General features: G+C 63.2%; 104 protein-coding genes and 2 tRNA genes. 32 read left to right on the forward strand and 74 right to left on the reverse strand.

What is annotated here, in order from left to right:
- Positions 1-118: 118 nt before the first annotated feature.
- Positions 119-1,702: a glutamine-hydrolyzing GMP synthase gene (gene guaA, locus ACDA63_RS13000; protein WP_373663685.1), complete on the reverse strand. Its 1,584-nt coding sequence runs from the start codon at positions 1,700-1,702 to the stop codon at positions 119-121.
- 96 nt (positions 1,703-1,798) lie between these two features.
- Positions 1,799-3,262, reverse strand: coding sequence for an IMP dehydrogenase (guaB, locus tag ACDA63_RS13005; RefSeq protein WP_373663686.1), 1,464 nt, complete (start codon positions 3,260-3,262; stop codon positions 1,799-1,801).
- An 11-nt stretch (positions 3,263-3,273) separates the two neighbouring features.
- On the opposite strand from guaB, the gene ACDA63_RS13010 reads away from it, so the two are divergent.
- The gene (locus ACDA63_RS13010) at positions 3,274-3,870 is read left to right on the forward strand and encodes a DUF4124 domain-containing protein (RefSeq protein WP_373663687.1); all 597 of its coding nucleotides are present in this window, start codon (positions 3,274-3,276) and stop codon (positions 3,868-3,870) included.
- A 23-nt stretch (positions 3,871-3,893) separates the two neighbouring features.
- On the opposite strand, the gene ACDA63_RS13015 is transcribed toward ACDA63_RS13010, so the two are convergent.
- Together ACDA63_RS13015 and ACDA63_RS13020 are read right to left on the reverse strand one after the other, a co-directional pair.
- Positions 3,894-4,226: an RnfH family protein gene (locus ACDA63_RS13015; RefSeq protein ID WP_373663688.1), complete on the reverse strand. Its 333-nt coding sequence runs from the start codon at positions 4,224-4,226 to the stop codon at positions 3,894-3,896.
- Positions 4,223-4,663 carry a type II toxin-antitoxin system RatA family toxin gene (locus ACDA63_RS13020; protein WP_373663689.1) on the reverse strand — a complete coding sequence of 147 codons (441 nt, stop codon included), beginning with the start codon at positions 4,661-4,663 and terminating at the stop codon, positions 4,223-4,225. Before ACDA63_RS13020 ends, ACDA63_RS13015 begins: the two co-directional genes overlap by 4 nt.
- A gap of 100 nt (positions 4,664-4,763) precedes the next feature.
- Between ACDA63_RS13020 and smpB the strand changes: the two genes are divergently transcribed.
- Complete coding sequence (smpB, locus tag ACDA63_RS13025) at positions 4,764-5,252, forward strand: SsrA-binding protein SmpB (RefSeq protein WP_373663783.1); 489 nt, start codon at positions 4,764-4,766, stop codon at positions 5,250-5,252.
- A 69-nt stretch (positions 5,253-5,321) separates the two neighbouring features.
- Here the strand turns inward: smpB and ACDA63_RS13030 are convergent, their stop codons facing one another.
- From ACDA63_RS13030 to rpsB, 18 genes are all read right to left on the reverse strand, one after another.
- Positions 5,322-6,173, reverse strand: coding sequence for an SPFH domain-containing protein (locus tag ACDA63_RS13030; protein WP_373663690.1), 852 nt, complete (start codon positions 6,171-6,173; stop codon positions 5,322-5,324).
- Positions 6,174-6,303: 130 nt separating this feature from the next.
- Positions 6,304-7,125: a formate/nitrite transporter family protein gene (locus ACDA63_RS13035; protein ID WP_373663691.1), complete on the reverse strand. Its 822-nt coding sequence runs from the start codon at positions 7,123-7,125 to the stop codon at positions 6,304-6,306.
- Between the two features lie 76 nt (positions 7,126-7,201).
- Positions 7,202-7,996: a TrmH family RNA methyltransferase gene (locus ACDA63_RS13040; RefSeq protein WP_373663692.1), complete on the reverse strand. Its 795-nt coding sequence runs from the start codon at positions 7,994-7,996 to the stop codon at positions 7,202-7,204.
- 4 nt (positions 7,997-8,000) lie between these two features.
- Positions 8,001-8,591: a ribonuclease HII gene (gene rnhB / locus ACDA63_RS13045; RefSeq protein WP_373663693.1), complete on the reverse strand. Its 591-nt coding sequence runs from the start codon at positions 8,589-8,591 to the stop codon at positions 8,001-8,003.
- Position 8,592: 1 nt separating this feature from the next.
- Positions 8,593-9,732 carry a lipid-A-disaccharide synthase gene (lpxB, locus tag ACDA63_RS13050; RefSeq protein ID WP_373663694.1) on the reverse strand — a complete coding sequence of 380 codons (1,140 nt, stop codon included), beginning with the start codon at positions 9,730-9,732 and terminating at the stop codon, positions 8,593-8,595.
- Between the two features lie 35 nt (positions 9,733-9,767).
- Positions 9,768-10,538: an acyl-ACP--UDP-N-acetylglucosamine O-acyltransferase gene (gene lpxA / locus ACDA63_RS13055; protein WP_373663695.1), complete on the reverse strand. Its 771-nt coding sequence runs from the start codon at positions 10,536-10,538 to the stop codon at positions 9,768-9,770.
- Complete coding sequence (fabZ, locus tag ACDA63_RS13060) at positions 10,535-10,975, reverse strand: 3-hydroxyacyl-ACP dehydratase FabZ (protein WP_373663696.1); 441 nt, start codon at positions 10,973-10,975, stop codon at positions 10,535-10,537. The genes lpxA and fabZ overlap by 4 nt, the downstream gene beginning before the upstream one ends.
- Positions 10,976-10,980: 5 nt before the next feature.
- Positions 10,981-12,027 (reverse strand): UDP-3-O-(3-hydroxymyristoyl)glucosamine N-acyltransferase, encoded by a 1,047-nt coding sequence (gene lpxD, locus ACDA63_RS13065; protein WP_373663697.1) that lies wholly within the window; start codon positions 12,025-12,027, stop codon positions 10,981-10,983.
- Positions 12,028-12,032: 5 nt separating this feature from the next.
- Entirely contained in the window at positions 12,033-12,515 is a 483-nt protein-coding gene (locus ACDA63_RS13070; protein WP_373663784.1) for an OmpH family outer membrane protein, read from the reverse strand.
- A gap of 37 nt (positions 12,516-12,552) precedes the next feature.
- Entirely contained in the window at positions 12,553-14,856 is a 2,304-nt protein-coding gene (gene bamA / locus ACDA63_RS13075; protein ID WP_373663698.1) for an outer membrane protein assembly factor BamA, read from the reverse strand.
- Between the two features lie 5 nt (positions 14,857-14,861).
- Entirely contained in the window at positions 14,862-16,226 is a 1,365-nt protein-coding gene (gene rseP / locus ACDA63_RS13080) for an RIP metalloprotease RseP (protein ID WP_373663699.1), read from the reverse strand.
- Between the two features lie 4 nt (positions 16,227-16,230).
- Entirely contained in the window at positions 16,231-17,412 is a 1,182-nt protein-coding gene (ispC, locus tag ACDA63_RS13085; RefSeq protein ID WP_373663700.1) for a 1-deoxy-D-xylulose-5-phosphate reductoisomerase, read from the reverse strand.
- Between the two features lie 21 nt (positions 17,413-17,433).
- The gene (locus ACDA63_RS13090; RefSeq protein WP_373663701.1) at positions 17,434-18,243 is read right to left on the reverse strand and encodes a phosphatidate cytidylyltransferase; all 810 of its coding nucleotides are present in this window, start codon (positions 18,241-18,243) and stop codon (positions 17,434-17,436) included.
- Complete coding sequence (gene uppS / locus ACDA63_RS13095) at positions 18,236-19,027, reverse strand: polyprenyl diphosphate synthase (RefSeq protein ID WP_373663702.1); 792 nt, start codon at positions 19,025-19,027, stop codon at positions 18,236-18,238. Before uppS ends, ACDA63_RS13090 begins: the two co-directional genes overlap by 8 nt.
- 250 nt (positions 19,028-19,277) lie before the next feature.
- On the reverse strand, positions 19,278-19,835 hold the full coding sequence (frr, locus tag ACDA63_RS13100; protein ID WP_373663703.1) for a ribosome recycling factor: 558 nt from the start codon (positions 19,833-19,835) through the stop codon (positions 19,278-19,280).
- A 10-nt stretch (positions 19,836-19,845) separates the two neighbouring features.
- Entirely contained in the window at positions 19,846-20,559 is a 714-nt protein-coding gene (gene pyrH, locus ACDA63_RS13105; RefSeq protein ID WP_373663704.1) for a UMP kinase, read from the reverse strand.
- A gap of 17 nt (positions 20,560-20,576) precedes the next feature.
- Positions 20,577-21,467 (reverse strand): translation elongation factor Ts, encoded by an 891-nt coding sequence (gene tsf, locus ACDA63_RS13110; protein WP_373663705.1) that lies wholly within the window; start codon positions 21,465-21,467, stop codon positions 20,577-20,579.
- 104 nt (positions 21,468-21,571) lie between these two features.
- Positions 21,572-22,321, reverse strand: a complete 750-nt coding sequence (rpsB, locus tag ACDA63_RS13115) for a 30S ribosomal protein S2 (RefSeq protein ID WP_373663706.1) — start codon at positions 22,319-22,321, stop codon at positions 21,572-21,574.
- 238 nt (positions 22,322-22,559) lie between these two features.
- On the opposite strand from rpsB, the gene map reads away from it, so the two are divergent.
- The 3 genes from map (at position 22,560) to ACDA63_RS13130 (ending at position 26,597) form a co-directional block, all read left to right on the forward strand.
- Positions 22,560-23,468, forward strand: coding sequence for a type I methionyl aminopeptidase (gene map, locus ACDA63_RS13120; RefSeq protein ID WP_373663707.1), 909 nt, complete (start codon positions 22,560-22,562; stop codon positions 23,466-23,468).
- A gap of 10 nt (positions 23,469-23,478) precedes the next feature.
- Positions 23,479-26,061, forward strand: coding sequence for a [protein-PII] uridylyltransferase (locus tag ACDA63_RS13125; RefSeq protein WP_373663708.1), 2,583 nt, complete (start codon positions 23,479-23,481; stop codon positions 26,059-26,061).
- A 98-nt stretch (positions 26,062-26,159) separates the two neighbouring features.
- Complete coding sequence (locus ACDA63_RS13130) at positions 26,160-26,597, forward strand: hypothetical protein (RefSeq protein ID WP_373663709.1); 438 nt, start codon at positions 26,160-26,162, stop codon at positions 26,595-26,597.
- 19 nt (positions 26,598-26,616) lie between these two features.
- Here the strand turns inward: ACDA63_RS13130 and ACDA63_RS13135 are convergent, their stop codons facing one another.
- The 3 genes from ACDA63_RS13135 to ACDA63_RS13145 form a co-directional block, all read right to left on the reverse strand.
- Positions 26,617-28,638: an AsmA family protein gene (locus ACDA63_RS13135; protein ID WP_373663710.1), complete on the reverse strand. Its 2,022-nt coding sequence runs from the start codon at positions 28,636-28,638 to the stop codon at positions 26,617-26,619.
- A gap of 101 nt (positions 28,639-28,739) precedes the next feature.
- On the reverse strand, positions 28,740-29,273 hold the full coding sequence (gene def / locus ACDA63_RS13140) for a peptide deformylase (RefSeq protein ID WP_373663711.1): 534 nt from the start codon (positions 29,271-29,273) through the stop codon (positions 28,740-28,742).
- A 13-nt stretch (positions 29,274-29,286) separates the two neighbouring features.
- On the reverse strand, positions 29,287-30,027 hold the full coding sequence (locus ACDA63_RS13145) for an S-methyl-5'-thioinosine phosphorylase (protein ID WP_373663712.1): 741 nt from the start codon (positions 30,025-30,027) through the stop codon (positions 29,287-29,289).
- A gap of 194 nt (positions 30,028-30,221) precedes the next feature.
- On the opposite strand from ACDA63_RS13145, the gene typA reads away from it, so the two are divergent.
- Positions 30,222-32,039, forward strand: coding sequence for a translational GTPase TypA (typA, locus tag ACDA63_RS13150; RefSeq protein WP_373663713.1), 1,818 nt, complete (start codon positions 30,222-30,224; stop codon positions 32,037-32,039).
- A gap of 78 nt (positions 32,040-32,117) precedes the next feature.
- Here typA and ACDA63_RS13155 read toward each other — a convergent pair whose 3' ends face one another.
- Together ACDA63_RS13155 and rocF are read right to left on the reverse strand one after the other, a co-directional pair.
- Positions 32,118-32,894: a M48 family metallopeptidase gene (locus ACDA63_RS13155; protein WP_373663714.1), complete on the reverse strand. Its 777-nt coding sequence runs from the start codon at positions 32,892-32,894 to the stop codon at positions 32,118-32,120.
- A 202-nt stretch (positions 32,895-33,096) separates the two neighbouring features.
- Positions 33,097-34,017, reverse strand: a complete 921-nt coding sequence (rocF, locus tag ACDA63_RS13160; RefSeq protein WP_373663715.1) for an arginase — start codon at positions 34,015-34,017, stop codon at positions 33,097-33,099.
- A gap of 155 nt (positions 34,018-34,172) precedes the next feature.
- On the opposite strand from rocF, the gene ACDA63_RS13165 reads away from it, so the two are divergent.
- Positions 34,173-34,670, forward strand: coding sequence for a DUF4442 domain-containing protein (locus tag ACDA63_RS13165; RefSeq protein ID WP_373663716.1), 498 nt, complete (start codon positions 34,173-34,175; stop codon positions 34,668-34,670).
- Positions 34,671-34,841: 171 nt separating this feature from the next.
- Complete coding sequence (locus tag ACDA63_RS13170; RefSeq protein ID WP_373663717.1) at positions 34,842-35,051, forward strand: hypothetical protein; 210 nt, start codon at positions 34,842-34,844, stop codon at positions 35,049-35,051.
- A 105-nt stretch (positions 35,052-35,156) separates the two neighbouring features.
- Here ACDA63_RS13170 and ACDA63_RS13175 read toward each other — a convergent pair whose 3' ends face one another.
- On the reverse strand, positions 35,157-35,693 hold the full coding sequence (locus ACDA63_RS13175; RefSeq protein ID WP_373663718.1) for a cytochrome b: 537 nt from the start codon (positions 35,691-35,693) through the stop codon (positions 35,157-35,159).
- A gap of 255 nt (positions 35,694-35,948) precedes the next feature.
- Between ACDA63_RS13175 and ACDA63_RS13180 the strand changes: the two genes are divergently transcribed.
- Both ACDA63_RS13180 and ACDA63_RS13185 read left to right on the forward strand, forming a co-directional pair.
- Positions 35,949-36,023, forward strand: a tRNA-Val gene (locus tag ACDA63_RS13180).
- 530 nt (positions 36,024-36,553) lie between these two features.
- Positions 36,554-37,357: a DUF3750 domain-containing protein gene (locus tag ACDA63_RS13185; RefSeq protein ID WP_373663719.1), complete on the forward strand. Its 804-nt coding sequence runs from the start codon at positions 36,554-36,556 to the stop codon at positions 37,355-37,357.
- Between the two features lie 13 nt (positions 37,358-37,370).
- On the opposite strand, the gene ACDA63_RS13190 is transcribed toward ACDA63_RS13185, so the two are convergent.
- Entirely contained in the window at positions 37,371-37,853 is a 483-nt protein-coding gene (locus ACDA63_RS13190; protein WP_373663720.1) for a hypothetical protein, read from the reverse strand.
- Positions 37,854-37,901: 48 nt separating this feature from the next.
- Complete coding sequence (locus ACDA63_RS13195) at positions 37,902-38,594, reverse strand: EF-hand domain-containing protein (protein ID WP_373663721.1); 693 nt, start codon at positions 38,592-38,594, stop codon at positions 37,902-37,904.
- Positions 38,595-38,965: 371 nt separating this feature from the next.
- Here ACDA63_RS13195 and ACDA63_RS13200 point away from each other — a divergent pair, with 371 nt between their 5' ends.
- On the forward strand, positions 38,966-39,646 hold the full coding sequence (locus ACDA63_RS13200; protein ID WP_373663722.1) for a response regulator transcription factor: 681 nt from the start codon (positions 38,966-38,968) through the stop codon (positions 39,644-39,646).
- Between the two features lie 2 nt (positions 39,647-39,648).
- Positions 39,649-40,950 carry an ATP-binding protein gene (locus ACDA63_RS13205; protein ID WP_373663723.1) on the forward strand — a complete coding sequence of 434 codons (1,302 nt, stop codon included), beginning with the start codon at positions 39,649-39,651 and terminating at the stop codon, positions 40,948-40,950.
- A gap of 2 nt (positions 40,951-40,952) precedes the next feature.
- Here ACDA63_RS13205 and ACDA63_RS13210 read toward each other — a convergent pair whose 3' ends face one another.
- A complete protein-coding gene (locus tag ACDA63_RS13210) occupies positions 40,953-41,153 on the reverse strand; it encodes a hypothetical protein (protein ID WP_373663724.1) in 201 nt (66 codons plus the stop codon).
- A 187-nt stretch (positions 41,154-41,340) separates the two neighbouring features.
- On the opposite strand from ACDA63_RS13210, the gene ACDA63_RS13215 reads away from it, so the two are divergent.
- Positions 41,341-42,024, forward strand: coding sequence for a flagellar basal body L-ring protein FlgH (locus tag ACDA63_RS13215; RefSeq protein ID WP_373663725.1), 684 nt, complete (start codon positions 41,341-41,343; stop codon positions 42,022-42,024).
- Between the two features lie 4 nt (positions 42,025-42,028).
- Here ACDA63_RS13215 and ACDA63_RS13220 read toward each other — a convergent pair whose 3' ends face one another.
- From ACDA63_RS13220 to ACDA63_RS13255, 8 genes are all read right to left on the reverse strand, one after another.
- Positions 42,029-42,418: a hypothetical protein gene (locus ACDA63_RS13220; protein ID WP_373663726.1), complete on the reverse strand. Its 390-nt coding sequence runs from the start codon at positions 42,416-42,418 to the stop codon at positions 42,029-42,031.
- Between the two features lie 187 nt (positions 42,419-42,605).
- On the reverse strand, positions 42,606-43,292 hold the full coding sequence (locus ACDA63_RS13225; RefSeq protein WP_373663727.1) for a response regulator: 687 nt from the start codon (positions 43,290-43,292) through the stop codon (positions 42,606-42,608).
- Complete coding sequence (locus ACDA63_RS13230; RefSeq protein ID WP_373663728.1) at positions 43,289-44,680, reverse strand: ATP-binding protein; 1,392 nt, start codon at positions 44,678-44,680, stop codon at positions 43,289-43,291. The genes ACDA63_RS13225 and ACDA63_RS13230 overlap by 4 nt, the downstream gene beginning before the upstream one ends.
- A gap of 258 nt (positions 44,681-44,938) precedes the next feature.
- Positions 44,939-45,271 carry a thioredoxin family protein gene (locus ACDA63_RS13235; RefSeq protein WP_373663729.1) on the reverse strand — a complete coding sequence of 111 codons (333 nt, stop codon included), beginning with the start codon at positions 45,269-45,271 and terminating at the stop codon, positions 44,939-44,941.
- 56 nt (positions 45,272-45,327) lie between these two features.
- The gene (locus ACDA63_RS13240) at positions 45,328-46,158 is read right to left on the reverse strand and encodes an ABC transporter permease (protein WP_373663730.1); all 831 of its coding nucleotides are present in this window, start codon (positions 46,156-46,158) and stop codon (positions 45,328-45,330) included.
- Positions 46,159-46,172: 14 nt separating this feature from the next.
- Positions 46,173-47,030: an ABC transporter permease gene (locus ACDA63_RS13245; RefSeq protein WP_373663785.1), complete on the reverse strand. Its 858-nt coding sequence runs from the start codon at positions 47,028-47,030 to the stop codon at positions 46,173-46,175.
- A 13-nt stretch (positions 47,031-47,043) separates the two neighbouring features.
- On the reverse strand, positions 47,044-48,153 hold the full coding sequence (locus ACDA63_RS13250; RefSeq protein ID WP_373663731.1) for an ABC transporter substrate-binding protein: 1,110 nt from the start codon (positions 48,151-48,153) through the stop codon (positions 47,044-47,046).
- Between the two features lie 69 nt (positions 48,154-48,222).
- A complete protein-coding gene (locus ACDA63_RS13255; RefSeq protein ID WP_373663732.1) occupies positions 48,223-49,359 on the reverse strand; it encodes an ABC transporter substrate-binding protein in 1,137 nt (378 codons plus the stop codon).
- 398 nt (positions 49,360-49,757) lie between these two features.
- Between ACDA63_RS13255 and ACDA63_RS13260 the strand changes: the two genes are divergently transcribed.
- Positions 49,758-51,140, forward strand: coding sequence for an LLM class flavin-dependent oxidoreductase (locus tag ACDA63_RS13260; RefSeq protein ID WP_373663733.1), 1,383 nt, complete (start codon positions 49,758-49,760; stop codon positions 51,138-51,140).
- A 63-nt stretch (positions 51,141-51,203) separates the two neighbouring features.
- On the opposite strand, the gene ssuE is transcribed toward ACDA63_RS13260, so the two are convergent.
- A complete protein-coding gene (gene ssuE, locus ACDA63_RS13265; RefSeq protein ID WP_373663734.1) occupies positions 51,204-51,803 on the reverse strand; it encodes an NADPH-dependent FMN reductase in 600 nt (199 codons plus the stop codon).
- A 321-nt stretch (positions 51,804-52,124) separates the two neighbouring features.
- Between ssuE and ACDA63_RS13270 the strand changes: the two genes are divergently transcribed.
- On the forward strand, positions 52,125-53,648 hold the full coding sequence (locus tag ACDA63_RS13270; protein ID WP_373663735.1) for an amidohydrolase family protein: 1,524 nt from the start codon (positions 52,125-52,127) through the stop codon (positions 53,646-53,648).
- 93 nt (positions 53,649-53,741) lie between these two features.
- On the opposite strand, the gene ACDA63_RS13275 is transcribed toward ACDA63_RS13270, so the two are convergent.
- Positions 53,742-55,151: a sensor histidine kinase gene (locus ACDA63_RS13275; RefSeq protein ID WP_373663736.1), complete on the reverse strand. Its 1,410-nt coding sequence runs from the start codon at positions 55,149-55,151 to the stop codon at positions 53,742-53,744.
- Between the two features lie 2 nt (positions 55,152-55,153).
- Positions 55,154-55,831 (reverse strand): response regulator transcription factor, encoded by a 678-nt coding sequence (locus tag ACDA63_RS13280; RefSeq protein WP_373663737.1) that lies wholly within the window; start codon positions 55,829-55,831, stop codon positions 55,154-55,156.
- A 244-nt stretch (positions 55,832-56,075) separates the two neighbouring features.
- Between ACDA63_RS13280 and ACDA63_RS13285 the strand changes: the two genes are divergently transcribed.
- The 4 genes from ACDA63_RS13285 (at position 56,076) to ACDA63_RS13300 (ending at position 60,760) form a co-directional block, all read left to right on the forward strand.
- Complete coding sequence (locus tag ACDA63_RS13285; protein ID WP_373663738.1) at positions 56,076-57,107, forward strand: ABC transporter substrate-binding protein; 1,032 nt, start codon at positions 56,076-56,078, stop codon at positions 57,105-57,107.
- On the forward strand, positions 57,104-57,883 hold the full coding sequence (locus ACDA63_RS13290) for an ABC transporter ATP-binding protein (RefSeq protein ID WP_373663739.1): 780 nt from the start codon (positions 57,104-57,106) through the stop codon (positions 57,881-57,883). The genes ACDA63_RS13285 and ACDA63_RS13290 overlap by 4 nt, the downstream gene beginning before the upstream one ends.
- Before the next feature lie 55 nt (positions 57,884-57,938).
- A complete protein-coding gene (locus ACDA63_RS13295) occupies positions 57,939-58,793 on the forward strand; it encodes an ABC transporter permease (protein ID WP_373663740.1) in 855 nt (284 codons plus the stop codon).
- A 497-nt stretch (positions 58,794-59,290) separates the two neighbouring features.
- A complete protein-coding gene (locus ACDA63_RS13300) occupies positions 59,291-60,760 on the forward strand; it encodes a polysaccharide lyase (RefSeq protein WP_373663741.1) in 1,470 nt (489 codons plus the stop codon).
- Between the two features lie 103 nt (positions 60,761-60,863).
- On the opposite strand, the gene serA is transcribed toward ACDA63_RS13300, so the two are convergent.
- The 10 genes from serA to ACDA63_RS13350 form a co-directional block, all read right to left on the reverse strand.
- The gene (serA, locus tag ACDA63_RS13305; protein WP_373663742.1) at positions 60,864-62,099 is read right to left on the reverse strand and encodes a phosphoglycerate dehydrogenase; all 1,236 of its coding nucleotides are present in this window, start codon (positions 62,097-62,099) and stop codon (positions 60,864-60,866) included.
- A 100-nt stretch (positions 62,100-62,199) separates the two neighbouring features.
- On the reverse strand, positions 62,200-63,651 hold the full coding sequence (locus tag ACDA63_RS13310) for a GntP family permease (protein ID WP_373663743.1): 1,452 nt from the start codon (positions 63,649-63,651) through the stop codon (positions 62,200-62,202).
- Positions 63,652-63,672: 21 nt separating this feature from the next.
- The gene (locus ACDA63_RS13315) at positions 63,673-64,719 is read right to left on the reverse strand and encodes a patatin-like phospholipase family protein (protein WP_373663744.1); all 1,047 of its coding nucleotides are present in this window, start codon (positions 64,717-64,719) and stop codon (positions 63,673-63,675) included.
- 182 nt (positions 64,720-64,901) lie between these two features.
- On the reverse strand, positions 64,902-66,425 hold the full coding sequence (locus ACDA63_RS13320) for a tripartite tricarboxylate transporter permease (RefSeq protein ID WP_373663745.1): 1,524 nt from the start codon (positions 66,423-66,425) through the stop codon (positions 64,902-64,904).
- A 13-nt stretch (positions 66,426-66,438) separates the two neighbouring features.
- Positions 66,439-66,933 (reverse strand): tripartite tricarboxylate transporter TctB family protein, encoded by a 495-nt coding sequence (locus ACDA63_RS13325; protein ID WP_373663746.1) that lies wholly within the window; start codon positions 66,931-66,933, stop codon positions 66,439-66,441.
- Complete coding sequence (locus ACDA63_RS13330; RefSeq protein WP_373663747.1) at positions 66,930-67,922, reverse strand: Bug family tripartite tricarboxylate transporter substrate binding protein; 993 nt, start codon at positions 67,920-67,922, stop codon at positions 66,930-66,932. Before ACDA63_RS13330 ends, ACDA63_RS13325 begins: the two co-directional genes overlap by 4 nt.
- 42 nt (positions 67,923-67,964) lie before the next feature.
- Positions 67,965-69,164 carry a CaiB/BaiF CoA transferase family protein gene (locus ACDA63_RS13335; RefSeq protein WP_373663748.1) on the reverse strand — a complete coding sequence of 400 codons (1,200 nt, stop codon included), beginning with the start codon at positions 69,162-69,164 and terminating at the stop codon, positions 67,965-67,967.
- Entirely contained in the window at positions 69,161-70,105 is a 945-nt protein-coding gene (locus ACDA63_RS13340) for a hydroxymethylglutaryl-CoA lyase (protein WP_373663749.1), read from the reverse strand. Before ACDA63_RS13340 ends, ACDA63_RS13335 begins: the two co-directional genes overlap by 4 nt.
- On the reverse strand, positions 70,102-70,833 hold the full coding sequence (locus ACDA63_RS13345) for an IclR family transcriptional regulator (protein WP_373663750.1): 732 nt from the start codon (positions 70,831-70,833) through the stop codon (positions 70,102-70,104). Before ACDA63_RS13345 ends, ACDA63_RS13340 begins: the two co-directional genes overlap by 4 nt.
- A 157-nt stretch (positions 70,834-70,990) precedes the next feature.
- A complete protein-coding gene (locus ACDA63_RS13350) occupies positions 70,991-72,514 on the reverse strand; it encodes an amino acid permease (RefSeq protein WP_373663751.1) in 1,524 nt (507 codons plus the stop codon).
- A 459-nt stretch (positions 72,515-72,973) separates the two neighbouring features.
- Between ACDA63_RS13350 and ACDA63_RS13355 the strand changes: the two genes are divergently transcribed.
- The 3 genes from ACDA63_RS13355 (at position 72,974) to ACDA63_RS13365 (ending at position 77,605) form a co-directional block, all read left to right on the forward strand.
- The gene (locus ACDA63_RS13355) at positions 72,974-73,135 is read left to right on the forward strand and encodes a hypothetical protein (RefSeq protein ID WP_373663752.1); all 162 of its coding nucleotides are present in this window, start codon (positions 72,974-72,976) and stop codon (positions 73,133-73,135) included.
- Positions 73,136-73,496: 361 nt separating this feature from the next.
- Positions 73,497-74,261, forward strand: a complete 765-nt coding sequence (locus tag ACDA63_RS13360; RefSeq protein WP_373663753.1) for a TIGR01458 family HAD-type hydrolase — start codon at positions 73,497-73,499, stop codon at positions 74,259-74,261.
- 74 nt (positions 74,262-74,335) lie between these two features.
- The gene (locus tag ACDA63_RS13365; protein WP_373663754.1) at positions 74,336-77,605 is read left to right on the forward strand and encodes an EAL domain-containing protein; all 3,270 of its coding nucleotides are present in this window, start codon (positions 74,336-74,338) and stop codon (positions 77,603-77,605) included.
- Positions 77,606-77,678: 73 nt separating this feature from the next.
- Here ACDA63_RS13365 and ACDA63_RS13370 read toward each other — a convergent pair whose 3' ends face one another.
- Positions 77,679-78,440 (reverse strand): hypothetical protein, encoded by a 762-nt coding sequence (locus ACDA63_RS13370; protein WP_373663755.1) that lies wholly within the window; start codon positions 78,438-78,440, stop codon positions 77,679-77,681.
- Here ACDA63_RS13370 and ACDA63_RS13375 point away from each other — a divergent pair.
- Entirely contained in the window at positions 78,439-78,669 is a 231-nt protein-coding gene (locus ACDA63_RS13375; RefSeq protein WP_373663756.1) for a hypothetical protein, read from the forward strand. The genes ACDA63_RS13370 and ACDA63_RS13375 overlap by 2 nt on opposite strands.
- Before the next feature lie 279 nt (positions 78,670-78,948).
- Here the strand turns inward: ACDA63_RS13375 and ACDA63_RS13380 are convergent, their stop codons facing one another.
- The 5 genes from ACDA63_RS13380 to ACDA63_RS13400 all read right to left on the reverse strand — a co-directional run bounded on the left by ACDA63_RS13380 (position 78,949) and on the right by ACDA63_RS13400 (position 83,501).
- Complete coding sequence (locus ACDA63_RS13380) at positions 78,949-80,742, reverse strand: acyl-CoA dehydrogenase (protein ID WP_373663757.1); 1,794 nt, start codon at positions 80,740-80,742, stop codon at positions 78,949-78,951.
- 87 nt (positions 80,743-80,829) lie between these two features.
- Positions 80,830-81,117 carry a hypothetical protein gene (locus ACDA63_RS13385; protein WP_373663758.1) on the reverse strand — a complete coding sequence of 96 codons (288 nt, stop codon included), beginning with the start codon at positions 81,115-81,117 and terminating at the stop codon, positions 80,830-80,832.
- A 1-nt stretch (position 81,118) separates the two neighbouring features.
- Positions 81,119-81,784 carry an energy-coupling factor ABC transporter permease gene (locus ACDA63_RS13390; protein ID WP_373663759.1) on the reverse strand — a complete coding sequence of 222 codons (666 nt, stop codon included), beginning with the start codon at positions 81,782-81,784 and terminating at the stop codon, positions 81,119-81,121.
- An 18-nt stretch (positions 81,785-81,802) separates the two neighbouring features.
- Positions 81,803-82,738 (reverse strand): electron transfer flavoprotein subunit alpha/FixB family protein, encoded by a 936-nt coding sequence (locus tag ACDA63_RS13395; protein WP_373663760.1) that lies wholly within the window; start codon positions 82,736-82,738, stop codon positions 81,803-81,805.
- Between the two features lie 13 nt (positions 82,739-82,751).
- Complete coding sequence (locus ACDA63_RS13400) at positions 82,752-83,501, reverse strand: electron transfer flavoprotein subunit beta/FixA family protein (RefSeq protein ID WP_373663761.1); 750 nt, start codon at positions 83,499-83,501, stop codon at positions 82,752-82,754.
- Between the two features lie 207 nt (positions 83,502-83,708).
- On the opposite strand from ACDA63_RS13400, the gene ACDA63_RS13405 reads away from it, so the two are divergent.
- Entirely contained in the window at positions 83,709-84,293 is a 585-nt protein-coding gene (locus ACDA63_RS13405) for a TetR/AcrR family transcriptional regulator (RefSeq protein ID WP_373663762.1), read from the forward strand.
- Between the two features lie 36 nt (positions 84,294-84,329).
- On the opposite strand, the gene ACDA63_RS13410 is transcribed toward ACDA63_RS13405, so the two are convergent.
- The 11 genes from ACDA63_RS13410 to ylqF form a co-directional block, all read right to left on the reverse strand.
- A complete protein-coding gene (locus tag ACDA63_RS13410; RefSeq protein ID WP_373663763.1) occupies positions 84,330-84,707 on the reverse strand; it encodes a MerR family transcriptional regulator in 378 nt (125 codons plus the stop codon).
- Positions 84,688-85,005 carry an integration host factor subunit alpha gene (locus tag ACDA63_RS13415; protein WP_373663764.1) on the reverse strand — a complete coding sequence of 106 codons (318 nt, stop codon included), beginning with the start codon at positions 85,003-85,005 and terminating at the stop codon, positions 84,688-84,690. Before ACDA63_RS13415 ends, ACDA63_RS13410 begins: the two co-directional genes overlap by 20 nt.
- 20 nt (positions 85,006-85,025) lie before the next feature.
- Entirely contained in the window at positions 85,026-87,401 is a 2,376-nt protein-coding gene (pheT, locus tag ACDA63_RS13420) for a phenylalanine--tRNA ligase subunit beta (RefSeq protein ID WP_373663765.1), read from the reverse strand.
- A 9-nt stretch (positions 87,402-87,410) separates the two neighbouring features.
- Positions 87,411-88,445: a phenylalanine--tRNA ligase subunit alpha gene (gene pheS, locus ACDA63_RS13425; protein ID WP_373663766.1), complete on the reverse strand. Its 1,035-nt coding sequence runs from the start codon at positions 88,443-88,445 to the stop codon at positions 87,411-87,413.
- A gap of 273 nt (positions 88,446-88,718) precedes the next feature.
- Positions 88,719-89,078 carry a 50S ribosomal protein L20 gene (rplT, locus tag ACDA63_RS13430; protein WP_373663767.1) on the reverse strand — a complete coding sequence of 120 codons (360 nt, stop codon included), beginning with the start codon at positions 89,076-89,078 and terminating at the stop codon, positions 88,719-88,721.
- A gap of 16 nt (positions 89,079-89,094) precedes the next feature.
- Positions 89,095-89,292, reverse strand: a complete 198-nt coding sequence (gene rpmI, locus ACDA63_RS13435) for a 50S ribosomal protein L35 (protein WP_373663768.1) — start codon at positions 89,290-89,292, stop codon at positions 89,095-89,097.
- A gap of 145 nt (positions 89,293-89,437) precedes the next feature.
- On the reverse strand, positions 89,438-89,959 hold the full coding sequence (gene infC, locus ACDA63_RS13440) for a translation initiation factor IF-3 (protein ID WP_373663786.1): 522 nt from the start codon (positions 89,957-89,959) through the stop codon (positions 89,438-89,440).
- 26 nt (positions 89,960-89,985) lie between these two features.
- On the reverse strand, positions 89,986-91,902 hold the full coding sequence (thrS, locus tag ACDA63_RS13445; RefSeq protein ID WP_373663769.1) for a threonine--tRNA ligase: 1,917 nt from the start codon (positions 91,900-91,902) through the stop codon (positions 89,986-89,988).
- Between the two features lie 158 nt (positions 91,903-92,060).
- A tRNA-Val gene (locus ACDA63_RS13450) sits at positions 92,061-92,137 on the reverse strand.
- A 95-nt stretch (positions 92,138-92,232) separates the two neighbouring features.
- The gene (locus tag ACDA63_RS13455) at positions 92,233-92,763 is read right to left on the reverse strand and encodes a hypothetical protein (RefSeq protein ID WP_373663770.1); all 531 of its coding nucleotides are present in this window, start codon (positions 92,761-92,763) and stop codon (positions 92,233-92,235) included.
- A 131-nt stretch (positions 92,764-92,894) separates the two neighbouring features.
- Positions 92,895-93,797, reverse strand: a complete 903-nt coding sequence (gene ylqF / locus ACDA63_RS13460) for a ribosome biogenesis GTPase YlqF (protein WP_373663787.1) — start codon at positions 93,795-93,797, stop codon at positions 92,895-92,897.
- Between the two features lie 122 nt (positions 93,798-93,919).
- Between ylqF and ACDA63_RS13465 the strand changes: the two genes are divergently transcribed.
- A complete protein-coding gene (locus tag ACDA63_RS13465) occupies positions 93,920-94,420 on the forward strand; it encodes a hypothetical protein (protein ID WP_373663771.1) in 501 nt (166 codons plus the stop codon).
- Between the two features lie 7 nt (positions 94,421-94,427).
- Here the strand turns inward: ACDA63_RS13465 and ACDA63_RS13470 are convergent, their stop codons facing one another.
- Positions 94,428-96,395 carry a cation:proton antiporter gene (locus ACDA63_RS13470; protein ID WP_373663772.1) on the reverse strand — a complete coding sequence of 656 codons (1,968 nt, stop codon included), beginning with the start codon at positions 96,393-96,395 and terminating at the stop codon, positions 94,428-94,430.
- Between the two features lie 125 nt (positions 96,396-96,520).
- On the opposite strand from ACDA63_RS13470, the gene ACDA63_RS13475 reads away from it, so the two are divergent.
- The 5 genes from ACDA63_RS13475 (at position 96,521) to ACDA63_RS13495 (ending at position 100,098) form a co-directional block, all read left to right on the forward strand.
- The gene (locus ACDA63_RS13475; protein WP_373663773.1) at positions 96,521-97,495 is read left to right on the forward strand and encodes an SIS domain-containing protein; all 975 of its coding nucleotides are present in this window, start codon (positions 96,521-96,523) and stop codon (positions 97,493-97,495) included.
- The gene (locus tag ACDA63_RS13480) at positions 97,495-98,016 is read left to right on the forward strand and encodes a KdsC family phosphatase (RefSeq protein ID WP_373663774.1); all 522 of its coding nucleotides are present in this window, start codon (positions 97,495-97,497) and stop codon (positions 98,014-98,016) included. Before ACDA63_RS13475 ends, ACDA63_RS13480 begins: the two co-directional genes overlap by 1 nt.
- Entirely contained in the window at positions 98,013-98,582 is a 570-nt protein-coding gene (gene lptC, locus ACDA63_RS13485; RefSeq protein WP_373663775.1) for an LPS export ABC transporter periplasmic protein LptC, read from the forward strand. The genes ACDA63_RS13480 and lptC overlap by 4 nt, the downstream gene beginning before the upstream one ends.
- Before the next feature lie 3 nt (positions 98,583-98,585).
- Entirely contained in the window at positions 98,586-99,173 is a 588-nt protein-coding gene (gene lptA / locus ACDA63_RS13490) for a lipopolysaccharide transport periplasmic protein LptA (protein WP_373663776.1), read from the forward strand.
- A gap of 355 nt (positions 99,174-99,528) precedes the next feature.
- Positions 99,529-100,098 (forward strand): phasin family protein, encoded by a 570-nt coding sequence (locus ACDA63_RS13495; RefSeq protein WP_373663777.1) that lies wholly within the window; start codon positions 99,529-99,531, stop codon positions 100,096-100,098.
- Positions 100,099-100,194: 96 nt separating this feature from the next.
- On the opposite strand, the gene ACDA63_RS13500 is transcribed toward ACDA63_RS13495, so the two are convergent.
- The 4 genes from ACDA63_RS13500 to ACDA63_RS13515 form a co-directional block, all read right to left on the reverse strand.
- Positions 100,195-100,959: a competence/damage-inducible protein A gene (locus tag ACDA63_RS13500; RefSeq protein WP_373663788.1), complete on the reverse strand. Its 765-nt coding sequence runs from the start codon at positions 100,957-100,959 to the stop codon at positions 100,195-100,197.
- Positions 100,959-101,696 (reverse strand): EI24 domain-containing protein, encoded by a 738-nt coding sequence (locus tag ACDA63_RS13505; RefSeq protein WP_373663778.1) that lies wholly within the window; start codon positions 101,694-101,696, stop codon positions 100,959-100,961. The genes ACDA63_RS13500 and ACDA63_RS13505 overlap by 1 nt, the downstream gene beginning before the upstream one ends.
- Positions 101,697-101,725: 29 nt before the next feature.
- A complete protein-coding gene (locus ACDA63_RS13510) occupies positions 101,726-104,215 on the reverse strand; it encodes an ABC transporter permease (RefSeq protein WP_373663779.1) in 2,490 nt (829 codons plus the stop codon).
- Between the two features lie 104 nt (positions 104,216-104,319).
- Complete coding sequence (locus ACDA63_RS13515; protein ID WP_373663780.1) at positions 104,320-105,021, reverse strand: FadR/GntR family transcriptional regulator; 702 nt, start codon at positions 105,019-105,021, stop codon at positions 104,320-104,322.
- 244 nt (positions 105,022-105,265) lie between these two features.
- Here ACDA63_RS13515 and ACDA63_RS13520 point away from each other — a divergent pair, with 244 nt between their 5' ends.
- Positions 105,266-105,766, forward strand: a complete 501-nt coding sequence (locus ACDA63_RS13520; RefSeq protein WP_373663781.1) for a TRAP transporter small permease — start codon at positions 105,266-105,268, stop codon at positions 105,764-105,766.
- Positions 105,767-105,787: 21 nt separating this feature from the next.
- On the forward strand, positions 105,788-106,712 hold a 925-nt coding region (locus ACDA63_RS13525; RefSeq protein WP_373663782.1), incomplete at its 3' end, for a TRAP transporter large permease subunit.

Here is a 106,712-nt window from a genome sequence, read left to right on the forward strand (position 1 = left end):
TCCCATTCCCCAATCGCCTTTCACGGCCAATAGGATACGGAATGTGCCAATTCAGCCCCGGAATTCTTCGAAGAACCTTTTTTTCGGTAACTGATTCCGTTGGCCGTGGGAGACGGGATCACTCCCACTCGATTGTCGCGGGCGGCTTGCCGGAGACGTCGTAGACGACGCGATTGATGCCGCGCACTTCGTTGATGATGCGGTTGGAGACGCGGCCCAGCAGCTCGTACGGCAGATGCGCCCAGTGGGCGGTCATGAAGTCCTGCGTCTGCACGGCGCGTAGTGCAACGACGTATTCGTAGGTACGGCCGTCGCCCATCACGCCAACGCTCTTGACCGGCAGGAACACGGCGAAGGCTTGGCTGGTGAGGTCGTACCAGGTCTTGCCGGAAATCTCATCAACCGTCTTGCGCAGCTCTTCGATGAAGATCGCATCGGCGCGGCGCAGCAGGTCGGCATAATCTTTCTTCACTTCGCCAAGGATACGCACGCCCAGGCCGGGGCCGGGGAACGGGTGGCGATAGACCATCTCGTGGGGCAGACCCAATGCCACGCCGAGTTCGCGGACTTCGTCCTTGAAGAGTTCGCGCAGCGGTTCGAGCAGCTTGAGGTGCAGCGTATCCGGCAGGCCACCGACGTTGTGGTGGCTCTTGATGGTGGTGGCCTTCTTGCTCTTGGCGCCGGCGGATTCGATGACGTCCGGATAGATGGTGCCTTGCGCAAGCCACTTGGCTCGTGAGAGCTTGCCCGATTCAGCCTGGAAGACTTCGACGAACTCACGGCCGATGATCTTGCGCTTGGCCTCGGGGTCGGTCACGCCTTCGAGCTTGCCCATGAACTGCGCGGTGGCGTCGACGTGGATGACCTTTACACCCATGTTACGGGCAAACATGTCCATGACGAGGTCGGCCTCGTTCAGGCGCAGCAAGCCGTGATCAACGAACACGCAGGTGAGTTGGTCGCCAATGGCGCGGTGAATCAGCGCGGCGGCCACGGATGAGTCGACACCGCCCGACAAACCGAGAATGACTTCTTCATCGCCCACTTGCTCGCGGATGTGCGCGACAGCTTCGGCGATGTAGTCGCCCATGACCCAGTCAGCGCCGCAGCCGCAGATGTCGCGCACGAAGCGCTGCAGGAGTTCTGCGCCGCGCAGCGTATGCGTGACTTCCGGATGGAATTGCACGCCATAGAAACGACGCGTCTCATCTGCCATGCCGGCGATCGGGCAGCTCGGCGTGGATGCCATCAACGAGAATCCCGGCGGCATTTCGGCGACCTTGTCGCCGTGGCTCATCCAGACCTTGAGCAGGCCATGACCTTCGGCGTTGCGGAAGTCTTCGATGCCATCGAGCAGCTTGGTGTGGCCGTGAGCACGCATTTCGGCGTAGCCGAATTCACGCACGGTACCGGCTTCGACCTTGCCGCCCAGTTGCTGCGCCATCGTCTGCATGCCGTAACAGATGCCCAGCACCGGCACCCCCAGTTCAAACACGGCCTGCGGTGCGCGATCGGTGGACTCCTCGTAAGCCGACATGTGGCTGCCGGAGAGAATCACGCCTTTGGCGCCGTAGTTGCGCACGAATTCGTCGCTGACGTCGGCCGGGTGGATTTCGCAGAAGACGTGAGCTTCACGCACACGGCGTGCGATCAGTTGGGTGACTTGTGAGCCGAAATCGAGGATGAGGATTTTGTCGTGCATTGTCGTGACTGGTAGTTGAGCGTAATGGCAAGCCCGGCACTGAAAAAACACAGCGGCCCTTGCCGGGCCGCTGCGGGAACTGCTTGTCCTACCGCATTACTCGACGCGGTAGTTCGGCGCTTCGCGCGTGATCTGCACGTCGTGGACGTGGGATTCGCGCATGCCCGCCGAAGTGATCTCGACGAATTGCGCCTTGGTGCGCATGTCGTCGATGGTATGGCAACCGACATAACCCATCGAAGCGCGAAGACCACCCATGAGCTGATGGATCACTGCGGCCACCACGCCCTTGTACGGCACGCGGCCTTCGATGCCTTCAGGCACGAGTTTGTCGACGTTGGCGTCGGTTTCCTGGAAGTAACGATCGGCCGAACCCTGCTGCATGGCGCCCAGCGAACCCATGCCACGGTAGGCCTTGTACGAACGGCCCTGGAACAGCACGGTTTCACCCGGGGACTCTTCCGTACCGGCGAACAGACCACCCAGCATCACGCTGTAGGCACCGGCCGCGATGGCCTTGGCAATGTCGCCGGAGTAACGGATGCCGCCGTCGGCGATGAGCGGTACACCGCCGGCCTTGGCCATGGCCTCGGCAACACCGTCGACCGCGGTGATCTGCGGCACGCCGACACCTGCCACGATGCGGGTCGTGCAGATCGAGCCTGGGCCGATACCGACCTTGACTGCGTCCGCACCCGCGTCGACCAGCGCCCGGGCAGCGTCGCCCGTCGCAATGTTGCCGCCGACGACGTCGATTTGCGGAAAATGCTTCTTGACCCAATTGACGCGATCAATCACGCCCTTGGAGTGACCATGCGCGGTATCCACGACGATCACATCGACGCCAGCATCGGCCAAGCGTTCGCAACGCTCTTCGGTGCCGGCGCCAACGCCGACTGCAGCGCCGACGCGCAGGCGGCCGTGGCCGTCCTTGCAGGCCAGCGGGTGTTCGGTGGACTTTTGGATGTCCTTGACGGTGATGAGGCCGTAGAGCTCGCCGGACTCCTTGAGCACCAGCACGCGCTCGAGGCGGTGGCGATGCATCAACGCCTTGGCGTCGTCGAGCGAGGTGCCTTCCTTGACGGTGACGAGGCGATCGCGCGGCGTCATCACGTTGGACACCGGCTGGTCGAGATTGCTTTCGAAACGCGTGTCGCGGTTGGTGATGATCCCCACTACGCGCTTGCCTTCGACGACTGGCACACCGGAAATCTTGTGGGAACGCGTCAGCGCCAGGAGTTCGCGCACCGTCATGGTGGGCGGAACGGTGATCGGGTCACGCAGCACGCCGGATTCGAAACGCTTGACCTTGGCAACTTCGAGCGCCTGTTCAGCGGGCGGGACGTTCTTGTGGATGATGCCGATGCCGCCTTCCTGAGCGAGGGCGATGGCGAGACGGGATTCGGTAACCGTGTCCATGGCGGAGGACACGAGGGGGATATTCAGCTGGATATTGCGCGTCAGTTGGGTGGCCAGACTGACATCGCGAGGGAGTACGTCGGAGTGGGCGGGAACGAGCAGGACGTCATCGAACGTCAGCGCCTTCTGGATCAACCGCATGTTTATAATCCTTGCCGGCAAATCAATATTATACGGACCTTGACTGGGGCACGCAAAATCCATTTGTTTCCAGTTACGGTTTGCCGGCAATAGCCATAAGGGGAATAAGGTCAATGTTCAGATTCGTGAAACCGGCCGCGACGATCGCGCTGCTGGCGTTCGCCATGTGCGCACAGGCGCAGATCTATACGTGGAAGGACGCCAACGGGCGCACCTACTACGGTGACCAGCCTCCTCCGGGGGTCGATGCCCGTCCGGCCGGCACTACCCGTGCGAATAGCGTTCCCGCACCCGCTGCCGCGAATGCCGCCGGCGCTTCTGCGCCGAAAGCCAATGGCCCGAAGACATGGCAGGAAAAAGATCAGGAATTCCGCCAGCGCCAGGCCGAATCGGCCGAGAAGGCCGCCAAACAGCAAGAGGCGAACGCCAAGCAGCAGGAGAAAACCGCGCAATGCAATGAGCTACGCCGACAGCTTACGGCGGTAGATTCCGGCGCCCGCATCGGACGCACCAATGCAAAGGGCGAGATGGAGGTTTTCGACGATGCCCAGCGCAAGACCGAAAGCCAACGCCTGCGTTCCCAGATCGATCACGATTGCGCAGGCTGATCGACCAGTCGGAGAGGCCGCCCCTACTCTTGCTCTGCCCTGGGCAGATCGGGCGCCCCTTTCTTGAGCGCTTTGCCTTCGGCGGCGCGCCGTCGGCGGACTTCTTTGGGATCGGCAACCAGCGGGCGATAGATCTCGACACGATCGCCCGCTCGTAGCGCGCTCCCCGGACTCACCAGCTTGCCGAACACGCCGACCTTGTTGGCGCCGTCCAGGTCGATGCCCGGGTACTTCTGCAACAGCCCCGAGGCATCAATGGCCTGCTGCACCGTGCAGTCCTGCGGCAGAGAAAGCGATACGAGCTCCTGTCGGTCGGGCAAGGCATAGCAGACCTGCACGTCGATGGACTCGGTCATTGCGCGGCTCCATAGACCTGCTCGGCACGTTTGACGAATGCGTCAACGAAGGTGTTGGCGATCATGTTGAAAACCGGTCCAACGACTTTTTCGAGCAGTTTGTTCGAGAATTCATACTGCAGGCTGAATTCGATCTTGCAGGCATGATCGCCCAGGGGAATGAAGCGCCACTCACCTTCGAGCTGCCGGAAAGGTCCTTCTTTCAGCCGAAGATGCATCAGCGAAGGAAATACCTTGGCATTCTCAGTCGTGAACTGCGATTTGATGCCGTGGTAATTGATGTGCAGCGTCGCAACGGTCTTGGTGTCGGTACGCTCGGAAACCTGGGTGCTGCTGCACCACGGGAGAAAGCGCGGGTAGTCCTCGCAATTGTCGACGAGTGCGAACATCTGCGCTGGCGTACGCTCTATCAACACGACCTTTTTGACTTCAGACATCCTGGCGGACAGCCGCACGAGGCGGCGCTGTTAAAATGGCGATTTTAGCCGATCGGCGGCCGCCATCCCGCCAACTGTGCCGCGGCGTGCGCATCGCCGGCTGGACGACCAAGCAACGGATACGACGACACACTCAATGAGCATCATCGACAATCGCAAGGCATTCCACGAGTACTTCATCGAAGAGCGCTTCGAGGCCGGACTCGTACTCGAAGGATGGGAGGTCAAGGCCATCCGCGCGGGCCGCGCCAACATCAAGGAAGCCTACGTGATGGTGCGCAACGGTGAGATATTCATCATCGGCATGCACATCAGCCCGCTGACCTCGGCTTCCACCCACGTGCATGCCGACCCCACCCGCACGCGCAAGCTGCTGTTGAATGAAGCGGAAATCAACACGCTGATCGGCAAGAGCGAACGCGCCGGCTTTACGCTGGTCCCGCTCGACCTGCACTACACGCGCGGCCGCATCAAGGCCGAAATCGGTCTTGCCAAGGGCAAGAAGCTCTATGACAAGCGCGACACCGAAAAGAAACGCGACTGGGAGCGTGAAAAGGGCCGTCTCATGCGCGACAAGGTCGGCAAATAATCAACGGCCAGCGCAAAAAAGCAAAAGGCGCCTTGCGGCGCCTTTTTGTTGGTGCGAGGACTAAAGCGCCTACCCGCGCATGCCGGTCACGCGCTTGATGGCTTCGGTGAGGTCGCCCGGCAGCAATACCAGCTTGCTGTTATCGGAAGTGCTCATCGTCTCGAGCGCCTGGATGTAGTGCTGACCAAGCAGGTACATGACCGGAGCCGTCGATTCGCCGATGGCATCCTTCACGCGCGAAATTGCTTCGGCCGATGCCGTCGCCATCATCACCTGTGCGTTGGCGTCGCGCTTGGCGGCTTCCAGACGGGCTTCCGCCTGCAGGATGGCCGACTGCTTGTCGCCTTCTGCACGCGTGACCAGTGCCTTGCGCTCGCGCTCGGCCGCGGCCTGCATTTCCATTGCGCGTTGCATCGATTCGGACGGCTTGATGTCCTGGATTTCGACCGTCTTGATGCTTATACCCCAGTCGAGCGCTTCGTCCGAAATGCTCTCGCGCAGGCGTGCCTTGATCTTGTCGCGCGAAGAAAGTGCCTCGTCCAGTTCCATCTCGCCCACGATCGAGCGCAGCGTCGTCATGACGAGATTGCGGATGGCTTCGGAAAAATTGGTCACGCCGTAGACCGCCTTGACGGGGTCGGTCACCTTGATGAAAGCGATGGCATTGGTGAGGATCACCGCATTGTCGCGCGTGATGACCTCTTGCTCCTGGACGTCAAGGATGATGTCCTTGGTGATCACCTTGTAGGTCACCGCATCCAGGTAGGGAATCAGGACCGACAGGCCCGGATTGAGAGTCCGCAGGTAGCGCCCGAGGCGTTCGACGATCCACTCCTCGCCCTGCGGGACGATGCGGATGCCCTTGGCAATCGTGACGACCACGAAAACCAGGAACGCAATGGCGACGATCAAACCTTCCATGTCTGTCTCCAGCGAAGCGGCAGCCCTGAAGGTGCCGAGATTGTGATGACGGCTCGCACCGCGTGTCGCGGTGCGAGCGCGCTATCGTCTCACATTGCATGGAGCGCCGCCTTGCGCCCACACGGATTGATCAGGCGCTGGAAGACGCCTTTTTCTGCTCGGTCGCGGCTCCGATCTGCTCGGCCACCGCAGACTCGGCAGCCATTGGACTCAGGTAGCGATAGACCAGTCCGACGAATGCGCCGCCGACGATGTTGCCCGTCGTCGAGAAGATCAGATTGTGCAGCGCGTCGCCGATGGCCAACGGCCCGTTTGCCAGCAGCACCATCGTAAAGGTGCCCATGTTGGCGATCGAGTGCTCAAAGCCGAGGTAGAGGAAGATGAACACGATCAGCAGGATCGAGAGAATCTTGGCGATCTCTTCCTTGACGCGCAGCGACACCCAGATAGCCAGGCACACAACCCAATTGGCGAGAATCCCCTTGAAGAATATGGCGGTGGCCGTCTGGTGCACCTTGTGCTCGGCGCCCGCGAAGATGGCATGATCGGCGGGCAACTCCTGCAGGATGTGTGCGCCGAAGAGCAGCAGGCCAAAGATGATGGCGCCAACCAGATTGCCGAGATAGCAGACCACCCACACCTGGACGGTCTGCGTCCAACTGGTGCGCTGCTCGGCGGACGACAGCGCCATGTACATGTTATTGCTGGTGAAGAGTTCGGAATTGGTCAGCACAATGACTGTCAGGCCAACGCCAAAGAAACCCGAGGCGATGACCTTGCCGAAGGACACATCGCGCATGCCGTAGCTGATCGCCCAGAACAACAGGCAAATGAGGCTAAGGTACATCCCCGCCAGTACGGCGCGCAGACAGTAGCGGGCGGGGTCGGTTTCAAGCAGACTGATCTTATAGGCGCCGCTTTGAGCGGCTTTTTCGACTGTAGGTCTTTCCATGGCAGGGGGCCTCCGGGTTAACCGCAGGAGTGTAGGATAGTGCCTCACTCGCCCGGCTGCGCCATGTCAATGCAAATTAGCTGCAGCTATGCAGTCCGCGTTGTCGAACCTGCTCGAAAAGACAGACCGCGGCGGCCGCGGCAACATTGAGCGACTCCATGCCTCCTGGCATCGGAATGAGTGCCAGCGCGTCAGCCCGCTCCAGCAGGGGTTTTGGCACACCCTGCCCTTCGGAGCCGAAGATCCACGCCGTTGGTTTTGACAGATCGAGCGCATAGATCGACTGCGCTCGATCGGCCAACGCCGTGGCAACTATCTGACCCGAAAATTCACAAAGCCGATCAGAAATTTCCACTCGATCTGCGATGTCGAGATAAAAATGCGCGCCCATTCCGGCGCGCAACACTTTGGGCGACCAGACCTGAGCACAATCGGGCGACAGCCACGCACGCACAATGCCGGCGGCAGCGGCGGTGCGCAACAGGGTGCCCAGATTGCCGGCGTCCTGCACACCGGCCAGGACCAGGATGTCTCCCTCTTCGGCGTCTCCGCGCGGAGGCGGGATCTCGACCTCTGCAACGATGCCATTGGCAGCATCGACCGGGCTGAGGATGTGAAGCAGACTGTCGCTCAGCTCCAGCCGCTCGCATGTTGGATCGGCCAAGGACAGCAGATTGAAGACCTCCGGATTGTCGAGACTCCTGGCCGTGACCGCGATACGCCTCAAATGCGCGCCCCGCTCTATCGCAACGCCAACGAGATGTGCGCCGTCCAACAGCGTGGTACCGGATTCGCGGCGCGCGCGTGCGTCTTCCGATAGTGCCCGAAGGTGTTTGAATGTGGCGTTGTCTCGCGAAGCGATCTGCTTCATGGCGCTACCCGAACAGGCGGCCTTGCGCCACGGCTTCACGCACCGGACCAAAGCTGGTGCGATGGGCGGGCGTCGGTCCGAGTTCGATCAGGGCCCGCAGGTGTTCTGGCGTCGGATAACCCTTGTGCTGGCGGAAACCATAGCCCGGGTATTGGTCGTCGAGCCGGTGCAGGAGCGCGTCTCGATGCGTCTTGGCAAGGATCGACGCTGCCGAAATCGAGGCTTCGGTTGCGTCACCCTGCACGATCGCGCGGGCAGGCACCGTCAGGCCGCCCGGCACGCGATTGCCATCGATGAGGACTTCATGCGGCGCGGTCGCCAGGCCGGCCACCGCACGCGTCATGGCCAACATCGTCGCGTGCAGGATGTTGAGCGTATCGATTTCTTCCACGCTCGCCTCGGCAATGGCCCAGGCAACCGCATGCTGCCGGATGAGCGCGGCCAGCGTATCGCGCTTTTTTTCGGTAAGCGTCTTGGAGTCAGCCAGCCCCGCAATCGGCCGGCCCGGATGGAGGATGACCGCGGCAGCCACGACCGGGCCGCACAGCGGCCCGCGCCCGGCTTCATCGACGCCACAGATCAACCGAATATCCATGTCAGGCACGTCCCAAGAGTTGCAGCACCGCCTGCGCTGCCTTATCGGCGTGATTCTGGCGCAGCGTCAGGTGAATGTCAGTGAAGCGCTCGACAAGCGTGTCGCACGCTTGCGCGTCGTCCAGCCAATGCTCGACCGCCGATGCCAGCGCTTCGGGCGTCGCTGCGTTCTGTATGAACTCAGGCACGAGCGCCGCGCCGCCCAGCACGTTGGGCAAGCCGATATATGGTGCGCGCACCAGCCGCTTCGCAATCCAGTAAGTCAGCCGCGCCATCTTGTAGGCGATGACCATGGGGCGCTTGAGCAGCGCCGTTTCGAGCGTAGCAGTACCGCTGGCGACGAGTACCACGTCGGCAGCCACCATGGCCTGTTCGGCATGGCCGAACATCAGTGTCACCGGCAGATCGCGCGCTTCGTTGCGAAAGATAGCCTCTTCGAACAAGGTGCGCGTGGAACGCGTCACCAACGGCACGAGAAAACGCACACCGGGCCGATGTTCTGCAATGATGCGAGCCGTCTGCACGAATGTGTCGGCAAGTTTGCTCACTTCGCCATTCCGGCTACCCGGCAGAAGCGCCACGACCGGCACGTCGACGGGCAATTGCAGATGTTCGCGCATGGCAGCGCGGTCCGGCACCAGTGGGAAGACATCCGCCAGCGGGTGTCCGACGTAGGCAGCGGGCACACCGTTGCGCGCGTAGATTTCTGGTTCGAACGGAAAGAGGCAAAGCACCAGATCGGCCGAGCGCTTGATGCGCTTGACCCGCCCCGCCCGCCAGGCCCAGATCGAAGGACTGACGTAATGGATCGTCTTGATGCCCGAGTCGCGCAGCTTCTCTTCGAGCCACAAATTGAAATCGGGCGCATCGACGCCGATGAACAAATCCGGCGGATCGTCCTTGAGCCTGCGAAGCAGCCCGTTACGGATACCGGAGAGTTCCCGAAAACGCCGCAGCACGTCCACGTAGCCATTGACGGCCAAGGCTTCGGACGGCCACCACGAAGAAAAACCCTGCGACTCCATCTTGGGCCCGCCGATACCGAAGAACTCAGCATCCGGAAGATGGGTACGCAGGGCATGAATGAGGTGGGACGCCAGCAAATCGCCAGACGCTTCTCCCGCCACCATTGCAATACGCATGGCTTGCCTGCCCCGTTTGGCGCGCAGACGCGCGATCAGCGTACGATGCCGCGGCCGCTGTCGGCGATGAAGTCCGCCAGCGGAGCAATTTCGGGCGTATCGATCGCCATGGCGGCGATCTGCTCACGTGCCTCTGCCAGCGACAGGCCACTGCGGTACAGCGCGCGGTAGGCACGCTTGATCTGGGCAATGCTCTCCGGCGAGAAGCCGCGGCGCTTGAGGCCTTCGCTATTGATGCCGTGAGGGACCGGCGGCGTGCCAGACACCGTGATATACGGCGGCACGTCCTGCGTCATGATCGAACCGGTGCCACAAAACGCGTGCGCACCAATGCGGCCGAACTGGTGCATGCCCGCGAAACCGCCCAGGATCGCCCAGTCGCCCACGCTGGCGTGCCCCGCCAGCGAAGCGTTGTTGGCAAAAATGGTGTTGTTGCCGACGATGCAGTCGTGCGCAATGTGCACGTAGGCCATGAACCAATTGTCGTCGCCGATGATGGTCACGCCCTTGTCCTGCACGGTGCCGATGTGGACCGTGCAGCACTCATGAAAGGTATTGCGGTCGCCGATTTCCAGGCGCGTCGGCTCTCCGGCGTATTTCTTGTCCTGAGGGACCTCGCCGATCGAGCTGAACTGGAAGAAGCGGTTGTCGCGCCCGATGCGCGTGTGCCCCTTGATCACCACGTGCGGACCGACAACGGTACCGTCGCCGATCTCGACGTGTTCTTCGATGATGCTGTACGGCCCGATCTGCACACCCGCGCCAATGCGCGCCTTGGGGCTAACGATGGCAGTCTCGTGAATCATTCATCGTTTCTCTTGATTGCGCACATCATTTCGGCTTCGACCGCGAGTTCGTCACCCACGCGAGCCACGCCTTCGTACTTCCAGATGCTGCGGATCTGGCGCACAAGCTTCATGTCGAAGGTGAGCGTGTCGCCCGGCAGCACGGGGCGCTTGAAACGCACCTTGTCGATGCCGGCAAAGTACAGCACGGAGTTTTCGTCAGGAATCTGGCCGGCCGTCTTGAACGACAGGATCGCGGCAGCCTGCGCCATGGCTTCGATGATCAGCACGCCGGGCATGACCGGCGCGTGCGGGAAGTGACCGACGAAGAACGGCTCGTTGATGGTGACATTCTTGATGGCAACGATGCGCTCACCGACCGTCATTTCAAGCACGCGATCAACCAGCAGGAACGGGTAGCGGTGCGGCAGATATTGCATCACCTGCTGGATATCCATGGAACTCACTCTTTACTCTCCAATTCAGAATTCAATTCGTTGATTTTCTTTTCGAGCGTACGCACGCGTTCGGCAAGCGCATCAAGATTCTTGAGGTGGACGGCATTGCGCATCCAGTCATGGTGACTCTGTGCCGGGATCGCCGACGTATACACACCACGCTCGCTCACGGACTTGCTGATGAACGAGCGCGCGGACACTACCACGTCGTCGGCGACGCTGACGTGCCCCATGATCCCCGCCTGCCCACCGACCATCACCCGGCGACCAACGGACGAACTGCCCGCCATGCCGGCAAAGGCAGCCATGGCAGAGTTCTCACCTACGCGACAGTTGTGGGCGATCTGGATGAGATTGTCCAGCTTCACACCCCGTTCAATGACTGTATCGTCCAGCGCACCGCGATCGATGGTGGTATTCGCTCCGACTTCGACGTCGTCGCCCAGGATGGCCCGACCGATCTGGGGAATCTTCTCCCAACTGCCGTCCTTGCGGCGCGCGAAGCCAAAACCATCGCTACCGATCACCGCACCGGCATGCAGGACGCAATTGCGGCCGACGATGCTGTCGCGATAGATCGTCACGCGTGGATGAAGATGCGTGCCGGCACCGATGGTGACATCGCCCTCGATGACACAACCGGCTTCGATGATGACGTCATCGCCAATCACGCAACCATCGCCGAGGAATACCAGCGGGCCGATACTTGCAGAAGGCGGCACTTCGCACAGCACCACCGCTGTCGGGTGAATACCCACCGCAGGACGCTCGACAGGGTTCAGAAACTGCACCAGGCGCGCGAAATACAGGTATGGATCGGCGGCGACGATACGCGCGCCATCGAATGCATCGGCCAGGGCCGGAGGAACGATGACGGCCGCCGCCTTGGTCGTCTCGAGAGACTTGCGATACTTGGCGTGCGCGACAAAACCGATCTCGCCTTCGCCCGCGCGATCCAGTGGCGCAACCTGGCGGATCTGTGTCGCGCCATCACCGCGGCATTCGCCGCCGAGCGCTTCAACGATGTCGTAGAGGGAATGCGAGCCAGCCATGGATGTCACTTGCCGCTAGTTGGCGTGTCGGCCAGCGCGCGGATCACTTTGTCGGTGATATCGATACGCGGGCTGAAATACACCGCTTCCTGCACGATCAGGTCGAATTTCTCGGCCTCGGCCACTTGGCGAATCGTCTTGTTGGCACGATCCAGCACGCCTGCGAGTTCTTCATTCTGGCGCTGGTTGCGGTCCTCGCGGTACTCGCGCTGGCGGCGCTGGAATTCGCGATTCAGATCGTTGAATTCACGCTCTCGGTTGCGACGGTCCGCATCGGGCATCGAGACCGAATTCTTGTCGAGATTGTCTTGCATGGCCTGCAGTTGCTTGGCCACGCGGTTGAGGTCCTGTTCGCGGCGCTCGAATTCTTTCTCGAGCTTTTTCTGCGCCCGCAATGCGGGGGCCGACTCGCGCATGATGCGATCGGCATTGACGAAACCGATACGTATCTCTTGCGCCAAGGCCGGAGCAGCCACGCACAACGACAGGACTACGCAGAGAATGCCTTTACGCACTGCGTGTCTCCTAGAAAATCTGGCCCAACTGGAACTGGAAGCGCTGCGACTTGTCGCCTTCTTCCTTCTTGATCGGATAGCCGATACTGAATTTCAGCGGACCGATCGGCGATGCCCACGACAGGGCGACACCCGTACTCCAGCGCATGTCCGACAGTTTGACCTTCTGATCCTCGCCCCATACCTGGCCGCCGTCGATGAATACCGACAAGCGCACGGAGCGATCCTGTTCCTTCATGCCGGGGAACGGGAACAGCAGTTCCGCGTTCGTCACGATCCGACGATTACCACCCAGCGCCTCATCACTATCGCTACCGTCCGGGTTCTTGACCTTGGGGCCGAGTGAGCTGTCGTCAAAACCACGCACCGAACCGATACCGCCCGCGTAGTAGTTCTTGTAGAACGGCAGGGGCTTGCCGCCGTAGCCCTTGGCATAGCCGAAGTCGGCATTGAGCATCAGGGTGAAGGTGCGGTTCAGCGGTGTGAAGTTCTGGATCTGGTACGACGCCTTGTAGTAACGCTGTTCCAGCGGCGGGGTCGCAAGTTCCAGGCCGACGCGCTGGTACAGGCCGGTCGTCGGGTAGACAAGACTGTCGCGCTTGTCGCGGGACCATGCAGCGGTCAGCGCCAGCGTCGTCGTGTCATTGCCGAACTGATTCACGAAGTCGACGTATTGCTGCGGCGAATCATCGAAGGTTTCGATATTCGTGCGATCGAGCGTGGCACCGAAGTTGATGGTGTCGTCTTCGGTCACCGGCACGCCAAAGCGCACGCCAACACCGTCGGACTTCGATTTGTAGCGCGCCACCGAAATCGTGTCGCTATCGGTGTTCACTTCGCGGTGGTAGGCATCGAAGCCGCGGCTGATGCCATCTGGCGTCCAGTACGGATTCGTGTAGGACAGCGCCAGCGTCTTGTTCGTCTTGCCGGTGTTCAGGTTCAACGAAAGCGAGTTGCCCGTACCGAACAGATTGTTCTGTGCAATGCCCGCGCTCAGCACGACCTTGTCGACCTGCGAATAGCCGACGCCAAGCGTGACGTTGCCGGTCGGACGTTCCTTGACGTTCACATTGAGGTCGACCTGGTCGGTCGTACCTTCGACCGCCTTGGTCTGCAGATTCACTTCATCGAAGAAGCCGGTGCGGTCCAGGCGCGTCTTGGAACGCTCCACGCTTTCCCGATCGAACCAAGCCCCTTCAGGCTGGCGCAGTTCGCGGCGGATGACTTCGTCGCGCGTCTTGTTGTTGCCTGCGATATTGATGCGGTTGACGTAGGCGCGACGACCCGGATCGACGAAGAAGGTCAGCGCGACTTCGCGATTTTCCTTGTCGATGTCCGGCGACGCGTTGACGTTGGCAAACGCATAGCCATCGTTGCCGAAGCGGTCGGTCAGCGCTTTACTGGTGTCGTTGATCTGCGCGCGCGAGAAGATGTCGCCCGGCTTGACCTTGACCAGCGGCTTGAGCTCGTCGTCCGGAACGATCAGGTCGCCGGCCAGCTTGACTGTCGAAATTTTGTATTGCTCACCTTCGTGGATGGCGATGGTGATGTACACGTTCTTGCGATCGGGCGTGATCGAAACCTGTGTCGACTCAACGTTGAAGTCGACGTAGCCGCGGTCCATGTAGTAGGACTTGATCGCCTCCAGGTCACCGAGGAGCTTGGGCTTGGAGTAGCGATCGTTCTTGTTCCACCACGACCACATCCCGGTGGTCTCCTGCGTCATCAGATCGAGGAGCGTGCTCTCCTTGAACTTGGTGGCGCCGATGATCTTCACGTCCTTGATCTTGGCGACTTCACCTTCGTCGATCTCGAAGTTGATCGCAACCCGGTTGCGTTCGAGCGGCGACACGGTGGTCTTGATCCGGACACCGTAGTAGCTCTTGGTGAGATACAGGCGCTTGATTTCCTGCTCGGCCTTGTCGAGCAGCGAACGGTCGAAGGTGCGCGATTCGGAGATACCCGCTTCCTTCAGGCCCTTGAGCAGGTCGTCGGTCTTGAATTCGTCGTTGCCCGAAAAGCTGATCTGCGCGATGGCCGGTCGCTCTTCCACGATGACGACCAGCACGTCCTTGTCGGACTCGATGCGGACGTCGCGGAAGAAGCCCGTACCGTAGAGCGACTTGATCGCTTGCGACACCTTGTCGTCATTGACGGTGTCGCCGATGCGGATGGGCAGATAGTTGAATACGGTCCCGGCCTCGGTACGCTGGATGCCTTCGACACGGATATCCTTGACGACGAAGGGAGTCAATGCGAACGCGATGGGAGAAAACAGCGATACGATGGCTGCGGAGAGATATCTAATTTTCATTCAGGTCAGCCGAACAGCAGGCGGTTCAGATCGTTGAAAAACGCAAGCGCCATGAGCGAAGCGAGAATGGCAAAACCAGCCTTCTGCCCAAGCACCATCACCCGCTCGGACAAAGGCTTCCCCCGGATTGCTTCGGCGACATAATACAGTAAGTGCCCGCCATCAAGGATCGGCACAGGCAAGAGGTTGAGCACGCCCAGACTGATGCTTACGAGCGCAAGGAAGCGTACGTATGCATCGAACCCGGCGCGCGCGGTCTGCCCCGCGTAGTCGGCAATCGTCACCGGACCGCTGACATTGCGGATGGACACCTCTCCGGTGAGCATCTTCCACATCACCTTGAGGCTGAACGTGGTGGTGTGCCAGGTCTGACCGACCGCGCGCGAGAACGCCTCGATCGGTGGATAGCTCACCGTGACGAAGCTCTTGGCGAGCGCTTCGCGGTCTTCGCGCACGCCCACGCCCAGACGCCCTTTCGGCGCACCACCATCGCCCACGGCTTCGGGCGTGGCTTGCAGATCGAGGGTCTGAGCGCCACGCTGGATGCGCAAAGACAGAACCTGGCCGGGATGCGCAGCGACGATCTGCGCGAACTGACGGAATTCGTCCACCGACTGCCCATCTACCGCAAGAATGCGGTCGCCGACGCGCAAGCCGGCTTTCTCGCCCGCGCCACCCGCAACGACGGTTCCCACCACGGGGGCGATAGGAGGAATGGCCGGACTCAGACCGATCTGAGTCATGGCATCGCTGGCACGGTCATCGATCACGATGCCGGAAAGATCGAGCTGCCCGATCTGCGTCGAGCCATTGGGCGACACGGATTCGATGTCGACTCGCTCCCGATCGATGCCACGATCAACCACCAACCAACGCACATCGGCCCATGACGACACAGGCTCACCGTCGATACGCGTGATGCGCCCGCCTTCGATCAATCCGGCCCGCTCGGCTGGCGAAGCGACCGTCACAGGCCCCAGCACCGGCGCCAGTTCCTGCGAGCCGGTCATGTAGATGCCCCAATACACAGCAATGGCGAGAATGAAGTTCGCCAGGGGCCCGGCGACCACGATGATGCAGCGTTTCCAGACAGGCTGACGATTGAAGGCACGATGACGATCTTCGAAGGGCACGTCTCCTTCCGACTCGTCGAGCATGCGTACGTAGCCTCCCAAGGGGATGAGACTGACGGCCCATTCGGTCTGGTCCGGCCCGACGCGTCGCGAAAATACGGTGCGGCCAAAGCCGAGCGAAAAGCGCAGCACCTTCACGCCACACAGCCGCGCCGCAAGGTAATGGCCGTACTCGTGCACGGCGATGAGAATCGCCAGCGCCAGGAGGAAGTACCAGATGTAGTGCAAGAGACCCATGGTGTCAGGCGTACGCTCGGATCAATTCCCGTGCAGCATGACGCGCCCTCGCGTCCGCGTCCAGCACATCCCCGAGCGACGAAGCCGAGGCATGCGAGGCCTGTTCGAGCACTTCGCCAACCGTGCCGGCGATGCGATCAAAACGGAGCTTTCCACCGAGAAACGCCGCGACCGCCTCTTCATTGGCGGCGTTGAGCGACGCCGCCGCAGTGCCGCCAGCCTGCAGAGCCTGATAGGCCAATTGCAGGCACGGAAAACGTCGGAAGTCTGGATCTTCGAAAGTCAATCGCCCCACCTTGGCAAGATTGAGCGGGCTGACACCCGCCGAAATGCGCTGCGGATAGGACAAGGCATGGGCAATGGGAGTTCGCATGTCGGGATTGCCCAATTGCGCCAGCACCGAGCCGTCGTCGTACTCGACCATCGAATGGATGACGCTTTCCGGATGAATGAGCACGCCGATGCGCTCGCCCGGCACGCCGAACAGCCAGCGCGCTTCGATGACCTCGAGCCCCTTGTTCATCATCGTGGCCGAATCGACCGAGATCTTGCGGCCCATCACCCAGTTGGGGTGCGCGCAAGCCTGATCCGGCGTGACGGTGTGCAAGGAGTCAACCGCTGCAGTACGAAACGGCCCCCCCGAAGCGGTCAGCACAATGCGTCGCACGCCGCACTGGTTGAGCCCGTAATCAAAGCCAGCCGGCAACGACTGGAAGATCGCATTGTGCTCGCTATCGATCGGCAACAGGGTCGCACCGGCGGCGCGCACGGCATCGATGAAGAGCTCGCCCGCCATCACCAGTGCTTCCTTGTTTGCCAGCAGCAGGCGTTTGCCGGCACGCGCGGCCGCGAGCGAAGACGACAGGCCCGCCGCCCCCACAATCGCCGCCATCACTGTCGTCACCTCCGGTGCGCTGGCAACCATATCGAGCGCAGATGCACCATGCAGAACCTCCGTGCGCGCGCCTGCACCAAGCAGCTCGCGCAAGGTCTGTGCTTCCGACGCACCGGCCACCACGGCAATCCTGGGGGCATGCTGGCGGCACAGTTCGGCCAGTTTTTCGACCTGGCGATGCCCGGTCAGCGCGAAGACCTCGAATCGCTCGGGGTGACGCGCCACGACATCCAGTGTGCTCAGCCCGATCGATCCGGTCGCGCCAAGGATGCTGAGGACTTGCTTGTTCATTGAGTGACCTGCTGAAAACGCTCAGTGCAGCCACACCACCAGCGCTGCGGCAAGCGGAAGGGTGGGCAGCACGCTGTCGATGCGGTCGAGAATGCCGCCGTGGCCGGGCAACAGCGTTCCGCTGTCCTTCACCCCGGCATGGCGCTTGACCATGGATTCAAAAAGATCTCCCACGACGCTCATCGCGGTATAGACGATGGCGATGAGGATCATGAGAGAAATGCTTGCCCGCGAGGCAATTGCAGGCACAAGGGCCCACAGCAGGATGGCGTAAATGACCACGGCCGCCACGGCGCCGATGGCGCCTTCCCAGCTCTTGCCGGGGCTGATGGTCGGCGCGAGCTTGCGGCGGCCGAAGGCGCGTCCAACGAAAAAGGCGGCGATATCGGCAATCCACACGGGCGCCAGCGCGGCCAGCAGCATCCACGGACTGACCTGGACGAGGAAGATCATGGCGATGCCGGCCGGAATGAACACGGTCGCGCCGATCAGATAGGCCACGTAGCCGGAGCCCAGCGGCATGAACAACTTCAGCAAGCCCGGGGCCGTCAGGATCCAGAACGACAGCGCGCACAGGAAGATCAGCATCAACAGCATGCCGCGGTTGACCGACGGGTCCGCCAGTCCATACCAGATCACGATCAGCGCGATGATGGTCTGGAACATCATGCCGCCCAGGCGTTCCATCTTGACGAGACGAGCCCACTCACCGACCGCCAGCCACACGATGGCACCGACGAGCAGGCCGAGGATTTTCACGGGCAGCGCGAAAATCGCAGCCAGCAGGGCGACAGCCAGAACGATGGCGGTCAGGACGCGGGATTTAAGCATGTTCGGCGGAGTCCGGATGTTTGTTGTTGTCTTCGACGAGTTGCTGGCTGGTTCGACCGAAACGACGCTCACGCTGCTGGAACGAACGGATGGCCTCGTCCAGTGCGGCATCGTCGAAATCCGGCCACAACTTGTCGGTGAAATAGAACTCGGTATAGGCCATCTGCCAGAGCAGGAAGTTGCTCACCCGCTCTTCGCCGCCCGTACGAATGAAAAGATCGGGCTCGGGGGCGTCGGCCAGTGCAAGGTACGGGGCCAGATCGTCTTCGGTAAAGCGACCACGCTTTTCCGGATGCGCCTCGACCATGCGATTGACCGCGTTGAGGATGTCCCAGCGGCCGCCGTAATTGGCGGCAATCGACAAGGTCAGTGCCGTATTACCGGCAGTCAGCGCTTCGGCTTCGCGCACCGCCTTGACGAGTTGATCATCAAAACGCGAAAGGTCGCCGATGATGCGCAGCCGCACATTGTTGCGGTGCAGGCGCGAAGCGGTGTCGCTCAGGACCTGCAGGAACAGCTTCATGAGAAAGGCGACCTCGTCGGGCGGTCGGCGCCAGTTTTCGGAACTGAAGGCAAACAGAGTAAGGTGTTCCACGCCCAACGCGATGCAGCGCTTCACCATGGCTCGCACCGTATCGACGCCGCGCTTGTGGCCGGCAATGCGCGGCAGAAAGCGTTTCCTGGCCCAGCGTCCGTTGCCGTCCATCACGATGGCAATGTGACGCGGCATGGCGCCGGCCGGAGGAATCTCGCGTGTAGAACTGATGAAACGCGACAAGGGCATGACGAGAACTCGGTGCTAGGCGGGCAGCGGCCGGCCGCATTGAACACACGGTGAGACGGCGACAGATGTCCGCACAGGCTCGCACGGACCTACAAAACAAATGCGGGCCGGACGCCCCGTCTGCGCAGACCTTGCGGCCCACACCCGGATTGCTTCCTGCCCGCCCGGTGCCTGTCGACACCCACCCCAACATCCCGCGTTGCCGATCCGCGATGAGACCCATCGTCGTCCGGCACGGGCGAGACTGGAACTATACCTGCATCAGTTCTTGTTCCTTCTGTGCCAGCAGCCGGTCGATCTCGGCGATCGACTTGTCGGTCAACTTCTGCACGTCGTCCTGCGCGCGGCGCTCGTCATCCTCGGAGATCTCCTTGGCCTTGACGGCATCCTTGAGCGCCGAATTGGCATCGCGACGCAGATTGCGCACGGCCACCTTGGCGTTTTCGCCTTCGCCACGCACAACCTTGATCAGATCCTTGCGACGCTCTTCAGTCAGCGCGGGCATCGGCACGCGCACCAGGTCGCCAACGGTGGCCGGGTTCAGCCCCAGGTCGGAATCGCGAATGGCCTTCTCGACCTTGGCAACCATGTTCTTTTCCCACGGCTGCACGCCCAGCGTGCGCGCATCGACCAGCGTCACGTTGGCGACTTGCGGGATCGGGGTCGGGTTGCCGTAGTAATCGACCATCACGTGATCGAGCAGACCCGTGCTGGCGCGACCGGTGCGCACCTTGCCGAGGTCGTTCTTGAGCGCCTCGATGGACTTCTGCATCTTGCCTTCAGTGGTCTTCTTCAACTCGGGAATCATCTTCCGCCCCTCAGATATGCACCAGCGTGCCTTCGTCCTCGCCCATCACGACGCGACGCAACGCACCCGGCTTGAAAATACTGAAAACCTTGATCGGCAACTTCTGGTCGCGGCACAGCGCAAAAGCCGTGGCATCCATGACCTGCAGGTTGCGCGAAATTGCTTCATCGAAATTGACCGTCGCGTAACGCGTGGCGGCCGGATCTTTCTTGGGGTCGGCGGTGTAAATACCGTCAACCTTGGTCGCCTTGAGCACCACCTCGGCGCCGATTTCCACACCGCGCAACGCGGCTGCTGTATCGGTCGTGAAGAACGGATTGCCCGTACCGGCGGCAAAGATCACGATGCGCCCTTCTTCGAGATAGCGGATCGCCTTGCCACGGATGTACGGCTCGACGACCTGATCACACTTGAGGGCGGACTGAACGCGCGCAGTGACGCCGGCAACGCGGAAAGCGTCTGCCAGCGCCATGGCGTTCATGATGGTGGCCAGCATGCCCATGTAGTCCGCGGTAGCCCGGTCCATGCCGGAGGCCGCACCGGCCATGCCGCGGAAAATATTGCCGCCGCCGATGACGATGCCGACTTCCACGCCCAGGCGGGAGACTTCGGCAACGTCGGCAACGATACCCGATACGACGCTTTGGTTGATGCCGTAGGCGTCGTCCCCCATGAGGGCCTCGCCCGAGAGCTTGAGCAGGATTCGTTTATAGGCAGCGGCCATGTGCTGGACCCCCCGCCTTAGCGCGCTTGAGCAGCGGCTTGCTGCGCAGCGACTTCAGCGGCGAAGTCGGTCACCTTCTTCTCGATGCCTTCGCCCACCACGTACAGGGTGAAGCTCGACACCGAGGCAGACTTCGACTTGAGCAACTGGTCGATGGTCTGCTTGTCGTCCTTGACGAAGGGCTGACCCAACAGGGTGACTTCCTTCAGGAACTTCTGCACCGAACCTTCGGCGATCTTTTCCAGCATCGCTTCCGGCTTGCCGGCTTCCTTGGCCTTTTCCAGGGCCACGCGACGCTCGGTGTCGATCAGTTCTTGCGCCACGCCTTCGGCGCTCAGGGCCTTGGGCTTGCTGGCGGCGATGTGCATGGCGATGTCGCGAGCCAGATCATCGGCGCCACCGACCAGGTCGACCAGCACGCCGATCTTGGCGCCGCCGTGGATGTACTGGGCCACCTGGCCCTTGGCTTCGATGCGGACGAAGCGGCGAACCGAGATGTTCTCGCCGATCTTGCCGACCAGCGCAACGCGCACGGCGTCGACCGTCGAGCCTTCCAGCGGCAGAGCCGACAGGGCTTCGACGTCGACCGGGTTCTTTTCCGCGACCAACTGAGCGACGCTCTTGGTGAAGGCGAGGAAGTCGTCGTTCTTGGCGACGAAGTCGGTTTCGCAGTTCACTTCGACGATCGCGGCCAACTTGCCATCGGCCGAAATATAGGTGCCGACCACGCCTTCAGCCGTGACGCGGGCTGCGGCCTTGCCAGCCTTGTTGCCCAGCTTGATGCGCAGGATTTCTTCGGCCTTGCCCATGTCGCCATCGGCTTCGGTCAAGGCCTTCTTGCATTCCATCATGGGTGCATCGGTCTTCGCGCGCAGCTCGCCGACCATGCTTGCAGTGATTGCCGCCATGCTAACTCCTGAATCTAGATTGAAATTCTTGGGAACGAGCCCCCAGGACGGGGGCCGCTCGCACCGCAACGCCCGGACGGGCGCCGCGGTACTGCAATGCTGTATTACTGCTGCTCAGCGCTGTCCTGCACTTCGACGAACTCGTCGGAAGTTGCAGCAACGAGGTCGGCCACGACCTGGCTCTTGCCTTCCAGCACGGCGTCAGCCACGCCTTGAGCGTACAGGCGGATCGCGCGCGACGAGTCGTCGTTACCCGGGATGACATAATCGACGCCGTCCGGCGAGTGGTTGGTATCGACCACGGCCACGACCGGGATACCCAGCTTCTGGGCTTCGGTGATGGCGATCTTGTGGTAGCCAACGTCGATCACGAACAGCGCGTCGGGCAGGCCGTTCATTTCCTTGATGCCGCCCAGGCTCTTCTGCAGTTTGGCCAGCTCGCGCTGGGTCATCAGGGCTTCTTTCTTCGACAGGCGTTCGATCGAACCGTCTTCGAACATCTGCTCCATATCCTTCAGGCGCTTGAGCGAACCCTTCACGGTCTTGAAGTTCGTGAGCATGCCGCCCAGCCAGCGCTCATCGACGTACGGCATGTCGCAGCGTTGCGCTTCTTCGGCCAGGATTTCGCGAGCCTGACGCTTGGTACCAACGAAGAGGATGGTACCGCGGTTGGACGCCAGCTTCTTCACGAAAGCCATGGCTTCGTTGTACTTCTGGAGGGTCTTCTCCAGGTTGACGATGTGAATCTTGTTGCGATGACCAAAGATATACGGGGCCATCTTGGGGTTCCAGAAACGGGTCTGGTGACCGAAATGGACACCCGCTTCCAGCATCTGACGCATCGTGACAGACATGTGTGTAACTCCAGTTACAAGGGTTTTGACCTCCGCCCGCGACGCTCCAGCCCTGCTTTGCAGTCTTGGCTGGAGCCTTATCGCCCCCATCTGGGAAGCGAACCCGGTAAATCGTGGGCGTGCGAATTAGCCGACCCGATAAACTCCGGATCGACTTAGCCCGCTAGTGTATCAGCGAGCAGCCCCTTCGCTCAAGTCGAAAACCTCAACCAAAGCACACTGATGACGGCCGCGACGATTGCCGCAGGGCCGCAAAAGCGCTAGCCTTGATCGCTTACCACAAAACTACGGAACGCGCCGCAGCATGGGCAGCATCAATATCAAAACCCCCGACGAAATCGCCAAGATGCGCGTAGCCTGCCGGCTCGCATCGGAAGTCCTCGACCATCTCACGCCGCATGTGCAACCCGGCGTGACCACCGAAGAGCTCGACCGACTGTCCAGCGAATACATGAAACAACAGGGCACCGTCTCTGCCACGCTGAACTACGCGCCGCCGGGATACACCCCCTACCCCAAGTCGATCTGTACCTCCGTCAATCACGTCGTCTGCCACGGCATCCCCAACAACAAGGCGCTCAAGCGCGGCGACGTGCTGAACATCGACGTCACAGTCATCACGCCGGACGGTTTCTTTGGCGACACCAGCCGCATGTTCATCGTGGGCGACGCCAGCATCCAGGCCAAACGACTGACGCAGGTGACCTACGAATGCATGTGGCAAGGCATCGGTCAGGTACGCCCGGGCGCACGCCTTGGCGACATCGGCCATGTCATCCAGAAGCTGGGCGAGTCGTCCGGCTATTCGATCGTGCGCGAATTCTGCGGCCACGGCATCGGCCGTAACTTCCACGAAGAACCGCAGGTGGTGCACTACGGCCGCCCGGGCACTGGCGTTGAACTGCGCGAAGGCATGATCTTCACCATCGAGCCGATGATCAACGCCGGCAAGGCGGCCATCTCCGAACTGCCGGACGGCTGGACGATCGTCACGCGCGACCGCTCGCTGTCGGCTCAATGGGAACACACCGTGGTCGTGACCGCCGAAGGCGTCGAAGTCCTGACCCTCTCGGCCGGCTCGCCGCCCCCGCCGGCATGGGTACTGGAACGCCCGGACATCAAGCTGGCCAGCGCCGTCGCTGCCTGAGGACTGCTGCATGAATGCCCCGGCCAGCGCGGAGATTCCCCGCACGAACCTCGCCGCCCTGCGCGCCCGCCTCACCGAAGGCCAACGCACGCTGCGCGCCGAATTCGAAGCAAGTCCGCGCCCGGCCCGGCTGTTGCATGGGCGCTGCAAGCTGGTCGACAGTGTCCTCTCCGAACTGTGGGCATTATGCGAATTGCCCGAAAGCGCCACGCTGGTGGCCGTGGGCGGCTACGGCCGCGGTGAGCTGTATCCGTACTCCGACGTCGATATCCTCGTACTGCTCGCGGACGAGCCGGACGATTCGCTGCGCCAGCACATCGAGCGCTTCATCGGCCTGCTGTGGGATCTCGGGCTGGAAATCGGCCACAGCGTGCGCACCATCGACGAATGCCTGTCCGAAGCATCCCGCGACGTCACTATCCAGACCAATCTGCTCGAATCGCGCCGCCTGACGGGTAGCGTGCCGCTGTACAAGACATTCACGCGCAGGCTGTGTTCCGACTTCGATTCCGAAGCGTTTTTCCACGCCAAGCGTGCCGAGCAGGAACAACGCTACAACCGCTTCAACCACACACCCTATTCGCTGGAGCCGAACTGCAAGGAAAGCCCTGGCGGACTGCGTGATCTGCAGGTGATGGTCTGGGTGTCGCTCGCGGCCGGTCTGGGCACGACCTGGAAGCAGATGGCGGCCAACGGGCTGATCAACGCCAGCACTGCGACAGAACTGCGCAGCGCCGAGCGCTTCATGCAACTCGTGCGCATCCGCATGCACTACATCGCCGGGCGGCGCGAAGACCGGCTGATTTTCGACTTCCAGGAAGCGCTGGCCCAATCCGCGGGCATCGCCGCCAGCGGCGGCAAGCGTGCCTCGGAACGCATGATGCAGCGCTACTACCGCGTGGCAAAGCAGATCACGCAACTCAACACCATCCTGCTGCAGAACCTTGCCACCCGTTACCAGCCGCTGGCCGCATGCCAGACGCGCCCGATCAACGAGCGCTTCCAGGCCGAAGGTGAACTGCTCGACATCGTCGACGACGAGGTTTTCGTCCGCCATCCGAGTGCGCTGCTCGAAGCCTTTCTGCTGATGATGCAGACGCGCGAGCTGCAAGGCATGAGCGTACGAACGCTGCGCGCGCTGTGGCGCGGCCGTAAGCTCATTGACGCCAAATTCCGGCGCGACCCGGTCAATCACGCGCTGTTTCTCGATATCCTGCGCGCGCCGCACGGGCAGACGCACGAATTCCGGCGTATGAACCAGTACGAAATCCTGGGCGCCTACATTCCAGCGTTCGGTCGTATCGTCGGGCAGATGCAGCACGACCTGTTCCACGTCTACACGGTGGATCAGCACATCCTGCAGGTGCTGCGCAATGTTCGCCGCTTTGCGCTCGAAGAGCACGCCCACGAGTACCCGCTGCTCACGCGCCTGTTCTCGGGCCTTGAGCGCCCCTGGCTGCTCTACATCGCGGCGCTGTTCCACGACATCGCCAAGGGCCGCGGCGGCGACCACTCCAAGCTCGGCATGGCCGACGCCCGCCGCTTCTGTCGCACGCATGATCTTTGGCGGGAGGACACCGATCTCGTCGTGTGGCTGGTGGAGCATCACCTGACGATGTCGCAAGTGGCGCAGAAGCAGGATCTTGCCGACCCAGAGGTGATCCGCAACTTTGCCAACCTGGTCGGCAACGAACGCCGGCTCACGGCGCTCTACATCCTGACCCATGCCGACATCCGCGGCACCAGCCCCAAGGTGTGGAACGGCTGGAAGGCCAAGCTCCTGGAAGACCTCTTTCTCATCACCCGCAAACTGCTACAGGGCGACACACCCGAGCAAGCGCAAGGGGTCGAGGAACGCCAGCAACAGGCACGGCAACGTCTGCGCTTCTTCGGCTTGCAGGATGGTGTCGAGAAAGCGCTCTGGAACGATCTCGATACCGTGTACTTCATGCGGCACGACGGCGAAGAGATCGCCTGGCACGCACGCATGCTGTACTACCGGCCCAATACCGATGTGCCGGTGGTCAAGGCGCGCCCCAGTCGCATCGAAGAAGGCTTGCAGGTGATGGTCTATACGCGCGACCAGAAGGATTTGTTCGCGCGGCTTTGCGGCTTCTTTGCCAAGCTTGGCTACAGCATCCTGGATGCCAAGATCCACACCACCAACCACGGTTACGCGCTCGACAGCTTCATCGTGCTCGATCCGGGCCACACGCCCGATTACCGGGATGTGATTGCCTTCATCGAACATGAACTGACTGAGCGCCTCACTCGCCAGGGCGAGTTGGACACCCCCTCGAACGGGCGGATTTCTCGCCAGTTGAAGCACTTTCCCATCGCGCCGGCCGTGTCGCTGCAGCCGGACGAACGGGGACAGCACTTCATTCTGTCGATCGTGGCCGCCGACCGTCCCGGCCTGCTCTACACGGTGGCCCGCACACTGGCCGAGCACGGCATCAACATCCATACCGCCAAGATCGCCACGTTGGGGGAGCGAGCGGAAGATACGTTCCTCGTGAGCGGTCCGGCGCTCGACCATAGCGGCCGCCTCGTGCAGCTCGAATCGGATCTCATCGAGCGTCTGCGCGTTTAACGCCTACGACCATCCGTCGAGCGGCAGGCTTTCCGACGGCCGGCGCGGCACTTCTGGCTGCGCGCGCAGTCCACGTCGCAGCCCCGACGGAGTCCCGAATGCGCCCCTCCTTTGCGCTGCGCCTTGCAGCCATTACCACCCTGCTCTACGGTATCGCCCACACTTGGGCGCTCTACACCATCCACGCCCGCGACAGCCTCGAAGGCCTCGTGCTGTACATGATGCGCAGCCATGACTTCGATTTCGGGGGCACCACTCACAGTTACTGGGACACGTACTTCGGATTCGGCCTGCTGGTCAGCGTGTGGCTTTTCGTTCTTGGCGTATTGGCCTGGCAGATGGGCTCCCTGGTCGAACGTGAACCCGCCCACGCGCGGCCGCTGATGCTCACCCTGCTCATCGGCTACGTCGCACTGTGCGTCGTCAATAGCCTCTATTTCTTCGCACTCCCGACCTTGCTGAGCGTGGCCATCACCATCCTCGTCATCGGAGCACTGCTTCGCTCCAAGCCGAAGCTGGCAACGGCGTCGGACTGATTCGCGGCGGCACGCGCAATCAAGGGCTGGAGCGCTTTCCTGCGGGCGGTGCCTTGGCCTTGTGATTCATCCTCGCCAACGCGGCCGAGCAATCCGCTGCCTGCTCGGTCGGGATATTCGTTAACGGCAGGATGGCCGTCGCTACCGGCGCCAACAAGGCCAACGCAACCGCGCCGCCTGCCTTGAGCGCCACCACCCCCGCATTGACCGATACCTTTGGGTCTCCCAGCGTGCCCTTGACGTACAACGGTGCGCGCAGCGACACGATGCGCACGCCCTTCTGCTCCGGCTTGATCGTGAAATCCAGTTGTTCGGTCTTGAAGTCGACCGCACCATCCACGGTGATGTAGGCATCCTCAGTGTCGAAGATGAAGTCGCGCGTGCGCGCCACGCCGTCCCGCACGGCAAAATCTCCTGCCAGGCAATTGAGTTTCACCTGTTTGTCGCCGAACAGCTTGGTGACGACGACGCTGCCGACGTTCAGCCCCGCGGCTTCCAGCAAGAACTTGCTGAAGCTGCCCTGATTGACGAGCAAACGCATCTCACCGTTCGAGCCTCCCAGCATCGAGGCCACCGAATCGCCCTGGGCCGATAGTGCAATATCGCCATTCACCTGCCCCACACTGCCCCGCATGCTGTCCACCTTCGGAAACAACTGCTTCAATTGCAGGCGGCGCACGTCCGCGCGCAACGTGGTCTTTATGGGCTTGGCGCCGGAATCGAGCGTGATCTTGCTGGTGAAATTGCCGCCCGCCATGGCGAAATCCAGAGGGTCGAGCGTCAGAACGCCATCCTTCAGGATCAGATGCGTGGTGAGCCGATCGATGGGCAGATTTTCGTCGCGCACAATGTGCTGCCCGGTAAAGCGCACGTCCGCGTCGATCTTGTCCCAGCGCTCGACACGGAAAGGCTCGTCCGGCAGCACCTTGCCCGGACGCTTTTTCTGCGGCGGCGCTTCACGCGCGGCTTTTTCGGCGTCCGAGTCTGCGCCGATCAACGGGCCCAGATCCTCGAAGCGCAGGGTCTTCGATAGCAGCGTGCCCGTCAGTTGCGGGCGCGGCTGCCGCGCGGCGAACTGGATGGTGCCCGACAAGTCGCTGCCGCCGACACGCCCCGTGAAATTCTCGTACTTCCAGGTACCGCCCTGGCTCGCGAGCGTTCCGATCAAGCGGCCCTGCGTCGTGTAGGGCGGCGTATCGGGCAGCGTGATGCCTGTCAGCGGATAGAGCTGCGACATGCTCACACCTGACACCTTCAGGCGCATGTCCAGCCCCGTAAGGTGAGCCGGATTGGACAAGGTGCCGGCCAGGTCGACGTGCGTCGAACCGATCTTGACCTTGCCCTCCACCGGAAACGGCCGGGACGGGTCCTGCAAGGCCAGCACCGCGCCGCCTCGCCCGGTACCTTCGATCGTGCCCTTGTGGTAGCGCCCCTTCACGGCAAAACCGATCCCGTAGGGCGCAGCGTCCGCCGGCAAGGTCTGCGCGGTGACATCGAACGCCATGTCGCCCTGCGCGTCGTCGTAGGTCAGATGCCCCTGGCGCAGGACGACATTCTCCACCTGGACGCGCCATCGACTCGGACCCGACGAGGCCTGCCGCGGCGTCAGCGTCCAGTTGTTGCGGCCATCCTTCAGCCGCTGGAGATTCACGTCGGGCGACGCAACGGCGATCTCTCTGAAGATCAGGTTCTTGTTGAGGAGCGGTACGGGCCGCAAGAGAAAGACCAGCGAGTCGACGCGCGCCATCAGCGGCTCGCTGGCCCACTGCGCGTTGCTCATCGTGACGTCGCGCGCTTCGAGGCGGGGCATGGGCACCCATCGCGCCAGGCCGATCTCGTTTGGCGAGGGGCGCGTCCAGTGCAGGGTCAAATCCCCATGGATGACCACCTCCCGGCCCGTGGCCTCCGAGACTTTCTCGCCAATCCAGCCGCGCGTGCGATTCCAGTCGAACGTGAGGATCACGACAACCGCCACGGCCAGCAATGCGATCAGCGTGACGACCAACCACAGCAATCCCTTGGCGATGGCGTGCGTGCGCATGCGCAGCCTCCTTTGTTGTTGCATCGGGGGAAGTGCGCAGATGGTCGCACGCGCCATACCTGGCGGATCGCGCGTGTCGGCCTTTGGACTACAGGACCGTGTCAGTCGTCCGGCTGCCCTGCCAATTCCGGGAACAGCACGTCGGTGAAACCGAAGCGAGAGAAATCTGTGATGCGCATCGGATAGAGAATGCCATCGAGGTGGTCGCACTCATGCTGCACGACGCGCGCATGAAAACCCTCAGCCACGCGCTCGACAGGCCTACCGAACTGGTCGAATCCGCTGTAGCGCAAGCGCAGGTAGCGCGGCACCACTCCGCGCAGGCCCGGCACCGAAAGGCACCCCTCCCAGCCCTCTTCCATTTCGTCCGAAAGCGGTTCGAGCACCGGATTGATGAGGACGGTTTCGGGCACGGCATGCGCTTGCGGATAGCGTGCATTCGACGCGAATCCAAAGATCACCAATCGCAGGTCCACACCAATCTGCGGCGCAGCGAGCCCGGCGCCCGACAAGTGCGCCATGGTCTCGAACATGTCGGCCACCAACGCATGCAGTTCCGGCGTGTCGAACTGTGTCACGGGCTGGGCGCGGCGCAGCAGGCGCGGGTCGCCCATCTTGAGAACTTCATGGATCATCGCGGTCTCCGGCTCAGCAATCCAGACACATGTGCTGCAGCACGTTATGCACCCGGGCGATGATGCCCTGTGCCGTCTGTGTCATGTTCTGCAGATGCACGCCGTTGCGGCTTTCTCCGCGACCGGCGGCGAAATTCACCACCATCGCCAGCGCTGCATAAGGCAATTCCAGTTCACGCGCCAGCACGGCTTCAGGCATGCCGGTCATGCCAACGATGTCGGCACCGTCGCGCTCATAACGATTGATCTCGGCGGCGGTTTCCAGGCGCGGGCCCTGCGTGGCGGCATAGATCGAACCATCGAACAAGGCTTCCCCCGCTTGCGCGCCGGCGCGGAGAATGCGCTGGCGAAGGTCAGCGTCATACGGCTCGGTGAAGTCGACATGCACGACCGGCGTATCGCCGCCATCGAAGAAACTGTTCTGGCGGTCCCAGGTGTAATCGATGATCTGATGCGGCACCACCAGCGAACCTGGAACGAGGTCGGCGCGAATGCCACCGACCGACGCCACGGACAGCACGGACTTGGCGCCGGCCTCGCGCAGCGCCCAGATGTTGGCGCGGTAATTGACCTTATGCGGCGGCACCGTGTGCCCGTAGCCGTGCCGGGCCAGGAATACGGTCGGCTGATCGCAGACATGGCCGAACAACAGGGCGCCCGAGGGCTCGCCAAAAGGTGTGCGCACGACTTCACGACGCTCCACCGCCAGGCTGGACAATTTCGACAGGCCGCTACCGCCAATGATTGCTAGCATCAGAATTCCTGTAATGAATGTTGCGCCATTCTAAAAGCCTGTTTGCGTTCTGTCGCGCGCCTGCCCGACACGCCGAAAAGGCCTTGTAAGGCCCGCGTGCGCTGAATCGTTTGGATACACAACGCGCCATTCGTGCCCGCTCCGCGTGGTAGAATGGAAAGCTTTTTCAAATCAACGGCCTCCCCCAACAACACATGACCCGCGCCATTCGCAACATCGCCATCATCGCCCACGTCGACCATGGCAAGACTACCCTCGTGGACCAGCTTCTTCGCCAATCCGGCACCTTCCGCGACAACCAGCAGGTTGCCGAACGCGTGATGGACAGCGGTGATATCGAACGCGAGCGCGGAATCACGATCCTGGCCAAGAACTGCGCCATCCAGTACGGCGACACCCACATCAACATCGTCGACACCCCGGGGCACGCCGACTTCGGCGGTGAAGTCGAACGCGTGCTGTCGATGGTCGACTCCGTGTTGCTGCTGGTCGATGCCGTCGAAGGCCCGATGCCGCAGACCCGCTTCGTCACCCGCAAGGCGCTGGCCCAGGGGCTCAAGCCGATCGTCGTGATCAACAAGATCGACCGTCCGGGCGCGCGTCCGGACTGGGTGATCAATCACACCTTCGACCTGTTCGACAAGCTGGGCGCGACCGAAGAGCAGCTCGACTTCCCGGTCGTGTACGCCTCGGCCCTGAACGGCTACGCCATGCTCGACGCCGACAAGCCGGGCACCGACATGAAGCCGCTGTTCGACGCCATCCTGCAACACGTGCCGCAACCCGAAGTCGACGCCGAAGGCCCGTTGCAGGTACAGATCTGCTCGCTGGACTATTCCACCTACATCGGCCAGCTCGGCATCGGCCGCATCAAGCGGGGCCGCATCCGCCCGAACCAGGAAGTCGTCGTCATGTACGGCGATGAATCGCGCGGCAAGGCCAAGGTCAGCCAGGTGCTGACCTTCCAGGGTCTGGAGCGTTCGGCGGCCGAATCGGCCGAAGCCGGCGACATCATCCTGGTCAGCGGTATCGACCAGGTCGGCATCGGCGTCACCCTGTGCGACCCGGAAAAGCCCGAAGGCATGGCCCCCATCGCGGTCGACGAGCCGACGCTGACGATGAACTTCATCGTCAACAGCTCGCCGCTGGCCGGTCGCGAAGGCAAGTACGTGACCAGCCGCCAGATCCGCGAACGCCTCGAAAAAGAACTCCTCAAGAACGTCGCCCTGCGCGTGAAGTACACCGACGACGCCGATGTGTTCGAAGTCTCCGGCCGTGGCGAACTGCACCTGACCATCCTGCTCGAAAACATGCGCCGCGAAGGCTATGAACTGGCGGTCGGCCGCCCGCGCGTGGTGTTCAAGGAAGTCAACGGCGAAAAGCAGGAACCGTACGAGATGCTGACGGTGGATGTCGAAGAAAACCACCAGGGCTCCGTGATGGAAGAACTCGGCCGTCGCCGTGGCGAACTGCAGGACATGCAACCGGACGGCAAGGGGCGCGTGCGCCTGGAATATCGCATTCCGGCGCGCGGCCTGATCGGCTTCCAGGGCGAATTCCTGACGCTGACGCGCGGCACCGGCCTGGCGAGCCACGTCTTCGACGACTACGGCCCCATGGCGGGCACGATGGCCGAACGTCGCAACGGCGTGCTGATTTCGCAGAACGACGGCGACGCCGTGGCCTACGCGCTGTGGAACCTGCAGGACCGTGGCCGCATGTTCGTCAGCCCGGGCGACCGTCTGTACGAAGGCATGATCATCGGCATCCACTCGCGCGACAACGATCTGGTCGTAAACCCGATCAAGGGCAAGCAACTGACCAACGTTCGCGCCTCCGGCAAGGACGAGGCCGTCACGCTGACCCCGCCGATCCAGCTCACGCTGGAATCCGCCATCGAGTTCATCGCCGACGACGAACTGGTGGAAATCACGCCGCAGAACATCCGCCTGCGCAAGCGCTACCTGAAGGAACACGAGCGCAAGCGCGCTGCACGCGCCGACGCCGAGTGATACCGCGCCATGCGGCTCACAACAAACAGAAAGGCCACCTCACGGTGGCCTTTTTTTGTGCGCTGACGCCGTTGCCGCTTACTTGCCCGCCAGGCGGTTGGCGATGTTCTGTGCGCGCTCGGCCGAGGGCGGGTGCGAATCGAACACGCTGCTCTGTCCATTGCCGAGCTTGGCGAGCTTTTCGAAGCCGGTCTTCAGACCCTCGCGCTTCATGCCGGCCTTCGTCAGCAGGTCGAAGGAATAGTTGTCGGCCGCCAGTTCCTGCGATTGCGAGAACTGCGCATTTACGAACGCCTCACCGATGTCGCCCAGTTGCGAATCCGTCAGCGCCCCGACCGAGCCACCGAACGAACCAGCCGCAGCACGTGCCGCCGCCGTGGCGTAGGCCACCTGCATCGCCTTGCGCGAGTGGCCCAGCGCCACGTGGCCGACTTCGTGGCCGATGACGCCGCGCACTTCGTCGTCGTTCATCATGTCCATCAGACCGCTGTAGACACGCACGCAGCCGTTGGCCATGGCCCAGGCATTCACGTCCTTGGTCATGTAGACCTTGTAGTTGATCGTCGCGCCATTGACCGAGGACGGCATGCCCTTCATCAGGTTGGCCAAGCGCACGGAGTATTTGTCCTTCGCGCCCGCCAGCTTGTTCGTCTTGTCCATCTTGGTGCACGAGTCATTGGTCAATTGCTGCATGTCGGCATCGCTCAACGTGGCAGCCTGCACGCCCATCATGCCGGCATTGAGCATGTTGTCGACGTTCATGCCGCCGCCCTTCTGCGCGCAACCGCCCAGCGCAAGCAGCGTGACAGCGGCAATGGCGGTCAGACCGCCGCGATTGATCTTCGAAAACTTCATTTCATTCTCCGCAGTGTTTGCTTGTATGTCGCCGGCCCGCCGGGCCGACGCAGCCGACAAGTATGCGGAGTGCGCCGCGCCGGCTCCTGCGACGCGGAAACGAAGTGGAAGGTCTTTGAACACAGTCATATATCGCCGTCCGGTAACGCAACCGGGGCTGTCAGACTGTATGAACGAATCGATGGGAGAGGTCGAACAGCTGCTAGATCGGTCTGCGCGCGAGCGTGGATTGGCCGAAGAGACTTTCAACCAGATCCACCGCCAGCCGCGCCGTGCGATTGCGTTCATCCAGCGCCGGGTTCAGCTCCATCACGTCGAGCGACGAAAGCCGCCCGCTGTCGGCGATCATTTCCATGCAGAGCTGGGCTTCGCGATAGGTCGGGCCGCCGGGCACAACCGTGCCGCCCCCGGGCGCAATGTCTGGATCGAGGAAATCGATATCGAAGCTGACATGCAGGTGCGTATCTTCATCCACGCCATAGAGCGCCCGCTGCATGACGGCGCGCATGCCGTATTCGTCGATGGCGCGCATGTCGTAGACCTCCAGCTCGGCCGCTTCGACCAGATGTCGCTCGCCGGAGTCCACCGAGCGAACCCCTACCTGGCAGATGGCTTCCGGCTTGAGCGCCGGCACCTCGCCCGACATGGCGACAAGCTCGTCCGGGCCGGCGCCGCACAGACATGCGAGCGGCATGCCATGAATATTGCCGCTGGGCGTCACCGATGACGTATTGAAATCGGCATGCGCGTCGAGCCACAGCACCACCAGGCGCTTGCCCTGGCGCCGACAGTGGCGCGCGGCGGCACTGATCGAACCGATCACGAGCGAATGGTCGCCCCCCATCAGCAAGGGCATGCGACCGGCGTCGTAGGCCGTCATGCAGGCATCGTGGATCAGGCGGTTCCAGGCAATCACCTCGGGCAGGTGGCGATAACCTTCCTGTGCCGGTTGCCACGGATTCTGTGGCCCGAACAGGTTGCCGGTGTCGCGCACCGCCATGCCCATGTCGGCCAGTGCCTCACCCAGCCCGGCCACGCGCAGCGCCTCGGGCCCCATCGAGCATCCTCGCGTGCTGGCGCCAACGTCACTCGGCGCGCCAATAAGATCAATGCCAATGACCATGCCCGTCTCCTCCCGCTGGCCCAACCCTGTCGCTCACCGGGCGACTCGGCTACGCGCTGCAAGGTAGTGCGCGGATCGTTGCCTGTCCAGCGCGGCGAACCGTAACCGCCGTCGATCAGTCGCGGCACGGCGCCGATTGCACCATACGCGTCCGTATGGTTTCATCGCATCTGATCTCGATCGGCACGACCTCCATGCGCGCATCCACCTTCAAACGGCTAGTCAACCTCTGGCCGCCCTTTCTCGTCAGCAGCATCCGCGTTCTCGAACTCGACGACGACTGGCGCCACGCCACCGTCCGCATGCGCCTGCGGCCGTGGAACCGCAATTACATGGGCGTGCATTTTGGCGGCAACCTGTTCGCCATGACCGACCCCATGTGGATGCTGTTGCTGCTGCATCGACTGGGCAAGGACTATTACGTGTGGGACAAGGCGGGCGAGATCGATTTCGTGGCGCCCGGCAAAGCGGATGTGTTCGCGCATTTCACGCTCGAAGAAACCGTGGTCGATGAAATCCGCACCGCGGCCGCCAACGGCGACAAGGTGCTGCATTGGTTCAGCGTGGATGTCGCCACCGCCGAGGGCGAAATCGTCGCGCACGTGCGCAAGCAGGTCTACGTCCGGCTCAAGCCGCATCGTCGCGAGCAATAGCAGACGCGTGGCAACAACATCACAGCGGCGTTGGCGCTCGTCCTTGGCAAGCGTGAATACTTGGCGCAGCGGGCGATGTTTACGCCGCGCCTTGCCAAAAAAGCTGCGTGCGTTTTCCGGGCGACGATATGACAATAGGAGCCCGACGACGCAACCGGAAAAACTGAACGCATGAGCGGAGTAGTGCGCGCGCTGGCAATGGCGCTCCTGTGGTGGGTATTGGCAAGCCTCTTTGCCCTGGCAATCTGGTCAGGCGGACTTGCCATGCTCGGCGACAGCGCGAACATGCGAATCGCCATCGGTCTTGCCGCAGGGCTGGGCGGCATGACGGGTGCGTTCGCCATACTGCATTGGGTCGTCAAACGGATGGAGCGCCGCTGACGGACCAATACTGAATCAGCCGCCAGCAAACAGGACTCAGCCACGGCGCAACCTTCATCGCGTGCAACGAGTGGAGCGCCTGCGCTGTCAAGCCGGTCGCGCCGTCTAGCCTCGGGACGGCAGCATCCTGCGCAGCACGTTGTCCTTGAGCACGTAATGGTGGAACAACGCCGCCGCGGCATGCAGCCCTGCCACCCAAAGAATGACGTCACCCAGCCAGCCGTGCAGTTCGGCAATCGTCGCGCCGAGTTCATGCGATGGCTGAATGGGCGGCGCAATCGTGACTGACTGCAGCAGCGTCAGCGGATGCCCCTCCAGCCATGCTCCGGATATTGCCGTCAGCGGCACGATGAACAGCAGTGCAAACAGGATGACCTGCACCGCCGAAGCGGTGCGCCGCATCCACCGAGCGCCGTCCTCCGGCGCTGGCCGCTTGTCCGCCGCCCGCCATAACAGCCGGATGACTGACAAGGCCAGCACGCACAGCCCGAGCGTTTCGTGCAGTTGCCGATCGAAATCGCGCGAGGCCGAATAGACCCGCGTTTCTGAACCGCCAGGGCCGTAGATGAATGCGACGAGCACCAGGATCGCCGTGAGCCAGTGAATGAGCTTGGTGGGGGTGCTGTATTGCGGGGAGGACATTCGGAAACCTCCGTGGAAGATGGACAAGCTTCGGCGTCCTGAACCGGAGCTCCATTCGGTCTGCATACCGCAGACACGTCCGCCATCCTAGTCCTTCACGCGTGACGATTCCATCGCCGATATCGAGGCCCACCGCCCCTGGCTGGCGCCGGCACCGCGCCTGCGTCGGTACGATAGCGGCAACCACGAAAAACGTTTGACGGATCAGAAAACACCGCTATAATGCTGCCTCTCCAAGACGACACGTCTTGCCTTGGGCGGTTAGCTCAGCGGTAGAGCACTGCCTTCACACGGCAGGGGTCACTGGTTCGATCCCAGTACCGCCCACCAAGGTTTCCAGCAGCACAATCAATACGTTACACATAGCAGTCTGCGTCATTGAAGACACTCAATGGCGCGGATGATCCATTGAGTCCGCGATATCCATCGACGTTCAATGACGCGGCCTTTGGCAACGCACCGCCCAACGCGAGCGTGTCCAACCCCGCGCAAGCTCACCGCGCCAGAACGCTCTATTCGGTCGCAACACTCCGTCATGGTGTTGCATGTCGTGCCGCTGCCGATGCCATTGGCGGACCTCATACATGACACGGCCGAGGCGAGGCCCTCACCGGCGATGTGTCGCGAGCGCTCAAGCAACTGCTGCCCGATGACAACGCCATCGAGCGCCGCGCGAAGTCAGCCGTACTACGTCGTTTCGGCGTCGAGAGCCTTCCGGCAATGGCACGGCGCGCGCACGTCGTCGTGCGGGCAACAGCACTGCGTGACCTGCTACGAAGCAGAGTCTGAGTGACCTCAGCCGCCACTCTGTGCTTGAATCCCCTCACGCTGGTTCCACCGAATTCGGTTCTGGAGAGGTCATGAAGTACGTGCGACGCTGGCAGGCCGCCATTGCGGCGGTGATCGCCCTGTCTTTCGGTCTGAGCTTTACCAAGACTGCGCTGAGCGGCGAACGCCCCACGGCGGGCAGTTGGATGACCGCGCCGCGACACTCGGCAGGCATCGCGCCCGACCCGCAGCAGAATGCACAGACAGCCATCGTTCAAGTCTATGTCGCCTCGACCTTCGGGTGGCGCGGCATGTTCGCGGTGCATCCGTGGATCATCTACAAACGCGCGAACGAATCGCACTACACGCGCTTCGAAGTCGTGGGCTGGGGCGGTTCGAACGTCGTGCGCCGCGACTACGCGATCCCAGACGGGCTCTGGTTCGGTGCGCAGCCGCAGCTCATCGTGGACCATCGCGGGCCGGCGGCGGGCGCCATGATCGACCGCATCGAAGCGGCCATCGCAAGCTACCCGTTCCCCCACATCTACCGCAGTTATCCCGGCCCGAACAGCAACACGTTCATCGCCCACATCGGCCGCGAAGTGCCGGAACTGGGCCTCGACCTGCCCGCCAACGCCATCGGCAAGGACTACCGGGCAATCACCAACCCCATCGGGCTGTCGCCCTCCGGCAGCGGAGTCCAGGCATCGCTGTTCGGGCTGTTGGGCCTGAGCGTGGGGCTGGAGGAAGGCCTCGAATTCAACCTGCTCGGGCTGGATTTCGGAATCGACCTGAACCGTCCCGCCCTTCGCCTGCCGTTCATCGGCCGCATCGGCTTCGACGACACGACGCGCAGGATCGACGACAGCAACGTCACGCCGAGCACCGCACCTTGATCGAGCGCTCGCTTTACGGAGCGGCCGCCATCTCCTGCTCCAGCAGTCGATACGCCGTCGGCGTGCGCACACGCCACGCGCCTGCGGCCAGGTCGCGAAAACTGCGGCGACAATAGTCTTCGACCGTCGCGCCCGCATCGTCGTCATCCATACGGGCGATGAAGGCAAGGTCGCTGCGAACCGCGCGCACACCATCGGCCAGGATGCGTCCGCCCTCGAGCCCGTCGCGTTCGAAGGCGCGCCACCGTCGCTCCACCTGTTCGAGCACCGCCGACTCGTTGCCGCGCCATTGCCGCAATTCGACGTCGATGAATGACGCCAGCGCGGGAAACTCGCTCACGCATTGATCGCGCAGCACCGTGCTGACGTGCTCGGTCATTTTGAGCATGCCGACAGCTTCAGCGAGATTGCCCGCGTCGTTGAAACGGCCGGCGCAGGCAATACCCGTCCATCCCGCCGCCAGCGAGGCGACGAGCAAAGAGATCATCGAGGTCATGTCAGGCTCCCGCCCGGCGCATCGCTGGCCGGGTCCGTCTCAGTGGGCTCAGGCGCTGACCGACAGGCGCGCACTGCTGGTGTAGCCGGACTCGTCGGACGCCCCGTAGGCGCGCACCAGTTGCATGATCTGCTGCAGCACCTTGCGGTCGGACTGGGCGTCGGTATTAGCGGAGCCGCTCGCGTCGGCGTTCGTCGTGCTCGACGATGCCTTGGTCTGTTGATAGGTCATCGCTTCGTCGAACGTCACCTTGCCGTCACCGTTGGTGTCCGCCGCATCGAAATTGGATGCCACGTCGCTCAACATCGAAGACAGATCGCCATCGGTGGACGACACATCTTCGGCAAAGCTGGTGAGCTCATCCTGCGTCATGCCGGTGTCGCTCTCATCCGATGGCGGAGGCGGCGGAGGCGCAAAGCCCCCTGCCGACATGGCCTGGTTCATGCGCGCGCCGTCGAGCTGGTCGGACAGCTTTTGCAGCGTGTCGGCCAGTTCGCTCTGCGTAACCTTGCCATCGCCGTCCTCGTCGATCGCGTTGAACACTTCCTCGGCGTCACTACTGCTCGATCCTGCGGTGGAACTGAGCGCGCTGGTAAAGCTCGCCTTGTCCAGGTATCCCTGCCCCGACGTATCGAGCTTCGAGAAGATCTCGCCCGCCACGTCGGACGCGCTCGGCTTCTGCCGGGCCTGCATCAATGAAGAGACGAGACTGCTGCTGATACTCGATACCGAACTGACCATGTCGTACTCCCTATCTTGCGCACGGCGCGCGATGCACCTGCTTATGCAAGATATCGGCCGAAACAGCCCTGTTTTCGGCTCCTGCAGCGTAAAACGGGGTAAATGTCGGTCAGCATTCCTTAACACTCAACGCCGTGTCCGCGTCCAGACGGCACGATGGCTCAATGCGCCCCGGTGGTCCGACGCATCGCCGGCAAGCCTTGCCGCCAGCGGCAAACACGCCATCGCCGCCCGCCGCCAGGCGTCGCGGCCTGCACACGGCAAACCTTGCCGATCGCGATAGCGGCATCCATTGCGCCGCCCTGGCCCCTCTCGCCGTCGGACACGCCGCCCGATATGATCGGCACGCTGCGCCGCCTCAGATGACCACCATGCCGAACATTCTGCTGATCGATGACGATCACGACCTGCTGGATATCCTTGCCAAGTACTTCCGCAACGAAGGCTTCACCGTAGATCTCGCTCACGATGGCGAGAGCGGCGTTCTCAAGGCGGTCAGCGGTGGCCATGACATGGCCATTCTCGACGTGATGATGCCCGGCATCGACGGTATTACCGCGCTCAAGTCGATCCGCGCGCGCAGCGACATACCCGTCATCATGCTGACCGCCAAGGGTGAGAACGCCGACCGGGTCGAGGGCCTCGAAGAAGGCGCGGACGACTACGTGCCCAAACCCTGCATGCCGCGCGAACTGGTGGCCCGCATCCGCGCCATCCTGCGTCGAGCGGGCATGCTGTCGTCGGAAGAAGAACCGCTGCGCTTCGGGCGGCTGGCAATGTGGCCGAGCAAGCGGCGCGTGGAATGGCACGACAGCGCGTTGCATCTGACCAGCAGCGAATTCAGCCTGCTCGAACTGCTGGCCCGCAACGTCGGCCGCCCCGTCAGCAAGAGCCTGCTGTCGCAGCACGGATTGAACCGCGCCTACACGCGCCATGACCGAGCCGTCGACATGCACATGAGCGCCATCCGCCGCAAGATCGACCAGATCGATCATGGCGGCGCGGCCATCCAGACCGTGTTCCGCCAGGGCTATCTGCTGGTGCGCGAGTAGCCATGGGGCGTCTGTTCTGGCGATTCCTGCTGTGGTTCTGGCTGGCGCAACTGGCATCCGTCCTCGGCGTGGGCATCGCCATGTGGGTACGCAGCCCTTCGTTCGCGCAACAACAGGGGAGCGAAAGCACGACGATGCGCGCCGTCACCAACGCTTTGCAGGCCGGCGGCGTACCGGCGCTCGCGCGCCTGCAGGACAATTGGCGCGCCGCTGGTCGTCCGCTGCCCCTGGTGCTCGATCGTTCGGGGCGCGATGTCCTGGGCCGTCCCGTGCCCGAAGACCTGCCGCCGCCACCCGACTGGCAGGCGCGCATGCAGAACGTGCGTGTCGGCAACGACGAATATCGCATCCTGCCGCGCCCCGGCCCCGGCATGCGCGGCGCGCATCCCCGGGCACACCACTGGTACGAATTGCCGCCCGAACCGCTGATTGCCGGCGCCGTCGTCAGCCTGATCTTCGCAGGCATCCTCGCGTGGCATTACTGGCGCCCCATTCGCAGCCTGCGCACCGCCTTTCGCGAAACCGCACGTGGCGCGCTGTCGGTACGGTTGGGGCCAACGCTGGGACGGCGACGGGATGAGTTCGGCGAACTCAGCCTCGAGTTCGACATCATGGCCGACAAGATCGGCAATCTCATGGACGGGCAACGCCGCTTGCTGCACGACGTGTCGCACGAATTGCGCTCGCCGCTGGCGCGCATGCAGGCAGCGGCCGACGTATTGCGCCAGCGTCCGCAGGAAGCGAGCGAACTGGCCGACCGGTTCGATCAGGAACTGATGCGCATGGACACGCTCATCGACGGCTTGCTCACCCTGTCGCGACTCGAAGCCGGCGTCGTCGATGCGATGGATGAAAACGTGTCCCTCACCGGGCTCATCGCGGGGATCGTGGAAGACGCCCGTTTTGAAGCCGGCGCCGCCGCGCACGGCATCACTTTGCGCACCGCACCGTCGCTCGTCGCCCGTGGCAACGGAGAACTCCTGCATCGCGCGCTGGAGAACATCGTCCGCAACGCCCTGCTCCACACCACGGGTGCGGTCCACGTGTCGCTCACGCAGGAGGGACACCGCGCCGTGTTGATCGTCGACGATGAAGGCCCCGGCATTCCGCTCGAGCGACGCGAAGCCGTCTTCGCCCCGTTCTACCGTCAGGGTCGTGCGGACGCCCCGCGCGGGCACGGTCTCGGGCTGGCCATCGCGCGACGCATCTTCGCCGCACATGGCGGCGACATAGCGCTGCTCGACCGTCCCGGCGGCACCGGCCTGCGGGTGCGCGTGCACCTGCCGCTGGCCGGCGCGGCCTGAACTCAGACCAGGATATCGATCACGCTACCGATACCGCCGACCACCGTACGAGCGGTGGACGCAACAGTCTGGGTGGCCTGCGTCACCCCATTCGCGATGGCCTTCTCGGTACTCGACAGGCCACTGCTCACTGAGTCGAGCGTATTGCCTACGCGGTGAAAAAACTGTGCGGCATTGGCTGCGCTGTTGACGATCATGCTCATGGCTGGCTCCTCATGGTGAGCGGACCGCGGTCCGCAGGGCAACCGGCGCTGCGCAAACGCAGGCGCCGGTCATCTTTCAATTTTGTTGAGCAGTTCTTGCACACTCTGTCGACACACTCCCTCGCGGGCCAACGGGCCACGAGGCGCACGCCCATCCACAGGGGCCGCGCCGTTCCAGGGAGTCATCATGAATCGAGCAATCTGCCTCGCACTGTGCACGTCCGTCGCCATGCAACTGGCCGCATGCAGTCTCTTCCCTGCCGCACCGGTGATCGACAAGCCGACGACGGCGCGGCCCACCGACTACGCGCCGCGCATCGTCAATCGCGGCGCCATCTACCAGGCATCGAACGCCATCATGCTGTTCGAGGAGCCCGTCGCGCGCTATGTCGGCGACGTGCTCACGATCGAGCTGGCCGAGTCGATGAAGAGCAGCACCAAGACCACCACCACGACGTCGAAAGAAGGTTCGGCCGCCGCCAAGGGACCGGGCGCGCTGGCGAGCATGACCGGCATACTCAAGGAGCTGTTCAATATCGATGCCGATACGTCCGCCTCGGCAAAGTTCGAAGGCTCGGGCAAGACCGAGACCACCGATTCGCTGTCGGGCACGCTTGCCGTCACCGTCATCGACGTGTTGCCCAACGGCAATCTGATGGTCGGGGGCGACAAGCGCATGAGCCTGTCGGGCAACATGACCACGTTGCGCTTCACCGGCGTCGTGCGGCGGCGCGACATCCAGCAGGGCAACGTCATCTCGTCCAAGAAAGTGGCCGATGCCCGCATCGAACAGGTCGGCCGCGGAGTGATCGCCGACGCCAACACGCTGGGCTGGATGCAGCGCCTCTTCCTCACCGTGCTCGATATCTGAGCACTCAGTAGTCATACAGCAGGGATTCGACAAGAGGGGCCAGCTTGGTGCTGGTGCTGGCCCATTTGTCGAAGCCCACACCCTTCATCTGGTAGTTGGCCTGCGACAACACCTTGTCGTCGCGGTACAGCGTGAGCGATGCGCTCGTCATGTATGGAATGAGCTGCTCGCGCAGCAGATGCCGATCCCAGTCGCGGGCGGCCGTGTAGTTGAGCGTGGCGTCGCAGCCGGCGGGGACCGTACCCGGCGAATACACGCGCGACGACACACCATACTTGCGCAACTCCGACTGCACCGAGGACAGGAAGTCCGGAATCGAGACCTGCTCGTTCCACTCCACGCACACGTTGGTGATGGCCAGACGCGGGTGCGCCATCTTCTTGTTCTCGGCCATGCTCGCAACCTCGCTCGCGCCCGAGACGGCCGCGGTCAAAAGATCACCCACCGGTACGCTGACGACAACGCAGCCGGCAGGCAAGAGCATCAAGGGAAAAAGCCAGGCAGAGGAGAGGCGCACACCATCGACACCATCAGAACGTACTCGGATGGTGCCGCCACAATGTGCAAGAAATTTGCAGGCCTCAGGCGTCGGTCACCTGCCACTCGTAGCGGTAGCCCACGCCGTACACCGAATGGATCAGCTCGCGATGCGGCGCCACGGTCATGAGCTTGTGCCGTATCTTGCGGATGTGGCTGTCGACCGTGCGCTCGGTGACCACGCGCGAATCCGGGTACATGCTGTCGATCAGTTGCTGCCGGCTGAACAGCCGCCCGGGGCGCGAAGCGAGCAGCTTGAGCAGGTTGTATTCAATGGCCGTCAGGCGTGCGGACAAGCCGTCGATGGTGACCGAATGAAATGAATCGTCCAGTTGCAGCCCCTGCTGCGCTTCAGGTGATTGCGCCTGGTTTGCACGGCGCAACACCGTGCGCACGCGCGCCACCACTTCGCGCGGACTGAACGGCTTGCACACATAGTCATCCGCGCCGAGTCCCAACCCGAGCAATCGATCGAGTTCATCGGCGCGGGCGCTCAGCATGATGATCGGAATGTTCGAATGACGACGCACCTGCTTGCATACTTCCAGTCCGGGCAGACCTGGCAGATTGAGGTCGAGCAGCATGATCTGCGCGTTGTGCTCTCCCAGCCAGGCTACGGCCGCGTCGCCACGGTCGACACACACCGGCTCGAACCCGTCTGCGGCAAGGTAGTCGTGCAACAGGCACGCAATCTTGGATTCGTCTTCGACGATCAGCACACGTTGAGTCACGACGGATCTCCCTGCAGACTCGCGCGCAGTTCCCAGCGCAGTCCTCCCAGCTCGCTGCTCGAAGCGACGAGCGACATGTCGTGCGCTTCGGCGATCACGCGCACGATCGACAGCCCGATGCCGCTGCCCGCATGCACGCGCCCCTCCATGCGCGTCGGCTGGAAGAATCGCTCGCCCAGACGCGGCAGATCGACGTCGCGCACGCCCGGCGCTGAGTCTTCCCATACGACATGGACGCACTGTCCGACCCGCGTCACCGCGATGTGCAACGCGCCGGGGCCGACGGTGTAGCGGAGCGTGTTCTGCATGAGGTTGGACAAGAGCTGCCGCAGACGTTCTGGATCGCCCCACACCGGCGCCGACTCGAGCGTCAATTGCAGCGAGATGCCCTGCGTCGATAGCGCTTCGCCGAAACGAGCGACGTGTTCATCGATCAATGCGGCAAGGTCGACTTCGCGCGGACTGCAGCGCAGCGCCCCGGCATCGGCCTGCGACAGCAAATGCAAGTCGTCCACCAGCAAGGCAAGCCGATACACCTCTTCGCGCAACGATTGCATGCTGCGCACGTCGGCGCGGCGCACGCCCTGCTCCACCGCCTCGATCTCGCCACGCAGCACCGTCAACGGCGTGCGCAATTCGTGCGCGATATCCATGAACCACGCCTGTCGCGCCTGACGGCTGGCATCGAGCGCCACGGCCAGGCGATTGACATCCTGCGCGAGCTGGCCAAGCTCATCGCCGCGCGTCACCGCCACGCGCACCTCGCACTGTCCGCGAGCCAGCGCATGCAATGCACGCGCGACTTCGCCGATGGGACGCCCCAGCCAGCGCCCCATCAGGATCGCCGCGATCACCGAGATGCACACCATCACCGAGGCCGTCAGCGCAAAGCTGCTGCGCTGCTGATGGGCGAATGCGCTGTCGACGACCTCGGTGAAACCGGGTGCCGGCGCCATGCCGAGGTAACCCACGGCGGCGTCGCCAACGGTCACGGGCAACGTGGCTTCGATGTCGCGAGTGCCAGTCGGACCGACCAGCATACGGCGCTGCGCATCGAGCAAGGTGATGCCCGGCGGCGGAGGCAGATCGAACGACGGTTCATGCGGGCCATGCAGCGAGCCGGGCCGCGCGTCCTCCGACGACTGACGTGCCAGGCGACCCAGCAACCGCGGGTCGGCCACGAAGCCTTCCCACGTACCGTGGCGGGCGTAGTAGTCGGCCAGCGCGCGCGCCAGCGGTCTCAGGCGCGTGAGCGACTGCTGCTGCAGGTATGACGAGAAGCCGCGATTGAAGCTCCAGACATTGAGCCCGTACACCACGGCGGCAAGGATCAGGAACAGTGCGGAGAAGGCCAGCAAGAGTCTCGTGCGGAGTCGCGTGGGCTGCATGTTGAAACGTGTTGGCTGCGCGGCCCGCGCTGAGCAAAGCGCATGCACGGTGAGCTTGTGGCAATGCGAGGCATGCTGCCACGCGACCTTGCAAGCATTTGCGCGGACTTTGTGTGGAAATGTTCAAGCGCGCGCGCAAGGCACTGTTTTGCATGGAATGCCGGAATAGCGAGGGAATACTCCCCCTGTTCCGCGCTTTGCACGATTGGCGACGACAACTCGCGCGGCATGAACCGGCGCGCGTGCCGGGCGCGAAGCCTACCCGCCGGGCGGATCGATCAGCGCCAGCGCCTGCAGGATCTCTTGCGCATCATCGGGGCGCACCACGCGGGCAAGCTCGCGCCCCTGGCGCATGAATATCAATGTCGGCCACAACTTGACGGCGAACGAGCGCCCCAGCCGGCGTCCCTTGCCGTCCTCGACCTTGATGTGGGTGACATGGTCGCGGCCATCCATTGCCATGTCGATGGCCGGCTGTGCGCCGCGACAGAAGCCGCACCAGTTGGTGCCGAACTCGATGACGACGGGGCCGTTCAGGGCGTCGACGTCTTCGCGGCTCAGGTCGACGTTGGCGTAAGGTGCGCTGCTCATGCGTGCCTCCTTGTGATGACATTCCATCATGGCACACAGCAAGGAGTACGCCTGGCTTACGAGAAGCGCGCCGTCGTCGTGCCGCGCCAGCGCAGCAAGCGCTTTTCCGCCACGATGGCCGACACGTTGAGCACATAGCCCACGACGCCGACCACGATCACGCCGAGAATGACCTGGTCCATCCAGAAGTGTTCGCGCCCATCGACCATCAGGTTGCCGATGCCGCGCCCCGAGGTCAGCAGGTATTCCGCGCCGAGCGTGGCCACCCACGAGTACATCAGCGCAAGCTGCACCCCCGTGAGGATCGACGGCAAGGCCGACGGCAACACCACGCGGCGGATCAGTTGCCAGCGCGAGAATTCGAACACGCGGGCGACTTCGAACAGTTCGCGCGGCACGCTACGGATGCCCTCGAACGTATTGAGCACCATCGGAAAGAACGCCGCCAGCGACAGGAACGCCACCTTGGCCGGATCGCCGAGCCCGAACCACAATGAGATCAGCGGAATCCACGCCAGCAACGACACCTGCTTCACGGTGTGAAAACTCGGTCCGAAGAGTTTTTCCGCCAGCCGCGAAAAGCCCAGCAGAGCGCCTGCGCCCAACCCGAGCGTCGCCCCGATCACGAATCCGATGAGGTCGCGCCGCAGGCTCGCCGACAACGAGTCCAGCAGATAGCCGTTGCCGATGAGCCGCAGCGCGGTGTTCCACACCTGCTCGGGCGAAGCGAGGAATTCCGTCTTCGCCACACCCAGCCGGAACGCGGCGGACCACACGACGAGTACGGCCAGCGGCAAGGCCGCACCGCGTGCGATACGCCGCCAGCGGCCCACCTCGGCCGGCTTGCGTTGCAGGATGGCGCCCGCTGCGAGCGTTCTGGTATTCATGGCTCGTCCTCCAATCAGAAACTCGCACGGCGCCAGCGCAGCAGCCGCAGTTCGATCAACGCCAGCCCCTTGTCGAGCGCGAATCCGACCGCGCCGACCACCACGACGGCCGCCATCACCACGTCGAGCTGGAAGAGCTGCCGGCCATACACCAGCATGAAGCCCAGTCCCTCGCTGGACGCCAGCAGTTCCACCGCCACCAGCGCGAGCCACGCCTTGGTCATGCCAAAGCGGATGCCCGTCCAGATCTGCGGGAACGCTGCGGGAAACACCACCCGGCGCAGCAGTTGCCCGCGCGTGAGCTGATACACGCGCGCCACTTCGATGAAGCGCGTCGGCACCGAGCGGATGCCCTGGTAGGTGCTGATCGCCACCGGCACGAGCACGGCCTTGGTGATGAGGATGATTTTCAGCGCCTCGCCGATGCCGACCAGCATCATCAGCAAGGGCAGCCAGCCCAATGACGGCACCTGCGCGAAGGTGTTGAAGCTCGGGTAGAGGTAGTCCTTAAGCGTGGGCGACAGACCCATCGCAACGCCCAGCACAAGCCCAATGCCAACACCGATGGCAAAGCCGTACACCACGCGCAGCAGACTGATTTGCAGATTGGCGGCAATGTCCCCCGTCTGCCACAGGTCGTTGAACGTGTCCGCCACCACGCCCGGCGCGGGCAATATCTGTTCGGCCACCCAGCCGTTGTGCGCCGCCAGCCACCACACGGCAAACACCAGCAACGGAAACGGCCAGGCCAGCGCAAGATCGCGCAGCGCGCCGGCGGTCGCAAGAAGGCGCGCACGCCATGCCGCGCCCAGTGTAAGTGGCGGTGTCGAATCGAGCGCTTCGGCCGCCTGCGCGATCAGCACGGTTCCCATATCCACCCCGCTCTCATCGCGCCGCCACCGCTGCCACGGGCTTGCCGTTGGCATCGGTGGGCGTCCAGTAGTTTTCGAGGTTCAGTTCCTTGAGCGCGGCGCGCAGGAACTTCGGCTCAAACCATTTTTCGACGTCGAATTTGCTGCGCGTAAGGCGAAAGCGATAGGAATCCTCCACCGCTTCCTTGTAGCGCTGGATGATGAACGGGTCGATCAGCGGACTCAGCCGCACTCGCGTCGGCTGGCCGATGAAGTCCTCCTGGTAGACCTCGGCCGGATACCCCATCAGCGACCACGCGCCGAATACCTCGCCACGGTTCTTCTCATCCGAGGCCCAGCGCGCGGATCGCAATACGACCTTGACCACGCGCGTGGTGGTTTCCGGATAGCGTTCGGCGAACTCTTCGGTCACCAGCAGCCCGGAGCGGCGAGTGAAGCGCGGATCGCTCACGCTGCTGTAGACAATGCGGGCCACGCCCTTGTCGCGCAGGCGCAGGTACTCGAAGCCGCCGAGCACCGCGTCGATGTCCTTGCTCGCCAGCGCAGCCTGCGCCGTGGCGTTGTCGAGGTTCACCACCTTCAGGTCACGCTCGGTGAGCCCGTTGGCTTCGAGCAGGCGGTTGGCGGGCAACTGCGCGTTGGTGCCTTTGAAGATGGCGACGCGCTTGCCGCGAAGATCTTTCACCGATTTGATCGGCGAATCCGGCGGCACCGCAAGGTACAGGTTCTGCCGGCTGTCCGTCGGCAACAGGAAGCGCGTCTTAAGGCCGCCGCTGCGACCGATGATCGAAGGCAGGTCGCCCTGGAAGACAAAATCGAACTGCTTGTTGGCAAGCCCTTCGTTGACCGCCGGCCCGGCGCCCTTGTGGAAGAACCACTCCACCTTCACACCGTCCTTGGCGAACTCTTCCTCGAACAATCCGCGCTGCCGCGAGAGCCCGATGGTGCCGGTTGTGTAGACCGGCGGATTGCCGACCGAGGGCGACGCGATGCCGATGCGAATGACAGGTGGCGGTGTCTCGGCCTGCGCCAGTGGCGATGCCGCCAGCGCGATGGCCGTCACGACAATGCCGCCGAAGATACGACGACGTACGCCGTCGAAGCGTCGAATGATGCGATTCATGTGTTCTTCCTTATTGTGCCGCGGCAGTCATGTCGCTGCCGCGCTCTCTGTCTGCGTAGAACCGGCCGATCAATTGCGGCTGGCGGTCTTGCCCGGCGCGGCGCGCGTGTTGGCAAGAATCGGCTTGCCGTCGGCATCCAGCGGCGTCCAGTAGTCTTCGAGATGCAGGCTCTTGAGCGCGGCATCCAGAAAGCTGCGATCGAACCAGCCATCGACTTCGACGTCCTTGCGGATCAGCCCGAATTGGCGCGCGTCTTTCACCACGTCCTTGTAGCGACCGACCAAAAACGGATCGAGCAAGGGGCTGGAGCGCAGCTTGATGTTGTCACCGTAGTCTTCGGCCAGCAGTTCCTTGGTGTAGACGCCGGGAATCGCCCACAGCTTGAGGACTTCGTCGCGGTTCGCCGGGTCCGACGCCCACTGGGCCGCGCGCACCAGCACCTTGGTCACGCGTCGCGTGGTGTCCGGATACTTCGCCGCGAACTCATCGCGCACCAGGATGTGCCCCTGCCGCGTGAAGACCGGCGAATCGCCGTTGCTGGTGTAGATGATCTTGAGCTTGCCTTGGTCACGCAGCTTGAGCAGCTGGATGTCGCCGAACAGCGCGTCGATATCGCCATTGAGCAAGGCGGCCTGCCCGCTGGCGGTGTCGAGGTTGATCACCTTGAGATTGCGTTCGTTCAGTTTGTATTTGGCAAGCAGGCGATTGATGGGCGTCTGCGAATTGGTGCCCTTGAAGAACGACACCTTCTTGCCCTTGAGTTCCTCGACAGAACGGATCCTGGAATCCGGCGGTACGGCAAGGTAGATGTTGTTGCGGATGTTGTTGGCGATGATCAGTCGTGTCTTGAGTCCCGCCGCGCGTCCGATCACCGCCGGGAGATCGCCCTGCGACGCAAAGTCGAGCTGGTTGTTGGCAAGCGCCTCATTGACCGCCGGGCCGGCCCCTTTGAAAAAGACAAATTCGAATTTGACGTTGTCATTCTTGAACTCTTCTTCGAGCCAGCCCTTCGTATAGGCGATCCCTGCACTGCCCAAGGTGTAGGCCGGCGGATTGCCGACCTTGGGGCTGGCAAAGCCGAAGTTGATGACCTGGGGCGGCGTCTCGGCCTTGGCCGTTGTCGCCAGCCACGGCGCTGCAATCAGCAATACAGGTGCAATCCAGCGAACGATGGCACGGGCGCCCTGTCGGTTCTGATCTCTCATGTTGTGGTCCCATCCGAACGAATCCGAGTATTCACTCGTATGCGTCGTTCAAGGCAGAAAGCATGCCAAAGCGGGCCATCTGCTGCGCATTCACCAGAGTGTTGCCGGCCACGCCAAAGATTGCTGATTGCGCAGCACGCCCCCACGCGAAAACGCAGATTCCCGTGTCGAGGCGTCAAGCGACAGACACGCCACGGCACGTCGAAAACAACACGACACCTGTGCGGAACACAGCAGACGCCCCGTCGATTGCTGGCTGCGCAACAAAGATCATCACCACCCTGCCCTCACGCATATGGCAGAACCCATGAACGCAGTCTCTGGCACGGCATCTGCAATGCATTGCGCTCGAACGGCACATGCGCACCGCGCCGACCGCCCTGACACGGAGAAACATAATGAGTGATCGCAAACTGCGCCTCGGCGCATTCATCATGGCCACCGGCCACCACATCGCCGCATGGCGCCACCCCGGTTCGCAGATCGACTCGGGCGTGAACATCGACCACTACATCGACGTTGCACGCACCGCCGAGCGCGGCCTGTTCGACCAGGTCTTCGTGGCCGACAGTCCGGGCCTGCGCAACCACGGCGACACCGAAGCCCTGTCGCGACAGGGCCGCGTGTCTTACTTCGAGCCGGTCACGCTGTGGTCCGCGCTCTCTGCCGTCACCAAACACGTCGGCTTTGTCGCCACGGCGTCGACCACGTACGAAGACCCGTACCTCCTGGCGCGCAAGTTCGCCTCGCTCGATCACATTTCAAAAGGGCGTGCGGCGTGGAACGTCGTGACGACCAGCGCCGACAACGTCTATGGCAACTTCGGGCTCGACCGCCACCCCTCCCCCGAAGAGCGCTACGAGCGCGCACACGAGTTCGTCGACGTGGTGAAAGGACTGTGGGACAGCTACGAGGACGACGCCTTCATCCGCGACGCGGACAGTGGTGTGTACTTCGACCCATCGAAGCTCCACGCGCTCAACCACGTCGGCAAGCATTTCAGGGTGAGCGGGCCGCTCAACATCGAGCGCCCGCCGCAGGGCCACCCTGTGATCGTGCAGGCCGGTTCGTCCGAGCCGGGGCGCGAGCTTGCCGCCGCAACGGCGGAAGCGATCTTCACCGCGTGGACGAGCCTTGCCGAAGCGCAGTCGTTCTACCGCGACATCAAATCGCGCATGCGCAAGTACGGTCGTCGCCCCGAAGAGTTGCTGGTGCTGCCGGGTATCTCACCCGTCGTGGGCCGCACCGAAGAAGAAGCCCAGGCAAAGTGGGCGGCGCTGCAACGCCTGATTCACCCTTCCGTGGGGCTGTCGACCATCGCCCCATTCTGGCCGGGCGAAGACCTGAGCAAGTGGAACCTCGATGAGCCGCCCCCTTACTATCCAGCATTGGAGGTCGGCCGCAACAGCCGGCAGAACGTGGTGCTCACGCTCGCGCAGCGCGAACGCTTTACCGTGCGCCAACTCTACGAATACCTCGCCGGCGCGCGCGGACATTGGGTCGTGGTGGGCACGCCGCAACAGATCGCCGACCAGATGCAGTCGTGGTTCGAGAACGAAGCTGCCGACGGCTTCAATGTCATGCCGCCGGTGCTGCCGGAATCGCTCAACGACTTCGTCGACCTTGTGATACCAGAACTTCAGCGGCGAGGCCTGTTCCGCACGGCCTACGAGGGCACCACCTTGCGCGAAAACCTCGGGCTCGCGCGCCCGGCGAATCGCTTTACGCTCGAACGTCGCGCTGCTCAAGCAGCGGCACAGGCCGAAACCGCCACAGCCTGAGCGCACAAACGAATCCGGGGGGACATGCCCCCCGGTTTTCGTTACGGCCGCGTCCGGATGCGTTCAGACGCTGACCTGTACCGCAGAAAAACTGATCGGCGCCGACTGCCGCGCACGCAGCGAATCATGATGCTGGCTGCGCAGGCGCTCCAGTAACAAGCCGATGGCGTCGTCCACGCGATGCGCGATGATCGGGTCCAACGCCAGGGCGCCGGTGGCCGCGTCCTGCACGATCTGCGAATCGAGCGCACTGACGGGCGATATCACTTCGCGCGCGCCCAACGCGGCCAGCACCGGTCTGATCGTGAAGTCCAGCGCCAGCACATGCAGCGGACTGCCTGCCGACGACACCGGCAGCACCAGCTTTCCTTCCAGCGCCTTCTGCGGCAGCAGATCGAGAAAGGCCTTGAGCAGCCCGCTGTAGGCCGCCTTGTAGATGGGGCTGGACAGCACCACCGCGCGGGCCGACTCCACCTCGGTGACGGCGGCGGCGATATCGATGTCGTCGACGCGCGCACCGAGCAGTGCGTCGGCCGGCAGATCGCGCAACGCGATCCATCGGGTCAGTTCCCCCTGTGCGGCGATGCGCTCGCGCACACTGGACAGCAACAACGCGCTGCGCGACCGCGCGGACGGACTACCTGAAATGAATACGATGCTCATGTCGATGACGATCCCAAGAAAGATGCGATGACTCTAGAAGGCGAACGTCGCCCTTGAGAACCAAGATTTCGTCAGTTGCATATGCGACGGTCGAATAAGTCACGCCACGATGTGCGGCCTTGAACAGCGCCACCTCGTCGCTGCTGCATTCTCCGCAGTCCGCGTCGTCGTCCGACTCTGATCGCGAGGCTCGCGGAGCGAAGCGCCACGGGGCTTTGCGGCACATGTCACAAGAATGGCACGGGCTTTGCCATGCAGTCGGCAGGGGTACGCGGCGCACGCTGCACGCGCACCCTTCTACAACATGAACCGGAGCCCCACATGAACGATCGCCTGTCGCGCCTACAGTTATCCCCCTCGGTCGCCGTGAAGAACACGCTCGACTATCCCGTCATCGACACCGACGTGCATGTCAACGACTACACGCCGGATCTGGAGGACTACGTCTCTCATCACGGCGGCGTGCACCTGGTCGACGCGTTGCGCAAGGCAAGCGAAGACCGCATCGCGCGCGGCGGCATCGGCAATGGCAAGAACTGGTACGAACAGACGCCCGAAGAGCGACAGTATTACCGCTCCATCCGCTCGCCGTGGTGGGCGCGCGTTACCAAGAACACGCTCGACGTGGCCACCTACCACCTGCCGGAATTGTTCGCCGAGCGGCAGGCCGAGCAGGGTTCGGACTACTCGGTGCTGTTCCCCAACAATGTACTGGCACCGCTCGGTGTGCGCGACAAGGATTCGCGCACGGCGCTGTCGCGCGCCATCAATCACTACCACGCCGATCTGTGGCGCAAGTACAGCGCGAACCTCACTCCGGTGGCCGGCATTCCGCTGCATACGCCGGAAGAAGGCATCGCCGAGCTCGATTTCGCCATCAACACGCTGGGACTCAAGGCCATCAACATCGCCGGCAGCGTGAGCCGGCCGATCCGCGCGCTGGCGGACCGTTTTCCCATCGACAAGCACCCGGAACTGCGCAAGTACATTTCGTACCAGGACTTCCTCGGGCTCGACAGCGAATATGACTACGATCCGTTCTGGGCCAGGGTGGTCGAACTCGGCGTGCCAATCCTCACGCACTACGGCAGCCAGGGCTGGACGGGGCGGAGTTCAATTTCCAACTACATGAACAACCACATCGGCCACTTTGCCGATGGCACCGAAGCGTTTGCCAAGGCGCTGTTCTTCGGCGGCGTGACGCGCCGCTTCCCCAAGCTGCGCGCGGGCTTTCTCGAAGGCGGCGCGGACTGGGGCGCACGCGTCTACATTCACCTCGTCGATCGCTGGAACAAACGCAGCCGCAAGGGTCTGGAAAACTACGATCCGCTGGCGACCGATCGCGAGCAGCTCGCCGCACTCTTCCGCCAATATGGCGCCGACCTGGTGAAGGATCGCAGCGTCGCGGGCGAAGACCTCATCCGCGACACGCTCGGCGCGCACTACACGCGCGATGCGCGACGCCCGCGCGACGAAGAGCTGGAAGACTTCGCCGCCGCCGGGATCGAAAAAGTGGAAGACATCAAGTCGCGCTGGGTGGACAACTTCTTCTTCGGTTCCGAATCGGACGACCGCACGCTCGCTCACGCCTTCAACGACAAGGCTAGTCCGCTGGGCACCAAGATCAATGCGATCTACTCGTCCGATGTCGGCCATTGGGACGTGCCCGACCTGACCGAAGCACTGGCCGAAGCGCACGCGCTGGTGGACGACGGCCTCATCACCGAAGCCGATTTCAAGGCCTACATGTTCGAGAATCCGTACCGCTTGTACACCGAAGCCAACGCGGATTTCTTCAAGGGCACGGTCATCGAGCAGAAGCTCGCCGGCAAGGCTGCCGTGTAGGCGGAAAGGTCTCCCTCGTGTCGTGCTGCGCCCGGCCGCGTGCCGGGCGTTTTTTTGAACTGCGCGGTCGGCAAGACAGGCGCGGCGCGTTGGCTAGGCCCGAAAAACCACCCGCGCCCGCAGACCGGTGACTTCGTCCGGATTGGCTTCGAGCGTGACGGCGGCACCAAGCGTGCGGGCGATCTCGCGCACGATGGCAAGGCCCAGCCCGGTGCCTTCGGCGTCATTCGACAGCCGCACGAAACGCTCGAAGACACGTTCGCGCGATTCGGCCGGGATACCGGGGCCGTTGTCATCCACGCACAGTTCCGCCTGTTTCTCCGTGCCGCGCACGCTGACCGTCACGCGACCGCCTTCGGGCGTGTAGCGCAAGGCGTTGTCGAGCAGGTTGGCGATAAGCGCGTCGAGCAATGCCGGCTGCGCCCGCACGCGGATGATGGAGTCGACCGATGGCAGGTTCATGCCGAGGTCGATGCGCCGCAGTTCGGCCTGCGCGGCCAGGTGCTCGACGCAACGGAGCGCACATTGCGCGAGGTCGACCGGCTCCAGGCGCGCCGGCGCATTGCTGGAGTGCTCTGCCTGGGCGAGCATCAACAGCTTGTTGGTCACGTCGACGAGTTGGCGATTGCTGTTCTGCAGTGCGCGCAGTGCGGCGTCCATGTCGTCGACACGCTCATGCTGCCGTGCCATGCGCGCGAATTCGAGCTGCGACGCCTGCAATGCCAGCGGCGTGCGCAACTGGTGCGCCGCGTCGGCAATGAAACGCCGCTGCCCCTGCCCGTAGGCGCGCAGCTTACGCGCGAAGCTGTTCACCGTGTCGGCCACCGGGCGCAGCTCGGTATGCAGGCGGCGTGTGTCGATGTTGAAGTCCTCCAACCGCGAGGGGTCCTGCGCGGCGATCTGTTCGTTCAGCCACGCCAGCGGCCGCAGTTCGCGCGTCAGTGCAAAGACCGTCAACACAACGGCCAGCAGGAGAGCGATGACGAGGTACGTGACCGTCGGCAGCCAGAGCGAATCGACCATGCGATCGTGGCTGCGCGTGGTCTTGCCGACAAAGATGTTGATGTCGCGCTCCTGCCCGCCGTCGTACATCGGCCGTCGTGTCATGACCGCGCGGATGGGCTGGCCGCGGAACACCGTGTCGTACCACTGCGCACGATCCGCCCCCGCCAGCTTGAGTTGCGGCGGCGGAGGGAATTCGGGCGAGCCAACCAGCACCATGCCGCTACCATCGGTCACGCTCAGGAACACCTGGTCGCGCTCGGGCGATACGAACAGGCTGAGCGCCGAAGGCGGCACACTGGCGCGCACGTTGTCGTCCTCCCAGATCAGACGGTCGGACAGCACCTTGGCGGAAGCCAGCAGGTCGCGGTCCTGCACGTAGTCGGCCACGGCCACGGCGTGCTGCCAGCTGAGGTAACCGCACACCAGCACGAAGGCCGACAGCGGCAGGAGCAGCCATGCGGCAAGGCGCACGCGCAGGCTGGTGATCGAGCCCGGCACGATCATCGTTCGTCGCGCGTGCGCAGCAGGTAGCCGACGCCACGCAAGGTGATGATGGCCGCCTGGCTGGGTTCGAGCTTGCGGCGCAGACGGTGGATGTAAAGATCGATGGCGTCGGCGCTGGCCGAGTCGTCGCCCATGCCGAAAAGGCTGTCGATGAGTGCCTGCTTCGGCACGGTGGTACCGACCTTGAGCATCATCGCTTCGAGCAGGGCGCGCTCGCGCGGCGGCAGCGGCAACGCCTGCCCGGCCAGTGAGAACTGCCGTGTATTGAGGTCGTAACGCAGGTCGCCGCACGCGATGTCGTTCGACTTTCCCGGCAGGCGGCGCCGCACGATGGCCTTGATGCGCGCTACCAGTTCGCGGCTCTCCACCGGCTTGACGATGTAATCGTCCGCACCGATTTCCAGGCACTGCACCTTCTGGTCGAGCGAATCGGAAGCGGTCAGCACGATCAACGGCGCGTCGTCGCCCCGCTCACGCAGGCGGCGCAGCACGCCCTTGCCGGTGAGACCGGGAATGTTCAGGTCGAGGAGCACAACTTCGTAGCGGGTCTGCCTCAGCAAGGTGTCGGCGGCGCCGCCGTCGGTCACGTGGTCCACTTCAAAGCCCTGCTCGCGCAGCAGGCTCACCAGCCACAGCGCCAGTTCGGCGCTGTCTTCAATCAGCAGGATTCTCATGTCGGTCTGTATTTGTGTAATGGCAGGCACTGCGATGGCGCCCGCACGGCAAGGGTAACGCGTCCCGCCGCCGCGAGCGAAGTTGCCCGCGCCGTATTGGGGAAATACATGAGTCACGATGCGCCGCAGCGAAAGCTCGATGAAAGGTTGCGCTTCCTAGACTGGCCTCGCATCAACAAGAATCCGCCGCCACGAAAGCTGCGGTCCCGCGCGGAGCCCCGCGCCCCATAGGAGACCACTCGTCATGCGTACGTTTCATCGTCACCTGATCGCCACCGCCGTGTGTGCAACGCTCGCCGGCACCGTTTCGATGGCGCAGGCAGCAGAGCCGATCACCATCATGGTCGGCGGCATAAACAAGATCATCTACCTGCCCGCCAAGCTGACCGAAGCGCTCGGCTACTTCAAGGACGAAGGACTCGACGTCGAGCTGCAATCGCAGCCAGCCGGCGTCGACGCCGAAAACCAGTTGATTGCCGGCGCCGTGCAGGGCGTGGTGGGTTTCTATGACCACACCATCGACCTGCAGAGCAAGGGCAAGGAAATCGAAGCCATCGCCGTGTTCTGCAAGGTGCCGGGCGAAGTCGAACTGGTGTCGACGCAGGCTGCGCCGACCTTCAAGACCATGGCCGACGCCAAGGGCAAGACGCTGGGCGTGACGGGCCTGGGTTCGTCGACCGACTTCCTGTCGCGCTACCTGGTGGAACGCCAGGGGGTGGCGTCCAAGGATTACTCGCTGCTGCCCGTGGGCGCCGGCGACACCTTCATCGCGGCGATGAAGCAGGACCGCATCCAGGCTGGCATGACGACCGAACCGACGGTGTCGGCCATGATCAAGCGCGGCGAAGCCAAGGTGCTGGTCGACATGCGCACCGAGCAAGGCACGCGCGCCGCGCTCGGCGGCCTGTACCCGGCGGCGAGCTTCTACGTGCAGAACAGTTGGGCCGAAACGCATAAGGACGAGGCCACGAAGCTGGCCCGCGCATTCGCCCGCACCATGGCCTACATCCACACGCACACCGCCGAGCAGATCGCCGACAAGATGCCCAAGGACTACTACGGCGGCGACAAGGCGCTGTACGTCCAGGCGCTGGACGCTTCGCTGCCGATGTTCACCGAAGACGGCAAGATGCCCGCCGGCGGCCCGGAAACCGTGCTGCAGGTGCTCGCCACGTACAAGCCGCAGGTCAAGAGCAAGAACATCGACCTGTCGAAGACCTACACCAACGCTTACGTAACGGCCGGGGCGAGCGTGGCAAAGGCGACCGCAAAATGACCCAGCCGGCAATCGAATTCCGCAACGTCTCGCTGCGCTTCATCGATGCGAAGGGCAACGCCACGGTGGCGCTGCGCAACTTCAACATGGCGGTGGCACGTGGCGAATTCGTTGCCATCGTTGGACCGACGGGCTGCGGCAAGTCGACCACGCTGAACATGGCGACCGGCTTGCTCAAGCCCACGGTGGGTGAAGTGCGCGTGATGGGCCAAAAGGTGGACGGCATCGATCCGCGCATCGGTTTCGTCTTCCAGGCCGATGCCGTATTCCCCTGGCGCACGGTGATCCAGAACGTGGCCGCAGGCCCCCTCTTCCGAGGCACGCCGAAGAAGGCGGCCATGGAGGAAGCCACCGACTGGGCGCAGCGCGTGGGACTGGGCAAGTTCCTCCACCACTATCCGCACCAGCTCTCCGGCGGAATGCGCAAGCGCGTGGCACTGGCGCAGACCTTCATCAACAAGCCGGAGATCCTGTTGATGGACGAGCCCTTCTCGGCGCTCGACATGCAGACGCGCACGCTCATGCAGGACGAGCTGCTCAAGCTGTGGTCGGGCACGGGAGGCTCGGTGGTGTTCGTCACGCACGATCTGGAAGAAGCCATTGCATTGGCTGACCGCGTGTTCGTGCTGTCGGCCCGCCCGGGCATGCTCAAGCGCGTGTATGACATCGACCTGCCACGCCCGCGCGTGATGTCCGAGGTGAGATACGACGAGCAGTTCATCGAGCTGTCGCGCCAGATCTGGGCCGACCTGCGCGAAGAAGCCGTGCTCGCCTGATGCCACATTTGCCGGGCGCACTGCGCGCCCGCAGCCCCAAATCGGAGTAGTCCCCATGACAGACTTTGCCCTGCCCGCCGCGCTCAGCGATGAAGCGCTGGCGCGCGAATCCGACATCGCCCGCGCACGCATCCAGCGGCGCAAGAACACCATCGTTGTGCTGCGCCTCGTGGTGCTGGCCGTCATCCTCGGCGGCTGGGAGATCGCCGCGCGCAACAAGTGGATCGATCCCTTTTTCTATTCGCAGCCCTCGCTGATCTGGAACCAGCTCGTCGAGTGGATGCGCGACGGCACCGCGCAGGGTTCGCTGTGGCGTCAGATCGGCGTCACGCTGGAAGAAACCGTGCTGGGCTTCCTGATCGGCTCGGTGGCCGGCGTGATCTGCGGGATCGTGCTCGGCCGCAACAAGCTGCTGTCGGATGTATTCAGCCTGTACATCCAGATCGCCAACTCGATTCCGCGCGTGGTGCTCGGTTCGATCTTCGTCATCGCGCTGGGCCTGGGCATGGCGTCCAAGGTGGCGCTGGCGGTGGTGATGGTGTTCTTCGTGGTGTTCGGCAACGCTTTCCAGGGCGTGCGCGAAGCCGACAAGTACATGATCGCCAACGCGCAGATCCTGGGCGCATCGCCCCGGCAACTGACGGTCTTCGTGGTCATTCCCTCGGCCATGTCGTGGATTCTGGCCAGCCTGCACGTGAGCTTCGGCTTTGCCCTGGTCGGCGCCGTGGTCGGCGAATTCCTCGGCGCCAAGGAAGGCATCGGCCTGCTGATCTCCACCGCGCAAGGCGCGTTCAATGCTAGCGGCGTGTTCGCAGCGATGATCGTGCTCGCCGTCGTGGCGCTCGCCGCCGCATGGCTGCTGACCGCCATCGAAAAGCGCGTCCTCAAGTGGCGCCCCGCCGCGTTCTGATTTACCAGCACCTCCGCTTCGGTTCGGCCCCCCGCTCTCCGGGGGCATTTTTTTGTGCGACCGCCAACAATCCGACGAACGGTCGGTTTGCAGTCAATAGTCGGTCGTCAGGCAAACACCACGGCGGCGCAACACATGCCGCAGCGCCAGTTTTTCTTCATGACGCGATTTGTTATCGGTCACTTTGTGGGCGCATGGTCACTTGTATAGGGCGGACGCCCTGTCGATGACATTCCCATAGTGCATTGCAGGAAATGCTTTACGGCGTGTGCGTTGCAACACGAAAAGGCTGACAACTGCCCGCCACACCAATTCGCCAATACCCGATGTGAATACGGCAACAACGTCAGTTGCCGCAAATACAGCGCCACGTAGATCATTGAATCGTAAGGATCATTCCGACAGACTGGCGCCGCTGGAAACGGTCACATTCAGACGACTGAGCAAACGGAATCGCTTGCATCCAGCCAGGACAATGCCAACACAGGAGACATTCCATGCGACTCAAACTCACCGCAGTTGCCGCCGGTCTGCTGTTCGCCGGTGCCCAAAGCGCCATGGCCGCCCAGACGGGCGGCTTTGCCACCACCGACGGCGGCAACGTCAGCGGCACCGTCTCGAAGACGGCCAGTTCGATGCAGCAGATCATCGACATCATCGCCGCTGCCCGGCTGGATTCGAGCGGCAACAAAGTGACCGGCGGCGCCTACCCGCTGATCATCACCTACACGGGCAACGAAGATTCACTCATCAACGCCGCAGCGGCGAACGTGTGCGGCCAATGGAGCAAGCCCGCGCGCGGCGTGGAGATCAAGGAGTTCACCAAGGGCATTACGATCATCGGTGCGAATGGTTCGTCGGCCAACTTCGGCATCTGGATCGTGAAGTCGACCAACGTGGTGGTGCGCAACATGAAGTTCGGCTACATGCCGGGCGGCGCCAGCGATGGCGACGCGATCCGCGTCGACACCTCGCCCAACGTGTGGATCGACCACAACGAGATCTTCGCCAAGAACTATGAGTGCTCGGGCACACCGGATGGGGACACCACCTTCGAAGGGGCCGTCGACATCAAGAAGGAATCGAACAACGTCACCGTTTCGTACAACTACATCCACGGCTACAAGAAGGTCGGGCTCGATGGGTCCAGCTCCAGCGACACCGGCCCGCGCAGCATCACCTACCACCACAATGTGTACGAAGACGTGAACGCCCGCCTGCCGCTGCAACGCGGCGGTTACGTACATGCCTACAACAACCTCTATTCGGGCATCACCGAGTCGGGCATCAATGTGCGCCAACTGGGCTACGCGCTCATCGAACGCAACTGGTTCGAAAACGCCGTCAATCCGGTGACGTCGCGCTACGACGGCTCCAACTTCGGCAAATGGGACCTGCGCAACAACAACGTGCTGAGCCCGTCGGACTTCTCCAAGTACAACATCACCTGGACGAGTGACTCGAAGGCTTATGTGAATGCTGACACCTGGACCACCACGGCGGTGTTCCCGATCAGCATTCCGTATTCATATTCGCCGGTGCAGGCGCAGTGCGTGAAGGACAAGCTGCGCCAGTACGCGGGCGTAGGCAAGAACCTGGCCGAACTGTCGGCATCCGCCTGCGGCAGCAGCAGTTCGTCGTCGAGCAGTTCTTCTTCGTCGTCGTCGACTTCATCGTCGAGCAGTTCAAGATCGTCGAGCAGCAGTTCGTCGAGCAGCTCGTCCTCGGGCGGCGGCGCTACGCCCCCGGTCCTGAGCGGCACAGGCGACTACCCGACCGGCTTCTCGAAGTGCGCGGACCTGGGCGGCACCTGCTCCGTGACCAAGGGCACCGGCTGGGTCGCGTTCGGTCGCAAGGGCAGTTGGGTGACCAAGTACGTGGGCGTGGGCAACAGCATCGCCTGCACCGTCGCCGCCTTCGGCAGCGACCCCAATGGCAACCCGAACAAGTGCTCGTACCAGCAGTGAGTCTTTCCTCGTAGCTGAAGTCAGCGGGCCTGCTGCGGCGTGCGGCAGGCCCGCTTTGCGCGTGGGGCGGATGACGCCTTGGCTGTTTCGTCCCGTCCGGGCGTCAGTACAGCACGCGGCAGCGGATAGTGTCCGGCACGGCGGCCAGTTCTTCCTGCGCGACCTCGCCCGCGGCGCGATCGACATCGATCACCACGTAGCCGACTTCGTCGTTCGTGCGCAGGTACTGCGCCGCGATGTTGATGCCTTTAGCCGAGAAGCGCTCGTTGACGTGCGCCATCACGCCGGGAACGTTGCGGTGGATGTGCAGCAGGCGCGAGCGGCCGGTGTGTTCGGGCAAGGCGACTTCCGGGAAGTTCACCGCCGACACGGTCGAACCATTGTTGCTGTAGCGGATGAGCTTGGCCGCGACTTCGCCGCCGATGTTCTCCTGCGCCTCTGCCGTGGAACCACCAATGTGCGGGGTCAGGATGACGTTGTCGAAACGCGTCAGCGGCGAGTCGAAAGTGGCGTCGTTACCCGTGGGCTCGACCGGGAACACATCGACCGCCGCCCCGCCGATGTGGCCGCTCTCCAGCGCCGCGACGAGGGCATCGATATCGACCACCGTGCCACGGGAAGCGTTGATGAGGTGGCTCGACGGTTTCATGCGCGCCAATTGCGGCGCGGCGATCATGTTGGCGGTTTCGGGCGTTTCCGGTACGTGCAGGGTCACCACGTCGGCCACGGCCAGCAGTTCGTCGAGCGATGCCGCCTGCCGTGCATTGCCCAGCGACAGGCGCGCTTCGATGTCGTGGAAGACCACCTGCATGCCGAGCTGCTCGGCCAGTACGCCGACCTGCATGCCGATGTGGCCATAGCCGACGATGCCCAGCGTCTTGCCGCGCACTTCAAACGAGCCGGCCGCGCTCTTCATCCACCCTCCGCGATGCAGCACCGCGTTCTTGGCTGGAATGCCGCGCATCAGCAGGACGATCTCGGCGATCACCAGTTCGGCCACGCTGCGCGTATTGGAAAACGGCGCGTTGAACACGGGCACGCCGTGCAGCATCGCAGCGTGCAGGTCCACCTGGTTGGTACCGATGCAGAAACACCCGACGGCGGTCAGCTTGGGCGCCTGCGCCAGCACGTCGGCGGTCAGGTGCGTGCGCGAGCGGATGCCCAGGAAATGCGCATCGTGGATCTGTTCGATGAGCGCATCGCCCGACAACGCCTTGGGCGAGGTCACGACGTTGGTGTAGCCATCGCGGCGCAGCGCCTGGACGGCACTGTCATGGATGCCTTCGAGAAGGACGAACTTGAGCTTGTCCTTGGGTACGGAAAGTTGGCCTGGCTGCATTTTTTCTCTCCATCGACGGACCTTGCATGAAAGCACGTCACGATGGTCATTGTCAGCCCATCGTCACGATGGAAACTTCGTATCGCCCCGCCCGCCTGGCCTAAAAGTTGCCGAACATGCTTCCCAGCACGATCACCACGGCCAGCGCCAGCAAGGCACTGAGTACCGCCACGATCACGATGTCGCGATAGCTCTGGCGGTGCGTGCAGCCGCACACCGTCAGCAAGGTAATCACAGCGCCGTTGTGCGGCAGGCTGTCGAGGGTGCCTGCGCCTATCACCGCCACGCGGTGCAGCAGCGCGGGGTCCATGCCGATTTCGGCCGCGCGCGCCATGTACGTCGAACCCAGCGCATCGAGCGCGATGGTCAGCCCGCCGGATGCAGAACCGGTGAGCGCGGCCAGGACGTTGGTCGCCGTCGCCAGCGACACCAGCGGCCCGCCACCGATGCCCAGCACCGCATCGCGCACGGCGGCGAACGCCGGCATGGCCGCCACCACCGCGCCGAAACCCACCAGACTCGCGACGCTCAAGGTCGGCAGCACCGAGGCATTCACGCCCGCGTCCATGGTGTCGCGCAGCGCCGGCAGGCGCCGGAAATGCAGCACCAGCACGACGACGATGGCACAGGCCAGCGCCGTCACCACCGACCACACGCCTCCTACGCCCGCAAGACTCGTGCTGCCCCAGCGCGCCTCGGCCAGAAAGTCCAGATCGAGCGACGGCAACACGATGAGCGACATGAGCATGTTCACGCCGACCACGACGACCAGCGGAAGCGCAGCGGTCAGTACCGGCGGCGCATCGGTCGTGGCTTCGCCCCGCGCGATCTCGCCCGGGTCGAACTCGCGCGCGGTGCTGGCGCGTTCGCGCATGAGCACGTCGTCGTCCGCCGCCGGGCCGGCCGGAGAATCGCTGCCGAATCCCTCGCCCGCCTTGCGCGCGGCGCGCTCGGCAACCCCCAGCCACCACATGCCGAAGCCGAGCATGATGGCGGCAGCGATGATGCCCAGCCCCGGTGCGGCGAAGGGTGTGGTGCCGAAGAACGGCATCGGGATGGCATTCTGGATCGCGGGCGTGCCGGGCAGCGCGGACATCGTAAAGGTGGACGTGCCCAGCGCGATGGCGGCCGGCATGAGCCGGCGTGGAATGTCGGCGCGGCGGAACAGGTCCTGTGCCATCGGCGCCAGCACGAAGAAGGCGACAAACAGGCTCACGCCGCCATAGGTGACGAGCGCGCCGGCCAGCACCACCGCCAGCATGGCGTGGCGGGGCCCGAGCCGACGGATCATGTAGTCGGCGATGACACGCACCGATCCGCTGTCTTCCATCAGCTTGCCGAACAGCGCGCCAAGCAGGAACAACGGGAAGAACTGCGCGAAGAACTGTGCCGCGCTGAGCATGAAGGTCTGCGTCCAGTGCGCGAGCAGCGGCTCGCCCCCGAACAACGCCACCACCAGCGCCGAGATCGGCGCCAGCAACAACACGCTCCATCCGCGATATGCCAGCCAGATGAGCAGGCCAAGCCCGACGAGAATACCGAGCAGTCCCATGCGATCCTCTTGCTATGACATTCAAACGCCTTGCAGCAGCGCGTCCAGATCGAGCGTCGAACGCTTGCCCAGATCCGCGCCATGCTCATCGAGAAACGTCTGCGCCGCCGCCCGACCCTGATCGCGCAACATGAGCAGGAAGTCCCATTCCGCATTCAGCTTGGTGGAATAGCCCAGTTCGAGCATGACGTCGCTCGCTATGCGATGGATGCGCATGCTGGCCCAGCGCGCGCCTTCGTCATGGGCGGCGTCGGCCACGCGGTGGAGCAGTGCCATCATGCGCAGTTCCTTGAGCAGCACGCCGTTGAACGACACCTCGTTGAGGCGGTTGAGGATGTCGCGGGCGGTGCGCGGCACGCCGGTGCGTTCGATCGGATTGATCTGCACGAGGATGGTGTCCATCGAATCGCATTCACGGATCAGCGGCGTCATCGTCGGGTTGCCGGCGTAGCCGCCATCCCAGTAGGCATCGCCGTCGATTTCGACGGCCTGGAACAACGTCGGCAGGCACGCCGAGGCAAGCAGTACGTCGACGCTCAATTGGTCCTGCCGGAACACCCTGCCCCGCCCCGTGCTCACGCTCGTTGCTGTCACGAACAGCTTGATCGGGCTGTCCGCCAGGCGGGCGAAGTCGACCTCGCTTTCCAGTATGTTCCGCAGCGGATTGCTGCCGAGCGGGTTGAGGTCGTAGGGTGAAAACACGCGGCTGAACAGATCGGCCGCGACGAAGAACGGCGAATGATCGAGTGTCCATCGCCCGAGCAGGACATCGAGCGGACTGCGCTTGAGAGGACTGAAGTGTGCCGCGCTCGACACGCGAAGCCAGAATCGCTCCAACGCCTCTCGTGCTCCGCTCACGCCGTCGAGCGTGTATCCGTGGGCCATGACGGCGGCATTCATTGCACCGGCCGACGTGCCGGATATGCCTTCGACCTTGAGCCACGGTTCCTGTATCAACCTGTCGAGCACGCCCCACGTGAAGGCGCCGTGCGCACCACCGCCCTGCAGCGCCAGATCGATCAACAGCGGCTCGCGTCGGCCGGCCCCGGCGTTGTTTTTCTTCTCCATGAATCGCGTATCCCGAGAGACTTGCCGATGAAAGATGTTCGTGGCGACGATTGCTGCACCACAACATAATCAATGTAGTCGGCGGGATCGCATGCTTCAAGGCGACACGCCTCGGATGCCGCCGCAGGTTGAAGGACGGCGCGCCCGGCGGACATGCCGGCGCGCCATCCCGAGCGCGAAGATCAGCCCCCGGCGGCAGGCTCGGCGGCGCGGTCGATGCCGCGTTGGCGGCGCATGTGCTGCACGACGCGCGGCATGATCAACAACACCGCCGCCACGCCGAGGAAGCTGGCCGACAGCGGCCGCGTGACGAAAGTGCTCCAGTCGCCCTGGCTGATGACAAGCGCTTGCCGCAGCGATTGCTCGAGCATCGGCCCCAGGATCATGCCCACGATCAGCGGCGCGACCGGGATGTCCAGCCGGCGCATGGCAAAGCCGAGTACGCCGAACACGAACAGCAGCCCGACATCGAACAGGGAATTGCTCGCGCCGTACACCGCCACCGTCGAAATCACCAGGATGCCGGCATACAGCCAGTGCGGCGGAATGCGCAGCAGCTTCACCCATACCCCCACCAGCGGCAGGTTGAGCGCCAGCAGGATGACGTTGCCGATGTACAGGCTGGCAATCAGCGTCCAGACCAGTTCCGCCTGAGTCGTGAACAACAGCGGACCGGGCTGGATGCCGTAGCTCTCGAACGCGGAGAGAATCACCGCTGCAGTCGCCGACGTCGGAATGCCAAGCGTGAGCAACGGCATCAGCACACCGGCCGCGGCGGCGTTGTTGGCGGCTTCCGGCCCGGCCACGCCTTCGATGGCGCCCTTGCCGAATTCCTCGGGATGCGACGAGAGTTTTTTCTCGGCGTAATAGGAAAGAAGCGTTGGCAGCTCCGCCCCGCCAGCCGGCAATGCACCGAATGGAAAGCCGATGCCCGCGCCGCGCAGCCAGCCCTTCCAGCTACGTCGCCAGTCCTCGCGCGAGAGCATGATGCGCCCGCTCATGCGCATCACCTCGCCTTCTGCCGCATGCCCCTGCCACGCGAGGAACAGTGCCTCGCCCACCGCGAACAGGCCGACCAGTACGACGGTCACTTCGATGCCGTCGAGCAGTTCGACGTTGCCGAAGGTGAAGCGCGGCTGGCCGGTCTGCAGATCGACACCGACGAAACCGAGCAGCAGGCCCACCGACAGCGCCAGCAGGCCGCGCAGCACCGAATTGCCGAGTACCGACGACACCGCGACCAATGACAGCACCATCAGCGCGGCATACTCGGCCGGCCCGAAAGCCAGTGCGATGTTGACGACGTAGGGCGAGAAAAAGGTGAGCGCGATGGTGCCGATGGTGCCGGCCACGAAGCTGCCGATGGCCGCCGTCGCCAGTGCCGGCCCCGCCCGGCCGCGCCGCGCCATGCGGTTGCCTTCGAGCGAAGTGACCACCGCCGACGATTCTCCCGGCGTGTTGAGCAGGATCGACGTGGTCGAGCCGCCATACATCGCGCCATAGAAGATGCCTGCGAACAGCACGAACATCGCCGCCGCCGGCACCTTGAAGGTCAGCGGCAGCAACAGCGCCACGGTCAGCGCCGGCCCGATCCCCGGCAACACGCCCACCAGCGTGCCGATGAAGCACCCGAGCACGCCGTAGATGAGGATGCCCGGGCTCAGCGCCGTCGAGAAGCCGTGCATGAGTGCGTCGAATGTACCCATGTGGAATGCTCCTTCAGAACAGGTGCAGGTAGGGGCCGAGGAACGGTCCCAACTGCACGCCGAGCAGCCGGTCGAACAGCGCCCACACGCACAGGACGAAGGCCAGCCCCACTCCGGCGTCGGCCAGCACGCGCCGGCTGTCGAAGGCTCGCGCGAACAGCACGAAAGCCACGCCGCATGCCAGCCCGATGCCGATGTACGGGATCAGCAGCAGCAGCGACAACAGTCCCGCCACCAGCCAGGCGGCGCGCTGGATGCCGCCTGTCCTGGGTTTTTCGTCCGGGTTGTCGACGACGTCCGGGCTGCGGCCCTTGTATGCCGCCTGCGTGAAGCCGACCGTCAGCAACAGGAAGAGTGCCGCCACCACACCCGGCATCAGGCGCGGTCCGAAGCCGTCGGCGTTGGGCGGCGAGTTGATGAGCGTGACCTGCGCCAGCGCGAGTACCGCCACCACGAACAAGGCGATGCCCGTGATGACGGCGAAGTAACGGGTATGGAGCGGATTCATGCCAGCCCCAATTCCTTCATCACCGTCTCGGTTTCGGTGACATCGGCGACGACTTCCTTGGCAAACGCATCGCCCGCGAGAAACACGTCGACCCACTTGCGCTGCTCGAGCAGATCCCTCCACGCCTGCGTGTCGTGCATCTTGGTAAAGAGATCGATCAGCGCCTGCCGTTGCTGCGCGCTGATGCCAGGCGCTCCGAACAGGCCGCGCCAGTTGGCCGCCGTGACGTTGGTGCCGAGCTCCTGCAGCGTCGGCACATCCACGCCGGGAATGCGCTTGTTGCCGGACACCGCCAGCGCGCGCATGCGACCGCCCTTGATCTGCTCGGCAAACTCCGAGTAGCCGGAAATGCCTGCCTGCACCTGACCGCCGATGATCGACGCCACCGCCGCACCGCCGCCCGCATAGGCCACGTACGCGGCATTCTTGGCGTTCGCCCCCAATGACCGCAGGATCATGCCCAGCAGCAGGTGGTCGGTGCCGCCCGCGCTGCCGCCTGCGACGCTCACGGCCTTGGGATTGGCCTTGAGCGCGGCGGCAAGATCCTGCCAGGTCTTGTAGGGACTGTTGGCCGGCACCGCGATGACGCTGGCCTCTTCGGTCAGGCGTACCAGCGGGACCACGTCCTTGATGGTCACCGGGCTCTTGTTCGCAATACCCGCACCCACCATCACCGAGCCGCCCACCATCACCGCGTTGGGCTTGCCCTTTTGTTGATTGACGAATTTGGGCAGGCCGACCATGCCGCCGGCGCCGCCGACGTTTTCGAATTGCACGGTGCCCACCAGCCCGGCCGCGCGGATCACCTGCTCGACAGCGCGCCCGGTACCGTCCCAGCCACCGCCGGGCGCAGCGGGGATGAACATGTAGATCGATTCGAACATCGGCGCTGCCCACAGGCTGCGCGGGATCATGCCGAGCACAGGGGCCGCGCCGGCAGCCAGAAGCAATTGACGACGCATCGCATTGGTGTTGTGGGTATTACGCATGGGTCTCTCCTCTGTTGGTCTTTCTTTGAACGAACTGCATCGCTACGACGTCACGTCAGGGATACGAACCACCCCGCGCGACGACATTGCTGCGATGTCCTCTTCTGCATAGCCCGAGCGCCGCAGCAGCGCTGCGGTATCTCGCCCCGCGGGCGGCAGATCGACGCGCGTGGCGAAGCGCCTGCCATCCATGCAGACCGGCAGACGGGGGACCTCGGCCGTCGCTCCGTCGGACAAGGTGATCGTGGTGAAGCCCTCGGATGCCGCCAGATGCGGATCGGCATAGAGATCCTGCGGGCGCGCGATGGGCGCGAATGGCAGACCCGCTTCATCGCACCGGCGCATGATCTCGTCCCTCGACAGGCGCCGCAGATGCTCGCGCACGAAGGGCATGAACTGGTCGCGCGCATGCACGCGCTGATTGTTGGTCGCCAGTCCCGCGTCGTCGGCGAGATGGCGCAGCCCGAATGCGGTGCAGAACGCCAGCCATTGCGCGTCGCTCACCGCGCCGACGAATACGCGTTCGTCATCTGCGGTTTCGAACACGTCGTACACCGCCCACGCCGACAGGCGCGTCGGCATCGGCTCGGCCGGCCGGCCCGTGACTGCGCCCTGCAACATGTGCTGCGCGACGAGGAATACGTTGTTCTCGAACAGCCCGGATTGCACGAGTTGCCCGCGCCCGGTGCGCGAACGTTCATTGAGCGCCGCGAGGACGGCGATTGCGCCGAACATGCCGCCCATCACGTCGTTGACCGACGCGCCTGCGCGCAAGGGGCGGCCCGGCGGTCCGGTCATGTAGGCCAGGCCGCCCATCATCTGTACGACTTCATCCAGCGCGGTGCGCTGTTCATACGGACCGGGGAGAAAGCCCTTGAGCGAGCAGTAGATCAGCCGCAGATTGCGTTCGCGCAGGGCTTCGTAGCCCAGGCCGAGGCGCGCCATCGCGCCGGGGCGGAAGTTCTCGATCAGTACGTCGGCATCGTCGATCAGGCGCAGTACCGCCGCGAGCCCTTCGACCGACTTGAGATCCACGGCGAGACTCAGCTTGTTGCGGTTGTACGTCGGCCAGTAGCCGGCGCCGGATCCGGTCAGGCGGCGCGTGCTGTCGCCTTCGACACCTTCGACCTTGATGACCTCCGCGCCCATGTCGGCGAGGATCAGGCCGCAGGCCGGTCCCATCACCATGTGGGCGAACTCGACGACGCGCAGGCCGGCCAGCGGCAGCGACGCCGTCGTCATGGGGCGCGTCCGTCCGCATAGACGAACCCGCGTGGCAAACCGGCATCCGGCACATGGCCGTATAAAGGTTCGCCCGGCAAGCCGTCGGCGATGAGGGCGCGCGCTTCGATCAGGCGTTGGATGTCGATGCCGGTGCGCAGGCCCATCGATTCGAGCAGAAAGACGAGGTCCTCGGTCACGATGTTGCCGGTGGCGCCCGGCGCGTAGGGACAGCCGCCGAGGCCACCTTGCGAGGCGTCGAAGGTCGTCACGCCGGCGTCGAGCGCAGCCACCACGTTGGCCAGCCCTTGCCCGCGCGTATTGTGCAGATGGGCCGCGCCCGCCTTGTCGCCCAGCGCCTCTCGCAGCCTTTTGAACATGCGGCGCACCTGCGTGGGCGACGCGTAGCCGGTGGTGTCGGACAGGCCGACGGCGTCGACGCCGGCCAGCGCAAGCTGTTCGGCCAGTCGCATGACGAAGTCTTCGTCGACCGCGCCTTGCATGGTGCAGCCGAAGGCGGTGGAGATACCCACTTCCACGCCAAACGCCGCATCGGCACGGAGTTCCTCTCGCCATTCGCATACCCGGCGCACTTCGGCGACGGCTTCCTCCGGCGTCTTGTTCAGGTTGGAAAGGCTGTGCGAGCGCGATGCCGACACCGGCAGCGTCACCTTGTGCACGCCCGCGCCCACGGCACGTTGCACGCCCTTGAGGTTGGGCGCCAGCGCCAGCACCGTGAGCCCGGCGATGCTGCTGGCATCGGCCACCACGGCTTCGGCGTCGGCCATCTGCGGCAGCAGCGCGGCCGGCACGAACGAGGCCACCTCGATCTCGCGCAGGCCGGTGGCGGCGAGGGCGCGTATCCACGCCAGCTTGGCCGCCGTCGGCATGGTCTGGCGCACGCTCTGCAAGCCATCGCGCGGACCCACTTCGCTGACGAGGATGTCGGGGGCGGGCATCATGCGGCTTTCTGCGGCAGCCATTCACGCGGGAAGTCCCCGCCCAGCGCGAGGGTCAGGTCGGCTGCCGCCTCGAGCAGCAACGCGACGAACTCTTCCACGCGGGTGTCCGTGAAGCGCTCGCGCGGACCAGACAGGGCGATCGCGCCGACCACGTGTCCATGCTCGCCGAAGACCACGGTCGATACCGACGCGGCGTCCGGATCGCGTTCGCCTCGCGTAGCGGCCCAGCCGCGTTCGCGGACGGATGCCAGCGTCGTCGGCGCATCGGCAGCGAAAGCGCTGAGCACGCGCCCCGCCGAGCCACGCCCCAGCGGCAGCCGGTCTCCTTCATGGAGCGCTATGCGTATCGAACGATCGGGTTCGATCCGGCGCAGGCACAGTCGTGCATCGCCATCCGGAACGAAGAGCGAAGCCGTCTCGCCGCTGGCCCGGCAGAGTCGCCGCAGTACAGGAAGCAATACGTCATCGAGCTGGAAGCTTCGCTGGTAGGCACGCGCAAGCTGCATGACCTGCGAGCCCGCTCCGTAACGACCGTCGCCATGCTGGCGGACGTAACCGGCGCGGATGAGCGACGCCAACAGGCGCAGGATGGTGCTCTTGTAGAGTCCGCTCGCACGCGCCAGCTCGGCCAGGCTGAGCGTACCCTCGGCGGCGGCGAACACCGCCAGCAACGAAAACGCGCGGTCGACGGCGGCTACGCCGCCTGCTCTCTGTGGACGCTGTTCCATGGGATAGAACGCTGTTCTGTTTATCTGTCTGGACTCAGCTTAGGTGGCGCTGGCGCGTCCGAAACAGGGACAAACCCTGAGTCGTCGTTCCAGCCGCCGCACGAAAAAAAACCGGCGCACACGGCGCCGGCTTGTTTTGTGTTCGAGAACTGATCGATCAGTTCTTGGTGAGTTCGACGAACTCCATGTCTTCGTAGCGGATGAGTCGCGTCTTGTGCTTGATGCGGTAGCCGATCCAGATCACGAGGAACAACGGAATGCCAACGTACGCGCCAATGAAGTCGGCCCATTCAAAGCCGTTATGCATGACGAATGGCGTGCCATGCACGAGTGACGCCCACAGGCCGGAAATGATCTCCCAAGCGTCCTCGTAGCGCTGGCCGAGCATGATGATCAGGCACAGCGCAAAGGCGAACAGCGGCCCGAAGGGGAACAGCTTGGCGCGATACGGCAGGTCTTCCAGGTGATTGCCTTTGAGCACGTAGCCCTTGCGAAAGCGATAGTGGCTCACGGCGATGCCAAGCCAGGCGATGAAACCCGTCATGCCGGACATGCCGACCAGCCAGAAGAACACCAGCTTTTCGCTGAAAACGGCGGTCAGAAAGCACAGCATCGCAACCACCGTGGTGGCATACAGCGCATTGCGCGGCACACCGTTCTTCGACAGCTTGGCGAACATCTTGGGCGCCTTGCCTTCGCAGGCCATGGCAAACAGCATGCGCGTGGAGGCGTACATGCCGGAGTTGCCCGCGGACAGCACGGAAGTCAGGATGACGGCGTTGAGCACCGCCGCACCGAATGCCAGCCCGGCGCGTTCGAAGACGATGGCGAACGGGCTCATGGCGATGTTCTCTTCGCTGCTGCTGAGCAGGTTCGGATCGGTATAGGGAATCAGCAGGCCGATGATGAGGATGGCCAGCACATAGAACAGCAGGATCCGCCAGAACACCTGCTTGACGGCCTTGGGCACGTTCTGGCGCGGGTTCTCGGATTCGCCGGCGGCGATGCCGATGAGCTCCGTGCCCTGGAACGAGAAACCCACCACGATGGCCACGCCGATCAGCGCGGGCATGCCGCCCACGAAGGGAGCGTCTCCGACGGTGAAGTTATGCAGGCCGCCTTGTTCGCCGCCGTGCATGATGCCGAAGATCATCAGCGTGCCGACGGCGATGAAGAACACGACCGCCAGCACCTTGATCAGCGCGAACCAGTATTCGCCTTCGCCAAATCCGCGGACCGAGATGTAATTGAGCAGGAAGATGATGGCAAGGAAGATCGCTGCCCACCAGAAGCCCGGAACGTTTGGAAACCAGTAGTGCATGATGATCTGGAGTGTGGTCAGGTCGACCGCCACCGTCACCGCCCAGTTGTACCAGTAGTTCCAGCCCAGTGCGAAGCCGAAGCCCGGCTCCACGTAGTGCGCACCGTAAGTCGAGAATGAGCCGGGCACGGGCATGAACGCCGCGAGTTCGCCCAGGCTGGTCATCAGGAAGTACACCATCACGCCGACCAGCAGGTAGGCCAGCAGCGCACCGCCCGGGCCGGCTGTCGCCACCGTGGCGCCTGACGCCACGAAGAGGCCGGTGCCGATCGCGCCGCCAATGGCGATCATCGTGAGGTGGCGCGCTTTGAGTTCTCGTTTGAGGTGCGGCTGGCCGTTGGCGTCGGAAGTAATCTGCATGAGCTGGCTCGGTTGTCTGGCACTGGCTAAGTGAACGCGTGGATCCCTCACGCGGGGGTGCCCGTTTCCTGCCGGACGGGCCCAACGGCTGCACAAAATGGCGGCCGATCCTACTTGAAAAAAGTCTCAGGAAACGCGTCGGAAAACCCTCCCGTTGCTCCAGATCAAATCGCCCCGGGCCGGCACAGTCTCACGCGCGCGAGACCCCGCGCGCGTACGCCAACCGGATTTTTCGAGCGGCGACATTTTCGCGTAGCGCTCGCAATGTGCCGAGGAAATTGACGAACGGCAAGAAAATGCGTGCAACCTCCCTGCCCAAAAGGGGACTGATCTTTGCGATTTGCCCTAGGGTGGGGAAAGCTTGATACAGGCCCATCCGACATTCACTCGGACAGGCGAACATACCGATTCGCACCCCGACTTCTATTTTTCTCAGGCTACGGCTATCAGGGAGGAAACATGACTGAGAACGTCGTGGACACGATCATTCGCGCAATGCAGGCCCAGGCCGACGCGTACGATGAAGTCTTCATGTTCAACCAGGCTCGCGAAATCCGCGAACAGATTGCCTGGCTCAGACGCACCCGGCCACTCGAACACGAATCGGCACCGGCGTCCTGATCGGCGCCTCGCGGATGTATTCCGCGGGCGGAACACCGCTGTATACAACTCCACAACCGAGTATCCCCGCAGCATCGGCATAGCCTTCCAGGCTTGCTCACATCCAGCAGTCGCCAGTCCCCCTGAACCGCCGCAATCGCACAGTCTGGCAATTCGCTCGTCGGGATCGAACGCGTCGTCACGCCAGGCCGGCTAGAATCGCGCCCGGCGCCGAGCCGTCGGCCCTTCCTTTGGCGTCCCCCCTGCCGCCTTGCGGCTCCGTCGCGCTTCGCGAGGCCGGGCGGAAACTGGCGCGTCTTTCGCTTAGGGGAATCCACCGCCCGCGCGCCTGCTATGTTTAGCGTAGCGAGAAAGACATAACATGCATTTGCCCCCCAACCCCAAGGCCGTACTCATCGACCTGGCTGGCGTCCTGCACGTCGGCGACGAGGCCATCGCCGGCGCGATTCCAGCTCTGCGCGCGTTGCGCGCCACCGGACGCGGGCTGCGATTCCTGACCAATACCACCCGCACGCCGCGCAGCACGCTGGTGCAACGCTTGCGCGCCATAGGCTTCGAAATCGAGGACGACGAGGTGCTGACCGCGCCCATGGCGGCACGCGACTACGTACGGTCGCACGGGCTCGCGCCGCATTGGCTGGTACATCCCGATATCGCGCCCGATCTTGGCGCCTCCTCGCCCAATCCGACTGCTGTGGTGATGGGCGATGCGGGCCCGTATTTCACCTTCGAGGCAATGAATACCGCCTTTCGATTGCTGGCTTCGGGCTTGCCGCTGATCGCCATGGCGCGCAATCGGTACTTCCGCGAAACCGATGGGCTGACGCTGGACATGGGCGCCTACGTGGCGGGCCTGGAGTTTGCGGCGGGGGTCACCGCCACCGTCGTGGGCAAGCCGGCGCAGGCGTATTTCGAGGCAGCGCTGTCATCGCTCGGCGTCGCGCCGCATGAAGCAGTCATGATCGGCGACGACGTGACCGACGATATCGGCGGCGCTCAGGCTGCAGGTATTGCCGGCATTCTGGTGCGCACGGGCAAGTTCCGCCCGCAGGATGAGCACCATGATGTGATCACGCCCGCAGCGGTGGAGGATGATTTCGCGGCAGCCATCATTCCTTTTCTTTAGCCCACAGGAGCGGATCGGAGACTTCAAAGCGAAAAAGCATTTCAGCCCCGACGCGACATTCCGTTATTGAAAGCATGCGCCACGCAACCCGCCTCGCCCTGATTGCTGCCGCCTATTCAGTCACAGGCCTCCTGTCGCTGCAGATCGCGGCCCCACCAGGCTACGTGGCCCCCATTTTTCCGCCGGCCGGCATCGCGCTGGCGGCCATGCTGATCTATGGCGCGCGGGTATGGCCGGCGATCCTGGTCGGCTCGGCCATCGTGCAGATTCTGGCGGGTACCGACGCCGGCCTCCACGGGCGGGGTTGGATGGGGCCTGTGTTCGTGCCGATCGCGGCGGTGGCCGCCAGCCTGTTCGGCACCTGGCTCACGCATCGGCTGATCCGGCTACCCGATCCACTCGATTCCCAGCGGTCGATCCTGCGCTTTCTATTGCTGGTGGCGCCCGCCACCGCAGCGATCTCGACCGCCCTTGCCGTGCCGGCGTTGCTGGCGAGCGGATCGCTCGCGCTCTCCGATGGTTCATTCACTGCCTGGAGCTGGTGGATCGGCGATGCGTCCGGCATCGTCATTGGCGTGCCGCTGACGTTTGCCTTCTTCGGCCAGCCGCGCCACGACTGGCGGCCGCGCGTATTCAGCATCGCCATACCGGTGCTGGTGGCGTCAGCCGTTCTGGCGGTGGTGTTCGTGCAGATACGCAACTGGGAGAGCGACCGTCTGACCGTGCAGTTCAACCGCGATGCCGAGAATCTCGCCAACGTGCTCGAACGGCGCATGGCCGCCCAGCTCGACATGCTGCTGGCGTTCGAACGGTTGATGACCGTGAGTGAATTCGTCACGCGAGAGGAATGGCGCGGCTTTGCCATGCCTTGGCTGCGACGCTATCCCGGCACACAGAACTTCGGATGGGCGCCCCTGGTGACCCATGACCGCCGCGACGCGTTCGAAGCTGAGATCCGGGCGCACGACCGTGCCGATTTCCGTATCACTGCCCGCGATGAATCGGGCGCCACTTTCGAGGCACCGCCGGCCGATCAGTACATGCCGTTGCTCTACATCGAGCCGATCGAGACCAACGCCGCCGCGCTCGGCCTGAACGTCCTCTACCTGCCCGCCACCGCCAATGCCATTGCCGCCGCCATTGAAAGCGGGGAGCCACGGGCCACGGAAGCCATCCACCTGGTGCAGGAACGCGGCAGCCAGCGTGGTGTGGTGATTTACTTCCCGGTATACGGCGACCTGAACCACGATGGCCGTCCGGACGTGCGCGGCGTGGTCTCCGGCGTCTTCCGCATGGCGGACACGGTGGAAGCCGTCATCGACCCTGCGGCAGCCAACATCGACGTATGCCTCATCGATGCCAGCGCCGCGCCCGAGAACCGCCTGCTCTACGGCAAGGATGATTGCCTGTCCCCCGCGTGGAACGCGCACGGCCTCATGACGGTGATTCCGGTGACCCTTGCCGGACGCGACTGGCGTATCGAAATGCGGGCGACGCCAGCCTACCTGGCCAATGCGCGCACGTGGACCGTGTGGACCACGCTGGCGGTCGGGCTGTGCATGGTCGGGATGCTGGCCGCCTTCCTGCTGGCCGTCACCGGACACACGCGACGCATCGAAGAACAGGTGGCGCAGCGCACGACGGAACTCGCCCGCGCGACCGAGCGACTCAGCGCGCAACAGACGGCCCTGATGCAAGCGCAGCGGATGGCGCGCATGGGCAGTTGGGAACTGACGCCCAATGGCACTTTCGTGTGCTCCGAACAGTTGCGCCAGATTCTGGAACTGCCCGACGACGGCACGCTGACATGGGAGGACGTGCTCGACAGCTTCAAAGGCGAGCAACGACTGCAACTGGCCAAGGCTCTCGATCAGGCGCGCGCCCATCAGGCCGCCGAACCGTTTGACTGCAATCGACGTTCGCGCGACGGCCGCGCCCAGGTGTTGCTGTGCCAGGTCGAAGGCGAGTGGAGCGGCAATTCACTGATCAAGCTGCGCGGCACCATGCAGGACGTGACCGAAGCGCGCGAGGCCGATGCGCACATCCACTTCCTTGCGCGGTTCGATGCACTCACGGGCCTGCCCAACCGCATGCACTGGATCGAGCGCACGCGCGCAACGCTGGCCTCGGCCACGAGGCACGAGGACCATGCCGCGGTGCTGTTCCTCGACCTGGATCACTTCAAGACGGTGAACGACTCGCTCGGTCACCCGACCGGAGACAGGCTTCTGACGGCCGTCGCCAAGCGACTCGCCCCCTGCCTGCGCAACGAGGATCTGCTGGGTCGTCTGGGCGGCGATGAGTTCGTCATCCTGCTGCCTCGCCTGGCCAGCCCCGACGATGCCGGCCGCGTGGCAGAGAAGCTCCTCGACCACCTCAACCAGCCGTTGCTGATCGAACAACACGAACTGTCGGCCTCGGCCAGCATCGGCATCGCCGTGTTCCCGGGCGACGGCACCGACGTCGACACGCTGCTCAAGAACGCCGACGTCGCGATGTACGGCGCCAAGCAAAGCGGGCGCAATCGCTACCAGTATTTCGTGCCGGAGATGAATGAGCGCGCCAACGAACGCCTGCGTCTGGAAGGCGCATTGCGGCACGCCATCGAGCGCAACGAACTGACCTTGCACTTCCAGCCGCAGTGGGACGTCGCCAGTGCCAGCGTGCGCAGTTGCGAGGCGCTGGTGCGTTGGCAGCATCCACAGCGCGGTCAGATGCTGCCGATGCTGTTCATCCCGCTCGCCGAGGAATCCGGGCTCATCCACCCTCTTGGCGAGTGGATTCTCACGCGGGCCTGCGAGCAACAGGTGAAATGGGCGCGCACCGGCCATGACCTGACGGTGGCGGTGAACATTTCTGCGCTGCAGTTCCAGCAGGCCGACTTCGCCGATCGTGTGGCCCGCATCATCGGGCAGACGGGCATCGTGCCGAACCGGCTTGAGCTCGAATTGACCGAGAGTGCGGTCATGGCACCAGGCGACGATCTCATCGCGCGCATGAACCGCGTCGGCGCACTCGGCGTGCGCCTCGCCCTGGATGACTTCGGCACGGGGTATTCGAGCCTCGCCTACCTCAGGCGGCTGCCCATCCATCGACTGAAGATCGATCGCTCTTTCGTGCAGGACCTGCCGGGGGACACCGAGGATGCTGCCATCGCGTCAGCCACGCTGTCGCTGGCACGCGATCTGGGCATGACGGTCGTCGCAGAAGGCGTGGAGACGGCAGCGCAACGCGATTTTCTCGCCGCGCGCGGATGCCATGTGCTGCAGGGCTACTTTATCTCGCGTCCGCTAACCGCCGACGCGCTCGACGACTGGCTCACGCGGACGGCGCAAAACGCCTGACAGCCCCACGCCCGCCGCCAAAAAAAAGAACGGGGCATGGCCCCGTTCTTTCATCCAGCGACTGCACCGCCGATCAATAGCCGGTCGTGTCACCCAGGCCTGCCGGCAACGAACCCTTGATCTGAGCGGGCGAATAGGCGCCCTGGTTGGTCCATACCAGCCAGTCGAGGGAGCCGTTGTAGCTATTGGTGCCAGTCGTGCCGACGTACAGGTAGCGCTTCAACGAACCCGTCGCCGCGTTGAGCACACCGCTATACGGCAAGGCCGAACCGCCCGTGGTCTCAGTCTTCAACTGTCCATCGACATACAGGCTGACGGTACCATGCGTGGCGTCGGTCATGGCAATCGACACCTGGTAGATGTGCCACTGAGAAGTATCCACGGCAACCGTCGGCTTGTTCGCCGGCGTGCCCGATACGCCATCGATGGTGTCGAACTGCACGCCCTGCATCAACGTGTTGTCACCGATGACGAACTTGACGCGGCTCGCACTGGTGTCCGCGTCGGCATCCGCGAGCGCGACTTCAACTTCGATTGCGCGGTCGGTGGCGGAATTCGCCTTGGCCCGCGCAACCCACGTGAAGTACTTCGGATAACCCACGCCCACCACGGAGTCCCCGTTGTTGGGATCCTTGGTGCCGCTGACGCGGATCTGGCCTTTGGAGCCCCCGTTGATGAACGACACGATGCCGTTGCCAAGCGAGGCGAACACGTTCGGTGTATAGCCCGTGCTGGTGTTGTAGGTGAAGGCCGTTGCCGAACCGTAGGTGCTGGTGATCGAGTTCGCCGCATCCGGGACGACGTTGGCGTTGTACGAATTCCAGTTCACCGCCATGGCACTCGAAGAAGTCGAGGAACTCGCCGACGAAGTCGACGACGACGTGCTCGAGTTGCTCGATGAGCTAGAGCTCGAACGCGAGCTTGACGAAGACGAAACGGAACTCGACGACGAGCTGGAATTGTTGTCGTCGTCACTACCGCATGCGGCCAGCGACAGCGCGAGAGCAGACGCAACCAGCACGGAAAGATGCTTCTTCTGCAACATCATGAACCTCCCACCATAAATGACTTTGTCATTGAACTCCTCCTGGTACCTGGACGCGCGGATGTTGATGTCCGCGATATGCGCACTTGTGTGCGTGCGCTCTGTCCGGGGAGGATCGTTGCATGGTGAAAGTAGCGAAACAATACGATAAAAATGGAAATTCCCGGAAATTCCGGTCTTTTCTGATACGTAAAAACCCGAAGCCACGGCGCAAGAAAAATGGGGCCGTAGCCCCATTTTCCTTGCTTCGACGGGCAAACAGCCCCAATGCGCAAAGCGCTCGCGGCGCTCGACAGGGTCAGTCAAGCAACTCGTCGTCGCTCAGCACGCTGCCGCCATGAAGCGTTGCATGCGCAAGCCCATCCGCACGACTCAATACCTGGTCGGCATAGAAATGTGCCGTCGCGATCTTGGCGCGCAGGAAGGACTCGCGCCCGTCCCCGCTCGCCAACAAATCGCGCGCAGCCAGGGCGGCTCGCGCCATCTGCCAGCCGCCGCAGACGACGCCCATCAATTCGAGCATGGGCGTGGCGCCGGCCAGGGCTTCACGAATGTCCTTGGCATACACGTCGAGCAGATGTGTCGTAGCGGTTTCGAGTGCTTCGATCCCAAAGTGCAGCAGTTCGCCGACATGCTGGATGCGGGCATCGTCCGCCGCGTCGCAACGGGCTGCGATCTGGCGCATCTCGTCCAGCACGACCTTGAGTGCCGTTCCGCCGTCCCGCGCGATCTTGCGACCGATGAAGTCGATGGCCTGGATGCCCGTCGTCCCCTCGTAGATCGTGGTGATGCGTGCATCGCGAAGATGCTGGGCCGCGCCGGTCTCTTCGACATAGCCCATGCCTCCGTGCACCTGTACGCCCAGGGACGCGACCTGGATACCCGTTTCGGTACTCCAGCCTTTCACGACAGGGATCATCAGATCGACGAAGGCTTGCGCTGCGGCACGTACGTCGGCATCGGCGTGCCGTTCCGCGACATCCATGCGCGATGCAACGACCGCCGCCAGCGCGCGCATTGCTTCGGTCTGCGACTTCATCAACAGCAGCATGCGTCGTACGTCGGGGTGGCGGGCGATGGGCACGCGCGCGCCGTTGCGCACGCCGGCGTCGACGCCTTGCACGCGCTCGTTGGCATAGCCCAGCGCTTGCTGCCACGCCCGCTCCGCGATGGCCACGCCTTCCATCCCGACTGCGTAGCGCGCCATGTTCATCATCACGAACATGATCTCCAGCCCGCGATGCGGCTCACCGACCAGATATCCGACCGCGCCGCCCGCGTCGCCATATGCCATCACGCAGGTGGGGCTGGCGTGGATGCCAAGCTTGTGTTCGATCGACACGCAGCGCACGTCGTTGCGCGCACCGATGGCGCCATCGTCCTCGACGAGGAACTTGGGTACCACGAACAGGGAAATGCCTTTGACGCCTTCAGGCGCATCGGGCAGGCGTGCCAATACGAGGTGGATGATGTTGTCGGCCAGATCGTGCTCGCCGTAGGTGATGAAGATTTTCTGGCCGAAGAGGCGATAGCTGCCGTCGCCTGCAGGCTCGGCGCGCGTACGCACCGCCGACAGATCGGAACCCGCCTGGGGTTCGGTCAGGTTCATCGTGCCGGTCCACTCGCCGCTCACCATTTTCGGAAGATAGGTGGCACGCAGGGATTCGGAGCCGCGCGCGAGGATCGCTTCGACGGCACCTGCGGTGAGCATCGGGCAGAGCGAGAAGGCAAGGTTCGCGCTCTTCCACATTTCGTTGAGCGACGATGAGATCAAGGTCGGCAGCCCTTGCCCGCCGTATTCGCCGGGCGCGGCCACCGAGGCCCAGCCCGCCTCGGAGAAATGGCGATAGGCTTCGCGCCAGCCCGGCGCGGTTCGAACTGCTCCGTCCACGCAACGCGCGCCTTCGCGATCGCCTACGCGGTTGAGCGGCGACAGCACGCCGGCGGCAAACTTGCCGGCCTCTTCAAAAATCGCCTCGATCAGGTCATCGGTGAATTCTTCGCACCCGGGCAGTGACTGCACCGTGCGCAGATCGGCAAGGTGTTGCAGGACGAAACGCATGTCCTCCAGCGGCGCCTTGTAGTCGCTCATCTCTCTGTCTCCATCACATCATCGTTGCCTGCCTCGGCATGGCGCCGGGCAGATCTGTCGACCTGTTCACGTTGCGCGAACGGATCTCTAGTGACGCAGGCTTCGCGCCACTTGTTCCACCGTCAGCCCGTGCGTGCTTTCGATCGATTGCACGAACGGCAGGACTTGCTCCAACCGACACGACGAACACGACGCCCACGGGCGCAGGTAATAACCCGCGCCGTGACGCTCGGGTCGCAGCGGTTCGCCGTCTTCCGCAAAGAAGAGCCAGCGCTGCGCCATGACGTCGTCGACGGGACAGGCGGCAATAGCGGCACCCTCGTCGTCGAACTCGCGCAGGAGGTTGTCGTCCGTATTCAGGGCAAAGACGCTCATGTCACTTCCCCTCCAGATAGCGATGATCATCGAAGGAGGCGACCCAGCCAGGGCGATAGACGACCATCAGCGTGAGCGCCATGCCGGTCAGCCAGCTTTCGGCGAACGCCAGCAAGAGGAAAAACGGAGCGTATTCGGTGAGCAGCCACGACAAGGGCTGCACGTGTGAAAGAGCGAGGACGGCGGTCGCCACGACGCCAACGGCGAGCACACCGATGGTGGCGTTCAGACAACCCGCCAGAAAGATGTAGACGAAGAAATGTGCCGGCAGGCGCCGTTCGACGGCATGCAGCACATGTGTACTGATCCACGCTGGCAGCAATGCCGCGGTCAACACGTTGAGCGGCAACGCCGGCCAGTCCCCCTGGCCGGCAAGCGCAGCGACGATCGCGCCGCCGAGCAGCACGAAGGACGCCAGGGGCAATCCGAAGACAAGGGTCGCCAGCGTGGCGCCGATCAGGTGGAGATTGAAGCCGGGGGCAAGCTGCCCCTTGAGGCTCCACAACATGGCGATGACCAGCATCCCGCCCGCTGCATGATGCAGTTGGGTGCCGCCGATCAGATATCGCCAATCGACGTGACGTGCGTGACGCCAGAGTATGGCCGCCACCATCAGGGCGGCGGCCACGTGCAACACGATGGGGACCGAGGCAACCGTGAAGTTCATCGCCGGCCCCTGCCCGTGTCACCCCAGCGCGGCCGTCAGTTGCGGCACGATCTCGAACAGATCGCCTTCCAGGCCGTAGTCGGCCACCTGGAAGATGACGGCGTCCGGGTCCTTGTTGATGGCCACGATCACTTTGGAGTCCTTCATGCCGGCCAGATGCTGGATGGCACCCGAAATGCCGATGGCAATGTAGAGTTCCGGCGCCACCGCCTTGCCGGTCTGGCCCACTTGCGTGTCGTTGGCAGCGTAACCAGCATCGACGGCGGCACGAGACGCGCCGATGGCGGCGTTCAGCTTGTCGGCCAGCGGTTCGAGCAGACCTTCGAATTGCTCCTTGGAGCCCAGTGCGCGCCCGCCGGCCACGACCACGCGGGCAGCGCCCAGTTCGGGGCGCTTGGAGGTCGACAGTTCGCGGGTCACCAAGCGCGTCACGCCGAGGTCCGGCCCCGCGGGAGCCGCTTCGACCGTCGCATTGCCCGCGCCGGTTGCTGCCAGCGCGAAGGCGGAAGGACGCACCGTCACGACCTGTACAGGGTCGGCGCTGCGCACGGTCGCCATCGCGTTGCCCGCGTAGATCGGACGTTCGTAGGTGTCAGCCGAAACCACGGCGGTGATGTCCGATACCTGTGCCACATCGAGCAGTGCGGCCAGGCGCGGCCCCAGGTTCTTGCCGAAGCTGGTCGCCGGCAACAGCACGTGACTGTAGCTGCCAGCAAGCTGCGCCAGGCACACAGCCAGGTTTTCGACTGTCTGGTCGGCGTAGTGCGCGGCATCCACCACGCGCACGCGCGTCACGCCTTCGGCCTTGGCTGCGGCTTCGGCCACCGCACCGCAACCACTGCCGACGACGACCAGGTCGATTTCGCCGCCGATCTGGCGTGCGGCGGTCAGGGTGTTGAGCGTGCTGCCCTTGAGCGCAGCGTTGTCGTGTTCCGCGACAAGCAGAATCGTCATTGCGCGTCTCTCCTCAGATTACCTTGGCCTCGTCGCGCAGCTTGGCGACGAGTTCTTGAACATTGGCCAGCTTGACACCGCCCTGGCGCTTCTTCGGCTCATCCACACGCACCGTGATCAGGCGCGGGGTGATATCCACTCCCAGGTCGGCTGCAGGAATGGTTTCCAGCGGCTTTTTCTTGGCCTTCATGATATTGGGCAGGGTGGCGTAGCGCGGCTCGTTCAGCCGCAGGTCGGCAGACACCACGGCCGGCAGCGACATCGCGACGGTCTCAGTTCCGCCGTCGATTTCGCGGCTGACCTGGATGCGGCCATCCGCGACCTTCACGCTCGAGGCAAAGGTGGCCTGTGGCCAGCCGAGTACGGCGGCGAGCATCTGAGCGGTCTGGTTGGCGTCGTCATCGATGGCCTGCTTGCCGAGCACGATCAGTTGCGGCGTTTCTTTTTCTGCCACGGCTTTGAGCAACTTGGCGACGGCCAGCGGTTGCAGTTCGGCGTCGGTTTCGACGAGGATCGCGCGATCCGCGCCCATCGCCATGGCCGCACGCAGCGTGTCGGCCGACTGGGCCGCACCACACGACACCACGACGACTTCTGTCGCCGTGCCGGCTTCGCGCAGGCGCACAGCCTCTTCCACGGCGATTTCGTCGAAGGGGTTCATCGACATCTTCACGTTCGCCAGATCGACACCGCTACCGTCAGCCTTCACACGCACCTTGACGTTGTAATCAACGACGCGCTTGACTGGAACCAGTACTTTCACACTCATCTCCTCAAGTCTGGAAACCGCGCCGCACCTTGTTAAAACAAGGCAAGCGGCAAAGCCCTACAGTATCTCACCGATCATCTGGCGGCTTTATAACCGACTGTTATTACGCCATCCGTTCTTAGCGCAGCTCAAACAATCCATACGCTAGCGTATGGACAGAAAAGTAGCGTCTTCGGGCACTTTGTGTCAATACTCCGCAGTATGGAAACGCGATCAGAAAACACCCGCCACACCCTGGACCGTAGTGCATGGGTCCAGCTTGCAACAGAGCTGCTTGCCGAGGACGGCCTCGCCGGCGTACGGGTCGAAGTGCTCGCCAAGCAGCTTGGCGTGACCAAGGGCAGCTTCTATTGGCACTTCAAGGACCGGCAGGCGCTGCTGGAGGCGGTACTGGAGACCTGGCGCGAGGGGCGCGTGCGTGACAGCGCGCGGCAGGCAGAGGCCACGCCGGCGACAGCCCGCGAGCAGATCCGGCGCGTCATCGATGCATACAGCATCCGTCCGAACCGTAAGGGCGTGCGAATCGAACTGGCGATCCGCGATTGGGCACGCCGCGACGCTCAAGCCGCGGCCGCGGTCGAAGACGTGGATCGTGCGCGGCTGGACGACGCCACCGCCCTCTTCCGGCTCGGCGGCTTCAGCGAAAATGATGCCCGCATGCGTGCGCTCCTGCTCTATACGCACTCATTCGGGCTGTCGATGATGGTCTACACGCGCATGGCCGACGACATCGGCCAACTACATCAGCAAGTCACGCGTTTGATTTCGGGCGAAGAGACACGGTAATTCGCGCCGCCGCCCTGTGATGGCGGCCTACCCGCGTCAGGACCGCAGATAGGCGAGAAGATCCTGCAACTGCGCGCGGACAGAATCCACGACAGCCTTTTCGCGGGCGGCGTTGTCGGCGGCTTCCTGTTCGAGCTGGCCGACTTCGCTGAGCTGATTGCGCGCACCACTGATGGTAAAGCCGTCGCGATAGAGCAGTTCGCGGATACGGCGAACCAACAGGACTTCGTGGTGCTGGTAATAGCGCCGGTTCCCCCGGCGCTTTACCGGCCTGAGCTGAGTGAATTCCTGCTCCCAATAGCGCAACACGTGCGGCTTTACGCCACACAGGTCGGCCACCTCGCCAATGGTGAAATACCGTTTGGCGGGGATCGGGGGCAGGACGACTTCAGACTCAGGACTGAGGTTGTGCATCGCTCAACTGTTCGACTGCGGCCTTGAGTTTCTGGCTCGCGTGGAAGGTCACGACACGGCGCGCCGTGATCGGAATTTCTTCGCCGGTCTTGGGATTGCGGCCAGGACGCGGCGGTTTGTCGCGCAATTGGAAATTGCCGAAGCCGGAAAGTTTCACTTCCTCGCCGCGCTCCAGGGCGTTGCGGATTTCCTCGAAGAAGCCTTCGACCATGTCCTTGGCCTCGCGCTTGTTGAGACCGACCTTTTCGAACAGCAGCTCGGCCAGTTCAGCCTTGGTCAGCGTACTTGTCGTCGTCATAGCTTGAAGAACTTCCCTTGTTACGCACGCAAGTGCGCGCCGAATTTTTGCTCGGCAGCCTGAACAAGCGCGTTCATCGCTTGTTCGATTTCGGTCTCTTCCAGAGTCCGCTCAGTGTGCTGAAGCACAGCGCGCAAAGCAATGCTCTTGTGCTCCGGGTCGATTCCCTTACCCGTATAGACATCGAACACGGCAACCGAACGCACGATCTCCGGCGCCGCAGCGCGCAGCGCTTCGACCAGTTCGCCAGCCGGCAATTTGACCGGCACCACCAACGCCAGGTCACGCGTTACGGACGGCTGGCGGGTGAGATCGCGCGCGGCCGGAACCGAAGCCTCCAGCGCGCGGGAGAGATCAAGTTCGAACACCACCGGCGCCGTGCTTAGATCGTATTTCTGCACCCACGCAGGATGCAATTCGCCCACGACGCCGATCTGCTTGCCATCGACCACCACGGCTGCGCAACGCCCCGGATGCAATGCCGGATGCGTGGCTGCCACGTAGGATGCACGATCGCCGAGGAGCGCTTCGACATCGGCCTTGACGTCGAAGAAATCGACACGCCGCGTTGCCGTGCCCCATTGCTCCGCCACTGCCGGCCCCCACGCCAGCCCGGCGAGGCGCAAGGGCTGAGCGTAACCTTCTACCGGCACGCCTTGCGCGTCGCGCGAGAAGCAACGGCCGATTTCGAACAGGCGCACGCGGCTCGCCCGACGACGGATGTTGGTATCGAGCACGCCGATCAGCCCGCCAATGAGCGACGAGCGCATCACAGCCAACTGACTGGCAATCGGGTTGGCCAGACGGATTGGGTCGGCATTCCCAGCGAAGTCGCGCTCCCATGCCTCTTCGACGAAGGCGAAGCTGACGATTTCCTGGTAGTCGCGCGCAGCAACGCGACGGCGCAGACGATGCGCCGGCGTGGCGCCTTCGCTTTGCGGCAACATGCGCATCGGCCCCATCGGTGGAACCGGCGGAATGTTGTCGTAGCCAAAGACGCGCGCCACTTCTTCGATGAGGTCTTCTTCGATTTCGATGTCGAAACGGTAGCTCGGCGCCTGTACCGTAATGCGTTCGCCTGCAACTTCGGTACGCATGCCGAGGCGCTCAAAGATGGCCGCCATCTCGGCCGTGGGGATATCCACACCGATGACTTTGCGAGCACGATCGGCGCCCAGCGTCACGCGCGCGCGCACCGGCATGTCGGCGGTGCTGATCGCCTCCACCACCGCTCCCGCCTGACCACCGCAGATTTCGAGAATGAGCGCAGTTGCGCGCTCCATCGCCACGGGCGCCAGTTCAGGATCGACGCCACGCTCGAAACGATGCGAAGCATCCGACGAGAAACCCAGCGCACGGGCCCGGCCGGCAATGGCGTCCGGCTGGAAGAAGGCGCTTTCCAGGAAAACGTTGCGGGTGTTGTCACCCACTCCGCTGGCCTCGCCGCCCATGACGCCCGCCAGTGCCAGCGGACGCGATTCGTCCGCGATCAGCAGATGATCCGGGAGCAGATCGACGACCTGTCCGTTAAGCAGCGTGATCTGTTCGCCCGCAGCCGGATGGCGCACATGAATCGCCCCCTTCAGGGTGTCATCGTCAAACGCATGCAGCGGCTGGCCGAGTTCGAGCATGACGTAGTTGGTCACATCGACGACGGCGCTGATCGAACGCACGCCACAACGCTCCAGTCGTTGGCGCATCCAGGCGGGCGTGGGGGCCTGTGTATTCACGTCGCGCAGCACCCTGCCCAGGTAACGCGGACCGGCCTTGGGAGCGTTCAACACGACTTCGCGACGAGCCTCCAGCGCAGCCGGAACTGCCTTGATCTGCGGAGCCTGCAAAGGCGTGGCCGTGAGCGCGGAGACCTCGCGCGCAACGCCCATCAGGCTCAGGCAGTCCGCACGATTGGGCGTCAGCTTGATGGTGATGAGCTTGTCGTCGAGCGACAGGTACTGACGCACGTCGGTGCCGACGGGCGCGTCTTCCGGCAGCACCATCAGACCTCCGTGGTCTTCGTCCAGGCCCAGTTCGCGCGACGAACACATCATGCCGAACGATTCAACGCCACGCAGCTTGGCGGCCTTGATGTCAAAACCCGGCAGCTTGGCGCCGACCCTGGCGCACGGTGCCTTCATGCCGGCGAACACGTTCGGTGCGCCGCAGACGATCTGTTGCAGTTCACCCGTGCCGATGTCGACCGCGCAGACCTTGAGCTTGTCAGCGTTGGGGTGCTTTTCGAACGAAACGATCTGCGCGACGACAACACCCGAAAAATCGGGCGCCACGGGCGAGACTTCTTCCACTTCCAGCCCGGCCATGGTCAGCAGGTGACACAGCGCATCCGAATCGAGCGCCGGATTGACCAGGGAACGCAACCACTGTTCAGAAAACTGCATGACGAATGACTACTCGGAAAATTGGGAAAGGAACCGCAGGTCGTTCTCGAAGAACTGACGCAGGTCGTTCACGCCGTAGCGGAGCATCGTGAGGCGATCGAGGCCCATGCCGAAAGCAAAGCCCGTGTATTTCTCCGGATCGATGCCGCCGAAGCGCAGCACATTTGGATGCACCATGCCGCAACCGGAGATCTCTAGCCAGCGCCCCTTGTTCGGGCCGGTCATGAATGCAAAATCGATCTCGGCCGAAGGCTCGGTGAAGGGGAAGAAAGATGGCCGCAGGCGCACCTGCAGTTCTTCGGTTTCGAAAAACCGCTGCAGGAAATCAATGATCACGCCCTTCATGCCGGCGAAGGAGATGTCCTTGCCGACCCACAGCCCTTCCACCTGGTGGAACATGGGCGAGTGCGTGGCGTCGGAATCGACGCGGTATACGCGGCCCGGCGCAATGATGCGCAGATCGGGCATCACGTCCTTGCCTGCATGCAGCTTGGCATGCGCCTGCATGGCGCGGATCTGTACCGGGCTGGTATGCGTGCGCAGCAGCACGTTCTCGCCGTTCTGCAGGTAGAACGTGTCGTGCATGGAACGCGCGGGGTGGTTTTCGGGCGTGTTGAGCGCCGTGAAGTTGTACCAGTCGGTCTCGATTTCCGGGCCGTCTGCCACTTCAAAACCGATGGAATGGAACAGGGTCTCGTAACGCTCTTGCGTGCGCGTGACCGGATGCAGGCCGCCGTGGCCGGCGCCGCGCCCCGGCAAGGTCACGTCCAGCGCTTCGGCCGCGAGTTGTTGTTCGAGGGCGGCGGTGCGTAACGCATCGCGGCGCGCCTCAAGTGCAGCTTCTACGGCAGTCTTGCAGGCATTGATCTCGGCACCGGCGGCACGACGCGCCTCCGCATCGAGCTTGCCCAGACCTTTGAGCAGTTCAGTGATCTGACCGCTCTTGCCCAGGAACAGAGCCTTGGCCTGTTCCAGTGCGTTGCTATCGGTTGCCTGCGCAAACGCCGTTTGCGCCTGCAGGAGAATCTCGTCAAGTTGACTCACGACGCCTCGCAACTTCTTTAGGTTTCAACGCAAAATCGCAAATTGCCGGTGCGATGTACTTCGCCTGGGGCAACCAAAGCCGCCCACTTTTGAAGTACCTGATGGTGCCCTTCCGATATCGGAGATGCCCCATCGAGACATTTTCGGGCCCGCAGCGTCTGCGGTCATGCAAATTGCAACTTGCGATTTTGCGCTCTTCCCCACGGACGCTCCGCGGGAAAAACAAGAGCAAAAAAAAGGAGGCTGAGCCTCCTTTTTCCCAGCCTGTGTGACTTAGGCGGAAAGCTGAGCTTTCGCCTGGGCGGCCAGAGCCGCAAAAGCCGGCTTGTCGAACACGGCCAGATCGGCCAGAACCTTGCGGTCGATGTCGATCGAAGCCTTCTTCAGGCCGTTCATGAAACGGCTGTACGTCAGGCCGACTTCGCGGGATGCCGCATTGATACGAGCAATCCACAGCGAGCGGAACTGGCGCTTGCGCTGACGGCGGTCACGATATGCATATTGACCAGCCTTCATCACCGCCTGCTTGGCGATGCGATATACGTTTTTCCGACGACCGCGGTAACCCTTGGCCTGATCAAGAACCTTCTTGTGACGGGCGCGTGCCGTTACACCACGTTTGACGCGAGGCATGTGATATCTCCTTTAATCAAGCGTAGGGCATCATCGCGTGGATGCGTGCCGTGTCAGTGCTGTGAACACTGGTCATGCCGCGCAGCTGACGCTTCGACTTGGTGGTTTTCTTGGTCAGAATGTGGCGCTTGAACGCTTGCGAGCGCTTCACGCTGCCACCCGAGCGGATCTTGAACCGCTTGGCGGCCCCGCTCTTGGTCTTCATCTTCGGCATTGCTAACTCCGATTTTTTTGCCATGACGGTCGGTGGCCCCGCACTGGGACACTTGAACGACCAGACCATCACTTGTTTTGCAGCCTTTGACCACGCATTTCAGCGTGACCCGGATGGCTGCGCTCCGAATTCAATCAACGCGCACTCAGTGCTTCTTCTTCGGCGCGACGACCATGATCATCTGCCGGCCTTCAAGCTTCGGGAACTGCTCCACCGCGGCATGCTCGTCGAGATCGGCCTTGATCCGTTCGAGCAGGCGGATACCGAATTCCTGGTGGGCCATTTCGCGACCACGGAAGCGCAGGGTTACTTTCACCTTGTCGCCATCGGCCAGGAAGCGCGTCATGTTGCGCAGCTTGATGTTGTAGTCGTTGTCGTCAGTACCGGGACGGAATTTGACTTCCTTCAGCTGGATCTGCTTCTGCTTCAGCTTGGCCTCGTGAGCGCGCTTGGCCTCCTGGTACTTGAACTTGCCATAGTCCATGAGGCGACAAACGGGCGGGCGGGCCTGCGGAGCGATCTCCACGAGGTCCACGCCGGCTTCTTCAGCCATAGCCAGCGCCTGATGGGTCGGCACGATGCCGAGCTGTTCATTGTCCTGACCTACGAGGCGCACCTCGGCAACGCCGATTTCCCGATTGATGCGCTGCGACTTTTCCTGAGCGATGGTTCGGTTCTCCGAAAAAATAAAAATCAGACCGTGCCGCTGCGTTGTTCGACTTCGCGTCGCAGCCGCTCGATCAACTCTTCAATGGGCATTTGCCCCAGATCCTGTCCGCCGCGCGCACGCACGGCTACGAGTCCAGCCGCCTTCTCTTTCTCGCCGGCGACCAGCAGGTAGGGCAGCTTTTGCAAGCTATGTTCGCGAATTTTATAGGTAATTTTCTCGTTTCGCAAATCACGCTCGACGCGCAACCCTGCTGCAACCATCGCATCGGCCACATGATCGACGTAATCGGCCTGCGATTCGGAGATGTTCATCACCACCGCCTGGACCGGCGACAGCCACATCGGGAAGGCGCCGCCATAGTTCTCGATGAGAATACCGAGGAAGCGTTCCAGCGAACCGAGGATCGCGCGGTGCAGCATGACCGGGCGCTTGCGGGAGTTATCCTCCGCCACGTACTCGGCATCCAGACGCTCCGGCAGCACGAAGTCGAGCTGGATGGTGCCGCACTGCCACGAACGCCCCAGGGCGTCCTTGATGTGGTATTCGACCTTGGGACCATAGAACGCACCCTCACCCGGCAACTCCTCCCACTCTTTGCCCGAAGCACGCAGCGCCGCACGCAGGCCATCCTCGGCCTTGTCCCAGACTTCGTTCGAGCCGGCGCGCTTTTCGGGGCGCAAAGCCAGCTTGACCGCGACGTCATGGAAGCCGAAGTCCTTGTAAACACTCATCAGAAGCTCATCGAACGCACGCGCTTCGCCTTCGATCTGGTCTTCAGTACAGAAGATGTGTGCGTCGTCCTGGACGAAACCACGAACGCGCATCAGCCCATGCAGCGCTCCGGACGGCTCATTGCGATGGCACGAGCCGAACTCGGCCAGGCGGATCGGCAGATCGCGATACGAACGCAGGCCGTGATTGAAGATCTGGATGTGCCCCGGACAGTTCATCGGCTTCACGGCGTAGTCGCGTTTTTCGGACTCTGTCGTGAACATGTTGTCGCGGTAGTTTTCCCAGTGGCCCGAGCGCTCCCACAGCGTGCGATCCATGATCTGAGGTGTGCGCACTTCCTGGTAGCCCGACGCGTTGAGGCGGCCGCGCATGTATTGCTCGACTTGCTGCCACAGCGTCCAACCCTTCGAGTGCCAGAACACCATGCCGGGCGCTTCGTCCTGCATATGGAACAGGTCGAGTTGCTTTCCGAGACGGCGATGGTCTCGCTTTTCAGCCTCTTCCAGCATGTGCAGATAGGCATCGAGCTCTTCCTTCTTGGCCCATGCAGTGCCGTAAATCCGCTGGAGCTGCTCGTTCTTCGCGTCGCCGCGCCAATAGGCGCCGGCCACCTTCATCAGCTTGAAGAATTTCAGACGCCCCGTCGATGGCACGTGCGGGCCGCGGCACAGGTCGGTGAAATCACCCTCCCGGTACAGCGAAATCGTCTGATCGGCCGGAATGCTGCTGATGATTTCGGCCTTGTAATGCTCACCAATGCCCTTGAAGAATTCGACCGCGTCGTCGCGAGCCCATTCTTCGCGAAAAACCTGGATATCGCGCTTGGCCAATTCCCCCATGCGCTTTTCGATGGCCGCCAGATCTTCGGGCGTAAAGGGACGCGAATAGGCGAAGTCATAGTAGAAGCCGTTTTCGATCACCGGACCGATCGTCACCTGCGCCTCGGGGAACAGTTCCTTGACGGCATACGCCAGCAAGTGAGCCGTGGAGTGCCGGATGACGTCAAGACCGTCGGCATCCTTGTCGGTGACGATCGACAACGCCGCATCGCGGTCGATCACATAGGACGCATCGACCAGTTTGCCATCGACTTTGCCGGCGATGGCCGCACGCGCCAGGCCGGTCCCGATGGAAGCAGCGATGTCGTAGACCGAAATCGGCGCATCGAATGCGCGGACGGAACCGTCAGGAAGCGTGATGTTAGGCATGGCGTTTGGCTTTGGGCGCTGAATGGGCAAAAAAAAAGTGCGGACAAGCCGCACTTTTTCTTTTCTTCAGGAAACGAAGTTTCAAAAAACTATTCGGCTTGATGAAAGATTATCGCCGCGTCGTAGTTCGAAACATTTGAAAACTCCGTCTTCAAATTTGGTAGGCGCGATTGGACTCGAACCAACGACCCCCACCATGTCAAGGTGGTGCTCTAACCAGCTGAGCTACGCGCCTGAAGAGCTGCGCATTATAGAGAAGTCTTCATCGATTGCAAAGCTTTTTCGCGACGACAATTAAATCTGCAGCGCACTGCCTCCACCCCGCGGGCTTCAAAGACTTTCCACCAGGTCGCCATGTTCGGCGCGTAGCACTTCCTCCACCTGTTTCTTTTGTGCCGACGAAACCGGGTGCGTCACCACGGCCCAACGCCCGCTGGCTGAACCCCATCGTACTTTCTCGATCACCATGTCGTGATCGGGGCGCAGCGACACGAAACCGCCGACCATCATGCCGAAGAACAGGCCAAGCACGGCCAGTATCAATACGCTCCGGCCAGGATTCTGGGCAAAGAGAGCCAAATCGGCCTGCTGCAGTGCGATTGCCAGCAACACGCCCATTACCAGCCCAACGGCGCCCAGCACGACATGCGTGCGGATCAAGGTATGGGCGATACCGGTCTGCTCGGGCTCAAGCTTTGCGTCGAATGCCGGGTCCGCCGGCGCAACCAGCTTCACCTGGCCGGCCTGCATGCTGCTTGCACTTTGTACATGCTCGGCGGCACGGCGCGCCGACTCCAGGTTATCGAACAAGGCCGCAACGATCGTGAGCGAACGCTCACCGAAGAGCATCGACAGACTCATTACTCGTCCCTCCTTCCCGCGGTTGAACACCACCTGCCCCCAATATGGGCAGAGTGACGCGGGAATGGCGTCGGACAAGCGACGAGGATATGCCGGTATGCGACCTACACGGCGACACCCATGGCGCCGGACTATTCGTCGCCCGCCGAAGACAGGAGGGCCGCACGGGCCGCCGCATGGGCCGCCAGCATGGCAGCGCGCGACGCGGGCGACTCGAGACTAATGCGGCCGAGGACGCCGGTACGATAATCGGTGAGCAGAATGAGGGAGGATTTCTCCAGATCGAGGCCACCGCCCTTGATACGGCAGCCGCGGCGCTTGGCGATCGCTTCGACCAGGGCCACGCCGTCCATGCCCGCAACGTCGATGCCATAGCGCCTGGACAGCAGTTCGCCATAGCGCGCCAGCAACATGTCGCCCAAGTGCGCAGCCACCTCTTCTTCAATCACGGCATTGCGCCCGATGGCATGGCTGGCCGCCAGCATGTAGCCATCGGCGTCGAATTCGATCTTCGGCCACATCATTCCGGGCGTGTCGGTCAGCGTCATGTTATTGCCCAGGTCCAGGCTTTGCTGGGACTTGGTGACGGCCGGCTCGTCCCCGACTGCCGCCACGCGGCGCTTGAGCAGCGCATTCATGAGGGTCGACTTGCCCACGTTGGGGATGCCCATGATCATCATCCGCAGAGGCTTCGTGCCGTCATTGCGATGAGGCGCCAAGGCGCGACACAAAGCAGGAATGCGCGCGACGTCTGCGGGCTTTTTGGCAGACAACGCCACGGCCTTCACGCCCGCTTGGGCATCATAGTGCGCCAGCCACTGCGCGGTGATTTCCGGATCGGCCACATCGGCCTTGTTGAGCACCTTGAGGCATGGGCGCTGACGCGCCAGGCGCAACTCTCGAATCATTGGATTGCTGCTCGCCTCGGGCAGGCGCGCGTCGCACACCTCGATCACGAGATCGATGCGCTCCATCGTTTCGGCCGCTTTCTTGCGCGCCGAAGTCATATGCCCGGGGAACCACTGGATCGACATAGTTGCTGCTGTTCGAGCTGAAAAGCCGACTATGGTACAGAAGAGAGCCTGATTCACCGCATCGCACATTTGCGCGTTGCGGTTCAGGCGCAGCCCTGAGTTTTCGACAAAGGAGATCCATCATGGCAGAAACGCGCAAAGTCATCGTGCTGTTCCAGAACACGCAGAGCGCGGACGAAGCGTGCCGGATACTCATGGAAAGCGGTTACGAGGCCAGCGAAATCAGCATCATCATGAGCGAGCAGACATGTACGCACAGCGTCGGCAAGCTCGACGACCTCGGCCACAAGGCAAAGGTGGGCGGAGTCGTCGGCGCCTTGGCGGGCGCCGTCGCGGCAACCGGTGCCGCGATTGCGGCACCGGGCATCGGACTGGTCGTTGCCGGCCCGATCGCGGCTGGCGTAGCGGGTGCGGGAGCTGGCGCAACGCTGGGTAGCCTGATTGGAGGTATCGCGGGCTTCGAGCCGTCTGTCGCGCACACGCACGAGGTCGAACGCGGCATGCGCGCGGGCGGCGTGGTCATCGGCATCGAACCGCATTCGGACGAAGACGAGGCGCACTTCCGGCAGCGTTGGGCCGATCGTCTGGCCGAGCAATTGATCCAGCAGGTGGCTTCGACCTGAGGGCCGGTCACTTGCCCTGCAACAGACGCTCCTCGGCGCGGGCGATTTCGGAGGGAACGCCAAGAATCACCACCACGTCACCGTCGATGAACCGGGTGTCGGGCGTGGGGTCGACGGCGCGAATGCCGCGCCGACGCACGGCCGTCACGCGGGCGCCAAGGTCTTCCAGCCCAAGTTCGGCAATGCTGCGGCCCACACCATAGGCACCCGGCTCGAGCACCAGCGAATGCAAACGCTCCTGCTGGGCGTCGGGTCGATCAGCAGAATCCGAGCCGTGGAAGAAACCCCGCATGACGCCATAGCGCTGTGTGCGGATGTCGCGCATGCGGCGGATGACGCGCCCGATCGGCAAACCGATGAGCGTCAGCGTATGAGTGGCAAGCATGATGCTCGTCTCGAGCATCTCGGGCACCACCTGTGCGGCCCCGCGCTGGATAACCTGCTCCATGTCGCTCTCGTCCACCACGCGGGCGACGATCGGAATATCCGGTCGGATTGCCTGCACGTGGTGCATCACGCGGAGTGTCGCGCGCACGTCGTTGAACGAGATCACCACAGCGCTTGCACGCGCCAGCCCGGCGGCGATGAGTGTCTCGCGGCGGGCCGCGTCACCATAGACCACCGTTTCGCCCGCCGCCGCCGCTTCGCGCACGCGATCGGGGTCGAGGTCGAGCGCGACGTAGCCCACGTGTTCCTGCTCAAGAAAACGGCCGAGGTACTGGCCGGAACGACCGTAGCCGCAGATCAGCACGTGCTGGTCGGTGGCGATCGATTGGGCCGCCACGCGGGTCAGCTCCATCGATCGCAGCAGCCATTCCGAAGCCACGAAGCGCATGACGATGCGGTCGCTGAACATGACCAGCAGCGGCGCCGCCAGTAGCGACAGCACCAGCGCGGCGATGACGACCTGCAGGACGGCCGCAGAAATCAGGTTGAAGCCGCTCGCCTGAGTCAGCAACACAAAGCCGAATTCGCCGCCGGCACACAGCCACAAGCCCGTGCGCATGGCCGTACCGGCCGATCCTTCGAGCACGCGGGACGCCAGCCACACCACGCCAAACTTGATCAAGAGCAGCGCCAGCAGCAAACCAATGACTGCGAGGAAGTGCTGCGCAATTACCGCCACATCGAGGAACATGCCGACCGACACCATGAATAGCCCAAGCAGCACGTCGCGGAACGGTTTGATGTCTTCTTCCACCTGGTAGCGGTACTCGGTCTCCGAAATCAGCATGCCGGCCATGAAGGCGCCCAGCGCGAGCGACAGGCCAGCCTGTTCGGTGATCCACGCCAGCGCGAGCGTCACCAGCAGGATGTTGAGCATGAACAGTTCGGACGATTTGCGCTTGGCCACGAGGTGGAACCAGGGCCGCATGAGCCGTTGCCCGAAGAACAGCAGCAAGGCCATCACGAATACGACCTTGAACGCAGCCCAGCCCAGGGTTTCGGCCAGCACGTTGGCGGGCTGCGACAGCGCCGGGATCAGGATCAGCAGGGGCACCACCGCCAGATCCTGAAACAACAGCACGCCAATGACCTGCCGTCCGTGTGGCGCGTCGAATTCCATGCGATCGACCAGCAGCTTGGACAGGATGGCCGTCGAGGACATCGACACGGCCCCGGCCACGGCAAAGCTCTCCGCCCGACCCAGCCCGACGATCATGCCGAGCACCGTGACGATGAAGACGGTCCCGATCACCTGGGCGCCGCCAAGCAGAAACACGATCCGCTTCATCGCAAACAACCGTGGCAGGGAGAACTCCAGCCCGATCGAGAACATCAAAAAGACGACACCGAACTCAGCGAAGTGACGCCCCTGTTCGCTGTCAGGCACCATCGCCGCGGCATGAGGTCCGAGAGCGGCGCCAACCAGCAAGTAAGCAAGGACGGGGGGCAGGTTGAATGCCCGAAAGACAGCCACGGCCACCACTGCGGCAGCCAGCAGCACCAAGATCAATTCAAGGGTGTCGTACATGCAATGAGAAGAGCCGGCGCCTTCGCGGCAGGTGTGGCGCCTTTGTTATACTGGTGAGTCAGTTTAACCCAGCCCAGCGCGTTCCCATGCCGGCCTTTTCCAATTCTTCAGCATATTCTCCCTACATGCCAAACGGAGAGACGATCGCGTCGCGGGCGCGGCGGGTGCTGAGCATCGAGGCCGACGCGGTTGCCACCCTGGGTTCGCGGCTCGACGACAACTTCGATCGGGCCGTCCAGATCATCCTGCAGGCACGGGGCCGGGTCATCGTCAGCGGCGTGGGCAAGTCCGGGCATATCGCTCGCAAGATCGCGGCCACGCTGTCTTCGACGGGTACCCCCGCCTACTTCGTCCACCCCTCTGAAGCCGCCCACGGTGATCTCGGCATGATCCAGCCGGACGACGTGGTGATCGCCATTTCGAACTCTGGCGCCACCGACGAACTGCTGGTCATCGTGCCCTCAGTCAAGCGCATGGGCGCGCGGCTCATCGCCATGACGGGCCGCGCCGACTCGCCGCTGGCCCAGTTGGCCGATGCCCATCTCGACGTGGGTGTGGCCGAAGAAGCCTGCCCGCTCAATCTCGCCCCGACCGCCAGCACCACGGCTGCACTCGCCATGGGTGATGCGCTGGCCGTCGTGCTGCTCGAAATGCGCGGCTTCGGCGCCGAAGATTTCGCTCGTTCGCATCCTGGCGGCGCCCTCGGTCGTCGACTGCTCACCCATGTCCGCGACGTCATGCGGACAGGCGACGCGGTACCTGTCGTGGCAGGCACGGCCAGCTTTGCCGACGCCTTGCTGGAGATTTCCCGCAAGGGCATGGGCATGACGGCCATCTGCGAACAGGACGGCACAGTCGCCGGCATCTTTACCGATGGCGACCTGCGCCGCCTGCTCGAACATGAGCGCGACTTCCGCACACTGGCCATTTCCGAAGTCATGCACCGCGCGCCCAAGGCCATCGGCCCCAACGCGCTCGCTACCGAAGCGGCCGAGATGATGGATCGCTACCGCATCAGCCAGATTCTGGTGGTCGACGGCGACGGCAAACTGGTCGGCGCGCTCAATGCCCACGACCTGATGAACGCCAAGGTCATCTGATGAATGCTCACCAAAAAGCGGCGCGCGTACGGTTGATGGCTTTCGATGTCGACGGCGTGCTCACGGACGGCGGCCTGTATTACTCGCCGCGCGGCGACGAACTCAAGCGTTTTTCCGTGCTTGACGGCCATGGGATGAAGATGCTCCAGAAAGCCGGTGTCGAGGTTGCCATCATCACCGCCCGCAACTCACCGATGGTGGCATTGCGGGCAGAAAACCTCGGAATCGTCCGCGTCATACAGGGCGCCCGCGACAAGCGCGCCACGCTGCTCGCCCTGCGCGAGGAACTATCCCTACCGGCGGACGAAACCGGCTATATGGGCGATGACATTGTTGACCTTCCGATTCTGCGTGCCTGCGGTTTCTCGGCCACACCGGCCAACGGCCACGCTTTTGTGAAAGCGCACGTGGATTACACCGCCGCGACCGAAGGCGGACACGGGGCGGTGCGCGAGGTATGTGAATTCATTTTGGCCGCGCAAGGCAAGCTCGACGACATGCTCGAGGGCTACCTGCAATGAAACGCCTGTCCTCGCTCTTCCCTCTCATCGTCGTCGCGCTGCTGGCAGGCGCTTCATATTGGCTGCAGTACATCGTCCAGCAGTCGCGGCCGGGTGGGCTCGGCGTCAATCGGCACGATCCGGACGCATACATCGAACATTTCGAAATCGAGCGCTTCGGTCAGGACGGGCGCTTGCTGTCGCGGCTTTCCGCTCCCAAGGCACTGCACTATCCCGACAACGACATCGCGGACATGACTACACCGCGCATGGAACTGAACGGAAGCGAACGCGTGACGACGCTGTCCAGCGACCGCGCCGTGGCCAGCAACACCGAACAGAAAGTCGTCATGACCGGCAACGTGCGCGGCCTGCAGGCAGCGACCGCGGATCGCCCCGAACAGACCTTGAGCACGGAAGAACTCACCGTGCTCACCGATGACCAGATCGCCATCACCGACAAACCCGTCGTCGTCACCCAAGGTAAATCACGACTCGAAGGGGTTGGCGCCGAATGGAACAACATTACCGGCGTGCTGAAGATGAATCAGGCGCGCGCCACCATGCCGCCAAAAAAGGGCAAATAACCCATGAAGCTACCTGTTCTGACCGTCGTCGCATTGTTGCTGGCCCAGCCCGTTGCGGCGCTCGCCGAGCGCGCTGACCGCGAAAAGCCGGTCAATATCGAAGCCGACAAACTGACCGTCGACGACCGCAACAAGGTCCAGACGTTTGAAGGCCGGGTCAAGCTCACGCAGGGCACACTCGTCATCACAGCCGACAAGGTTGTCGTTACGCAGGACGCAGACGGCTTCCAGAAAGGTGTGGCTACCGGTGGCGCTGGCGGGCTGTCGCGTTTTCGCCAGAAGCGTGAAGGGCGTGACGAGTACATCGAAGGCGAAGCCGAGCGAATCGATTACGACGGCAAGACGGACCGCGCCCAACTCTTCCGCCGTTCCTACGTAAAGAGCGGGCGCGATGAAGTCCGCGGCCAGTACATTGAGTACGACGGCGTAACGGAGAACTACCTCGTCACCAACGGGCCGAATGCCACCGTTCAACAAGGCGTACCCGAACGCGTCCGGGCAGTGATCCAGCCGAAGAATGCGGCATCCGCGCCGGTCGCCAGCCCCACGCCCGCAACGCCAGGTTCACCGGCCACGTCCACGGGCAAGTAAGGCGGCTTCACCGATGCACAGGCCGCCCACGGGCGGCCTTTTGCTGGCTGGCGCGATCGGTCGAGCTGGATGGTCGGCCTGCGCGCTGCCAGCAGTCCCCGCCCCCTCACATCGGCCACATTTGGCGCGTTGCGACTATTGCGATGCACAATATCGATAGCAGAAGACTTAAGCCACTGATTTGAAGACAAGAATTTTCTTATACAGATTTTGTGCACCGCACAATTTTATTTGACAAGCCAGATCCAAACTCTAGAATACGGGTTGTGCGGCGCATCATTTTCACGGATCAGCGCATCCGCGGCGCCGGCAAAGCGCGAAGCGCCATCAACATCCTCATTTCAGGAGCTGGAAAATGTACGCCACACCCGAACAATTCGCCGCGACCAACAAAGCCTACGTCGAGACCCTGTTGACCATTGCCAACACGTCCTTCGTCAGCGCTGAAAAGCTCGCCACCCTCAACCTCAACGCCGCCCGCGCGGTGCTGGAAGACGGCGTGGCCAACGCCAAGTCGCTGCTGGCTGTCAAAGACGCCCAGGAGCTCGTCAACCTGCAGGCTTCGCTGGCTCAACCGAGCGTTGAAAAGCTGGTTGCCTACAGCCGCCATGTCTATGACATCGCCCATCAGGCTCAGCAAGAAATCGCCGGCATCCTCGAATCGCAACTGGCCGAAATCAACAAGAACGTTGCCTCCGCACTCGATAAGGCCGCCAAGTCCGCCCCGGCCGGCTCCGATGTTGCAGTCGCCGCCGTCAAAAGCGCCCTGGCTGCCGCCAACTCTGCCTACGACAGCATGAACAAGGCTGCCAAGCAGGTTGCCGAAATCGCCGAAGCCAACGTGGCTGCCGCGACCAACGCGACCGTCAAGGCCGTCGGCGCTTCTGCCAGCGCTGCCTCCAAGACGAGCAAGAAGGTCGCCTGAGGCGTTACGCTTCAATCCTGGCCGTGACGGCCGGGCCATCAAAAAACCCGCAGACCGTTCCCGGCTGCGGGTTTTTTGTATGTCTTGCGGGAGCAATCAGCGTTTGTCGCGAACAACGCTTTCGCGCCATTCATACCCGCGCGCCGTCATCTCGGCCCGCATATCGCGCATAGCTCGGTCTACCGCATCCGGTAGCCCCTTGGCACCCAGTTCGATCATGCGACGGCCCCCCTCGCCCGCGAGCGTCGGCAGACTGAAGATGGTCACGCCGAAACGCTCCTGCAACGTAGTCATCAGATCGACAAGATCGCTTTCTCGTGCGTCGAAGACATCGATGGAGGATTCCGCATGCGGATGCGCGTGATGCAGCGCCCGATAGTGCGTATCGAGCGCCCACGCCATCATCGGCCAGGCCATCTGCGGGAAACCGGGCAGAAAGTAATGCTCACGGCAAGCGAAGCCTGGGATGCCGTTGTAGGAATTGGGCACGATGTCGCAACCGCTCGGGAACTCCCCCATCCTGAGACGCTGCGGCGTAGTCTCGTCGCCGAAGCGAGCGCGGATCTCGTGTTCCGCCTGCGGATGCAGCGCCAGCGGAAGGCCAAGCGCTTGCGCCGCAGCCTGGCGGGTATGGTCGTCGGGGGTGGCGCCAATGCCGCCGAACGAAAACACGACATCGCCGCTGGCAAAGGTGTCGCGCAACGTCTGTACCAGTCGGGGTCGATCGTCGCCCACGTAGCGCGCCCACGACAATTGCAGTCCCCGTTCGGCAAGCAGGCTGATGGCATGCGCCAGGTGCTTGTCGGATCGCCGTCCGGATAGGATTTCGTCGCCAATGATGATGACGCCGAAATTGCGCATCACACGGCCCCTGCTATGCGGCCACGATCACGTCGCAGCCCTTCGAGCAGATAGTGAACGAACGCCAGCCCCGTGAAGGCAGGCACGAACAGGTTCAAAAAGGGTACGAACGCCAGCACGCCGGCACCGATACCGAGCGCATACACGCCGCCCTTGCGACGACGCGGCACGTCGCGCAATTCTGTCTTGTCCGCGTGATTCATCAGCGCGTCATAGCGATAGCAGCGTTGGTTGAGCCACGCCGAGAGCAGCACCGACAAGACCAGCCCGACCCCTGGTATGAGCCAGAACGGCAGCGTCAGCCCGGCCACCACCAGGAATACCAGCAGTGCCCAGAGTGAGTTGAAGAGGCTTCCCATCATCGTGCCCCCGTGCCGTTCTTCGAGATCGTCGTAATCCGTGCGCGCCACGCGTTCGAGCATCATCGGCAAGGCGAAGATCGACACCAGGATTGCCGACGTCACGAACACCAGCGGTACCGCCAGCATGAACAGCAACACATTGACCACGACCGCGATGGTCACGCGACCGCTTTCCTCGTGCGTGAACCAATTGCCCACCAGCGGCCAGCCGTCGGCCATGCGGATCAGTGCCGCGGCGGCATCCGTCCAGAAAAAAACCGCCACGCCGACCCAGATGGCAAATGCCAACAGGCTTGGCCATAGCAGGTGCCAGAAGATGTCAGGCCTGAGCAGGCTACGCAAGGCGCGTCGATACGCGAGAAAAAGACCATTCATTCGAACGAACCCCGATGACTCCGTTGAGATCAGGCCGCAGCGCGCAGCCCTTCGACCACCGTCTTGCGCAACAGGCCGCGTACCCCCAGCCAGCCCGCAATGGTCACCGCCAGCGCGGACAGCAAACCGGCCCCCAGCAGTCCCGCAAGCGCCGGCTGGTACTTGAGATCGAAGACAAAAGTCGACAGCGAATATCCGATGCCCAGCGCGGCCGCGATCGCCAATAGCGCAGCCAGCAATCCCAGAACCGCGAACTCGGCCAGCATTGCGGCGCGCAACTGGGTACGCCGGGCCCCGAGCGAGCGCAACACCGAGAGCTCATACATCCGCTCGTCATGCGTGGCCTGTAGCGCCGACAACAGCACCACGATGCCGGCCACCAGTGCGAATGCCAGCACGAATTGCACCACACTGATCAGCTTGTCCGTCAACGACACGACCTGCGAGATCACCTGTCCCACGTCGATGACGGACAGGTTCGGGAACGAACCGACCAGTTGGGCGATGAAAGTCGATTTTCCGTCGGGCAGACGGAAGCTCGTGATGTAACTGGCGGGGTAGTCATCCAGCAGTCCAGGCGCGGCGGTGAAGAAGAAGTTAACGCGCATCGAATCCCAATCGAGCTTGCGAATGCTGGATATCTTGCCCGTCACGCGCTGGCCGCCAATGTCGAACACCACCTCGTCTCCCAATTTGATGCCGAGGCGCGTGCCGATCCCTTCTTCCATCGAAAACTCCGGCACGTGCGCGTCACCGTGCCAGCGCCCGGCGACCACGCGATTGCCGTCCTGCAAGGTGCTCGCCCACGACAGATTGAACTCGCGCTCGGCAAGCCGCTGCGTGCGGTCCTCCTCGTAGTCCCCGCCCTTGACCGGACGATCGTTGATCGACACCAGGCGACCGCGGATCATCGGAAGCAGATCGGGCGCCGGCAAGCCATTGTCGGTGAACAGTTTGCGCACCTGGGGGCGCTGTTCAGGCTGGATGTTCATGACGAACTGGTTGGGAGCATCCGGCGACTGATTGCGCCGCCAGCTATTGAGCAGATCCTGCGTTACCAGCGTCAGCAACAGCACGGCGGTCAGGCCCAGGGCGAGCGCCACCGACTGCACGACGCTCCCTCCCAGGCGCCGATGCAGAGCCGCGAGCCCGTAGCGCAGCCCCCAGCCGCCGGAAACGCTGCGCACTCTCGCGAACAGGGACAACACGATCCAACCCGCGACGGCAAAGACGACGCACGCCGCCGCGAAACCGCCGACCACGTAGAGGCCGAGGCGGATGTCTTGCGCCACCCACAGCATCAGTCCGGCTAGCGCGAGCGCGCCCACGACCCACGCGCCGAGCGAGCTCGCCTCGAGCGCGTCCCACTCACGGCGCAGCACGCGGATGGGCGGCACGCGCGTCAACCGGAGCAACTGAGGCACGATGAAGCCCGCCACCAGCACGAGACTCGTCAGCATGCCGTGCACCGCCGGCACCGGCCCGGGAAGCGGCAACTCGGCGGACACCAGCGAGGACGCAACCTTCGCCAGTCCGGCCTGCAACGCGAAGCCAACTATGCAACCCAACGCGCCCACGACCAGCCCGAAGCAAACGAATTCCACCAGATACACACCGATAAGTTGACGCCGGCTCGCGCCGAAACAGCGCATGACGGCGCACCCATCCAGATGTCGCTGCAGATAGCGGCGCGACGACAGGCCGATGGCCACCGCCGCCAGCACGACGGCCAGCATCGCTGCGAGCCGCAGAAAGCGATGCGCACGATCCAGTCCGTTGCGTACCTCGGGGCGTGCGTTGTCGATGCTCTCGATGCGTTCCCCGCGCTCAAGCCGGGGCGCCAGCCAGGTTTGCAGCGCGTCGATCTCACGCTTGTCTCCCGCGAACTGGAGCCGATAGCGCACGCGGCTGCCTTCCTGGATCAAGCCGGTGCCGTCGAGGTCGGCGGCATTGATGATGATGCGGGGGATGAAGCTGAAGAAATTCGTGCCGCGATCGGATTCAAAGGTAACCAGCGCTCCGACACGGAAATGGCTGTTGCCGAGCTGGACCGAATCCCCCGGCTTAACCCCGAGGCCGCTGACCAGGCGCTCTTCCAGCCAGGCCTCGCCACGCGCCGGAATGCGTCCGGCCTCGCCCCCCGGCGCCCCCATGGCCGGCGCCACCTGAAGGCTGCCGCGCAGCGGATAGCCCAGGTCGACTGTTTTCACCGCGGCCAATTGGGCCACGTCGTCCGTGCTGACCATGCTGTTGAAGAGTCTTGTCTCCGTCACCCGCACACCGAGGCGGTGCGCTTCATCGGATAACGCCATCGGCAAGGGATGGTCGGCCGTCACGAGCAGATCGCCCCCCAACAACTGGTTGGCATCGCGATTGAGCCCGAGGCGAAGGCTGTCGGTAAGAAAGCCGACGCTCGTCAGGCAGGTGACAGCGATCAGGAGCGCCACTGCAAGCAGTGTCAGCTCGCCTGCGCGCAAATCGCGCAGCAGGGACGTCCAGGCAAGTCGGAGGGTGTGCATTCGGTCGGCGGAAAGAGGATGCTCGGTTGGAGGTTCGGCGGCCGCGATGCTGCACGGATGGCGGATCGCGGTGCTTCGTCAGAGTGCCGATCGCCGCCGGGAGTTCATTGCGCGAGGCGGAACAGACTGGTGTAGACGTGGCGCAGGTGAGCGCGCATCTTGTCGCGCGCCAGCGTCGGGTCGCGCTCGCGGATCGCCTCGAAGATTTCGCGATGCTCCTGCGCCAGATCGGGCGCGAGACCATGTTCGGTGTAGTGGTCTTCGAAGCGCTTGTACATCGGGCTGTAGCGCTTGTTCCAGAGCTGCGTGAGCACATCCAACAACACCGGATTGCCGGTCATCTCGGCTATCAGCAGGTGGAAGCTGCGGTCGAGCTGATGGAATTCGAGATTGTCGGTATCCATCTGCTCCATCGTCGCGATGATGTCGCGCATCTTGTCGATCTGCGATGGCGTAGCGGTCTTGGCGGCCAGTCCGCAGAGTTCGCCTTCCAGGAATTCGCGCGCCTTGAGCAGATCGGCCACCCCACCTTCTTCAATGGCCGCGTTGGCGGCTGCCGTCTCCGGCAGATTGGTCCGTACGAACACCCCATTGCCCGTACGGATTTCAACCCATCCCAGCATTTCGAGCGCGATCAGCGCCTCGCGCACCGACGACCTGCTCACGCCGAGCTTCTTCGACAGATCGCGCTCGGATGGCAGCGCCGTTCCGGGCGGAAACTGCCCATCGCGGATGAAATCGATGAGTACGCCGGATATCTGGCGGTACAGGCGTTCCACCTTCAGGGTGGGTAGATCGATGTCCATTTATTGGTTCCAGACGTTCAGTCAGCGCTGAGTGTATCAGGCGGCCTGACCGCCATACCGTTCTTGACGTGACGCAATAGGCATCGCGCGGGCTCAATTCCCTGGGGTTAACCCCACTGTTGCGTAACAGGCTTGTCGGAAAAGATTCGGTCCAACGGTCTAGTGGTCTGACCACCGAACCAAGAAATGGATTCGGCCCATGAGTCAGCCGCCGGGAAAGGCCGGGTTCGCGATGGAGACAACGATGATCTTGCAGAAGTTGAATCGAGGGCTCGAATGGCTGCTCATAGCCATGCTGGCGCTCATGGTTGTAATGGTGTTCGGCAACGTAGTGCTGCGCTACGTATTCAACTCGAGCATCTTGAGTTCGGAAGAGGTCTCGCGCTTTCTCTTCGTCTGGGTCGTGTTCGTCGGCTCCGTGCTGGCCCTGCGCGACAACGCCCACCTGGGTGTCCATATGATCACCGAACGCCTGCCGATGAAAGCGCAGCGCATCTGCAAGTTCGTCGGCGATCTCATGACCTTCCTGTGCTGCCTGATGATGATCTGGGGCACGTGGGAGCTGTGTGCACTCAACTTCCACAACGCCGCCCCCATCACCGGCCTTCCCTACGGATACGTCTACATCGCCGGCATCGTGGGCGGCATTGGGATGGGTTTGCTCCTGTTGCGTTCGATGTATCGCATGGCAACGGGCAAGATGACCGACGCTGAACTGTCTTCGAACTTCGAAGACGTGCTCTGACACTGCGAGGAACACAACATCATGACCATTGCAGTGTTCGTATTCGCCCTTTGCGGCGCCATGGCAATCGGTGTGCCGGTGGCCTTCGCCCTGCTGATCTGCGGCGTCGCGTTGATGATTCACGAAAACGCGTTCGACGCGCAGATCCTTGCGCAGAACCTCCTGTCCGGCGCCGACAACTTCCCGCTGATGGCAATCCCGTTCTTCATGCTCGCTGGCGAGATCATGAACAAGGGCGGCTTGTCAGCGCAGATCGTCAAGGTCGCCGAAGCGCTCGTCGGCCATGTGCGCGGCGGCCTCGGCTACGTCGCCATCGTGGCCGCGCTTGTGCTGGCAGCCATTTCCGGCTCTGCTGCGGCGGATGCCGCCGCACTGGCGGCTGTCGTCATCCCGCTCATGCGCAATGCTGGCTACAACGTGCCGCGCTCGGCCGGTCTGATCGCGGGCGCCGGCTGTATCGCGCCGATCCTGCCGCCCGCCATGCCGCTGGTGCTGTTCGGCGTCGCCGCTCAACTGTCGGTCACCAAGCTGTTCTTCACCGGCGTCTTCCCCGGCATGTTGATGGCGGCATCCCTGGTCATCACCTGGTACCTGACCGCCCGCAAGGACTTCAAGGGCCGCCCCACCGCCAAGTTCGAAGCTCGCGTGCTGCTGCGCGCCCTGCGCGAAGCCGGCTGGGCGCTGGTGCTGCCCGTGATCATCATCGGCGGCATGAAGACCGGCGCCTTCACGCCGACCGAGGCAGCCGTGGTCGCTGCGGTGTATTCGCTGCTGGTGAGCGTGTTCGTCTACAAGGGTCTGAAGATCTCCGATCTGCCGCCGATCTTCCTGGCCGCTGCCAAGACCGCCGCCACCATCATGCTGATCGTCGCCGCTTCGATGGTGAGCGCATGGCTGATCACACTGGCGGACATCCCCGGGCAGGTCATCGAGATCATGCAGCCGT

The sequence above is a fragment of the Uliginosibacterium sp. sgz301328 genome (assembly GCF_041807905.1).
Taxonomy (GTDB): domain Bacteria; phylum Pseudomonadota; class Gammaproteobacteria; order Burkholderiales; family Rhodocyclaceae; genus JBGVSA01.

Coding starts and splice junctions, on each gene's coding strand:
- typA (WP_373663713.1), top strand. CDS start 30,222: ATGACCCGCGCCATTCGCAACATCGCCATCATCGCCCACGTCGACCAT.
- ACDA63_RS13465 (WP_373663771.1), top strand. CDS start 93,920: ATGGCAGAAACGCGCAAAGTCATCGTGCTGTTCCAGAACACGCAGAGC.
- ACDA63_RS13290 (WP_373663739.1), top strand. CDS start 57,104: ATGACCCAGCCGGCAATCGAATTCCGCAACGTCTCGCTGCGCTTCATC.
- ACDA63_RS13245 (WP_373663785.1), bottom strand. CDS start 47,030: ATGGGAACCGTGCTGATCGCGCAGGCGGCCGAAGCGCTCGATTCGACA.
- ACDA63_RS13310 (WP_373663743.1), bottom strand. CDS start 63,651: ATGGGACTGCTCGGTATTCTCGTCGGGCTTGGCCTGCTCATCTGGCTG.
- ACDA63_RS13130 (WP_373663709.1), top strand. CDS start 26,160: ATGCGCCCCTCCTTTGCGCTGCGCCTTGCAGCCATTACCACCCTGCTC.
- ACDA63_RS13035 (WP_373663691.1), bottom strand. CDS start 7,125: ATGGAAAGACCTACAGTCGAAAAAGCCGCTCAAAGCGGCGCCTATAAG.
- ACDA63_RS13170 (WP_373663717.1), top strand. CDS start 34,842: ATGAGCGGAGTAGTGCGCGCGCTGGCAATGGCGCTCCTGTGGTGGGTA.
- uppS (WP_373663702.1), bottom strand. CDS start 19,027: ATGCCCTTGTCGCGTTTCATCAGTTCTACACGCGAGATTCCTCCGGCC.
- ACDA63_RS13355 (WP_373663752.1), top strand. CDS start 72,974: ATGACTGAGAACGTCGTGGACACGATCATTCGCGCAATGCAGGCCCAG.
- ACDA63_RS13385 (WP_373663758.1), bottom strand. CDS start 81,117: ATGAGCGTCTTTGCCCTGAATACGGACGACAACCTCCTGCGCGAGTTC.
- ACDA63_RS13500 (WP_373663788.1), bottom strand. CDS start 100,959: ATGCGCAATTTCGGCGTCATCATCATTGGCGACGAAATCCTATCCGGA.
- ACDA63_RS13325 (WP_373663746.1), bottom strand. CDS start 66,933: ATGAATCCGCTCCATACCCGTTACTTCGCCGTCATCACGGGCATCGCC.
- tsf (WP_373663705.1), bottom strand. CDS start 21,467: ATGGCGGCAATCACTGCAAGCATGGTCGGCGAGCTGCGCGCGAAGACC.
- fabZ (WP_373663696.1), bottom strand. CDS start 10,975: ATGGATATCCAGCAGGTGATGCAATATCTGCCGCACCGCTACCCGTTC.
- ACDA63_RS13260 (WP_373663733.1), top strand. CDS start 49,758: ATGAGTGATCGCAAACTGCGCCTCGGCGCATTCATCATGGCCACCGGC.
- ACDA63_RS13350 (WP_373663751.1), bottom strand. CDS start 72,514: ATGCAGATTACTTCCGACGCCAACGGCCAGCCGCACCTCAAACGAGAA.
- ACDA63_RS13380 (WP_373663757.1), bottom strand. CDS start 80,742: ATGAGCGACTACAAGGCGCCGCTGGAGGACATGCGTTTCGTCCTGCAA.
- ACDA63_RS13200 (WP_373663722.1), top strand. CDS start 38,966: ATGCCGAACATTCTGCTGATCGATGACGATCACGACCTGCTGGATATC.
- ACDA63_RS13155 (WP_373663714.1), bottom strand. CDS start 32,894: ATGAAGTTTTCGAAGATCAATCGCGGCGGTCTGACCGCCATTGCCGCT.
- ACDA63_RS13370 (WP_373663755.1), bottom strand. CDS start 78,440: ATGGCGGTGAACTGGAATTCGTACAACGCCAACGTCGTCCCGGATGCG.
- pheT (WP_373663765.1), bottom strand. CDS start 87,401: ATGCAGTTTTCTGAACAGTGGTTGCGTTCCCTGGTCAATCCGGCGCTC.
- ACDA63_RS13515 (WP_373663780.1), bottom strand. CDS start 105,021: ATGGACATCGATCTACCCACCCTGAAGGTGGAACGCCTGTACCGCCAG.
- thrS (WP_373663769.1), bottom strand. CDS start 91,902: ATGCCTAACATCACGCTTCCTGACGGTTCCGTCCGCGCATTCGATGCG.
- ACDA63_RS13215 (WP_373663725.1), top strand. CDS start 41,341: ATGAATCGAGCAATCTGCCTCGCACTGTGCACGTCCGTCGCCATGCAA.
- ACDA63_RS13285 (WP_373663738.1), top strand. CDS start 56,076: ATGCGTACGTTTCATCGTCACCTGATCGCCACCGCCGTGTGTGCAACG.
- ACDA63_RS13030 (WP_373663690.1), bottom strand. CDS start 6,173: ATGGAAGGTTTGATCGTCGCCATTGCGTTCCTGGTTTTCGTGGTCGTC.
- rpsB (WP_373663706.1), bottom strand. CDS start 22,321: ATGTCTGTCACGATGCGTCAGATGCTGGAAGCGGGTGTCCATTTCGGT.
- ACDA63_RS13360 (WP_373663753.1), top strand. CDS start 73,497: ATGCATTTGCCCCCCAACCCCAAGGCCGTACTCATCGACCTGGCTGGC.
- pyrH (WP_373663704.1), bottom strand. CDS start 20,559: ATGGCCGCTGCCTATAAACGAATCCTGCTCAAGCTCTCGGGCGAGGCC.
- rocF (WP_373663715.1), bottom strand. CDS start 34,017: ATGGTCATTGGCATTGATCTTATTGGCGCGCCGAGTGACGTTGGCGCC.
- lpxB (WP_373663694.1), bottom strand. CDS start 9,732: ATGCGTATTGCAATGGTGGCGGGAGAAGCGTCTGGCGATTTGCTGGCG.
- ACDA63_RS13415 (WP_373663764.1), bottom strand. CDS start 85,005: ATGACGACGACAAGTACGCTGACCAAGGCTGAACTGGCCGAGCTGCTG.
- ACDA63_RS13090 (WP_373663701.1), bottom strand. CDS start 18,243: ATGCTTAAATCCCGCGTCCTGACCGCCATCGTTCTGGCTGTCGCCCTG.
- ACDA63_RS13345 (WP_373663750.1), bottom strand. CDS start 70,833: ATGGAACAGCGTCCACAGAGAGCAGGCGGCGTAGCCGCCGTCGACCGC.
- ispC (WP_373663700.1), bottom strand. CDS start 17,412: ATGAACAAGCAAGTCCTCAGCATCCTTGGCGCGACCGGATCGATCGGG.
- ACDA63_RS13375 (WP_373663756.1), top strand. CDS start 78,439: ATGGCACTCGAAGAAGTCGAGGAACTCGCCGACGAAGTCGACGACGAC.
- ACDA63_RS13015 (WP_373663688.1), bottom strand. CDS start 4,226: ATGACCGAGTCCATCGACGTGCAGGTCTGCTATGCCTTGCCCGACCGA.
- ACDA63_RS13235 (WP_373663729.1), bottom strand. CDS start 45,271: ATGAGCAGCGCACCTTACGCCAACGTCGACCTGAGCCGCGAAGACGTC.
- ACDA63_RS13365 (WP_373663754.1), top strand. CDS start 74,336: ATGCGCCACGCAACCCGCCTCGCCCTGATTGCTGCCGCCTATTCAGTC.
- serA (WP_373663742.1), bottom strand. CDS start 62,099: ATGCAGCCAGGCCAACTTTCCGTACCCAAGGACAAGCTCAAGTTCGTC.
- ACDA63_RS13255 (WP_373663732.1), bottom strand. CDS start 49,359: ATGAGAGATCAGAACCGACAGGGCGCCCGTGCCATCGTTCGCTGGATT.
- lptA (WP_373663776.1), top strand. CDS start 98,586: ATGAAGCTACCTGTTCTGACCGTCGTCGCATTGTTGCTGGCCCAGCCC.
- ACDA63_RS13125 (WP_373663708.1), top strand. CDS start 23,479: ATGAATGCCCCGGCCAGCGCGGAGATTCCCCGCACGAACCTCGCCGCC.
- ACDA63_RS13300 (WP_373663741.1), top strand. CDS start 59,291: ATGCGACTCAAACTCACCGCAGTTGCCGCCGGTCTGCTGTTCGCCGGT.
- rplT (WP_373663767.1), bottom strand. CDS start 89,078: ATGCCTCGCGTCAAACGTGGTGTAACGGCACGCGCCCGTCACAAGAAG.
- ACDA63_RS13395 (WP_373663760.1), bottom strand. CDS start 82,738: ATGACGATTCTGCTTGTCGCGGAACACGACAACGCTGCGCTCAAGGGC.
- ACDA63_RS13135 (WP_373663710.1), bottom strand. CDS start 28,638: ATGCGCACGCACGCCATCGCCAAGGGATTGCTGTGGTTGGTCGTCACG.
- ACDA63_RS13020 (WP_373663689.1), bottom strand. CDS start 4,663: ATGTCTGAAGTCAAAAAGGTCGTGTTGATAGAGCGTACGCCAGCGCAG.
- rnhB (WP_373663693.1), bottom strand. CDS start 8,591: ATGGATATTCGGTTGATCTGTGGCGTCGATGAAGCCGGGCGCGGGCCG.
- ACDA63_RS13175 (WP_373663718.1), bottom strand. CDS start 35,693: ATGTCCTCCCCGCAATACAGCACCCCCACCAAGCTCATTCACTGGCTC.
- guaB (WP_373663686.1), bottom strand. CDS start 3,262: ATGCGGTTGATCCAGAAGGCGCTGACGTTCGATGACGTCCTGCTCGTT.
- ACDA63_RS13270 (WP_373663735.1), top strand. CDS start 52,125: ATGAACGATCGCCTGTCGCGCCTACAGTTATCCCCCTCGGTCGCCGTG.
- ACDA63_RS13455 (WP_373663770.1), bottom strand. CDS start 92,763: ATGAGTCTGTCGATGCTCTTCGGTGAGCGTTCGCTCACGATCGTTGCG.
- bamA (WP_373663698.1), bottom strand. CDS start 14,856: ATGAAAATTAGATATCTCTCCGCAGCCATCGTATCGCTGTTTTCTCCC.
- ACDA63_RS13505 (WP_373663778.1), bottom strand. CDS start 101,696: ATGAATGGTCTTTTTCTCGCGTATCGACGCGCCTTGCGTAGCCTGCTC.
- ACDA63_RS13480 (WP_373663774.1), top strand. CDS start 97,495: ATGAATGCTCACCAAAAAGCGGCGCGCGTACGGTTGATGGCTTTCGAT.
- ACDA63_RS13210 (WP_373663724.1), bottom strand. CDS start 41,153: ATGAGCATGATCGTCAACAGCGCAGCCAATGCCGCACAGTTTTTTCAC.
- ACDA63_RS13205 (WP_373663723.1), top strand. CDS start 39,649: ATGGGGCGTCTGTTCTGGCGATTCCTGCTGTGGTTCTGGCTGGCGCAA.
- ACDA63_RS13145 (WP_373663712.1), bottom strand. CDS start 30,027: ATGCTAGCAATCATTGGCGGTAGCGGCCTGTCGAAATTGTCCAGCCTG.
- ACDA63_RS13340 (WP_373663749.1), bottom strand. CDS start 70,105: ATGATGCCCGCCCCCGACATCCTCGTCAGCGAAGTGGGTCCGCGCGAT.
- ACDA63_RS13220 (WP_373663726.1), bottom strand. CDS start 42,418: ATGGCCGAGAACAAGAAGATGGCGCACCCGCGTCTGGCCATCACCAAC.
- frr (WP_373663703.1), bottom strand. CDS start 19,835: ATGATTCCCGAGTTGAAGAAGACCACTGAAGGCAAGATGCAGAAGTCC.
- rpmI (WP_373663768.1), bottom strand. CDS start 89,292: ATGCCGAAGATGAAGACCAAGAGCGGGGCCGCCAAGCGGTTCAAGATC.
- ACDA63_RS13315 (WP_373663744.1), bottom strand. CDS start 64,719: ATGGAGAAGAAAAACAACGCCGGGGCCGGCCGACGCGAGCCGCTGTTG.
- ACDA63_RS13410 (WP_373663763.1), bottom strand. CDS start 84,707: ATGCACAACCTCAGTCCTGAGTCTGAAGTCGTCCTGCCCCCGATCCCC.
- ACDA63_RS13475 (WP_373663773.1), top strand. CDS start 96,521: ATGCCAAACGGAGAGACGATCGCGTCGCGGGCGCGGCGGGTGCTGAGC.
- def (WP_373663711.1), bottom strand. CDS start 29,273: ATGATCCATGAAGTTCTCAAGATGGGCGACCCGCGCCTGCTGCGCCGC.
- ACDA63_RS13520 (WP_373663781.1), top strand. CDS start 105,266: ATGATCTTGCAGAAGTTGAATCGAGGGCTCGAATGGCTGCTCATAGCC.
- ACDA63_RS13250 (WP_373663731.1), bottom strand. CDS start 48,153: ATGAATCGCATCATTCGACGCTTCGACGGCGTACGTCGTCGTATCTTC.
- ACDA63_RS13295 (WP_373663740.1), top strand. CDS start 57,939: ATGACAGACTTTGCCCTGCCCGCCGCGCTCAGCGATGAAGCGCTGGCG.
- ACDA63_RS13185 (WP_373663719.1), top strand. CDS start 36,554: ATGAAGTACGTGCGACGCTGGCAGGCCGCCATTGCGGCGGTGATCGCC.
- ssuE (WP_373663734.1), bottom strand. CDS start 51,803: ATGAGCATCGTATTCATTTCAGGTAGTCCGTCCGCGCGGTCGCGCAGC.
- ACDA63_RS13240 (WP_373663730.1), bottom strand. CDS start 46,158: ATGAATACCAGAACGCTCGCAGCGGGCGCCATCCTGCAACGCAAGCCG.
- ACDA63_RS13280 (WP_373663737.1), bottom strand. CDS start 55,831: ATGAGAATCCTGCTGATTGAAGACAGCGCCGAACTGGCGCTGTGGCTG.
- ACDA63_RS13390 (WP_373663759.1), bottom strand. CDS start 81,784: ATGAACTTCACGGTTGCCTCGGTCCCCATCGTGTTGCACGTGGCCGCC.
- ACDA63_RS13190 (WP_373663720.1), bottom strand. CDS start 37,853: ATGACCTCGATGATCTCTTTGCTCGTCGCCTCGCTGGCGGCGGGATGG.
- ACDA63_RS13335 (WP_373663748.1), bottom strand. CDS start 69,164: ATGACGACGGCGTCGCTGCCGCTGGCCGGCCTGCGCGTCGTCGAGTTC.
- lptC (WP_373663775.1), top strand. CDS start 98,013: ATGAAACGCCTGTCCTCGCTCTTCCCTCTCATCGTCGTCGCGCTGCTG.
- ACDA63_RS13230 (WP_373663728.1), bottom strand. CDS start 44,680: ATGCAGCCCACGCGACTCCGCACGAGACTCTTGCTGGCCTTCTCCGCA.
- lpxD (WP_373663697.1), bottom strand. CDS start 12,027: ATGGCTGGCTCGCATTCCCTCTACGACATCGTTGAAGCGCTCGGCGGC.
- rseP (WP_373663699.1), bottom strand. CDS start 16,226: ATGGGTCTCTTGCACTACATCTGGTACTTCCTCCTGGCGCTGGCGATT.
- ACDA63_RS13330 (WP_373663747.1), bottom strand. CDS start 67,922: ATGCGTAATACCCACAACACCAATGCGATGCGTCGTCAATTGCTTCTG.
- ACDA63_RS13405 (WP_373663762.1), top strand. CDS start 83,709: ATGGAAACGCGATCAGAAAACACCCGCCACACCCTGGACCGTAGTGCA.
- ACDA63_RS13510 (WP_373663779.1), bottom strand. CDS start 104,215: ATGCACACCCTCCGACTTGCCTGGACGTCCCTGCTGCGCGATTTGCGC.
- ACDA63_RS13495 (WP_373663777.1), top strand. CDS start 99,529: ATGTACGCCACACCCGAACAATTCGCCGCGACCAACAAAGCCTACGTC.
- ylqF (WP_373663787.1), bottom strand. CDS start 93,797: ATGTCGATCCAGTGGTTCCCCGGGCATATGACTTCGGCGCGCAAGAAA.
- ACDA63_RS13195 (WP_373663721.1), bottom strand. CDS start 38,594: ATGGTCAGTTCGGTATCGAGTATCAGCAGCAGTCTCGTCTCTTCATTG.
- guaA (WP_373663685.1), bottom strand. CDS start 1,702: ATGCACGACAAAATCCTCATCCTCGATTTCGGCTCACAAGTCACCCAA.
- lpxA (WP_373663695.1), bottom strand. CDS start 10,538: ATGATTCACGAGACTGCCATCGTTAGCCCCAAGGCGCGCATTGGCGCG.
- ACDA63_RS13320 (WP_373663745.1), bottom strand. CDS start 66,425: ATGGGTACATTCGACGCACTCATGCACGGCTTCTCGACGGCGCTGAGC.
- ACDA63_RS13470 (WP_373663772.1), bottom strand. CDS start 96,395: ATGTACGACACCCTTGAATTGATCTTGGTGCTGCTGGCTGCCGCAGTG.
- ACDA63_RS13040 (WP_373663692.1), bottom strand. CDS start 7,996: ATGAAGCAGATCGCTTCGCGAGACAACGCCACATTCAAACACCTTCGG.
- ACDA63_RS13165 (WP_373663716.1), top strand. CDS start 34,173: ATGGTTTCATCGCATCTGATCTCGATCGGCACGACCTCCATGCGCGCA.